This is a genomic window from Halalkalibacter oceani, assembly GCF_023715705.1.
Lineage (GTDB): Bacteria > Bacillota > Bacilli > Bacillales > Bacillaceae_D > Halalkalibacter > Halalkalibacter oceani_A.
This window is the reverse complement of sequence record NZ_JAMBOS010000003.1, coordinates 173,014-288,356: the sequence shown is the minus strand read 5'-3', so window position 1 is coordinate 288,356 and position 115,343 is coordinate 173,014. Positions and strand designations below refer to the sequence as shown.

Here is a 115,343-nt window from a genome sequence, read left to right as displayed (position 1 = left end):
ATCGACTCACATCGTCAGCTTATGCTTTTTCTTCCTTTGGAGCGGGAAGCAAAAAGTCAAAGTCGCAGCCTTCATCCGCCTGAAGAACATGTTCGCGGTACAGGCTGATGTAGCCCCGTTTGTACTCCTCATAAACGGGCGGGCGCCATTTTTCCTGTCGTGCCTTAAGCTCGTCTTCCGGCACATCAAGAACGAGCTCTCTTCGATCAACATGGAGCTCAATCCAGTCCCCATCCCGGACCAGCCCAAGCGGACCGCCAACGGCCGCCTCTGGCGCGACATGAAGCACGACCGTGCCAAACGCCGTCCCGCTCATCCGACAGTCGGAAATTCGTACCATATCGCGAATCCCCTTTTTAAGCAGCTTTTCCGGAATCGGGATCATGCCCGCCTCCGGCATCCCCGGCGCCCCAACTGGCCCAGCATTTTGCAGCACCAGCACGCTGTTTTCATCAACCTCAAGCGCCGGATCGTTCACCCGCTTTTCCATCTCTTCAATCGATGAAAAGACGACAGCCCTTCCCCGGTGCGTCAGCAAGCGGCGGTCTCGTACCGCCTTCGGTTTGATAATGGCCCCGTTTGGCGCGAGGTTCCCTTTCAGCACGGCAATCCCGCCTTCTTTGTGCAATGGTTCCTCAAGCGACTTGATAACCGACCGGTAGACCTCGTCGACCTCGATTCCGTCGAGCACCTGTCTCCACGTCTGCCCGGTGATCGTCATCTCTTCGTCATGAAGAAGCGGCTGCAGTTCTTTCAGCAAAGCGGGCACTCCGCCGGCACGATAAAAGTCCTCCATTTGATAGTCACCGGCCGGTCGCAAATTCGCCAAAAACGGCGTCTCTCTGCTTAATGTTTCAAAGTGATCAAGCGCCAACGTAATTCCAAGCCGCTTCGCAATCGCGATTAAATGAATGACCGCATTGGTCGAGCCGCCGACGGCGAGGAGCGTACGAATCGCGTTGTGGAACGCTTTTTCGGTCATAATATCGGAAGGCTTCAGCTCCTGCTTGACCGCCGCAACAATGGCTTTACCTGTCTCACGCGCCAGACGCAGCCGCTCATTTTCAGTCGCCGGCACGGCGGCTGCACCGGGCACCATCATCCCGAGCGCTTCGGCACAGGCGGCGATTGTCGAGGCCGACCCCATCACCATACAATGCCCTGCAGTTGGCGCCAGCCTGCTGTTAATTTCGCGGATTTCCTCCTCTGATACCGTCCCGGCTTTGTACTCCTGCCAGAAATGACGGCAATCGGAGCAAGCACCGAGCGTCCGGCCTTTATATTCCCCGTTTGCCATCGGTCCGCCGGTAAAAGCAATCGCCGGTTTATTGGCGCTCGCCGCTCCCATCAGCTGAGCCGGCAGCATTTTGTCACAGCCGCCGATCAGGATCACCCCATCAATCGGCTGGGCGGCAATCATTTCCTCTGTATCCATCGCCACCAGGTTACGATAAAGCATCGTCGTCGGGCTTGTAAACATTTCTCCAATTGACGTTGTCGGAAATTCCAGTGGGATGCCGCCGGCCATTAGCACGCCCTGCTTCATCACCTCAATCATCGGCTTGATGTGACTATGGCAACGGTTGACCTCGCTGAACGTATTGCAAATCCCGATGACCGGTTTCTCGAAATCCTCTTCTTCGTGTCCAAGATGCCGTTGAAACGCCATTTTGATAAATTGACTGAAACCGGCATCCCCATAAGACGTCTGCCTCTTGCTTCCCATCTTTTCCGCCTCCTTAGATATGAATACGCTTTCAAAAAAGCCGGATCACATTTGTTCCATGCTACCGACTGCATGGTCTGTATGCAGCACGCTGCACCCTTTGGACATTCGCAGAAGTTGGATAGCAGTGGCTCCGTTCTGCGCACAGCAGTCAGGCAGGAAAATCATCTGCCTGACTGCTTTAAAAACCCTTTGCGCAGACTCCGCTCACTGCTTAGGAGATGTCTGCGACATCTCCTAAAACATCCGTTTTGTGCCGAGGTAGCGGTCTTTCCAGTAGGCGGCGTCGAGGCTGCCGATTGTGACGCCGGTTGAAGAGCCGCTGTGAGTGAATTGTCCATTTCCGATATAGATGCCGGCATGGGATGGTCCCTTGGTGTAGGTTTCAAAGAAGACGATATCGCCAACGCGCGGCTCCTTCACTTCTGTTCCAACCTCCCACATTCCGGCGACGGTGCGCGGCAGTTGAATGCCGTTTTTCGCAAAGACATATGAAATGAAGCCGCTGCAGTCAAATCCGGCCACAGTTGTTCCGCCCCAGACGTACGGGGTGCCCAGCAGTTCAGAGGCATCGGCAACGAGGTTCAAAGCGTTAAATTCCTGCGGGGTCTCACCCGTCTTACCCGCTGCCGTATTCAACTTCTCAAGCGTCTTCGGCCCGGCAATGCCGTCCACCGTCAATCCCTGCTGGCGCTGAAAGGCTTTGACCGACTGCTCCGTCACCGTGCCGTAATAACCGGTGACCGCTTGATTAAACAGACCGATTCGCTTCAGCTGTGTCTGGAGATCGCTCACCGCCTGACCCCGGGCGCCAAACTTCAGCATTGTAGTGCCCGGCGCTTCCGGCTGCGCAGTCGGCTTTTCTTTCTCCTGCGGAGTTGCCGGCTTTGGCTGGACGGAAGGCGGCTCCTTGCTGACTACGCTCGCTGTCAGGGAGGAGGCAGGCGATTGCAGCGCGCGCAACGTTTGTGGCCCGACAATGCCGTCCACCGTAATCCCCTGCTGTTGCTGAAACTGCTTAACTGCGCCGGCGGTGCCATTCCCAAATATTCCGTCGGCCGCGCTCTTATAAAATCCAAGATCGGCGAGCCGCTGTTGGAGCTCCTTGACAGCTTGTCCTTTTGAGCCGATCCGCAAAATGTCGTTTGCCTGTACGGAGGAGGCCGACAGCTGATGCTCAACAGGAGCCACGGAAGTCGCGGTATTGTTTTGCAGCGCGTTCAGCGTCTGCGGTCCGGCGATCCCATCAACAGCAAGCTGATGCGCCTGCTGAAAAGAACGCACGGCAGTGGAGGTTGCCCGGCCATAATAACCGGTAACGTCACTCGCAAAATAACCAGCCTCTTTCAGCTGCTGCTGAAGCTTTTTCACCTGCTCGCTCGTTGTACCGGGGCGCAGCACCTGCTCCACCTGTCCGGCAGGCTTCGCCGCGGCGGCCGCCTTATTGGCGGAAGAAAGAAGCTCATCAATCGTGCTTCTCGTCGCTTGTCCCGACGCCTCAAGCCCGTGGCTGCGCTGGAAGGAGGCGACCGCCTCTTTCGTAATCGTGCCATAGTAGCCCGTCGCCGTATGGTAGGTGAAATGCCCCTTTTCTTTCAGTGCTTCCTGAAGCTCCTTCACATCCGGGTGAGACATTCCTTCATGCAGCGGCTGATCTCCAAGCGCTGCTTCGGTAATTAATGGAGTGGTAAAGAAGAGACCGGTCGCAAATGTCGATGAAAGCATCATCTGCTTCATTTTCGGCGAGGAAGTAGATTCCTGCTTTCCTTCTGTATGTATAGTAGCATGGACGGCCATCAACCGTTTCCCACCTTTCATCATTTTCTATTTTCTTTTATTTTACTTCACATTCGGCAAAATTGTCCATGTGGGAATTTTCTGACTCCCAGTCCGCCGGGAGCTGGAAACGATACCGCTATCTGGATGAGTCTTCTTTATAAAGATGGAGAACCTAGATATGAGAAAGATTTAATTAATAAGGAGGACGTTCATGTTTTACCATGTGAAAGAGCTTCAATATAACGCAAAACCAAACAAACCGGATGCGGTCTACGCGAAGAAGCTTCAAGAAATTCTCGGAGGACAGTTCGGCGAAATCAGTGTCATGATGCAATATTTATTCCAGGGCTGGAATTGTCGCGGGGAGAAAAAATACCGTGATATGCTGCTTGATATCGGCACGGAGGAAATCGCCCATGTTGAAATGATTTCAACGATGATTGCCCAGCTGCTTGACCAAGCACCGGCGCGCGAACAGGAGCAGGCTGCGCAGAACCCGGTTCTTAATTCGGCGATGGGCGGCAACTCGGATGTGCAGGATCAAATCGTCAAGACTGTACTGAGCGGAATGAGTCCCCAGCATATGATCGTCTCAGGTCTTGGCGCACAGCCGGTCGACAGCGTCGGCTATCCGTGGAACTCCCGTTATATGATTGCCAGTGGAAATCTGCTCGCCGATTTCAGAGCTAATCTGAATGCCGAGTCCCAGGGGCGCCTTCAAGTTGCGCGCCTGTATGAAATGACAACCGATAACGGGGTACGTGATATGCTATCCTTCCTTTTAGCTCGTGACACGATGCATCAGAACCAATGGATGGCGGCAATCGAGGAGCTTGAGCAAAACCAGAAGCCGATTGTGCCTAGCACTTTCCCACAGGAGCTTGAGAAGCAAGAAGTTTCCTATTCGTTCATGAATTTTTCCGCCGGGGAAGACAGCAAAACTGGACGCTGGGCCAATGGCAAGAGCATGGACGGGCAAGCCTCGTTCGAATATGTCGCTCAGCCTGAAGCGATGGGTCAAACTCCGGAGCTTACACCTGCCCCGCCCTATGTCCACGGCACGCCGCCAACGGCCGGTCAAGCTCAGGCCCAGTATGAGCAGGAAGCCATCCAAAGCCACTGAATTCGCGCTGCATGAAAAGGCCCTACCAAGTGTTTCCCGGTAGGGCCTTTTCGTGGGACAATAAGGAAAAGGGATGGTTCCTAAAAACCATCCCTTAAGACATCCGTCTCCATGACAGAGACATGAGCGTCCTTTGTGGGTATTCCCTTTTTCTTTTATGAAATGTTATTAGCTAGCTGGCTCTTCTTCTAGCTCGTCAACTGGTTCTTCTTCTTCTAATAGTGCATCATCTTCACCTTCGTCAACCGGATCTTCACCTAATTCCGGCTCTGCGTCCGCTGGACCATCCATTGCTGGATCTTCAGCAGGTGCATCTAGCTCAGGTGCGTCAGCTGGATCTTCCACTCCTGTATCAGGCTCAAGTGCTGGATCTTCTTCAGCGCCTCCACATGCTGCTAATAGTCCTAGTGATAAGACAGCTGCTGCTGTTGTCATTAAAAATTTCTTCTTCATAATCAATTACCCCCAAATTTAGATATGTGACTAACGGACATGACATACATGCCTCTCGTGTTAGCCTGTGTGTATCTTACCAAGTCTCTGCAACAACGTCTACACATTACTGGCTTTTTTGGCAATGTCATGCCAACTTCACAACTTATCACATGGTTTTTCAAAAGTTTGTCAAAACAAAAACTTATTTTGACGCAGTTTCAGGCCACAAGCAAGTCGCTTTCTGCCAGTAAACAGAAAAAGCCTATACCCCTTGTTGTATAGGCTTACCCGTTGGTTGAGCTTTTATACATAATTTCAAGTAAATGATTGAATCAGTCTTTCCATGACACCCTTACACTCGTCGGCGGGAATCGGGCGGCTAAACAAATAGCCCTGTGCCTTATAGCAGCCCTCATTACGAATGAGCGACAGCTGCTCTTCCGTTTCAATCCCTTCACAAATAACAGAGACATTCAGGCTGTTAGCCATCCCAATGATCAGCTTGACAATCGCTTGATTTTCCGGAGAAACCTGTCCTCTGATAAAGGATTGATCAATTTTCAGCGTATCAATTGGGAACATTCTCAGCTGACTGAGCGAAGAGTATCCTGTGCCGAAATCATCCAGCGACACGCCGACCCCTTTTTGCTTGAGCTGATTTAGTTTGGCGCGAATGTCCTCATCCTGCAAAATCGCCGTTTTTTCTGTTATTTCAAGGCAAAGATAAGCTGGATCCAGCTCGGCACGCGCCAACGCCTGTTCAACACGGCTGACAAAATCAGGCCGTTTAAAAAACTCCCTGGAGACGTTTACGGAGACGATCAGCTCGCCAAATCCCTCGCGGTGCCAGCGCCGCGTTTGCTGACACGCTTCATTTAGCACCCACTCATCAATGTCCGCCATGACGCCCATCTCCTCGGCAAGCGGCAGAAAAATGGCGGGAGAGAGGACATCTTTCAACGGATGATTCCATCTGATCAGAGCTTCGATGCCAAAAGGAATCCGTTTTTCGATATCGACCTGCAGCTGGTAATACACTTCGAGTTCCTGCTGGCGAATCGCCTTCAGTAGCTCCGTTTCCAGCGAAAGCTCTTCAGCAAAAGTCTCGTTCATCCCCTGCTCGTAGCGTTGATAATGATTGCGGCCTTCTTCCTTTGTGCGATACATCGCGCTATCCGCGTTCTTCAGCAATGTCTCCACATCTTCACCGTGCTCCGGAAAGAAGCAGGCGCCGATGCTCATCGAGATATAGAGCTCTTTTTCATGAACGATGATCGGCTTTTCAAAAGCGGCAAATAAAGCAGAGATGACATGCTCCGTGGCAGCTTCATTTACAGCAGGCAGGAAAATGGTGAACTCGTCGCCGCCGAACCGGCTGACGAGACCCTTTTCTCCAATCACGCTCTGAATCCGCTGGCTCATTTTCATGAGTAGCTCATCCCCTGCCTGATGGCCGTAGGAATCGTTTATTTTTTTAAAGCGATCCAAATCAAGAAAAAGCACAGCCACTTTTTCTCCATTTTCACTCGCCGTCCGTAGAGCTTCCTCAAGCTTCTCTTTAAATAAAACGCGGTTAGGCAGCTTTGTCAGCGTATCGTGCGAGGCATTATACTTCATTTGTTCTTCCTGCCACTTCCGTTCACTGATATCGCGCATGATGCCGATACAGTAGCTGTCCTCAGGTCGCGGCTGTTCCACTTTGGTAATGGTGATAAAGGACCAAAAGAGCGTCCCGTCCTTGCGCTCATTCAAAAGCTCGCCGGTCCACGTTCCGCTGCGGCTGATCGAATCCCACATTTCATGATAGACATGCTTAGGCGTTTTGCCTGATTTGAGCACACTCGGATTCATGCCTTCGACATCCTTTAACGTATAGCCTGTTATACGCTGAAACGCAGAATTAACGGCAATGATTTCATGCCGGTGATTCGTCAGCATTAAGCCATCGTTCATGTAGTTGAACAGCATCTCTACATTTCTATGGTTTTTTGCAAAACGAATAAAAGCTGAATTCATTCTTGGTCCCCCCTCACCTTATTAAATGAAGTATCCTGCATCACACATTACTTGATGGCAAATGTAATGTCTGTTTCTGCCGCGACTTCTCCATTCACAGTAGCAAGAGCATGCCCCTTTCCTATAGGACCTTTAAAGCGTGTAATTTCAACCTCTAGCCTGAGCTGATCTCCCGGCTTGACCTGTCGTTTGAAACGGCAATTGTCAATCCCGGCGAAGAAAGCCAGCTTCCCGCGGTTGGCCTCCGGCTTCAATAACGCCACGGCTCCAACTTGGGCAAGAGCTTCCACAATCAGGACGCCCGGCATGACAGGATAGTCCGGGAAATGACCGTTAAAAAACTCTTCATTAATCGAAACATTTTTTATCCCAACCGCACGCTTTCCTTCTTCGACTTCAAGTACTTGATCGATTAATAAAAATGGATAGCGATGGGGTATTATCTCTTTGATCTCTTCAATTGTTAGCAAGTCATCCACCCTCTTAGCTCTTCTTTTTTTGTTATTATACCATAATCACACAGCCTGGTGGACGCTTCGCCGCTTGAATGTTAACAATTGATGTGATAATTCTGTAAACTTTTGTAAAGCAAAGATGGCAATGGCTCCTTTCACTGCTCGGCGCATTGCTTTGGACTTTTCACATGAAAGTCCATAAAAAACCGGGGTGTTATTCACCCCGGATAATGTCTAAAATATGATACCATGTTTCTGGTTTAAGGGCATCGGCTGGATCACCGTCTCCAATGATGCCGTAACCGACGATCAACCCGAGCAAAAGGCTGCCGCCAATTAACACGATTGACAAAAAAATACGCAGCCAGATCGGAATGAGACGCAAGCGCGGTCTCCGCGTCCGCTTGCTGGCGCTTGTTTTCTTTTGCTCGCCGCTTGCCAGTCGCCGCTCTTCCCTTGTCTTTGGCTTAACGCTACCGGTTTGAGCGGTGTTCTGTTGTTTTCTTTGCTTCAGCCGTGAATCTTGTTCAGTCATCGTTTTCTCCTTGAATCCATCGACAGGGTTGGCGGATGCCTTCATCCTTGCAGCAATCGCCCGATCTCAGCCTCATCAAAAAACAATGAAGCTTCACCCCCTACGGACAGTTATCTCCGAATCCCATTGACTAACCCAGCCATCTCATCCGCAATCGACATCGCTCTCGTCGTAAATTGGTAATGACGCTGAGTCGTCAGCAGTTCATTCATTTCCCGGCCCAAATCGACATTTGACCCTTCAAGCGAGCCTTGCATCAATCGCCCTTCATTAGCAGGCACCTCTTCAATTACGTCTTCCTCCGCGTAGCCCAGGGCCGCAAAGTCAGGAAGGCGGAAGAGGTTGTTCCCCGTTGCTTCCAGCAGCTGTGGCATATGGACATGGGTCAATGCCAGCTGTCCGGCGTCAAAGACCGTCCCGTCATTCAAGGTAATAGTAAGCATCCCTTCCGGACTAAGCTGAATCTCTTCGAAATCAAGCGGGAAGGAAATGCGCTCAAAACCACCGTTCAAAAGAAAGTCGCCGTTGCTCGTCACGATTGTGACGAGATCAGGGTTGTCCGGATCTTCACTCAAATAAAAAGCGCCGTCCCTCGTGAGGTACTCCACCTGTTCTCCGTTTTCCACTATCCCGATGCGAAAGAAATGGTTCGGCTCAGTAATCGCAAAATCAAGCTGACGATCGGTTCCAATCAAAGAACCTTGATCAAGCCGGAGAGCCGTAGAAGCGACTTTCGCGCCGACACCTGAACGGAGACCGGCCGGTGTCAGCCGTCCCATTTCATAATTCGGATTCGACTGATTATTGATTTGCTGATGGAGCAAATCGGAAAACGTTACTTCCCGTCTTTTAAAGCCCGTCGTATTCACATTAGCGATATTATTCGAAATGGTGTCGAGCTTCTGCTGGAGCTGCCCCGCCGTCGCCGACGCCGTTATCATTGATCTGTTCATCCGTTCCCCCTCCTTTAAGAAAACCCGTGGTTTTCTTAGAAGCGGCGCGCGAAGCCGTTACAGTCTTTTAAGGATTGCTGAAAAACCCCGCTTTCAGCCATCCGCGTAACGCGCGAAGCCGCCGCCCTTCCTCGAATCAACCCGAAATTTTTTATCCTTTACGTTAAGCATTCTGTTATCGTTTATTATCCAATTCGGCCAATCTCGTTAACGGCCTTGTCCATGCTTTGATCATACGCTTGCAAAATCCGCTGATTCGCTTCAAATGAACGATAGGCGTTCATCATTTCCGTCATCGTTCTTGCCGTGTCCACGTTGGAACGCTCCAGAAAGCCCTGCTGAAGCTGATAGGTCAGCTCGTCATTGCCGATCGCTGTCGGCAGCTCGCCTTCCCCTTCAAAGCGCAACAAGCCGCTACCTTCCTTAACCAGCTGAAGTGGATCATCGGCGTAAGCGAGATCAATCTGGGCAATAGGCGCTCCGGCCGGCGTCATGATTTGTCCGGCCTCATTCACCCGAAACTCCTCATTATCGACCTGAATCGGATTCCCCGCTGTATCAAGCAGATAATGTCCGTCCGATGTCGTCAGGAACCCTTGTCCATCAATGGTGAAATTCCCGTTTCTTGAATAGCGCTGCTCACCGGCTTCATTTTGCACGACGAAAAAAAGCGCGCCCGGACGGCCTGATTCCGTTGCCGGCATCACACCTTGCAAAATTGCTATATCCGTGTTATTGCCGGTTTCCATCATGTCCCCCTGACGAAAATTCGGCATCCGTTCCTGTAGATACACACCTGTCGTCAACGTACCGATCGGTCTTGACTGACCCGCCGGCATCTCCTGCGTCCCCATAGCCTGAATCAACATATTTGGAAATGAACGCAAAGAAGCCTGATCGGCTTTAAAACCCGGCGTATTGACATTGGCAATATTGTTCGTAAGCATTTCCTGACGCTGCTGCTGGGCAATCATCCCGGCCGCGGCCCCGTACATTCCACGAAGCATGGTGGCAACCCCCTTTTTAATTCTACACGTTAAATCCGGACTTTTTTATTCGACATTCGATCAAGGTTCTCAAGGATGATACCTGTCCCTTTCGCCACGCAATGCATCGGCTCTTCCGCGACAACGACCGGAACCTTCAGCTCTTCCGCAAGAAGCTGATCAATTCCATGGAGAAGCGCGCCTCCACCTGTCAGAATCACACCGCGGTCAATAATATCCGCTGAAAGCTCAGGCGGTGTTTGCTCCAACACTTGTTTGGAGGCTTGTACGATATAAGAAACCGACTCCGCCAAGGCGTGTTCAATCTCCTTCGAGTGTACCGTAATTGTACGTGGAAGTCCACTGACCATATCACGTCCACGGATATCCATTTCCTCTTGACGTCCACCTGGAAATACAGTTGCAACCTGCATTTTTATGCTTTCCGACGTTCTCTCCCCGATCAGCAGCTTATACCTCTTTTTAATGTAAGAAAGAATATCGGAGTCAAAACGGTCTCCCGCTACTTTGATGGAAGAGGAGGTGACAATATCACCCATTGAAAGAACAGCAACATCTGTTGTTCCACCGCCGATGTCCACGACCATGTTACCGCTCGGTTGAAAAATATCCATCCCAGCGCCGATTGCAGCTACTTTCGGCTCCTCTTCCAAGTAAACATTTTTGCCTCCGCTCTTCTCTGCCGCCTCACGAATTGCTTTTTGCTCCACTGACGTAATATTCGTCGGACAACAAATCAAAATACGCGGCTTTGAGAAAAGACTTTTTACATTTATTTTTCCGAGAAAATGCTTTAGCATCGATTCAGTCATTTCAAAGTTGGCGATCACTCCGTCCTTCATCGGACGTAAGGCAACTATATTTCCTGGTGTACGTCCAACCATGCGGAACGCTTCTTCTCCTACTGCGAGAACTCTCTTTGTTGATGTATCTACTGCGACAACGGATGGCTCATTTAAAACGATGCCGTTTCCCTTTACATAAATAAGGACGTTTGCCGTGCCTAAATCAATTCCAATATCTCGACCAAACATGTTTCCTTGCCTCCCTGTTTTCCGAACATCAGTCGCATTTCTTGTTACGATTTACCTAATTGTTAATTCTACCACAAATTTGTTCAAACAGGGATGGATTTACCAAATTTTATTGGCGTGCTTTTACAATTGGCGCTAATGGCTGCTCCTGTGTTTTACGGTACTTGACTTTCGTCGCTTCTCCCCCGCGCAGATGACGGATTGATTTATGGTACTCAAGTATTTCCTTCACCTCATTTGCCAGCTCCGGATTAATCTCTGGCAAGCGTTCCGTGAGGTCTTTGTGTACGGTACTTTTCGAGACTCCAAATTCCTTGGCTATTGTCCTCACCGTCTTTCTCGTCTCGACGATATACCTGCCTATCTTGATGGTTCGCTCTTTGATGTAATCGTGCACACGACTCGCCTCCCTAATTCTGTGATGGTGATTGGTACAGTTTATTAGGGTTCATAGGCAGATATACCATCTTCTTAAGGGGACGAGCGCGACTTTTCAGAATTGGAGCATCCGGCTGTTCATTTCACTGATCTCAATTAAGTCAGCCAGCGTCCCTTTCCCGCGCTGTTCGAGGAGATCAGCCAGCGCGCAAAATAAATGGGCTGTCGTCAACGCATCACCGAGCGCCTGATGACGTTCGAAGATTTCCGTGCCAAATTGCAACGCGTATTTTTCCAAATCAAGCATTTGATTGGAGGGGCTGATGAAGCCAATCAAATTTAATGTATCAAGGCAGATTGGAAAATTCAGCCGATGGCCATGCCGCTGTGCCTCCTTCTTAAGAACCATCATATCAAAGGCAACATAATGGCCTACCCAAATGCCGCCGGTCGTTTGATAAGCAAAATCTAAGAAGGCCTCCAGCGCCTCCAGCGCCAAAGGAGCGCGCTCCACTGTTCCCCCGGAAATACCGGTCAAATCTGTAATCTCAGCCGGGATTTCGCGGCATGGGTTAATATACGTGTGAAACGTCTCCCGTTGCACGGCCAGCTCCCGGACGGTCACGGCTGCAAGCTCGATCATCCGGTCATTTGCGCCAACGGCGAACCCCGTCGTTTCTGTGTCAAATACCGTAAACGTCAGATCACGGAGAGAGGTGTTTAACGGATACTCCGGATAGGGTCCACGCGGCAAAGACGGCTTCTTTTTAAACATATCAGCACCTCCTGTAAGCGGCTTTTCCTATAAGTACCAGGTGGCGCCCGCCATGAAAGCCAGGTATCTTCATGGCGAACGCAATGGGTGGGGCCAGTGACACGATCTGTGATGTGTTTTCTCACCCACTACATGTGGCGGACGAAGCCCCGCCTCGGCACCACCCGTCTTTTAAAAAGCAATCGCCTGATTTTGCAGGCTGCGAATCGCCCGCAACGCAAGAATCAGTTCCTCCTTGTCCTTCGTGCGCAACCGGCTGAACTGAATCTCACTTGTTGACGGCTCGCCAAGCTGGTAAGCATGCCACGCGCTTTGCAGCCGAATGCGAAGGACAACCTCATAGGCGAAACGGAGATCATCAACCGTTTCCCGGGAAAGAACATTCGTTTCGATCAGCTTTTCAAGCAGCTCAAGCGGTGTTCCATCGACAATTCCATGTCTCGCCGCCAGCAGCTGGATGCTGTGATGCAGCGGGAAAAGGGCGTGCTTTTTCCCATCAATTGTTTCCCGCTTCATCCTAAACAGGGCGCGGATAGGATGATCCAGCTGCGGAACGGGATGCTCCTTTTCCAGCTCCGCCATCCGATAAAGAAAAATTCGCGATTTGGCCAGCTGCTCCCTGATCACAGCGGTAAATTGATCATGCAGCTCCTCATCGCCATAAATTTGGCGAAATGACAAAAAATTATTGGCGAGCAGCAGATGCTCATTCGTCGCCCGCAGCCCCCAGCTCCGCAGACGCTCCTGCCAGGCAGAAATCGTCCCCCGCCATCTGTCTTCACTGGCCATCATTAGCCCGTCACAGCGTTTGTAGCCGGCCAGCTCAAGCTGCCGAACGATCTCCTTGCCCAATTCGCTAAAATATCGTTCAACAGCCGGCTCGTCTTCCGGACGCGGATCGGCATAGACGAGAAAATGATCCTGATCGGTCAGCATAAACTGCTCACCACGACCGCCGCTGCCCATCATATACCAGGCGAACGCGACCGGCGGCTCGCCCAGCCCCTGCCCGGCTAGATGCTTTAACGCCAGCTCAACGCAATGGCGCGCCAGCCGGTCATAGAGCTTTGTCATTACATCAAGGGTGTGGACGACCGGAATTTCGTCCTGAATCAAATAAGAAAGAACTTCGTACATCGCCGGCTTGAGCTTGGCGACCGTCGCTGAAGTCGCTTCCTCGATCTTTTGAATGACTCCTGTCACACCGCGATTTTTCTGCTGGAGCAAGTCCGAAAGACTGACCATCCCCGTCACCCGCCCCCGATCCATCACAGGCAGGTGCTTAATGCCGTTCATCAGCATTACCGACATCGCCTCGTAATAAAACGCGTCCCGGGAAATAATGAAAGGATGCGGCGTCATAATTTCCCTGGCGACTGTCCCGGCTCCCAGTCCTTTTGCCAGCACTCTTTCGACCAGATCTTTCTCAGTAATAATCCCGATTAATTGGTCATTATCATTGAGGACGACAACCGAACTGGTTGCCTTCCCGACCATCGTCGCCGCCACATCCCGGACGTCGTCCTCCATGTCCACAATAATAATCGGCACCTGCATCACATCCTGAATGCGACGAATAAATGGTTCACTCTCGCCCCATTGCTTGGCCAGCGTAACCTGTTCCGCTAACGAGGCGTAAATATCCCTCAATCTCACGGTCACCTGTTTCAGAATAAAGTCGCGGACAGTCGGCTCATGCCAGCGCAGTTCGATCACCGAGTAAGGAATGTGGAGGCAAACGGTCTCTTCCACGGCGCTAACCTCGACAGGATAGCGCTCCGGCTGCCCGCTTTTTTTCGCCAGAAAATCCGCCAGGCTCGAAAAGCCGATCATATCTCCTTTTTCCAGAACTTCCAGGACCTCCCGCTGGTTGCTCTGTGAGACAAAAACTTCCGCTATCCCCTGAAGGATGAGCAGAAGCCCCTGGCGAGGCGTCTTGGCATAAAGCACCCTTTCGCCTCTTTGATATCGCTTAAGCCTGCATTGATCGAGCAGTTCGCCAAGCTCCCGTTCAGAGAGCCCGGCAAAAAGCGGATGGGCATCAATGTCGGCAAGATGCTTGTTATCTTCCGGTCGATTCATCCATCCAAACCTCACCATCACGATAGCTCATTTGTTCTGGATAACGAAGGTCAACGACTTCATCCTGCAGCTTTTGCGATGGTGCCGCCGTCATTTTTGAGACAAGATAGCAGACAATCAGATTGATCGGTACACCGATAATGCCGGCGCCGGTATCCTGAATTCCCAAGATCGTAATGCCAGCCTGCGCCAAAAAGATGTAGGTCAATGTCACCGACAAACCGACGAGCATTCCAGCAATCGCTCCCTGGGCATTCATCCGCTTCCACCAGACGCCGAGAAGCAGCACCGGGAAGAAGGTTCCACCCGCCAGCGCAAACGCCCAGGCGACAATTTGCGTAATCACCCCCGGTGGATTAAGCGCTACGACACCGGCGACCACCGTTGCCAGCACAATCGCCCAGCGTCCGGCGGCCAACCGTTTGCGGTCGCTTGCCTGCGGATTAACAAGACGGTAGTAAATATCATGAGCAAAGGAGGAAGAGATCGTAATCAGCAGACCGCCCGCTGTTGATAAGGCAGCCGCCATCGCCCCAGCAGCGACCAAGCCGATGACAAACACACCGAGATTGGCGATTTCCGGTGTCGCCATGACGACAATATCATTCGAAATAATAATTTCCTGCCATTGCAGAATGCCGTCGCCATTCGTATCCGCCACCTGCAGCAGGCCTGTATTGACCCATGTTTCTGTCCAGGCAGGCAGCTGATCAATCGGCTGGTCAGCGACGCGCGTCATTAGAATAAAGCGGGAGAAGGCGGCATAGGCCGGAGCAGACAAATATAGAAGCGCGATAAACACAAGAGCCCACGCCCCGCTCCAGCGCGCTGCCTTCATCGTTGTTACCGTATAAAAACGGACGATAACGTGAGGAAGAGCGGCCGTTCCGACCATTAATGTAAACATAAGTGCGATAAACTGTGATTTATCACTTTCGGCAAACGGAGCAAAATACTCACTCAAGCCAAGCTCCCGGTCGAGTTGACCGAGCCGATCGACAATTCCTCCATACGTCAGCCACGGCAGCGGATTGCTTGTAATTTGCAGCGACATAAATACGATTGGAATGATATAAGCAATGATCAAAATCATGTACTGGGCCACCTGGGTCCATGTAATCCCCTTCATTCCGCCGAGTGTCGCATAAATTGCAATGACAACTACCCCGATCATCGTGCCATACATCGCCGGAATATTGAGGATTCGACCGATTACCACGCCCGAACCGGAAAGCTGTCCGATAATGTATGTAAAGCTGATTATAATTGTCGCGATTGCCGCAATAAGGCGGGCGGCGTTACTGTCAAAACGGTCACCGATAAATTCCGGTACCGTATAGCGTCCATATTTGCGCAGCTGCGGCGCCAGTAAAAAGGTGAGGAATAAGTAGCCGCCGGTCCATCCCATGATGTAGGCCAGACCGTCATAGCCCATGACCATAACGGTACCGGCCATCCCGATAAAGGAAGCGGCACTCATCCAGTCCCCACCGATCGCCATCCCATTCCACAATGGAGGAACGCCACGGCTGGCAACATAGAAGTCCGATGTCGCCTTCGCTCTGTTATAGACAGAAATTCCAATATAAAGGCCAAAGGTAGCCATAATCATTAAAGCCGATACGAGTGTTTGCTGGTCCATCATTGAACCCCCTCATTGTTTTTTTTAATGGTCTAACACTTTCCCTGAGCTGACCCGTGTGTTCTGCTCTTCGTCAATCCCGAATTTCCGGTCGATTCTGTCACTGATGACAGCGTTTACAAAAAGCAGAATGACGAACATCACAACGGCGCCCTGTGCTCCCATGTAATAATGTGCCGGCATCCCTAAGATCGTAAAGCGCGATAATGCTTCGGCAAAGGCGACCACGCCGAAGGAGACAATCCCCCCAATAATCAGGCAGATTATAACAAGCCAGGTCCGCGCCCGAAAGTAGGCTTCAGCAACACGTTTATCAATTTTTCTCATCCAGCTTCCTCCTTTATTCATTTTCATTCCGTGAATGTCCAGCGAGTTCCGGCAAGCATCCCCCCTTTCAAAATGAAGCGGATTATGACGCGCAAGGCCCCGTATAAAGGCATGCCTGACAGCGCCCGAGACGAATACGTTTTTTGGCGGCCCGCATATTGAGCAGCAGGACAACAGGTACAAAAAGAACAAACAATGGATGAACGATAAAAGTGACAATGAGCGTAACGAGTACGGGCAGTGCGCTGAGAAAGATCACATAACGCGCGAACGGCATCATTCTCCATGATTGCTGATGACATTTCGGGCAAACTGAATAGTCCGTCATTAGCATCCCTAACACTCCTTTTCTTTTATCGTAAACCGAAGATAAAGCGAACTGTTTCAAAAAAGCCGACGGGAACCATCGCGATCTGAACGATCATATAAAGAAAGATCGCCGCAAAAGGAACGGATAAAATAAGTGGATTTTTCAGACGAAAAGCTAGAATAATAGCGAGCAGCGTGACGCCTAAGAAGACATAAAGCAAATGTTTCTCCCCTTCCTTGAAAGCGCTATCATAAAAAGGAAACTGTTATTCAACCTACTCTATAACACGGCTCACCCTCTCTACTAGAGGGTTACACCACCTCAACCAAACAACACACAACGTGTTGCAGTACACATTATTTCAAATTTTAAGACAACTGTCAAGTATGGAAAAAGTTTGAAAAGGCTAGAAATAATGGCTATGGCAACGCCCGCAAAAGAAAACCGGCTAATTTTGCCTTTTTAAAATTTTTTCGGTGTTTTTTTTTAGAAGAGAAAGTTTTTTCAGCTAGAGCGAGGCGGTTGCATGGAAGAGGTTGTACCGCAAGAGGGAGCGACACAACCTGGCGTGAAATGCGGACACTTTAAGCTTCAGGATGATGGAAGATCCTCTCCTACAATTATCTTCCACCCTTTTCCTTTTTGAAAGCGGACCGAAAAGGTTTGCTCAAACGGACGGGGTTCCCGCTCATCTATAAACCTGATCGTCACAGCATATTCTCTCTCATTAACCTTGGTCAGCTCTTTCATACTGGCATGGGTAATTGTATTATCAATTGTTACATACTGGGCTAGTTGCTCTTCCTTATCGGGAAATCTGAGATCATCGGAATAGTGAACGAGCGCCTCTATATTTTTTGTTACTAAAGCTTCTAAATAGCTGTTGACCATTGTCTCGACTTCTTCCGCTTGCAACAGTTGGCTCGTTTGGTTACGCTCCAGAAAAGGAGTCACGGCCGGCACAGCCAGAATAAGAAACAAACTTGCCGCCACCGCAAGCGGGATGCTGTTAAACCTCCTGTTCGATTTGCGATTTTTTTGTTCGATGTTCTGATTTATACTCGCCTGTATGTTGTCCCGCTCCTGAGTAGTGAGGTTTAATTTCTGATCGAGACGTTTCATCATGTTGTTAAGGTTGAATTGATTCATCTACATCCCCCTCCTTTCTTAACCTCGTTTTCAGCTGATGCATTGCTCTCCAGACATTTGTTTTTACTTTATTTTCACTCCAGCCCAGAATTTCAGCCGATTCCTTTATCGATAATTCTTTGATTTTTCTTAATATGATCACTTCACGATAGGGCAGCTTTAAGCTCGCTATCGCCCGATACAATTCTTTCTCTTCTTCATTCAGCGCAAGTAATTGCTCTGGAGTTAACGCCCGGGACGGGGTCGAAGCCAAGTGATTCAGCAAGTATTGGACGGGCTTTTTCTTCCTCATAAAATCGATCGTTGTATTTCTGGCTATTTTCAGCAACCAGCTTTTTGCATTTCCTCCCTGAAACGAATCGACGTGCTCATATGCTCGAAGAAATGTGTCCTGCATAAGGTCTTTGGCCTGTTCATGGTCATTTATCATATAACGGATAAATTTATAGACCTCATTACTGTAAGCATGATACCAGTCATTAATCTTCTTTTGCTGCCAATCGCCATCCAATTCACAACTCCCCTCTCTGCTTTTACATTCTAAATAAACTAACGTATTTGCCCTGAAAAGGTCACATTTTTTCCTTTCTTCTCTCAAAAATCCCATAGGCCGCCAATAGAAAAACCACCCATCGAAGCAATCAAAAAGATTGCTTCGATGGGTGGTCGAACGTTTTATGGCGGTTACGGGGGCATGTTGACCTCAGTTCGTAATCGTCCGTTTTGAGGTAATCCGTACCCACGGTCGATCGTCTTCCCACTGTAGGGCGACCGGGACATGGAACGTTTGCTCCAGCAACGGCTCGGTCAGCACCGCGCGCTTTTCACCGGAGCCGACGATTTCCCCTTTATTGAGCAAAAGAGCGTGAGAAATCGACGGAACGATTTCTTCGATATGATGAGTAACATAGAGCAAGGTCGGGCCTTCCGGGTCCTGGCACATCTCCTCAATCGTCGCCAGCAGCTCTTCTTTTGAATAAATGTCCAGTCCGTTACAAGGCTCATCAAGAATTAACAGCTCCGGCGAAGCCATTAACGCCCGGCCAATCATCGCCTTTCGTCTTTCTCCCTGGGAAAGCGACGGAAAGTATTGGCTGCCGACATGGTCAATCCCAAGCTGCTTTAACAGCTTCCGGCCCTTTTCGATATCGGCCTCTGTCACCTCTTCATAAATCCCGACGGACGCGTTTTTTCCACTGAGAATAATTTCGAGAGCGGTATCACGCGTACGGTTCTGAAAGCGGTCATCCAATGATGTACTGACCCATCCGATTGATTTGCGCAGCTCCTGAATGTTGACTTGTCCAAAACGTTGTCCAAACACGGTCACAGCGCCACCGTTCGGCCATTGATAGCCTGTGATCATCTTGAGCAGCGACGTTTTGCCCGAGCCGTTCAAGCCGAGCACCGCCCAATGCTGACCCTTTTCGACCGTCCAGGACACGGAGTTTAGAATATGCTTCCCGTCCCGCTTCCAGACGATATCTTCGAGTTCAATAACATGCTGTTTTTTTGCTTCTTCGTTCATAACCATTCTCCTATCCGAGCGTAAATAACGATCTCTATCCTTACTTATTTGCGGTTTCTTGTCGAAATCCTGCCCCGCATCGGCTTTTTGTGTGAATATTGGGACAGACCGGGGCTTAACGGGGCGGTCAGCGTCCGTGTCCCACAGCGAAAAAACACGTTTTACAGATGGCTTCCCATCTTCTGTCTCCGGCTGTTAATAGCCGAGCCGTTTCAAAATTTCTTCCGTATGCTCACCCAACGCCGGCGGTGCGCTTTTAATCTCTGCCGGCGTTCTTGAAAATTTCACCGGGGTGCCGAGCATTTTTAGCTTCCCGACTTTCGGATGCTCTGTTTCAACGACCATTTCCCGTTCGAGCATATGCTGATCATTTAAAATGTCCGAGAACTTATTTACCGGGCCGCATGGAATTTTCACTGATTCAAACAGCTCGATCCAATGCTTGATCGGCTTTCTGGAAAAGACATCATTCAAGTAGGCGACAAGCTCTTTGCGCTGTCTGACGCGATCGGCGTTCGTCGCATATTTTTCCTGTTCAAGTGTTTCATCTTTCATCGCGCCGAGAAACGTCTGCCACATTTTATCATTCCCAACCGCGAGAATAAAATGACCGTCCTCTGCTTCAAACACTTGATAAGGCACGATATTCGGGTGCTCACTGCCAAGAGGAACCGGGTCCTTGCCAGAAGCGAAATAATTGCCGGCGTGATAGGTCGACCATGAAACGATCGTGTCGAGTAAGGACGTATCAATCCACTGGCCTTCACCTGATCTGTTGCGTTCAAGCAGCGCAGCCAAAATGCCAAAGGCGGCCCACATTCCCGTTCCGACATCAGCCAGTGAGAATCCGGCCTTCGTCGGCGGCCGGCCCGGCTCTCCCGTCACGGACATTAATCCGCCCATTCCCTGCGCCAGCACATCGTAGCCCGGCTTTTGCGCATACGTCCCCGTCTGGCCGAAGCCTGAAATGGAGGCGAGAATAATTTTAGGATTGCGCTCCTTCAGCACATCGTAGCCGATACCGAGCCTCTTGATTGTGCCGGGGCGAAAGTTCTCAACAACAACATCAGCCTCTTCAACCAGCTTGAGGAAAATTTCCTTATCGCGCTCTTCCTTCAAATTAAGAACGATGCTTTTCTTGTTACGGTTAATGCTTAAAAAATAAGCGCTTTCGTCCTCCACGAAAGGAGGCCCCCATTGGCGCGTGTCATCTCCGCCCGGGCTTTCCACCTTAATAATCTCGGCTCCGAGGTCCCCGAGCGTCATCGTACAGTAGGGGCCGCTCAAAATCCGCGTTAAATCGATCACCTTTATTCCTTCGAGTGCTGACATATCTATCCTCTCCTTTTGAAATTCGGCTTTCTTTTTTCAACAAAGGCGCGAACACCCTCAGGGAAATCAACTGGATCGACACTTGACTCCGTCCCGGTTTCCCACTGAATCGAGGTACTTGGCTGCGCGTAAGCAACAGAGCGCTTGACCGCCTTAAGCGAAGCCGGCGACTGCGCCAAAATCTGCTGGGCGATTTTCAGCGCGAAGTGGCTGCTGTCCGTATCCTGAGGAACCAGGTAGTTCAACATTCCGAGCTGATATCCTTCCTCGGCGTCAAGAATACGGCCTGTATAGACGAGATCAAGCGTCCGGCTTTTGCCGATTAACTGAACGAGCCGGTTTGTAAACGCATGGTTCAGCGTAATGCCGAGCCGGCCAATCGGCATCCCCAGCCTTGCCTCGACCGTACCGATCCGCAGGTCGCAAGCAAGCGCCAATTCAAGACCGGCTCCCATCGCCGGTCCGTTGACGACAGCAATTGTCGGCAGCGGGATTTTTTCAATCGTTGATATCGCACGCTCCATCGCCTGAAACGATTCCTCCGCCTCTTCCACCGTAAAGCGGTTAAATTGCTTAATATCGGAACCTGCGGTGAATTGCCCTTGTCCACCGCGGATGATAACAACCTTCGTCTTCGGGTTTTTGACCACTCTTCGGCCAATTCTCGCGAGTTCTTCCCACATTTCTTTCGTCATCGCATTCCGTTGCCGCGGCCGGTGAATCGTAATAATCGCCATTTCTGCACTTTCCTGAAGGATCATTTTACAATCCTTCTCGATTCTGCTAATTGTAACTTTCATACGCTAACCCCCCGATATGAGTTCGCTTGATCCGGTCGACAATCGACTTATCTTTAGTGTAGTATATAATTCTGATTATTACAACAATAAGATTACTATGCGGGATACTCGTGCGTTCATTCAGGGTTCCGAGCGTACATTGCGCTGTTTTTTTATTTATTTTTGATTCAACCATCCTAATCTGCGCGTCAAAGCCAGGACAAATAGTCGACCAGGCTCTCTCCTCCCATTGAAAAAAGGCTCTCTCAAAGGATAACAATACCCTTTGAGAGAGCTTCACTCATGTTGCCCCGAACCTCCGGCGCTTCTTTCTGGTTACCCGGAAAAAGCGGAAATGAAGCTTGCCTGCTCCTTCGATACCGCTTTAGTCCTGTGGCATTTCCCGTTTGGTGAACAGTCTTTTCAGCAGCGGGAAGAACAGCGCCAAAACCGTCAGCGTGAGAATAATGCCACTTCCCGGTCGGGTAAAGAATCCAAGAATGCTACCTTGGGTGATCATCAGTCCCTGGCGAAGCCCCGTCTCGATAATTTGTCCTAAGACAACCCCAAGGACGACGGCAGCGAGTGAAAAATGGTAGCGCTTCAGCACGTAGCCGACAAGCCCGAAGAAGAACATAATCCACACGTCACCGATCCGGTTATTAATTGCGAACGACCCGACTAGCGCGAGGAGAATAATCGCCATTCCTAAATATTCATACGGCACATCGAGCACTTTTACTAAATAACGAATCGCGATTAGCACGACAAGCGTCATCAGAATATTGGCGATGAACATTCCGCTGAATAAGGTATAGACAATCTCCGGATTCTGATCAAATAAGAGCGGTCCTGGCTGAAGGCCATGAATTAAAAACGCGCTTAAAATAACCGCTGTCACCGCGCCGCCTGGAATCCCAAGCGTTAAAAGAGGAACCATTGCGCCGCCGACAGCGGCATTATTTGCTGCTTCCGGCCCGGCGACTCCATCAATATTTCCTTTTCCGTATGACTCCTTGTCTTTCGAAACGGAAACGGCGGCACCATAGCCGACAAAGGCGGCGATCGTCGCTCCGGCTCCCGGTAAAAAGCCGATGACGGTGCCGATCACACTTGAGCGAAGCCATGTATTCTTAACATTGGCGACATCCTCTTTCGTCGGCATCGCAAAGCGCGGAACCTCTTTACCACCACCCGGCATCTTTTGCCGCAATGCTTTTTTATGCAATCGCATAAAAACCTCTGACAGCGCAAATAAGCCGATAATTGCCGGAACAAAGTCAATCCCGGACATCAGGATCGTCGAATTGAAGGTGTAGCGCGCCACTCCCGTGATCACATCAAGACCAACCGTCGCCAGAAAGAGACCGAAAAAGACCGATACGAACGCTTTGAGCTGATGATTGGCGTCGATACTCGCCACGACTGTCAAGCCGAGAAGCCCTAAGGCAAAGTATTCGGGAGGTCCGAACGAAAGCGCGATTTGCGCTGCCTGCGGCGCCAAAAATGTAATCGCGATGACGCTAATCGAACCGCCGACCAGCGACGAAATTGCCGCCATCCCTAACGCCCGGCCCGCATGCCCTTGCCGGGCGAGCGGATAACCGTCGAGCGCCGTCATCGCCGCCGGCGCATCCCCTGGTATGTTGAATAGAATCGCCGCAATACTACCGCCATAAATCGAAGCGGCATAAATCGCAATCATGATCAGAAAGCCATTCAAAGGCTCCATTGCATACGTAAACGGAATGAGCAGACTGATCGCCGTAACCCCGCTCAATCCCGGAACGACACCGAACAAAATCCCGATCAACACGCCCAGGACGACCATCATAAAATAGACAGGATGAAAGACCGTCTGCCATCCTAAGAGAATACTTTCCATCATTCACATCCACCTCCTTAATAGAAGAAGTAACTCGCTTCCCTGAGGACTCCGACGCCTCTCGGGAGAGGAATCGTTAAGAAATTCCCGAAAACATAGGTCAGAAAGACGAGTGAGATCAGAGCAAACGCGATATTTTTCACCAGTTTCATCTTCATAATGACGCCGCACACAACAGTGAAAACCGCAGTCATCACAATAAAGCCCAAATACGGCAATAGGAGGAGATAGAAAAAGATCGCTGCGACGATCCCTAAAAGACGGGCATTCGTAAACTGCTGAATATACTCAGTCTCTTCTTGTTCATCCACTTTTTCCTGCTGCTTCTTTTTTATCGCCTTGACAAAAGTTACCGCCGAGAGCACACAAAGCAGCACGAGCAGCAGCACCGGCCAAAATTGGGGGCCGACGGACTCACCGGAGTCCCGCAATGGAGAAATACGAATATGCAAATTAACCGTGACGATCAAGATTAGACTCACAAAAAAGATACTGCCAGTGACAAACACCTCACCATAACGATGAAAAAAACGACTCAAACCGCTCCCTCCTTTACGCATGTTCATTCCATATAGCCAAGATCGCGCAATAGTTGCACGATAGTCTCACGCTCTTCCTCTGCGTGAGCTCGATAGTCCTCGTAATCCAGGTACCCGTCCACCATATGAAAATAGGAATCCTCTTCAAATTGCCGATAGTGTGGCAGGTTTGCCGCCGCATAAAACACATTGTGCAAGTAAACGGTAATTTCCGGGTCAAGATGACCAGGGGCATTCATCCCTCTCCAACGCCCAATCGAAATGTCGATGCCAAGCTCCGCTGTAGTCGGCGCATCAATGCCAACGAACGGTTCATCACTCGGCACGAGCAATGGACGAATCTGTCCGGCACGGTACAGGTCAATCACCGCTCCCGTTGTTTCGTGCAGCACGTCAATGTGGCCTCCCAGCACACTTGATACCCGCTCGCCCGACGCATTGCTTGGAATATAAGTAAATGAAGTGCCAAGCTGATTGTTCATTTCCATAATCCGCAATTCGTCATCAGCCAACGCCCCAGCGCCGGTGAACGTTACACTGCCGGGATTCTCACGATCGGCTTCAATCAGATCCTCCCATGTTTGATAGGGCCCATCGCTGCGCGTCCAGAACACCTCGGTCGGTCCCTGGTTGCGAATGATGAATGTCGTATCATCAATAAAGCTATACGGCTGTTCTCCTAACGTGTCATTAATGACCTGGGAGGTGATCGCTCCGTAAATCGTATAACCGTCAGCCGGCTGCGAAAGAGCGTAGGCCAATGCCACTTCGCCATTCCCGCCCGGCATATTATTCGGAACGAGCGTTACACCGAGAATTTTCTCAGCGTCGCGGCTGATTTGCCGGGCATAAAGGTCCGACCCTCCTCCTTCACCCCACGGAATAATGTACTCAATGTTCCGCCGCGGGAAGTCGTCCGGCCTCGGAATCCATTCGCGCAGCTCGGCAATTCCCTCCTCTTCCGTCAGCTCTCCTTTATGGACACGCTCTGTAATCTCATCGATCCCGGCAATCACATCATCATTGTCAATCGCCGCATATAGCTCCGGCTCATAGGTTGTACGATCACTGCCACACGCGGATAGCAAGAGACAGACTATCCCTGCCAGCACCGTAATAAATGCTTTCTTCATGTTCAAACCCTCCAATACGACGGATAAGAAACCGCTTACAAAATTTCGGACGACAGTCGACAATATATGGTCAGAACAGTTTATCTTAGAGATACGCCAGGAGCTCTTCGATCCTCTGAAAATGGTACGTAGGCTGATAGCTTAAATCAATCGGGAGGGCGTTCATCCGATTTGCCCAGGCGCATGGAATCCCGGCGGAAATTGCACCGACGATGTCCGGTGCCGACCCGGCGACATGAAGCATTTGCTCTTTTCTGCCCCCGGTCTGTTCATAAGCATATTGATAGACCTGCGGGGCTGGCTTATAGCAGCCAATCTCCTCGGCGGAAAAAATGTAGTCAAAGCCTGCGCCAAACCGATTTTGCAAGGAGGCGAGCATCTCCTGTCCTCCATTTGAAAGCATCGCGGTCGTATATCCTTTCTCCTTGACACGCTCAACCGTTTGACGGGCATCCTCCCAAAATTCAAGCTCACTCCATTTCTGCACAAGCCGCTCCTGATCATTCTCGGAAAGTTCAATCTGATGGGCATAAAGCGTGTGGATAAGTGTCCGCTTTGTCACTTCCTTAAATCCGAGGAAATTTCGTTGTAACGAGTTTAGCATCATTAAATATTCATACTGCTTTGTTCGCCACATTCGAAAAAAAGCGGTGACATCCTGATTGACGAATTGAGGATGGCGCGCCAAAACCGGAATAAAAGTACCTTCGATATCGGCCAGCGCACTGAATACATCAAACGTTACCAAACGACAGCTCATAATGACCTCCTATCTTTTCAATTATTACTGCCAGTATATGAATGGTTGTTCAGAAAATGTCTGTCATTTGGAAAGAGAAAGGTTGCTAACATGTGGATAAGCCGTCCGACGGCACTTTCGTTGATACACTTTTTTCAGGATTTATGCCTGATTGTCATAAAAGGGGTTCGGTTGAGGCAGAGGCAAGGGCTTTGCTGAGCCTCCAAAAAAGCACTTTTTTGGAGGCCGCCGGCTTTTCCCGTCAGGAGTACGGCGAAGCCCTTGCCTTTTTGAGAGGCTGATTATTTTTTATGAGGAAAGATTTTTTGCTCAATCCGGCTGATGATGCCCTGATTGTGCATATCTAAAATGACGCGCGCTTCCTCGACAAGGCCCTTTTTGATTAAATCGAGGATGACTTTATGTTCTTCAATGGATTTGCGCACATGGGCCTCTTCCAGAAAGGACATCCGCTGCAACACGAGCAATTGCCGGCTGAGCCGGGTGTACATATCTTTAATCGTTTTACTCCCGCTCATTTCGATCAGATAAAGATGGAAGGTCTGATTTAACAGCGCATACGCCTTATCATCGCGGGAGTCAAGCGCGTCCATCTCTTTGATCGTGTCCTCCATTTGCTTTATCGTGGACTGCTTTTGCTCCAAATCGGCCAGACGTTTCATCGCTAAGCCCTCAAGCATCATCCGCAGCTCGAGTAAATCGTACACTTCCATTTCGCTGTAGCCTTTAACCACAGCACCACGCCGCGGAATCCGCTCAATCAATCCATCAGTTGCTAATAGATAAAGAGATTCGCGAATCGGCGCGCGGCTTGTGCCAAATTCCTTCGCATAGTTCGCTTCGATAATTTTTTCCCCCGGCTGCAACTCACCACTCATAATTTGATTGGTAATTTTCTCAGCAATTTGATGAGACAAGGACGTATTTCGTAACGGATCGTTTTCTGGCATTGTATTCATCCCCTAAATGGTCGACAGTCGATTTTTGCAATCATTATAGTATAAGTTTACTGGAAATACAATGTGGGAGAAAGGAGTGGCAGGGCAGATAGAGGGTGAGAGACCTGCTCGGTCTTGAAAGAGGATGGAAATGGCATCTGACATGCTTGTCAAAGAAGCCGGATCAGATACCATCTTAGCCCGGATCTAGACAGATTGCTTCTTCACTTCATTAATGTTAAAAACAAAGTCAAAGTCAATTCCCGTGATTTGCTGCTCATGATGGTAGCTGACATAGTAGATAATCTCGTCATCAATATGGTAGGTAATTCCGTCATAGCCGTGGTTCAGCAAATATTCTTTTATAATTGTCCCAACCCATTTCAATGTCTCCAGTGAATCAGGCCCTGAATGCAGTTCCGGAAAGTCATCGGTGAACTTCCAGCTTAACGCATCCTTTTTCAATTGCCGCTCACTATAGGTGTAGTTGACAATAAACGGGTTGTGAAATTGAACGGTCTGCTTCAGCACCACCGCCAATTCCTCCTCTTCCACTTCAGCATGACAAAAGGCGTAATGCGCCGCCAATTCAACATCGTTAATGAGATAGATTCCCGGTCCGAACAATGATTTGGCAGCTACCCCATTTTGAAAATCTCTAAGCTCGCTGCGATTGTATTTCTGGTTTTTGACGACTTCCTCCGCTTCCTTAAAGCTTATTCCCCGATATACCGTTCTTTTCATTCGATTTACCTCCCTTAAGGAAAATAGTTAATCAACTGAAAGCGCTTACACCATTGAAGGTCCAGAAATAAAGGACACAGTTATCCTTACACCTGTTTCGATGGGAATCTTTTCTCTCTTTTTACATGTTATCACAAAAGTGCAAACCAAGGACCAATGATTGTAAAAAAACCTCTCACAAAAAATCTGATGTGAGAGGTTTTCCGGCTTTTGATTAAAGTTTCGCAGTCTGCTCCCGCAGCACGGTATCGATCACGCCTGTTAAAAAGTGAAGATCGTCTTCGGTTGATGACAACGGCGGTGCAATAATCAGGACGTTCTGATAGCCTGGAACCGTGTCGCCGTTGCGACCGATAATCAGCCCTTTTTCCTTACATGCCGCCAATATCGCGGCGACCTTTTCATCGGCAAGCGGCGCTTTTGTCTGTTTGTCCTCGACAAGCTCGATTCCGTATAAGAAGCCGATTCCGCGCACTTCGCCAACCTGCGGAAGTGTTTCCAGCTGATGAAGCTTGCTGAGAATCGTTTGGCTCATGTTCGCGACGCGCTCGACGATCCGCTCTCTTTCCAGAATATCAATACTCTTCAGTGCCACAGCGCAGGCCGCCGGATGTCCACCAAATGTTGAGATATGCCGGAAGTGGGCTTTATTTTCCTGACCCTTGAACTGCTCATATATATCGGAGCGTACCGCTGTCGCCCCGAGCGGAAGATAGCCGCTCGTTAATCCTTTCGCCATCGTGATGATGTCAGGCTGCGCCTTGTCGGAATGCATGAAGCCAAACATTTTCCCCGTCCGTCCGAATCCGGAAACCACCTCATCCAAAATAAGCAATACATCGTATTTGCGGCAAATTTCAGCGACCCTTGTTAAATAGTCCGCTGACGGAATGATCACGCCTCCACCCGAAATATACGGTTCGAGGATAATGGCTGCGACTGTATCCGGCTCCTCCCAGTTAATCACTTCCTCCACATAGTCGGCTGCCGCGAGATCGCTGGTCGGACTGTCGCCAAATGAACTCCGGTAGCTGTATGGAGGCGGCACATGAAGAAAGCCCGGCGCGCTTGGTCCATATTTCGTTTTTCGGTTCGCTTGTGCGGTCGCGCTCAGCGCTCCCAATGTTGATCCGTGATACGCCCGGTATCTTGAGATGATTTTATACTTTTCAGGCTTGCCGTTCTGGGCATGGTACTGGCGGGCGATTTTAAAAGCGACCTCGTTCGCTTCAGAGCCGCTATTGCTAAAGTACGTCGTATACGACCCGCCGAGCTGCTCGCTGATCTTCGTCGACAGCTCGATTGCCGGCACATGGCTCATTGTCAGTGGTGAATAAGACATGCTGAGCAGCTGGTCGTAGGCGGCCTGGGCGATTTCCTGCCGGCCATGACCGAGATTCAGACACCAGAGACCGGAGACACCGTCTAAATATTTCTTCCCGTCCGTCGCCTTAAACCACGAGCCATCCCCTTCTGAAACGATCATCGGCGCCGTATTTTCATTGTACTTAGCCATCGAATGCCAAAGGTGGGCCCTGTCTTTTTCCACGAGATCCTGCTTTTCAGCTTCCACTTTCATGCTTTCAACCTCCCATGTTTAATGGCTTTTTGAATATCAGTGACGCTTGACAATGTTCGAAAACTTGTTAGCGAGCATCTTTGGCCATGCGCGCAGCCGCTGCAAGGTCTTTACAGTCAACAAGGAGTGGGGTTCTCCTTGTTGATGCAGCGAGCAGAGCGATTGCTTCAGTTTCAGCCAAAGGAAAACCACCTTGGGCTGTGGCTCCGTTCCGCGCTCCGTCAGGAAGAAACCCGCTTCCTGACTCCTCGTAAACCATGGCGCGGACTCCGCTCACTGCTTTGGATTTCAGCCAAAGGAAAACCACCTTGGGCTGTGGCTCCGTTCCTCGCTCCGTCAGGAAGAAACCCGCTTCCTGACTCCTCGTTAACCATGGCGCGGACTCCGCTCACTGCTTTGGATTTCAGCCAAAGGAAAACCGCCTTGGGCTGTGGCTCCGTTCCGCGCTCCGTCAGGAAGAAACCCGCTTCCTGACTCCTCGTTAACCATGGCGCGGACTCCGCTCACTGCTTTGGATTTCAGCCAAAGGAAAACCGCCTTTGGCTGTGGCTCCGTTCCGCGCTCCGTCAGGAAAAAACCCGCTTCCTGACTCCTCGTTAACCATGGCGCGGACTCCGCTCACTGCTTTGGATTTCAGCCAAAGGAAAACCGCCTTTGGCTGAAATCCTACAGCTTGCGTTGTTTGGCGAGGATCAGGTTGGAGAAGTATTTTCGGGCGTCGGCTGTCAGGATGTGCAGCTCTTTGCTTTTTTCCGGGTGCTGGAGGGCGTCATTCGGAAGCTGAAATTCGACGAATGCGCCGCTTAAATTTTCGTTGACGTTCGTAATCTCGTATCCTTTGGCAAGCAGTTCATCAATTTTTTTCTTCTCCTCAATAAATTCTGCATAGGCTGACATATACTTGGACCTCCTCCCTGTTTATTTAATTAACGACCTGTTTCTTCGACTCGTGTACTTCCTCGCTGTCAATCAGCCAGTCACGACCGACCGTGATCCCTAAATACTTATCATCATCAGGATCTTCAATTTCCGCTTGCTTATATTTCTGAAACCACCAATATTTGGCGAGCAGATAATAGCTGACTGCGCCGATGATGAAGCCGACAAAGAAAGAATAAGTCGGAAAGACAATCGCGATCGCTCCGCCAATCACCCAGGCGAGAATACCGGCCCAATTGACTCCGTTTACGTAAGCATACTGCCCTTCCTTCTCATACAAATCATGGACATTTAAGCGGCGCTTGCGCAAGATATAGTAATCGGCAAAAATCACACCGACAATCGCCGATAAAATGCCGCCGACGGTCGTCAGAAACGGAATTAGCACATTGAAAAGATTCCACGGCTGCGTCACCGTCCCAACAATCCCCGCCAGAAAAACACCTACGTAAAAAGGAACCTTCGGCCCGCCGGCATTGGAAAAAATTGTTGCCGCAGGAACGACGTTGGCAGACGTGTTTGTTGACCATTGCGAAAAGACGATCATCAAGAGCAGGACGACCAGAATCCAGCCGCTTGCCGACTCCTGCAGGGCGACGATCGGATCATAATTGCCGACGGCGATATAGGCGACTCCGCCGATCGCCACAATGAGCGTTTGCGTTAACGGCAGGGCGATGACACTGCCGACGAGTACCCCTTTGTTTCGCTTGAACCAGTTGCGTTCATACTTCGGCGCCTTGATAAAGCGTGACAAAGAGGAGGCATCGGTCGCAAGGGTTGACCAGTAACCCATGTTACCGGTGATGACCGTCATAAAGGCGGTAAACAGCAGAATGCCCGAGACAGGACTTTCAATCCAGGTCCAGACGTTGCGGTCAATCGCCGCCGCCTGATCGACGAGAGTACTGTACATCCAAAGAGCGATGAGGATAATAATCGGCGCGGCAAGATCAGCAAATTTTTCAACCGCCTTGATCCCGATTGCTGTGTTGATCAGCTGGGCGAGAGCAAAAATCAGAAAACAGACGAACCAATTGTCAAAGCCGGTCAATATGTTTAATATGCCGTTGATCGCCGCTGAGCCGAAATACGTATTGATCCCAAACCAGATCGAGGCGGTAATCCCCCGGACTATCGAGGGAAAATGGGTGCCGGCGACGCCGAACGGGGCTCTCATATAGACTGGAAATGAGAGACCATGCTCAATTCCGACATCGGCTGTCAACGTGATAAACAAGCCGATCAGAATACAGCCAATAATCGAGGCCAGGAGCACATAGATTAACGGCATACCTTGCACGCCATCTCCGCCGATGGCAAAGGCCGCTAAGACGACCGCCATTCCGACCCACATGATGGAAAATCCGAGTGTACTAATTTTGCGCTCACTATGGGCAATTGGAAGAAGGTCTGGTGATTTTAAATGATAGCTGCTTTTTTTCATCTTAATTCCCCTCTTTTTCATGAAATGAAGAGAGCAAATCTGCAGCGACTTCTTATCTATTTCTGCTTCGTCTTCGCATGATTCGCTTTCTTGACGTTACCAAACAGAAGACTGTGTTCCTTCCCTTCGAGCAGACCTTCTCAGATGCCATAATAGCGTTCTCTCCAATCCCCATCATTCTATTTTATTGCTGAAGCGTGACCCGCTTTTTTATCGAATCCGTTCCTTCGGAAAAGCGCTTGCGCTTCAGGTACTTCCCGGCACCAGGCTGCCCGACGAATGCTTTATCACGGATGACGAATTCGCCGCGTGAGAGCACAGAAACGGGCTCGCCTTTGACCTTCATCCCTTCAAATGCATTGTAGTCGACCGCCATATGGTGAGTTTCCGCAGAAATGACCCGTTCTGCCGTTGGATCAAAAATAACAAGGTCGGCATCGCTGCCAACGGCGATCGTCCCCTTCTGCGGAAAGAGTCCAAACAGTTTGGCAATTTTCGTCGAGACAATATCAACAAATTGATTGATCGAAATCCGTCCCTTCTCGACTCCCTCTGAGTACAAAATGCTGAAGCGGTCCTCAATCATCGGCCCTCCGTTTGGAATTTTCGTAAAGTCGCCCCTTCCCAGCTCCTTCTGCCCTTTAAAATTAAATGAACATTGATCCGAACCGAGCGTATGGAGCTGACCGTTGGCGAGCCCCTTCCACAGCTCATCCTGATTCCACTTTTCACGCAGCGGCGGCGACCAGACATATTTGGCGCCTTCAAAGTCAGGCTTTTCCAATGCGGTTTGATCAAGCACTAAATACTGTGGGCATGTCTCGCCGTAAACGCGGTAGCCTTTTTTCCGGGCGGCAGCGATCTTCTCCATTGCCTCGGCACAGGAGACATGCACGACGTAGAGCTGCGAATCAGCCAATCCCGTCAACTGGGCGGCACGGTGCGTCGCTTCCCCTTCGACTTCAGGCGGTCTTGTCAGAGCGTGATAAATCGGGTCAGTCTGGCCGTTGGCGAGCGCTTCCTTGACGAGGTGCTCAATGACATCGCCGTTTTCGGCATGGACCATGACAAGCGCGCCATGCTCCTTGGCGAACAGCAGCGTCTTGAATAAAGTCTCGTCATCGGCCTGGAACACATTCTTATACGCCATAAACACCTTAAAGGACGTAATCCCTTCCTCTTCGATCACAAGCGGGATCTCTTCAAGCACATTTTGATTGACCTCGCCGATCATTAAGTGAAAGCCATAGTCGATGACCGCTTTATCCCGTGATTTATCATGCCATGTTTTTATCGCATTTTTTAACGGTTCGCCTTTATTCGTTAAACAGAAATCAATCACGGTTGTCGTGCCGCCAAAGGCGGCGGCGGTCGTCCCTGTTTCAAAGTCGTCAACCGTCACTGTACCGCCAAACGGCATTTCCAGGTGAGTATGGGGATCAATCCCGCCCGGGAAAATATAGGCTCCTTTTGCATCAACGATCTCCGCTCCATCCGCAGTAAGCCGTTCGCCGATCGCGGCAATTTTCCCATCCTCGATTAAAATATCTGCCTGATATTGATCTGCTGCGGTTACAATCGTTCCATTCGTGATGATTTTCTTCATTGCATTCTCCTCCTCACGGTTTATGATTTGACGCTCTGCTGCAGCACGGCCTGACGCTCATTCCAAGTCATCGGCTCTCCATTTGGAATTTCAACCATATCGATCGCCCCTTCGACCGGACAAACAATCGAGCAGAGGTTGCAGCCAACGCAGTCTTCTTCGCGCACCTCCAAATATTTATTGCCATCAGGCGAGGTCAGCATATCGATACATTGGTGAGATGTGTCCTCACAGGCAATATGGCATTTATTACAGTTAATACAGGTGTCGTTATTAATACGCGCGACGACCTTATAGTTGAGGTCAAGATTACCCCAGTCTGAATACCTTTCAACTGACTTGGCGACAAGGCCTTCAACCGAAGGGATCTGCTTGCTGTCCAAATAGTTGCTCAATCCGTCAATCATGTCCTCGACGATGCTGAAACCATGATGCATCGCAGCCGTACAAATCTGGACGCTGCCTGAACCCATCAGCATAAACTCAGCCGCATCCTTCCAGTTGGAAATGCCGCCGATGCCCGATATCGGCACGTTGATCCGCGGATTACGCGCGCATTCCGCGACCATGTTCAAGGCGATCGGCTTCACTGCCGGACCGCAGTAGCCGCCATGTGCGCCCTTTCCGCCGACATGCGGCACCGTATTCCATGTATCGAGGTCGACACCGGCCAGACTGTTAATCGTATTAATCATGCTGATCGCGTCTGCACCGCCCTGGACGGCTGCCTCCGCTGTCGCGGTAATATCGGTGATATTCGGCGTCAGCTTGACGATGACGGGTGTTTGCGCGACCTCCTTCACCCAGTACGTCTGCTTTTCAACAAGCTCGGGCACCTGGCCGGAGGCGGAGCCCATGCCCCGTTCCGCCATACCGTGCGGACAGCCGAAATTCAGTTCAAGTCCGTCGACGCCAGCTGCTTCCGTCCGTTTAACAATTTCATGCCATTTTTCCTGCTCAGGCTCGACCATGAGTGAAGCAATTAAGGCATGGTTCGGATATTTCTTTTTCGTCTCGTAAATTTCCGCAAGATTGACTTCAAGCGGTCGATCGGTAATTAATTCAATGTTGTTAAAGCCGGCCACGCGCTGCCCGTTGAAATGCATCGCTGCAAACCGCGATGAGACGTTGAGAATCGGATCACCAAGCGTTTTCCAGACAGCTCCTCCCCAACCTGCTTCAAAGGCGCGCTGCACCTGATAACCTGTGTTCGTCGGTGGAGCGGATGCGAGCCAAAACGGATTTGGGGCTTGAATCCCGGCAAAGTTGATCTGTAAGTCAGCCATTGAATTACCTCCTGCCTTTCTCCTGATTTATTAAGCGCTTTCAATCGCTTTTTCTTCTAATTGCTTATGAATCGAATAGGCGGTCAGCTTTCCTTGCTGGGCTGCTGTCACGACCATTGCTTCTCCTTGACCGTCTCCGAAAATGACATCGCCCGCCGCGTAAATGCCCGGATCAGATGTCTGGTACGTCTCAAGATTCACCTTGACCGTCCCGTTGTGATGCTCCAGACCAAATGCTTCAATTAACGGGACATAGCGGGTTTGCCCGATTGCTTTAATAACCACGTCGACTTCGAGCGTAAATGTTGAACCTTCGATTGGTAACGGACGCCGGCGCCCGGACGCATCGGCCTCTCCCAGCTCCATCCTAACGCACTCAAGCGCCTTTACTTTGCCGTTTTCCGTTATGATCTTTGTCGGCTGGGTCAGCCATCTGAATTCGACGCCATCCTGCTTCGCAAACTCATATTCGAATTCATACGCGGTCATCTCTGCCTCCGTCCGGCGATAGAGCATTTTCACGTTGCCGGCGCCAAGACGGACCGAACAGGTTGCCGCATCAATCGCCGTATTTCCGGCGCCGATAACCGCCACCTTTTTACCGATAAACGACTCGTCAAGCGGTGGTGTTTTCGTGCTTTCCACGAATTCAATTGCGTCATAGACGCCGTCCGCTTCCTCGCCCTCTATTCCGAGCATCGGCACCTTCGCCATCCCGATCGCCAGCACGATCGCATCAAAGCCTTCCTTGATTTCTGCGATGCTAATGTCTTTGCCGACAGTCGTATTTGTCCGGATCTCGACCCCGAGCTTTTCGACCTGCTCCACTTCCCACAGCGATACTTCCTGTGGCAGACGGAAGGAGACGATCCCATACGTATCGAGCCCACCCGCTTTTTCCTTCGCTTCGAAGATCGTCACCTGATAGCCGAGGCGTGCCAATTCGCGTGCTGCGGACAATCCTGCCGGGCCGCCGCCGATAATTGCGACCTTCCTTCCATTGGCACTTCCCGCTTTAAACAGCTGCTCATTGTTCTTGATCGCCCAGTTCGTCGCATGACGCTGCAAGTTCCCGATCATAATCGGCAACGAGGCGTCATTCAGCACACAGGCACCCTCACAAAGCTCCTCGGTCGGGCAGACACGGGCGCAGCTTGCACCGACGGGATTTGCCTCCATGATTACTTTGGCAGAACCCTTCATATTGCCTGACGCAATCTTCTTAATGAAGGAAGGGATATTAATATCGGTTGGACAGGCGGTAATACAGGGCGCGTCATAGCAATAGAGACAGCGGTTCGCTTCGTCCATTGCTTCCTTCTCTGTTAATGGCGGCTCGATTTCAGAAAAGTTAGCGCTCAGGTCTTGCAATGATATCGTCTTGTTTTTCATTCTATTCATATGCATGAAGAGCCCCTCCTTACGGTTGATTATGCGGCTTCATATAGACCGTCTTGTATTCGGTGTAAAAATCGATTGCCGTGCTGCCAACCTCGCGCATCCCGCCAATGCCGGTCGCTTTAATCCCGCCAAACGGGAAATGCGGCTCGCTGTAGGTCGATGGCATGTTGACATGGGTGAAGCCGGCTTCAATTCCGTTAACAAAACGCATCGCTTTTTCCATATCATTTGTGTAAATCGTCGATGACAGGCCGTATTCAACCTGATTGGCCCATTCAAGCGCCTGTTCAAAGTCATTGGCCTCCATCACGCTGATGACCGGTCCGAAAATCTCCTCCTGAGCAATCGTCATTTCCGGCGTGATACCACGGAAGACGGTCGGGGCAATAAAGTAGCCATGAGCATAGTCGCCTTCGGTTAAGCGGCTGCCGCCTGTCACCAATTGGCCATTTTCCTTCTTGCCGATTTCGATATAAGACAGAATGCTTTCCATCGAGCCTTTGTCGATGACTGGTCCCATATCCGTCCCTTCATCCAGTGGATTGCCGACCTTCATCCGGCCGACACGCTCTTTGAGCAGGGTGATGAACTCCTCGGCAATCCCGGGCAGGACGATGACACGGCTCGTCGCCGTACAGCGCTGACCGCTTTCGCCAAAGCCGCCGGCAATGACATGTTCCACGGCTAGAGTAAGATCGGCATCATTCAAAACGACAAACGGATTTTTTCCTCCCATCTCAGCCTGAAAGCGTGCGCCGCGTCTGGCGACAAGCTGATTTATAGCAAGTCCGATTTTGTTTGAGCCGGTAAAGCTGATCGCTTTAATATCCGGATGGGTTGCAATCGCGTTCCCTACCGTCGACCCTGGGCCGGTCACAAAATTGAGCACGCCCGCCGGGAGATTCACTTCCTGGTACGCCTTGACAAGCTGCAGGCTGACGAGCGGTGTCTGGCTGGATGGCTTGAAGACGACCGTACACCCACAGGTAAGCGCCGTTGCGATCTTCCAGGCAGCAATCGCAAGGGGAACATTCCACGGTGTAATCAGGCCGACGACACCGACAGGCTCACGCTTCGTATAGCCGATGACCTCCTTATCCCACGATGGAATCGTTTCGCCCTTCAGCCGTTCAGCTTCACCTGCCAGAAATCGCATCACCCGCACGGTTCTGATAACCTCTGCTTTGGCATCGGCATAGGATTTGCCGACTTCGATGATCAGCTGCTTAATGAATTCATCGGTACGCTCTTCAATCAGACTGGCCGCCTTTGCGATATATTGTCCGCGTATCGGGGCCGCCTCTGCGCTCCAGCCGGGCAGTGATTGTTTCGCCGCCTCCACCGCCGCCTCGACGTCAGCCTCATTTGATTGCTGACAGACACCTAATTCGATCCTCGTATCGGCCGGATTGATGACCGTAAATGTTTCACCGGAGCTTGACGGCATCCACTCACGGCCGATTAAATTGTGAAACGCCTTTGTTTGCTGCTGTGTTCCCATCTAATCCCTCCCACTTACTTTTTCTGGATGATGCTTCTTCCCTTCCTTTATTTATGCTTTCTGACCGCGGTTCACCTGCCTTTAATTATCAAAATATTCTTACTAACCATACTATGTTATCAATATTTTTATGTCAATATTTTAATTGCATTAAATTATATTTTACATGTTATAATATCTTACAGCTTTCTTTTTTGATTTTCATTTTAGTGGATGCATCTGCCGGAAGCATGTCGTTAAGGCGGGGAGAGGGTTTTAAAGAATTAAGATGACCTTTTCAGACTTCTCCATGTAAAATAGAAGGTATATCCCTTTTTCATTTGATCTACATGCGTCTAAGGAAAGGAATTCAGGTAAGGAAGTGAACGGATTGAAACGAGAAGAGATCGAAGAGGCCATTAAAGCAACCGAAGAACGGATGAAAGCAGATCAACAGGCACTGGTCGAGCTGAAGGAACGGCTGGAGGTCGTCACCTCTCAGGAGAAGGAGCGGCTCCATTATATTTCCTCAAAAGAAATCATCGATCTTATTTACAAACAGACCGGCAAGAAGAACAATATGTCGACGATTAAGCGTTGGGCCGATGAGGGCTATTTGGGAACGGTGCTCGATGAAAAGGAGAAGTTCTGGGCTTTGCCGACGAAGCAGGGAAAGAAACGATTCCTGTATCCGAAGGAGGATGTATACAGCTTCCTTTATGAAAAAGGCTATCTCCAGCCTCAATATAAAATTCTTGACCGTGTGTATCTTCCGACGACAGATGCCCGCCCGCCGGAAGCCGGGATTGTCGTCTCTTCCCACTTGCTGAAAACAGAGTTTATGTATACGATTCAATTGGAGTCGACCTTTGAACTGCTCAAGGATATTCCTGAAAATAAATTGAAGCCTTGTTAACGGGAGGAATGGTTCAAATGAAGGTGAAAATAAAGCTGAAGAATACGACAGGCAATCAGGTGATCGCCAGACAGATTCGGGATGCCAATGAACAGGACCATAACCCGATCAGCATTTCATTTAATGAGGCGTTAAGCGAAATTTATTTTGAAGGCGAATACATTACGATTCCGGATGAGGAATGGTTTTCCGATGAAATGTTGATCGAGGGGCAGGTGAAAAGGAACGAATCTGGGCTGGAAATCCAGCCGAAGGATAAGGGAAAAACGGTTAATATTCATTTCGATGCCGACCTCGTCGCCGAACTGAACGAAATAAAACAGCATGTCCGGAACAAAACGCAGCACGAAATCGTCCTTGAGCTTTTCCGCAAAGGGCTAAATCAATATAATAAGGAAAAGGAGCAAAATAAGCCTTCTGAGTAAGAGAGGAGCCGACAGATGGAACTCTACGCGCTTTACGGGAAAAGTGGAACCGGGAAAAGCACCTCAGCGCTCTCCTTCGCCTACAGTCATGGTATTACGACGATCATTGATGACGGTCTGTTGATTCATAACGGCCGAAAAGCCGCTGGAACATCGGCCAAATATGAAAAGACCTATATCACAGCTGTCAAGCGGGCAATCTTTTTTTACGACGATCATGCCCGTGACGTACAAGAGGCGCTGCGGACACTGGCGATTAATAAGCTCTTGATCATTGGCACGTCGATAAAAATGGTAAACCGCATTGCCGACCGGCTTGGGTTGGGAACGATTGATCATTATTTTTCAGTTGAGGATGTCCGCTCCTCCAAAGAAATCAAAATGGCGCTTTACACCAGACAGATGCAGGAGAAGCATGTCATCCCGCTCCCTTACAAAGAAGTGGAACAAAACATTTTCAAACGGATTATGCAGCGAGGCAAGAAAATCTTCTTTCAGCAAAGGAAGCTGATCGGCGAAACAACGATTATTCAGCCGAACTTTCAGGATGGGATGATTCATATTGACGATCAAGTCTTCAAACAAATCATCAGCAAGAGCTGTGAGTCGCTTGATGTCGTTAAGAAATGCAGTCAGGTTGAGATTCACATTGAGCATTTGCCATGCATCAAGGTCCATCTCATTCTGCACTATTCAGCGGTTACGCCGTTAAGCAGCACCATTGCCGCTGTCCAGCAGACGGTCTTTAACGATTTTCTATACTATTTTCAAATTGAACCGGCGGCGATTGATGTTCATATCAAACAGCTTGACGTAAGCTCTTCTGTTACATAAAAAGAAGCTGACAAAACTAGTTAGCATAGAGTAGCCATGGCTTCACTCGCCACAAGCCCGTTGTGAGAAACCCACTCACAACGGGCTTTAAAAGATCGTGGCGGTTCCACTCATTGCTTAGGGGCTGGGAAAAAGGTAAAAAACAACCTTTGTCCCAGCCCCTTCCATTATTCTTGCGTGTTTTCAGTGCTTTCGTCTTCCATTGGCAGGCCTTCTTCAGGCTGCTCGCCTTCATCGTCCGTGGCATCAGCTTCGTTCTCGTCACCTTCTGCAGGCTGTTCTCCTTCAGCTGGTGCCTCCTCTGCCGGCTGATCTTCCTCTTCCTTGCTGGCAGCATCCTTGATCGCGTCAATCGGCTGCTGGAAGATATCATTAGGGTTTATGGCGACACCGTCCTGACGGATTTCAAAGTGAACATGGATGCCGGCATCTTCATTATAGATGCTTCGTCCAGCTTCACCGAGAACATCTCCCTGCTGCACGGTAGCTCCTTCTTCTACAGCCAGTGAACCGAGGCTGTGATAATGAGTGACCACGCCATCATCATGACTGATTTCGACGACATAGCCAAGCAGCTCATCCTTCTCCGCTCTTAAAACCGTACCGCTTAAAGAAGCAACAACTGAGAAAGCCTCTCCTTCCACATGCGCTAAATCAATTCCTTTGTTTTGGAAATAGGTATTATTGTAGTAGACAAGAGCTTCTTGCTGTTCTTCCTCAGATGCATTGACATCATAGAATTGACCGACAACGGTTACATTTGCTTCTTCTTCTACAGGCATTCTGACAATTTCCTGTGAAGAGGTTACTTCAATCGCATTCTCTCCGTAAGGATTTGTTCCCTGCTCACCTTCTGTCACTTCCATATTATCTTCAGGTAAGGCTGATTCATCCTGACCTTGCAGGAAGAAGACAGAGCTTAGCACTCCGGCAGCAGCGATTAAGTAAAGGGCAGGCACGACCCAGCGCTTCTTTAACAGACGTTGAATATTGATTTTTTCTTCAGATTTAGAAGAACGTTGATTTTCTTCTTTTTTCATTTCTCATCACCTCAGCAACCATTCTGTTCCGATTTGACAAAATGTATACATCGGCGAGAAAAATTTTTTTTATTAGTATTCGACATTGTCCTTTCTTTTATGTATCTTTTTTTCATTTATTCGAAATATGAAAGCCGCGCATGTGCGAAGCCGCCGCCCATCCGCGAATTAACCCGAAAATCTTACTTATCGTTCAAAAAAGAAACTGTCCCGAAAGTTGGTCTTATCCTTTCGGGACAGCGATGTCGGTTATATGATGGGCTTACTCCTTTTTCGCGGTCAGCTTTGAGACATAAGGGTCAACGGCCTCGATTTCAATGCCCTGGTAAAAGTGGCGGACGATCTCTTCATAGCTCCTGCCTTCCTTCGCCATCCCGTCGGCCCCGTATTGACTCATGCCGACACCATGTCCCCAGCCCCGTGTCTGGATGACAACCTGATCGCCGTTAAGCTGCCACTGAAAGTCAGAGGAATCAAGCTCCAGCTTGTCGCGCACCTGTCGACCGCTCAGCTCCTTGTCTCCTATCACGACTTTCGCGACTCTTCCGCCATCGGTCCGCTCGGCGATTGTGCCAAGATTGCTGTCCTCGCCGAGATCGACGCCAAGCCTTTGTTCAAATTCGGTCACCGGAATTTCCTTTTGTGCCGTAAAGCGTGGAGACGTCTGGTCCCACGGACTTGCGACACTGCGTAAATACGGAATCTCGTTTTGCCAGTAGTCCTCAGAGTTCTCTGTATATCCATTGCTGGTGGAGAAGAAGGAAGCTGTAATCGGCTCCCCTTCAAAGGTCATCACCTGACCCTGTGTCGCGAAGACCGCCTCTTCAATTCGTGCTCTTTTCCATTCATACTCTTCTCCCCAAAGGGTTTTTAATTCTTCTTCATTATGGAACACTTGATGCATGACCGTATCAGTGACCATCGCTCCCCCCGGCACCTGAATGTCGGAAGGCTCAAGCATCTGCTTGATTATGTATGTTCTTGCTGTCAGTGCTTGGGCTTTTAATGCCTCCACTTCAAAATCGGCCGGCATTTCAGACGAAACAACGCCGATGACATATTGCTCCAATGGCAGTTCTTCCACTGTTTCTGTCTGACTGCGATACACCTTTACGCGAATGTCTTCCTCAGGATCATACGACCAGGCCTTCTCCTCGGGAGCAGGACCTGCAGTGGTTTGCGCCTGCTGATCAGCCGGCCCTGAAGAAAGTTGAACGAGCATTGCTGGAATCATAAGAACAACGGTGCAAAGAATGGTTGCTGCAATGAGAAGTCGCTTCATCATGAATAGTCCTCCATTAGTATAGTTCCTTACAGTATATGAAGGCTTGCCAGTAAATAGAACAAGAGGCTGGGAAAAGGTTCTTTTTCACCTTTTTCCCAGCCTCTTGCAATGAGCGGAACCGCCACGATCTTTTTTTAAAGCCCGTTGTGAGTGGGTTTCTCACAACGGGCGTGTGGCGTGTAGAGCCATTGCTAAACCAGCCTAGTTTTCATAAAAATGTCCCAAAAAGGTGTTAGTTCCCTTTTGAGACATTTTGACTTAAACAAAATTCGTATTAAGACGTAAAGACGCCGGAGCCTCAAGGTTGTCAATTCCGCTTTCAGCGACTTCCTCAATGCGCTCCACATCTGCTCCAATTGCCTGCAGCTTGGCAGCCAGGTTGACATAACCTCTGTCAATATGCTGTAATTCAGTAACCCGAGTGACGCCGTCCGCCACAAGCCCGGCTAAAATAAGCGCTGCTCCTGCTCGTAAGTCCGTCGCCGCAACTTCAGCGCCCTGAAGCTGATTCGGACCTGTGATGATCGCTGAACGTCCTTCAATCTTAATGTTGCTGTTCATGCGACGGAATTCTTCCACATGCATATAACGGTTCTCAAACACCGTCTCGGTAATGACACTCGTACCGTTTGCCTGCAAGAGCAGCGCCATCATTTGTGCCTGCATATCAGTGGGGAATCCAGGATGAGGCATCGTTTTAATATCAACAGGCTTTAATGTTTCCGGCCCAATGACATGTAATCCATTTTCAACTTCCGTAATGGTGACACCCATTTCTTCCATTTTGGCAATAAGAGGCCGAAGGTGTTCAGCTACAGCCCCTTCCACAATAAGGTCGCCCTTTGTGATCGCCGCTGCCACCATAAATGTACCGGCTTCAATTCGGTCAGGAATCACAGTATGTTCCGCCCCCTGTAATCCCTCGACACCTTCAATGCGGATAATACCTGTTCCAGCACCCCGGACCTTTGCTCCCATCGCGTTTAAATAGTTCGCTAAACAGACAATTTCCGGTTCTTCCGCGGCATTTTCAATGATTGTCGTACCTTCTGCCATCGTCGCGGCCATCATAATATTTTCCGTTGCGCCGACACTTGGGAAGTCGAGATAGATCTTTGCTCCTTGCAAACGTCCGTCGACCTGCGCCTCGATAAAGCCTTTTCCGATTTCGACTTTTGCCCCCATCGCTTCAAAGCCTTTCAAGTGCTGATCGATTGGACGCGAACCGATCGCGCATCCGCCCGGCAGTGCGATTCGCGCTTTGCCGACACGCGCCAGTAATGGTCCCATCACAAGAAAAGAAGCTCTCATCTTCCGTACATATTCAAATGGAGCTTCTGTCTTCAGGACACTTTCCGCATTGACATGGAAGCTTCTATTTTCATATTCGACTTCAATATTTAAATTGCGTAGTACTTCTTTCATCGTGTATACATCTGCCAATGATGGCACATCATAAATGTGGCTGGTGCCACGTTCAGCCAAAATCGAGGCAGCAATAACAGGGAGTACAGCATTCTTTGCGCCTTCTACCTTGATTTTGCCGTGCAGCCGATTGCCACCCCGGACAATAATTTTCTCCAACGTATTCCCCTCCGCGTCTAAATATATTCTCTTCTCTATCATCAATATTCAGTGGTAATAATAGGCGTTCCTAATGTTACTGTAGTTCTCGCGCCCAATCCTTGTTCCCGGATCGCGAGCTGGACATTCATTTCATGATCATTTGTTACAATTCCTGTTGGCCAATCGGGGTTATACGCTGACAGAGAAACAAAACTCTCTTCATAAAGAGCTTCAACCTTTTTTGCGCCAAGCTTTGTTACCCAAGTTCGTGCCAATTCTTCGTTTGATACATTTCTGTTTTTGTTATCATAAGCTTGAATTTGAACATATACGTCAGATCGCATAAGATCAAGCTGCTGAACTCTTTGCTCGATCATTTCCTGATGTCTTACCAACTCTTCACCAGGGTTGCCTCTTCCTTTAACGGTATACGTTAATAAGGCAGCGTGCTGATCTGCTCGAACGTCTTGGTATGCGAAGAGCTGCACAGACTCCGTCATCTGATGTTCTGGATTATCATATGTAAAAAGAGCCTTCCACTCCGAACCATCGAGTGAAACGGATTCTTCTTTCCAGCCAGATAGCATCTTTGCCAAAGATCGCACTTCCTTGATGAACGCTTGTTTCGATACATAACCACGCTCATCCTCGCGGACACGAACTTGCCACTCGTTTACATCAAGCTGCTCATTTTTCGCAAATTGAAGCAGCTCTTCAAGTGGCTGACCAGATCCGTCATATGCCTCCGAGCTCTGTACATGAATATACCCACATGCAGATAAAACAAAACCAATAACAACCCATCTCCAAAACGTCATATGCGTTTCTCCTCCCCGAGAAAGTCTAATTACTACTCATTTTGACCATTGGGGAGTGATCCATACATGGAAGTTGTAGTCATCACTCGACATGATTTATTCCCATAAATACCTAAGCATTAAGGAAGAATTTAAATAGTCGAGGAAAAACTGGCTGACAAGGTGAGCAATGGCGATTGTAATCAGAATCACCAGCGCTTTTGCCTTTGGCCCTTCCGGATCCTTGACAAAAAGATCAAATCGAAAGGATTGTAATGCCCACCATGTAGCAGCTAAGAAAAAGATGTTGACGACAATATGTATGACTGCTTGTTGCCCAAATCCTTCCAGCACTGTCATTACTCCTTTATCCTTGATCTTCTTGCGGATATAAAGCAATCCACCCTCCATAGTAACGGATTATCATAAAAAAATCTACTGCTAAAACAGGTTTTCTTCGTGGTTGTTCGGACCTATTTTTTTTGATAATGTTCAACAATTGCTCACAAAAAGCGACAATACCTTTAAGCAAAAGGGATTGAGGCATATCAGCCAACTAAAAGCGGTTCCCGCCTGCAAAGGTTGGCATAAAAAAAGACCGACCCATCAGGGTCAGTCCTTTTTTATTTGCCAGCTACATCCAAACGGTTGATGGCACGCTTTAATGCCAATTCGGCCCGTTTAAAATCCACGGCATCATCTTGAGTTGAATGAATCCGTTTTTCTGCACGCTCTTTCGCTTGACGTGCACGTTCCACATCAATCCCTGAAGGCAACTCAGCAGCCTCTGCTAAAATTGTTACCTGGTCGGGACGAACTTCTACAAATCCGCCACTCACAGCTACTTTTTCAACAGTAGAGCCTTTTTTTAAGCGTACTGCTCCTACTGTTAATGGAGCAACCAACGGAATATGTCGAGGTAAGATACCGAGTTCGCCCTCTACTGTGCGAACACTGACCATTTCGACATCGCCGTCATACACCTTGCCATCAGGAGTAACAACATTTACATGAATCGTCGACATGTGAAGACCCTCCCTACTAGCAATCCCGGGTTTGAAAAGTAAAGCTTATTACCTGAGCGACCATGCATCCAAGTATGCTGGCCGGATCAAAGGGGATTAAGCCATTTCTTTTGCTTTTTCAACAACTTCCTCAATTCGTCCGACTAGACGGAACGCATCTTCAGGAAGATCATCATACTTTCCTTCGAGAATTTCCTTGAATCCTTTAATTGTCTCTTTAACCGGCACGTAAGAACCCGGCTGACCCGTGAACTGCTCCGCAACGTGGAAGTTCTGGGACAGGAAGAATTGAATACGACGAGCACGTTGAACGACAAGCTTATCTTCCTCAGACAACTCGTCCATACCAAGAATCGCAATGATATCCTGTAGTTCTTTATACTTTTGCAGCGTAGATTGAACCTGACGCGCTACGTTGTAATGTTCTTCACCGACAATTTCCGGAGAAAGTGCACGTGAAGTTGAAGCAAGCGGGTCTACCGCCGGATAAATCCCCATCTCAGACAGCTTACGCTCAAGGTTTGTTGTTGCATCCAAGTGAGCAAACGTCGTTGCTGGCGCCGGATCTGTATAGTCATCGGCAGGTACATAAATCGCTTGAATTGATGTAACCGAACCAACCTTTGTTGATGTAATACGCTCCTGCAATTGCCCCATTTCTGTAGCAAGTGTCGGCTGATAACCAACCGCTGAAGGCATACGGCCAAGTAAAGCCGAAACCTCGGAACCGGCCTGTGTGAAGCGGAAGATGTTATCAATGAACAGAAGAACGTCCTGTCCGTCGCGATCACGGAAATGCTCGGCCATTGTCAAACCAGAAAGGGCAACACGCATACGCGCCCCAGGAGGCTCGTTCATTTGTCCGAATACCATCGCTGTTTTCTTAATAACGCCGGAATCCGTCATTTCATGGTAAAGGTCATTACCTTCACGCGTCCGCTCTCCAACTCCGGCGAATACAGAAATACCACCGTGCTCCTGAGCGATGTTATTAATCAATTCCTGGATAAGAACGGTTTTCCCTACACCGGCTCCACCAAAGAGACCAATCTTACCACCTTTGATGTATGGTGCAAGCAAATCAACAACCTTGATTCCCGTTTCAAGAATTTCAATTGTTGTAGAAAGCTCTTCAAATTTTGGCGATTCCCGGTGAATTGGATCACGCTTCGCATCTGTAGGAATCGGCTCGTCAAGGTCAATGGTTTCTCCAAGAACATTGAAAACCCGACCAAGTGTTACTTCACCAACCGGTACTGAGATTGGCGCACCAGTATCAACAGCGGCTGTACCACGTACAAGACCGTCTGTAGAATCCATCGCTATCGTACGAACTGAATTGTCCCCAAGATGTAACGCCACTTCAAGGGTTACATTGACTTCAACAGCATTTTGGCCGGACGCCGTTTGACGAACCAGTAATGCATTGTTGATTTCAGGTAGCTGCCCATCATCGAATTTCACATCGACAACCGGACCCATTACTTGAGTAATACGACCTGTATTCATGTTTTCCTATCCCTCCTATATAACTATATTCAGCTGTTATCGATCAATCATAATGTCTAATCCCTTAAGAGACAGGCATTTCATTTTATCTCCGTCAGCAGCGTCCTTCACAAAAAAAGACGCCGCCGTATCCGATCTTTATTCAAGCGCTGCTGCGCCGCCGACGATCTCAGTGATTTCCTGAGTGATCGCTGCTTGACGCGCCCGGTTATAGGATAATGTCAACTCATCAATAAGAGATGTCGCATTGTCTGTTGCTGCGCTCATCGCTGTCATCCGCGCGCCGAATTCACTCGCTTTCGCATCAAGTAAGGCACCGAAAATCAAGCTTTCAGCATATTGCGGCAACAGGCGCTCTAAAATGGCTTGCTCAGACGGTTCATATTCATATGAGCTCGTGGCAGCCGCTCCAGATAGATCCGTTAACGGTAAAAGCTTTTTCTCTGTCACTTCCTGAGTAATCGGACTGACAAAGTGGTTGTACCAAAGATACAATTCATCAAATACGCCATCTGCGAACATATCAACCGTTGTTTTGGCAATCGTTTTGATTTCGTGAAACTCCGGTTGATCGGCCAGCCCGACAATCTCCTGAACAATCGGGAGGTTACGCTTTTTAAACAAATCACGTCCGACTCGCCCCATCACCACAATCGCGAATTCATCGGTTGATGAATGGCGTTGCTTGATCGTTTCCGTAAGCGAACGAATCAGACTGGCGTTATAGCCGCCGGCTAATCCGCGGTCAGAGGTAATCACAACATATCCCGTCTTTTTCACCGGACGTTCTTCCAGCATCGGGTGGGACACCTGTGTTCCGGAAGCGGCAATGCTTGCCACCACTTCACGGATCTTCTCTGTATAAGGCAGAAAGGACTGCGCATTATTTTGCGCGCGGTTTAACTTGGCAGCTGATACCATTTGCATCGCCTTCGTAATCTGCTTCGTCTTCTTCGTTGACGTGATTCGTCCTTTTATATCTCGCAATGAAGCCATTTCATTTCACCACCTTTTTGAAAAACTAATGAGGAAAGCTCCTCATTCCTGGTTCTAGCAATTAGTTGCTTGATACGTTAAACCCTTTTTTGAATTCGTCGATCGCAGCTTTAAATTCTGCATCGTCAGGAAGATTACCTGTTGAACGGATACCGTCAAGCAGTTCTTTCTTATTGTGTTCAAGGAAGGTAAGCAATTCTGCTTCAAAACGGCGTACATCCTGAAGTGGAATATCATCCAGGAATCCCTTCGTTAACGCATAAATACTTGCAACTTGTTTTTCAACCGGTAAAGGCTGGTGAAGATCCTGTTTCAAAATTTCAACTGTACGTTGACCACGGTTCAGTTTCGCTTGTGTCGCACGGTCCAGGTCAGATCCAAATTGAGCAAATGCTTCAAGCTCACGGTAAGCAGCAAGGTCAAGACGCAACGTACCGGAAACTTTCTTCATCGCTTTAATTTGTGCTGAACCCCCCACCCGGGAAACCGACAGACCGGCGTTAACCGCTGGACGTACACCAGAGTGGAAAAGGTCAGACTGAAGGAAAATCTGTCCATCTGTAATTGAAATAACGTTTGTTGGAATATAAGCTGAAACGTCGCCTGCCTGCGTCTCAATGAAAGGAAGAGCTGTAATCGACCCGCCACCCTTAGCATCACTGAGCTTTGCAGCACGTTCAAGTAAACGGGAGTGTAAGTAGAACACATCCCCTGGGAATGCTTCACGACCTGGAGGACGACGCAGCAATAATGAAAGCTCACGATAAGCAGAAGCCTGCTTCGTCAAGTCATCGTAGATCACAAGAACATGTTTGCCGTTGTACATGAATTCTTCACCCATCGAAACCCCTGCATATGGTGCAAGGTACAGCAAAGGAGCCGGATCAGAAGCGCCCGCTGATACAATGATTGTATAATCAAGCGCACCGCGTTGACGCAATGTTTCCACAACGCCGGAAACCGTTGATTCCTTTTGGCCGATGGCGACATAAATACAAATCATATCTTCGTCTTTTTGGTTCAAGATCGTGTCAATTGCAATCGATGTTTTACCCGTCTGACGGTCACCGATAATCAATTCACGCTGTCCACGTCCAATTGGAATCATCGTGTCAATCGCCTTGATTCCTGTTTGAAGCGGCTCATGTACGGATTTACGATCCATAACACCTGGTGCTTTGCTTTCAATTGGACGCGTCTTTGATGTCGCAATTGGACCAAGTCCGTCAATCGGTTGCCCTAACGGATTGACAACACGTCCTAATAATTCTTCCCCTACCGGAACTTCCATGATGCGACCAGTCCGTTTTACTTCGTCACCTTCACGAATTTCCTTGTAAGGTCCAAGGATAATAATCCCGACACTGTTCTCCTCAAGGTTCTGAGCCATCCCCATTACCCCGTTTGAGAATTCAAGCAGCTCACCGGCCATAACGTTTTCAAGACCATGAGCAAGAGCGATACCATCACCAACACGGATAACCGTACCTACCTCTTGTACTTGAACCTCAGATTGAAAGTTCTCAATCTGCTGCTTTATAAGAGAGCTAATTTCCTCTGGTTTGATGCTCATTTTCATTCACCCCTATCTTCTACTAGCGTGTTCCGGTACTAAGCTCGCGCTCGATACGGTCAAGCTGTGCTTTAACACTACCGTCAAAAATACGGTCCCCAATGCGGACCTTAATGCCGCCAATCAAATCCTGATTGACAATATTTTTCACAACAAGCTTTGCTTTGCCGACTTTGCTGGCAAACAGCTCAGCAATTTGCTGTATTTCCTGCTCCGAAAGCGGCTTAGCTGAATAGACAAGCCCTTCCGCCATATTTTGAGCTTCATAGGCCAAAGCTTGAAACGTTTTAATCATCGGTACAAGTTCATCTGTCCGCTTCCGGTCAATAAGCAGATAAAACGTATGTAAGCTCGTTTCACTTATTGCCTTTCCAAAGCTTTTTTGAATGAACGCCTGCTTCTGTGCATCGCTGACCTTCGGGTGGTTTAAGAATCGGCCAAATTCAGGTGTTGATTCATAAACATTCTTCACCAGCTCCAGCTCGCTGCTCACTGTTTCGAGAAGGTTCTTTTCCTGCGCAAGCTGAAAAAGGGCTTGTGCATAGCGATTGGCTGCTATTTGATTACTCATAGCCCTTCGCCTACCTCTTTAAGATACTCCTGCACAAGCTTCTCCTGCTCCTTCGCATCAAGTTCCTTTTCAATTACTTTAGTTGCAACTAAAACGGATAGACTTGCTACCTGTTCACGAAGAGAAGTAACGGCCTGTTCTTTTTCACGTTGAATTTCCGCCAAAGCAGAATCTTTTACCCGTTCAGCGTTTTCTCTCGCCTGCTGGATAATATCCTGAGCCTGCTGCTCACTGAGTTTCTTCGCCTGATCAATGATCTTCTGCGCCTCTACGCGAGCCTTTTCTAGTTCTTTACGCTGTTCATTAATAAAAGCATCTGCTTCTTTACGTGTCTTTTCAGCAGAGTCTATTTGTTCATTTACAAGTTGTTCACGCTTCTCCATTACTCCCATAAGCGGCTTAAGCGCAAATTTGCTGACTAATAACAGCAAAGTAACGAACGCCACTAACTGATAAATCGCTGATCCCCAATTGACATCCACTTCATTCACTCCTTTCTTCATTATGAAGATTAAAAAGGATAATCTCTATGAATACTTCCTACGATTTAATACGTTAAGCTCATTTACAACAAGCTACATAAGGAATGGCGAAGGTTCATAGAGAACGCTATCGCCATTTTGCTTATGTGACCTTGTATGTTCCGGCATTCTTATTGGAACAACAATAAGAAAGAAATAACAATCGCGATAATCGGCACGGCTTCGGCAAGTGGTACACCAATAAACATAAGTGTTTGTAATGTTCCACGAAGCTCAGGCTGACGCGTTACACCCTCAAGAGTTGCTTTAACGATTAGTGCTACGGCAATAGCTCCACCAATGGCTGCTAGGCCTGCTGCAATACCAGCTGCTAAAAATGACATAATTTAACTTCCTCCTTAAATTGGTTATGAATTTTAGTAAATTTATATAATGTCCGGCAAAGGACAGTGTTCACCTAATGGCTTTCAACCTTATGCGCCATATAAACCATGGCGAGCATAGCAAAGATATACGCTTGAATGGAACCGATAAAAATCCCGAAGGCCTGCCAGGCCATAAGCGGTAAAAACGCGCCAAAAATCCCAAACAAGCTTGATGTCCCCACCGTAACGAGTAACACCATCAGGATTTCCTTTGCATATACGTTACCAAATAAACGCATACCGAGCGTCAGCGTGTTCGCGAACTCCTCAACGATCTTAAATGGTAACAGGAACGGCACCGGACGGACATAGTCCTTCAAGTACTCACCAAACCCTTTGATTTTGATCCCGTAATAATGGGTCAAGACAACGACAAGAACGGCCATTGTCAATGTGAGTACTGGGTCAGAGGTCGGCGACTTCCACCAGACTTCATGCGTCGATGGATTATAAAGTTCAAATGGCATTCCGAGCATGTTCGCGACAAACACATAGAACAGCAAGGTGAACGCCAATGCAATAAATCGTCCCCCGACATTCCAGCTCATATTCGCTTTAATGATGCCCCTGACGAAATCTATTACCCATTCCAGGAAGTTTTGCAAACCGGATGGGCGCATCGACAAGCGGCGTGTTCCAATGAAACAAATTAAAAATACAATAATACAAGCGACCGTTGTCATTAGGACAGTCGACATATTAGTGTCTAAACCCATAATGTTACGAACCGGAGCTATATGATCCATTTTATCTTTCACCTCTTTCTTATAAATTGGATAATCATGTCAATAAGTAAAATGATATAGATCAGGGAAAACCCTGTAATGACTGAAAGAAGATGGATATATGCGGGATAGGTAAGCGCCATCCAAACGGCAAATAGAGCTAATGCTGTCCGCACGGCAAACCCTGAGCCTGCCCATATGAGGGAGAACGCCGATTTTCGAGTCGCATCAGTGGCTCGACCGACCACTTTCGTCTTATAATAGATTGTCCAAAGACTGATAAAACCTAAAATAAGGCCAAATAAAAAACCAAGGGAATAGCTTTGTAACGGAGTTAGTAGGAAGATAAGAAGAGTACTTATTCCAATCAACGCAACAATGATGGCATAGTGCCTCATTTTCTCTTCAAACAGTATCATTTCTGTGCATCGTCTCCTAAAAAAGGCTGAATCGCGTGATACGTTCCATAAAGTCCGGTAGAGAGTCCCAATAAAAGAAAGCTGATCAGGAACAAAGGCTGTGTAGCAAATTTTGAATCCAGCCATAAACCTAAGAAAACCCCACCTAACACGCCACCTACAATATAGGAGGATATGATAGAAACAAGTACCATTGCTCTCCAAGGGCTGCGTCTGTTATCAGGCATAACTTGCCTCCTCAAACCTTATGGCTTTTTAAAGAACCAACCCGCCTTATGTACTGTAACCCTTACCATTTTACCCTTTGTAATCTTACAATAGGGATAACCTCATGTCAATGTGTTTTACTATTAAATCAACAGAGATTACCCCTCATCCTTTTTGCGTTCACATATCTGTCAAAAACAGTAGCGGCAAGCCCTGCTTTATTGCATTAGTTTGGTAAAGTAGGTCTAAATTGGACCTCTGTCCCCTGCCTTTCAGGGGGGAGATATTCCCCCACTGTAATCAGCGCTTCTATTGTATCCTCCTTGCCATCCTGCCTTGCGTAGACCAATGCTTTATAGGTTCCCTCCTCCAAATCAAGCTCCTTCCATTGTCCTCCTGTCATGCCGCGGCCGACATTATGCTTGACGTCAAGAAAACGGATAAATTCGAATGTATCGGGATCATAAAGAGCAATTCCAACCTCTTCCGCGCCACCCGGCAAATACAGCTCGTAGCGGTATTCCCCCGGCGCATCTCCCGGCGCAAAGCTGAAAGCCATCACTCTTGGATAATCTGGCTCCTCGATAAAAAAGACATACGGCACAATAATATCCTCATCGCCTCCTTCGACGACAACATCACCGTGATGAATTCCTTCTTCAAGGACAGCCGGAAAAAGATCGAGCTGAATCGCCACCTCTTCCTTTTCTCCCGGAGCGAGCGTCACTGCATAAGGCACCTCCCACTGCAGTCCGTCGGGCGCTTCAAACGGCGGATTGATGTGATAGGTGTTTGTCCTGTCTCCAACGTTCTCGACCGTAAAGCTCACCTGACGCTTTTCACGCGGATCATCCTTTGACCATTTTCCAAATGTTAACGCACCGGGGTAAGCCAGCGTCGTCGCTTCGACTGCCTTGTCGACTTGAAGGCGCCCGGCTCCCTGCTCATACGGCAGATAAGGCTCACCCTCTTTTGTTACGAGCTTTTTCGCACTGTTCATCAACGCTGCCTTGATCTGTTCCGGAGTCCAATCCGGATGGGCCTGCTTCACTAGCGCCGCCGCCCCGGCAACATGCGGAGCTGACATGCTCGTCCCGTTCAACCCGAGATAGCCGTTCGGAACCGTGCTGTCAATCGCCACTCCCGGCGCAACCAAGTCCGGCTTCACCTCCCATGTCTGGGTAACCGGTCCTCTTGAACTGAATGGCGCAATAAAGTCCTCCTCATGCCGGTAAATCGTCCGGATGTGCAGGGAATCTCCTTCTTTCTCCACCTGCTCCTTCAGCCATTCTCCGTCTTCCTTTGAAATGCTGACGACCGGAAGCTTAACGCCAACTTGCGTGACGCCGACAAAGTCTCCCGGCAGATTATTGTAAATAATCGCAGCTTTCGCGCCTTCCGCTAATGCCGCCTGCGCTTTTTCCGAGAAAGGAATCATCCCTCGTTTGATTAAGGCAATCTTCCCCTGAACGTCGCTGTTTTTCCAGTCTTCTTCTAATCCGTATCCGACATCAACCATCGGCGCATCCCGCTTTAATTCCCACGGAAGAGTCCCTCCCAACGGATAGAGGGTGACTTCCCGTTCCTGCCCGGCCACCGTCACATAAGGCGTCTGGATCGGCGGGGCTGAGGCGCCAACGGAGATCGCTTTTGTGGAAGTGCCCGGCGAACCGACCGTCCACATATTCGGACCGCTGTTTCCATTCGACGTTACCGCCACAATACCGGCCTCAACCGCCTTATCAAGCGCCACGCTCGTTGGCCAATCGGGTCCGTTCACCGTATTTCCCAGGGAAAGATTAATGACATCGACCCCATCAGCAACCGCTTTCTCAATCGCCTCAATGACCTGCTCCGTCGTCCCCTGACCTCCTGGACCAAGCGCACGGTACGCATAAATTTCGGCTTCGGGTGCCACGCCCTTCACCTGCCCATTGGCGGCGATAATGCCGGCGACATGCGTGCCGTGCAGCGTCGGAGCCCCCTGCGAGGAAATCGTCTCCATCGGATCGTTATCATAATCAACGACGTCATAGCCCCCTTTATAATTTCTCTTTAAATCAGGGTGGCGGTAGTCAATTCCGGTATCAATGACAGCAACCTTAATGCCCTTTCCCGTCAGCCTGTCCCCATTGCGGTCGAGCGAGCCCCGCACCTGATCTCCGCCGATAAACGGCACGCTGCCATCGAGCTTCGCCTCGTATTGAACAACCGGATCAACGCGCTCAATCGCATTGAGTTGGCGCAGTAGCTCGACTTCACTTTCGAGAACTTCGACTGAGAATCCATTTAGCACTTCAGAAAAAGTCTTTCTTATTTCACATGTTGAACACTGTGCCATCACTTCAGCAGCTGCATGATCGACATCCTCCGCGGCTGTCACAATGACAATTATTTTCTCCGCTGCTGGAAAGCCTGGGTAGCCAGCAGCCTGTGCTCCATTTAAGCCAAGTACACAAATGACAACACCAGCCAAGAGCCAGCTCAATACCTTACTCATACCAATCCCCTTTCTTTCCTGCATATGTTATGTAGTATGAGCAAGACATTGAAATCCATGTATAAGAAAAAAGCGTTGCGGCTTTTCTTAGAAGCGGCGTGCGGAGCCGTTACAATCGTTTAAGGATGGCTGAAAGCGGGGTTCTTTCAGCCATCCGCGTAACGCGCGAAGCCAACGCCCCGCCCCGAATCATCCCGAAAATTTTTATACTTCCTTATCTTTTAAGAAAAAACGCCCAGTCGCTTTTCCCCTCTGACTTATGCTGCTATGGCTCCTCTCTCTGCTCACAGTCCGCCAAACCCTTTTTCGGACTGTTTTTTTGGCAGAGGCTCCGCTCATAGCAAAACCCATGAAAAAGGGTAATGCGCCTTTTTCATGGGTTAAATGGGGTTGGGCGGGTTGGACGGTGACCGAAATGGTAAAGAATCGCTTCGACGATTCGGGCCGACGCCTGACCATCTCCGTATGGATTCGAAGCTCTCGCCATTTGCTCGTACGCTTCGCCGTTTGTCAGCAGCTCATGCGCCATGTTAAAGACATCGTCCTCATCGGTCCCGGCGAGCTTCAGCGTTCCCGCTTCAATGCCTTCCGGCCGTTCGGTCGTATCACGCAGCACAAGGACGGGCGTTCCGAGAGATGGCGCCTCTTCCTGCACGCCGCCTGAATCGGTCAAAATAATTTCCGCCTTGGCGGCGAAGTTGTGAAAATCGACCACACCGAGCGGCTCAATCAAATGAATTCTTTCATGATCGCCAAGGATCTCTCCGGCTATTTCACGGACAGCCGGATTTAAATGAACCGGGTAGACAACCTGAACATCAGGATGTGCTTCAACGAGACGGTGCACCGCCTTGAAAATGTTCTTCATCGGCTGGCCGAGATTCTCCCGGCGGTGAGCCGTAAGAAGCACAAGACGGCTGTTGCCAACCTTTGTCAGAATCTCATGCTCATACGTCTCACTGACCGTTGTTTTCAAGGCATCAATTGCTGTATTCCCCGTTATAAAGATGGCATCCTCTGCTTTGTTTTCAGCCAGCAAATGCTTGGCCGCCTGCCGCGTCGGCGCAAAATGGAGATCTGTCAGCACCCCTGTCAGCTGACGGTTCGCCTCTTCCGGAAAAGGTGAATACTTATTAAACGTCCGCAGTCCTGCTTCGACATGGCCGATGGCGATCTGGTTGTAAAAAGCGGCAAGGCTCGCCACGAATGTTGTCGTCGTATCACCGTGGACAAGTACGATATCAGGCTGAAGCTCTTTCATCGTTCCGTCGAGACCGAGCAAAGCATTCGTCGTGACATCCGCCAACGTCTGCCGCGCCTTCATAATATTCAAATCATAATCTGGCACGACTTGAAAAATATCGAGAACTTGATCGAGCATTTCGCGATGCTGGCCGGTGACCGTCACAAATGACTCAATCTCGTCTTCGTGCTTTTTCAGTTCCAACACGAGCGGTGACATTTTAATTGCCTCTGGCCTCGTGCCAAATACCGTTAATACTTTCACTTTCTTTTTCATGATTGCGCTCCTCCAGTTGACGTCCTATTTCGTTCCAAACAAACGATCTCCCGCGTCTCCCAAACCAGGTACGATGTAGCCCTTCTCATTCAATTTCTCATCCAATGCCGCCAGGAAAATATCAACATCCGGATGTGCCTCCTGCACCGCTTCCACTCCCTCTGGAGCGGCGACAAGACACATCAGCTTTATTGATCTTGCGCCACGCTTCTTCAAGCTGTTAATCGCTTCAACTGCCGAACCGCCTGTGGCAAGCATCGGATCAATCACGATAAACTCTCTCTCCTTGACATCAGCGGGCAGCTTCACATAATATTCAACCGGCTTCAGCGTTTCCGGATCACGATAAAGGCCGACATGCCCGACCCGCGCGGCCGGAATCATCCGTAAAATACCATCGGTCATTCCAAGTCCTGCCCGAAGGATCGGCACTAGTCCTAATTTCTTCCCGGCGATTTTTTTTGAAGCAGCTTGTCCGACTGGCGTTTCCACAGTGACATCCTTCAATGGCAAATCGCGCGTGATCTCAAAGGCCATCAATCCCGCCACTTCATCGACAAGCTCCCGGAACTCCTTTGTCCCGGTTGATTTATCACGTATGTACGTCAATTTATGTTGAATTAAAGGGTGGTCAAATACAAAAACTTTGCTCATCTACTTCGGCTCCTTTTCCGTTCTTTTAACATCACTCTTTGAAAATTCTACTTGAATGACTACTACTTAGCAAGCCGAATCGACAAGAATCTTAAATCAGCTTTTCCTTGAACGATTGCTTCTGTAAAGGCTACCTGTTTGCAAAAAAAGCCTGCATTGCTCATGAGGAACAACACAGGCTGAGTAAATTTTATCCTAAATGCTCGTACATCGGGAATTTGGCCGTTAACGCCGCTACGCGTGAACGTGCTTCTTCCAGCTTCTCTTCATTTTCAATATTCTTAAGCGTTAACGCAATGATCGCGCCGATTTCATCCATTGCTTCTTCATCAAAGCCGCGCGATGTCGCAGCAGCCGTTCCGATCCGGATCCCGCTTGTTACAAACGGGCTTTCAGGATCAAACGGAATTGTATTTTTATTCGTAGTAATTCCAACTTCATCAAGGGCCTTCTCGGCTACTTTTCCTGTCAAGTTAAGGGAACGCAAATCAAGCAAAAGCAAATGATTATCCGTACCGCCTGAGACGAGATTGATTCCTTCGCTGACAAGCTTTTCTCCCAAGCGCTTGGCGTTCGTCTTAATGGCCTGAGCATATGTTTTAAAATCAGGTGACAACGCTTCTCCGAAGGCAACTGCTTTGGCGGCAATCACATGCATGAGAGGACCACCTTGAATTCCCGGGAAAATCGACTTATCAATTTTCTTACCGAACTCTTCTTTGCAAAGAATCATTCCGCCGCGCGGACCGCGAAGCGTCTTATGAGTCGTTGTCGTGACAAAATGGGCGTGCGGCACCGGGTTAGGATGCAGACCTGCCGCTACAAGACCGGCGATGTGAGCCATATCAACCATTAAATAGGCACCTACACTGTCAGCAATTTCACGGAATTTGGCAAAATCGATTTCACGTGGGTAAGCACTCGCTCCAGCGACGATCAGCTTCGGCTTATGGGTCTCCGCCAGCTTTTGCAGCTCGTTATAGTCAAGGCGCTGCGTATCTTTATCGACACCATATTCTACGAAATTATAAAGCACGCCGCTGAAGTTAACCGGACTTCCGTGGGTTAAATGTCCGCCATGAGACAAATTCATTCCGAGGACTGTATCGCCCGGCTCGAGGATCGTAAAATAAACCGCCATATTCGCCTGTGCTCCGGAGTGAGGCTGCACATTGACATATTCAGCACCAAAGATCTCTTTTGCACGGTCTCTCGCTAAATCCTCGACAATATCCACATATTCACAGCCACCGTAGTAACGGCGCCCTGGATACCCTTCCGCATATTTGTTCGTTAACACAGAGCCTTGCGCTTCCATGACTGCCGGACTAACAAAGTTCTCTGAAGCAATCAATTCAATCTTGTCGCGTTGACGCCCCAATTCCTGTTGAATTGCTGCAAATACGTTCGGGTCTTGCTTTTGTAATGACATTCTCCATTCCCCTTCCCAATCCATTAACTTTCGTCATTCGATCAAAAAAACTATTCTTCCGCTTTTATCTTATCACATTTTGAGGTTTATTTCCGTACGAAATCATTCAAATTTCTTTTTTTGTTCACCAAAGTCGCATTTGCTATCCTTCGGCAATCCATCACGGACATAGACAGCCCGGCCACCGCCAATTAATTTCGGTCTTGTCACCGCCATCGTTACATGTGCCGCACCAATCATCTTTACCGAGCCTCTGACCGGAATTGCCACCTTTTTCAAATGCATGCCGATCAATGTATCGCCTATATCAATCCCGGCCTCGCACGAAATTTCTTCGACGAGAACAGGATCGCGCATCTTGCGGAAGGCATACGCCGCCATCGCGCCGCCGGCCTCACGGACCGGGACGGCGGAGACGATCTCATAGCCGCGCGCTCTTGCCGTCTTTCTTTCGACGACAAGAGCGCGATTTAAGTGTTCACAGCATTGAAAGGCAAGCTGGACCCCGGTTTGTTCATGCTGCTGCGCTAAAGCACGATAAATCGCCGCCGCCACTTCCTCGGATCCATTTGAACCAATTTTTGCACCGATAACTTCACTGGTGCTTGTCCCGATGACAAGCAGGACATCCTCCGTTAAAGGCATCGCCTGATGCAAATCCGCCAGCACGTCAAGGACCTGCCGCTCAATCAATTCTGTTGACGCATTCATAAAAGCCTCCTTGATTACGCTTCGTACTCAGTAATCTTGCCAACACGACGTTCGTGCCGGCCTCCTTCATAGTCTGTCTGCAGCCAGATCGTCGCAATTTCACGCGCAAGACCGGCACCGATGACGCGTTCTCCCATCGCCAGAACGTTGCTGTCGTTATGCTCGCGCGTCGCCTTCGCACTAAAGCAGTCATGCACGAGTGCGCAGCGGATGCCTTTCACCTTGTTGGCGGCAATCGACATCCCGATTCCTGTACCGCAAATCAGAATTCCGCGATCAAACTCGCCGCTTGCGACCTTTTCCGCGACCGGGATCGCATAGTCGGGATAATCAACCGATGTATCACATTCACAACCGAAGTCCCGATACTCGATACCAAGCTCATCCATCAACTTTTTGATTTCCTCACGAATTTGAATCCCACCATGATCTGAACCAATTGCTACTTTCATTAAAATCACTCCATCTGCTTCCAAATATTCATCGAGCATAAGAACTTCTCAGAAAGCTCTTTTTATATTGTAAATTTTCCAATCGTCGCTTTCAGCTTTTTCGCCTGTTCAGAAAGCTCATGAGCAGTTCCGGCCATTTCACGAATCACGCTTGACTGCTGTTCTGTCATTGAAGAAATCTCAGTTGAACCGGCTGAAGTTTCTTCGGCAATCGCAGCGACTTCCTGGGATTCATGCGTCGTCTTCTTAATCGATTCCATCTGCCGGTCAATCATCCGCGAAATTTCGGCGATAACAGCGGCAACCTCATGAACCGACCTTTCCACTTCGCTGATCGCTTCGTTTGTTTTTGTTCCATGCTCTGACTGCTCATTTGCCACTTTTACTTGTTCACCGATTTGCTCGACGACATTTTTTACCTCGGACTGGATATTGTGAATCAAGTCTGTAATCCCCTGAACCGCCTGGGCGCTTTCATCAGCCAGCTTCCGCACTTCATCGGCGACAACCGCAAAGCCTTTTCCCTGTTCGCCGGCGCGCGCCGCTTCGATCGAAGCATTTAAAGCAAGCAGATTCGTCTGTCCGGCGATATCGCCCACGAGCGAAATAATATCGCCGACTTCCTTCGCCTGGGTTTCCAGCCTGCCGACAACCGTCAGTGACTTTTCATTATCCTGCGCAAGCTGCTTGATGCCCTGAACGAGAGAATCGACAACCTTTCTGCTTTCCGTTAGCGTATGTACCATTGCCTCTGATGATTCCTTTGATGTATTGGCACGCATTTGTACACTTTCAGCAATTTGCGCCACATCCTCCATCGACTCGGCCGTATTTTGTATTGCGTTCGCCGAATTTTCGGCCCCCTGCGCAATTTCATCCATCGTCAAACCGATTTGCGACGCTTTTGAAGCGGCGATTTCAGAGGCGCTTGTAATTTCATTCACTTTCTTATTTGTTTCATTAAAGTTATCATCAATGTCCTTAACCATATGGCGCAGGCTTCTCAACATTTCGTTGTAAGCAAGCCCGAGCGATCTGATTTCATCATCGGACTTCGATACTTTTATATCGTGCTGGATATTGCCGGCAGCCGCCAGCCGCGCCGCCTGTTCAATTTCTTTAATCGGCTTTGTAATTAATGGCGCGAACAGGTAGCCGAGTACGCCGCTCCAGAACACACCTTTTATTAATGTAAAGACGATAAAGGCCTCGCGACTAATCCCAAGGCTCCCTTCCAACAGATCAGCTAAAACAAAAATAAAAATAGCACTAAACCCAAATGTCACAACGGCTAAACCACTAATTCCAATAACCAGCTTTTTTCTGATGCTGGCCCGATAGCTCTTTTTTTCCCCCACCTCATGTCTCCACCTTTCACAAATTCGCTAGTTTGTGTGTTAACTTGTCCAAGCAGTTCTCAATTTCTTTCGCTGTGTGCCGGTAGTCCTCAAGCGACCCGCCAATCGGATCGACGATATCGACCTCCTCTGACTCGTCATCGACAAATTCCTTCAATGTGTGAACATGTTCACTTAACTCAGGAAAGAGAAGCTGAATGGCCTCTTTGTGAGATCTGGTCATCGTCAGAACAAGGTCCGCCCAGTTCAATAAATCAGCAGACACAGCCTGAGAGGTATGATCCGGCGATATCGCCTTTTCCTCCAGGATCGCCCTTGTTCCGTCTGATGCCGGCATGCTCGGCAATGCATGAATGCCCGCCGACCTCACTTCAACTTCAGCGGTACGGCTGCGCAGCAGGGCTTCAGCCATTGGACTACGGCACGTATTGCCGGTACACACAAATAAAATCTTCTTTTTTAACAAGGCTATCAACTCCTGTTCATCCATCAATATTACTCCCTAAAAACACTTTTCTTTTTCATTTTTCTGTCTAGTTCCATCTTATCACATTCACACTAAAAACGGTACACGGGCGATCGATAAAGCCGGTCTTATATCGGCAAAAACAGCCTGATGCCGAAGCCGATTAAGATGCAGCCGCCCAACAGCTCGCCATAGGCACCGATATAATGCTGAAACCTGCGTCCCATCATTAAGCCGATCCAGGCAAGAAGCATGCTCGCCGCTCCGAACATCACCACGGTGAGCAAGGTTTTCGCTCCGAGCATGCCTAAGCCAAGTCCGGCCGAGAAGCTGTCAAGACTGACGCTCAGCGCAAAAAGAAACAGTCCAAGCCCATGTGGCTTTAACGTCGATTCCTGATTCGCTCTGAAAGCGGAGCTCACCATTTGCAAACCGATCAAAAAAAGCAAGCCGCCGCCAATAAAGGTGGCCAGCATACTAAAATAACTCGATAGCATTTTTCCGGCAGCAACCCCTAACAGCGGCATAATCATATGAAAGATCCCGATCGTAAAACCGATTTGAAAAACTTGCCGCAGCCGCAGCCCCAGCATTCCAAGTCCAAGCGACACCGAAAATGCGTCCATCCCGAGCGCACTAGCCATAATAAATAACGCGACCCATTCGCTCATCCCACCACTCCTCATTACAGACATGCTCTCTCTACTCTATGCACGTCCAAAACCAAACATGTGTAGGAGTGTAAGTGGTGGGGCGGCCTTGCTTACAGCATTCTTCCCGCGGCGGCCTTTTCCAGCCGGTTCATAATCGCAATTCCGACGCCTTCAGCCGGGAACGTTTCTGCATAAATGACTTCCACTGCCGCATGATCGAAGGCGCGTAAGCTCTCATACAAGTCAGCGGCCACCGTTGCCAGGCTGCTTCTTTTTCCACAGGCGATGACGAGATCGGCCTGATAATCGGGCTGACGCTCAATTGTCGTTAGAACGCCGACGCGCTTTCCTTCTGCCTTGGAACGCGCGACCAGTTCCGTAATGCGCGAACGGTCCGGCACGAGCCAGAGCGTGCCGGCAGGGGCATAATGCGTATACTTCATCCCTGGCGACATTGGGGTTTCCTGCTCTGAATGAAGCGCAAGATCGAGGCTAACCGGGCCGATTTCTGCTTCAATTTCCTCCCTTGTTACACCGCCGGGGCGGTAGAGAACAGGTACTTGTCCTGAACAATCAAGGACGGTTGATTCCAATCCGACGCCGGTTTTCCCTCCGTCGACGATCCCGGCAATTTTATGATCGAGATCATGACGAACGTGAGCTGCCGATGTCGGGCTTGGCTTCCCAGATAGGTTGGCGCTTGGCGCCGCAACAGGGACGCCCGCCGCCTGAAGCAACGCGCTGGCGACAGGATGATCGGGCATTCTGACAGCGACCGTGTCGAGCCCTGCTGTTACGCTTGGCGCGACCGCCGTTTTTTTCTTGAAAATGAGTGTCAGCGGTCCCGGCCAAAAGCGGGCAATCAGCCTTTCCGCCTGTGGTGATACATCCGTCACCAGCTGATCGAGCTGTTGACGCTCGGCAATATGCACGATCAGCGGATTGTCGCTCGGCCGGCCCTTGGCCGCAAATATTTTCCGGACGGCCTGTTCATCGAAAGCGTTCGCCCCGAGACCGTAAACCGTCTCTGTCGGGAAGGCGACAACCTCTCCTTTTTTTATCCACATCCCGGCTTCGTTTATTTGCGCCTTTGTTCGCTCCTGATTGATATTTTTATCCACAATCCAATACTCCGTATGTTCATAACTCACATTTCATCGCTCCTATCCTCTCCATTTTGCAGAGGATGATTGCGGATGTCAATCAGACGCTGTTTTTTCAGCAAAAAAACCGCCAAATCAAGACATTTGGCCATTTACCTGTTTTTCCCTTTTTCCTTCCTGTCTTAATTGGTTAAAATGAAAAAAACAAGTTATCCACTCCTGTGGATAACTTGTTAATAAGTTATACTAATTCACATGCCCATAGCTTTGTATCAAGTCCGATGTTGCGCTGATAATGAGCCGAAGCCTGAACCGTCTCAGGCACTTCCTTCTCCTTCACTTCCCGAAAACCGAGCTGTTGAAACAACGTATTTGTTCCTTTTGAGCAAAGATAGATTTTATCAAGCTCCTGCTCCTTGGCATATTGCAACACGAGTTGCAAAAACTCCAAGGTCAGCTGTGCGTTCCAAATATTTGAATCGAGGACGAGTGAACGTAAAAGCCCGTCCCGTTCGTACTGTTCAATGCCGACCGTGCCAATGAGCTGGTTCTCCTCATTTAACACGACGAGAAATCCGTCCAGGTTCTGCTCGATGCCGTCTTCACGCAATCCCGCTTTCGCAATCAGATACTGAATGGAAAGCAAATCCTTCGCTTCAGCTCTCCGAACGACGATGCTCATGCCTTTCACCCTTTCATCATCTGCTTACTAGAGCTATATGCATGGCTTGTACACATTATGCCTGTTCAGAAGAAAAGATCCGGTCAAAGAGACTTGAAAATAACTCGACAACAAAGAATGCAACCTCGACTTCATCTTCCGCTTCCTCTTCCTGCTCACTTTCACTTCCGGTATCCTGTGCGCTTTCTACCGCTTCCCCGTTGGCCATCTCCAGAAAACAGAGCGGCGGAAATAAGACACACCACCAATTCTCTCCTTTTCCTTCACCGAGGGTAATGAGCACAGCATCATAAACACCCGCTGGATAAACAAGATTCCCATACAGCTTCGTCGGAAACTGAACGTCGGTAAATTCAACATGATACGTCTGCTCAAGACCGGCCCGCTCCAGCTCTTCGGCAACGATCTCTTCAATCGCCGATAGATTGGACGAAATGACGTCCTTCGCTTCCTCCACACTATCAAGTTCAACGGCCCATTCGCTGATCGCCTCGTTGACCTGGTCGCGAATCGCCCGCTTTACCGCCTGATCACCGATTGCGTCGCTGTTGCCGAGAATTCGTAAACGAATCGCCTCTTCGGCACTGATCTCCTGATGCAATGTGGCAACAGCCTTAGCGCTTTGCTCCTCCCAGCTCAATACTAGGACAAATAACGAGAATAATAGATAAATAATAACTGTTGGTTTCATTTGAAGCACCACCCTTTCAACACCCATTGTCGCCAGGGTCGTGCTTCTTTAAACCTATCAGTCTTCGACAAAAAACCTAGCCGCTTTTAGCGCAGCTGCCCGTAAGCGAGCACGATCCGCTCTTTTCCGTTGATATCGCGGCGGATTTCTGTCTCTGCTATTGGAAAAGCTTGCTGCAGCATCTCTCTAACAGCCTCGGCCTGACCGACGCCGACTTCAAAAGCAATGATTGCTTCATCCTTCACAACAGCGGGAAGCCGGCTGACCATCCGACGATACAGAACAAGGCCGTCGTCTCCACCGAACAGGGCGAGATGAGGCTCGTGCTCTTTGACATGAACAGCCAGCTCCTCTTCCTCTGCCAGTGGAATATAAGGTGGATTGGAAACGACAATATCCATTCTTAGCTCACGCTCAAACAGGGGCTCCAGCAAATCACCGTGTAAAAACGAAACAGAAGCGCCAAGCTCGGTGGCATTTTTTTTGGCAACCGTTAAAGCCGCTTCAGAAATATCAACCGCGTACAGGTTAAGCTTCGGATCTTCCATTGCAAGGGTTATAGCAATCGCCCCACTGCCAGTGCCAATATCGGCGACCGTCACGCGGCGATCGGCAAAATATGAAGCCTTAAGCCCGAGAACAGTTTGAACGAGTTCCTCCGTTTCCGGCCGGGGGATCAGAACATCGGAATTCACCGTAAACCGGCGGCCATAAAACTCTTCGTACCCGATTAAATGCTGAACGGGAATCCCTTCCACATGGCGGGCGAGATCCTGTTTCAGCCTCGTTAGCAGTTCATCGCTAACAGGATCGTGCAATCTCATCAGTAGCTGCGCCCGGTCAATTTGTAAATAATGGCGGAGCAGCCACTCCGCAACAGGCTGCTCCAATGATCGTTGCTCCAAAAAAGAAGAAGCCCAGCGAAGGGCCTCATGCAGTGTCATTGTCTTCATTTATTGCTCCGCCCGCTTCATCGCGTCCGCCTGCTCTTCGACAATCAGCGCATCGATGATTTCATCGAGCTTTCCTTGCAGAATTTGTTCAAGCTTTTGCAAGGTCAAACCGATGCGGTGATCTGTCACCCTGCTTTGCGGAAAATTATACGTGCGGATCCGCTCGGAGCGGTCGCCTGTTCCGACAGCCAGCTTCCGATTCTCATCGTATTCCGCCTGAACCTCGCGCTGGATCTTGTCATAGACACGGGCGCGCAGCACCTTCATCGCTTTTTCCTTGTTCTTGATCTGTGACTTTTCATCCTGACAGGAGACGACCGTCCCTGTCGGAAGATGAGTAAGCCGGACGGCAGACATCGTCGTATTCACACTTTGTCCCCCCGGTCCACTTGAGGCAAAGGTGTCGACGCGAATATCCTTCTCATGAATTTCAACTTCGACCTCTTCCGCCTCTGGCAAAACAGCAACCGTTGCCGTCGACGTGTGAATCCGCCCGCCTGATTCGGTTTGCGGTACGCGCTGGACACGATGGGCGCCATTCTCATACTTCAGCTTTGAATATGCCCCAGCTCCGTTGACGGTGAAAATAATTTCCTTATAGCCGCCAAGCTCGGTCGCCGTCGCCTCAATCACCTCTGTTTTCCAGCCTTGTGATTCAGCATAGCGGGAATACATTTTATAAAGATCCCCGGCAAAAAGTTGGGCTTCATCGCCCCCGGCAGCTCCGCGGATTTCGACGATAACGTTCTTATCATCATTAGGATCCTTCGGCAATAGAAGTACTTTAAGACGCTCTTCCAGCTCCTGCTTGCGTGCAGACAGCTCATCAATCTCTTCCTTGACCATCGCATACATCTCGTCATCAAGCTTCTCTTCCAGCATCGCCCGGGCATCCTGGTGCTGGGCCACCACTTCTTTATATTCCCTGAAAGCCGCTACCGTTTCCTGCAAATCAGCCTGTTCCTTCGAATACTCGCGCAGCTTCTTTGAGTCATTTATAATATCAGGATCACTTAATAGCTCGTTCAGTCGATCATAACGATCCTCTACTGATTGTAATCGCTCTAACACGGTTTTCACCTCATTACCTATTTCCAGTCCATAACAGTCTAATTATAGTATACCGACGGGACCTGGTCAATGTGAGCTCCGTTTCGTCCAGGAAAAGATTTTCGCTTAGCTTACGTAAAGAGAGGGAATACTACATAGACGATTCTGACCATAGGAAAGAGGTGCCGAGATGAACTACGTGATTATTGGCGGAGATGCCGCGGGGATGAGCGCCGCGATGCAAATAGTCAGACATGACCCGACGGCCAGCGTGACGACGCTTGAAATGGGTGACGATTATTCGTACGCGCAGTGCGGGCTACCTTATTTGATTGGCGGCCTGATCGACGATCCAGCCAAGCTCGTGGCACGCAGTGTCGAAACATTTCGCAGCAAATACAAGATTGACGCACGCACCCGCCATGAGGTGACCGGGATTGACCCATCGGCAAAGCGCGTCTTCGGTGAACAATTTGACCTTACATATGATAAGCTGTTGATCGCCACAGGAGCCCGGCCATTCCTGCCTTCATGGGATGGAAAGAACTTGGCTGGCGTCCATACATTGAAAACGATTCCTGACGCTAAGCGGCTGCTCGATGAACTGAAGCAGGATGTGGACCATGTAGTGATTATCGGCGGGGGCTATATCGGACTGGAAATGGCCGAAAATTTCGTCGCCCGCGGAATGCAGGTAACAATCGTTGAACGTAATTCCCAGCTGGCAACGATCTTTGATCCCGATCTGGCCGAACATATTCATGCCGAGGCAGAAAAAAACGGAATCCGGCTCGTGTTCGACGAGGAAGTTCAGGCGTTGCACGGTGAAAAACGGGTCGAGGCGGTCGTTAGCGAGAAGCAGACGCTTCCGGCCGATCTCGTTCTTGTTGCGATTGGCGTTAAACCGAATACTGAGTTTGTAAAAGGGAGCGGAATCGAGCTGAGCGAAAACGGTGCGATTAAAGTAAATGCCTTTATGGAAACAAGCCTCGCTTCGGTTTATGCCGCCGGCGACTGCGCGACTCAGTACCATCGGTTGAAGGAGCGTGATGATTACATCCCGCTTGGAACCCACGCCAACAAACAGGGCCGTATTGCCGGTATGAATATGAGCGGTAGACCGAGAAGCTTTAAAGGGATTGTAGGAACCTCGATCGTAAAATTCTTTTCCCTTACCCTGGGACGAACCGGGCTTTCCAAACGTGAAGCCGAGCAGCACGGCATCCCCTATCAAGCAGTCACCGCCGAGCTCCCCCAGCATGCCTCCTATTACCCGGGAGCCGAGAAGCTGCTGGTCCGGCTTTTGTACCAGCCGAACACCGGACTGCTACTCGGCGCACAGCTGATCGGACGGGACGGTGTCGATAAACGGCTCGATGTGCTCGCCACTGCTCTTTACCACGGCATGACGTTGCAGGAGCTTGAAGACCTCGACCTCGCTTACGCCCCGCCGTACAACGGCGTATGGGACCCTGTGCAGCAGACGGCGCGCCGCAAGTAAGAGGTTCTTTGACCGCAGTCAAAACCGGATCGGCCCCGGCTCGTACCGAAGCCACACACTTAAGGGCTGGACAAATATTGGCAATGGCTTCACACGCCACAAGCCCGTTGTGAGAAACCCACTCACAACGAGGCCACTGAAAAACTTCCTTTTTCGTAACTCGAAGAAGAGTAATGGCTCCGCGCGTTGCGCGCCTTGCTTAGAGGAACCCACTCGCAGCAAGGCTTTCAAAATCAGGCAACGGTTACGCTCATCACTAAAAAGCTGTTGAAAAAGTAAAAATCGTACTTTTTCAGCAGCTTCCGCTCATTGCTTAGAGGCCGGGCAAAAGGGTAAAAAAACACCCTTTTGTCCGGCCTCGCTTCTATTCCCGAATATGCACCTGATAACGAGGAATCTGCTGCTGCAATGCCTTTTTCAGCTTGGTCATTTCCGCTTTTTTCTGCTGCTCGTCAAGCTGCGGCGGCGGAGTCACCCTTACATAAGCATGGCTGCCGGCAATCATGACCATTCCCATTTCAAAGCCAAACTGGTCGTGAATGACTTGATGAATAATCGATTGGTCGTTGCCGAGGTTTTGCCGTTCATTGGTTAATGTCCGAAAACTGGCGCTCGTTGTGTTTTCCTCGCCGCGATGAGAATAGGTCGGCCGTTGCCGGACGCCACTATGCATCATCGGACCGGGTCCGAACAGACCGTAGAGGACATTTCCTTCAGGAGCAAGAGCCGAGACAGCCTGTCCCTGCTCTCCACCACCCTGGCCCGCGCAGCCGACAAGCAGTAATGTAGCCAGCAGAACCGCCTTTGCTTTTTTCATCTTCAAACACCTCCATGCTGCCTACAGTGAGGCTGCATGATTAGGGTGCCCTATCAAGCCTGATTCTCTCTGTCAGTTTCGCCCAAAGGTGGATTGCGATAGCACTTGCGGCAGACCGGATAGTAGGACTCATTGCCGCCAATTTTAATTTGCTCGCCGGTGTAAACGGGCTTATTATTCTCGACGCGCAACGCCATGTTCGCTTTGCGCTCGCAAAACCAGCAGATCGTTTTCATTTCTTCAATTTTATCAGCGTAAAGCAGCATATACTTGCTGCCTTCAAACAGTTCATTTTGGAAGTCGTTTTTCAAGCCGAAGCCCATCACCGGAATGTCCAGTTCATCGACGATCCTCGTCAGCTGGATGATATGGTGCTTATTCAGAAACTGACACTCATCAACAAGCACGCACGCCGGTCTGCGCTGCAAGTCGCTAATGTATTCAAAAATGTCTGTATCGGTAAAAATCGGCACGGCTTTACGTCTGAGACCGATCCGGGAAGAGACATAGCCTACTTCATCGCGCGTATCAATCCCCGACGTTAAAATGACGACATGCTTATTTTGCTCTTCGTAATTATGAGCCACCTTCAAAATTTCAATTGATTTCCCACTGTTCATTGCCCCGTATTTAAAAAATAATTGCGCCAAAATAAATCTCCCTTGCTATAAGTTTTCCCCTTACCTGTCATGATGACCATGCAAAATTATAGCAGGTTTAGCAAACAGTTGAAAGTTCAAAACGAACTGTTTCAGCGGGAGAAGTTACCAATCGATGCGGCGATGTTTTGCCGCCAGAGACCGAGGCCCACCGTAAAGCATTCGATCACCGCATCAGTAAGCGCCACAAACGAGCTTCATTCGCCATCCCAGCGCCGGAATAAGCGGGCGTCAATATCAAATTGGTCAAGTGCCTTCCCGATCGTCTGATTGACAAGATCATCAATCGTTTTTGGCTTATGATAAAAGGACGGAACCGGGGGCAGGATGACGCCACCCATTTGCGTAATGAGCGTCATATGCTGTAAATGACTTAGGTTAAAGGGCGTTTCCCTGACGATCAACACGAGCTTCCGTCTTTCCTTCAGTTGAACATCGGCCGCTCTTGTAATCAGTTCATCGTTAAAGCTGTTGGCAATCGCCGATAACGTTTTAATTGAGCAGGGAGCGACGATCATTCCGTCGACCTTGAAAGAACCGCTGGAGATCGCCGCGCCAATTTCTTCCTGTCCGTAGACTGACGTCGCTAAAGCGCGGACGTCTTCGACTGTATAATCGGTTTCATATTCAATTGTTTGCTTTGCCGCATTACTGATAACAGCGTGACTTTCAATTCCTAGCTTTTGCAGTACTTCAAGCGTTCGAATCCCGTAAATGGCTCCACTCGCTCCGGATATGCCGACGACAATTTTTTTCATATTAGCCTTCCTTGTCTGTCTTTTGTTTTCTTTTGCGTAAATAAGCCTGATAATCCTCGACTGTATCAATATCCTCAGGGAGCCGCGCCGTTACGTGCAGACTGTGCACGAGCTCCTGATACTCGCGAATCAGCTGCCGCGCTCCCTGATCTCCCGTTACCGAAAGCAACTCTGGAAATAATTCCTTAGAAAAAAGAACCGGATGAGAACGGGCTGTCTGATAGACCGTCTGAATAATTGGATAGCGGCGCTTTTCGTAAAGCTCAATCAGCTGATCGAGAGCTGCCTGCCCAATATCAGGCTGATCACCAAGTAAAATGACCGCCGCTTCCCCATTCTGCTTCTCGACATATTGAATGCCGACTTTCAAGGAAGAGCTCATACCAGCCTGGGATTCGTCATTGGCAAGAGTGACAAGCGGTAAATCGGCAACAGCGGTGGCGACAGCAGGCACATCTGCATTATAAACGAGCAGGACACCTGTTGCCTTTGCCCGGCAGGCTGCCGCCGCTACCCTCGTAATAAGCGGCTTCCCGTTCGGTAACGGGAGAAGCAGCTTCGGCTCTCCCATCCGCCGCGAGTAGCCGGCCGCTAAAATGATGATCCAAATTCTTTTCTCACTCATAGCTCCACCTCATATGGGCGATTGGCTGATCATGTTTTCCTTTTTGAAAGGCGATCAGCTCACTAAGGATACTGACAGTAATTTCTTGGGGAGAAGAGGCGCCGATCTCCAGTCCGACCGGAGAATACAGCTTCGCAAGCCATTTTTTATCAATTCGCAGCCCCGCCGCCTCCAGCCGCTCGAGCAGCATTTTGATCCGCCCGCGCGATCCAAGCACACCGAGAAACGGGAAGGACAGCGGGAGCAGCTGATGCAAGGCAAGCTGATCGAGCTCCAGATTATGAGTCATCAAAATACAGTATGTAGCTGCATCAGGCCGCAGCGCGGCAAACTCTCCCCTGGCGATTAAAACCGTTTCATACTGGTCAAAATACGATCGCAGGTAGGCCTCACGGTGATCGACGACAGAAACACGCCAATCGAGCTCATACGCCCCCTTTGCCAACAGTGCTGCATCGGGTCCTGCGCCGATAATCATCAGGCGTGGCTGCGGGGTAACCGCTTCATGAAACAGCGTAACTGCGACGCCATCCAGTTCTGTCTCCTGTAGCGCCCGCGCCGCTGTCCCGCTTTGTCCGCCCGCGGTGCGCCAATGGCTTCCCGGCGGATAACGCTCCTCATTCGCCGATGCCACCACCGTCGTGCACACATACGGTTCATCTGTCGTTAACCGCCGACCAAGCTCCTCAGCAAGCTGGCTTGCCCCCTGCCAATCACCGATCGGATCAAATGGCTGAAGTAGTACGGTAATGATCCCGTTACAGCCTACCCCGAGCCCCCACACTTCCTCTTCCGACCAGCGAAAGTCATAAGTAAGCTTCTTCGGATGATTTGATTGAAGTACACTCCGCGCATGAGCAGCCAGATCAGGCTCGACGCATCCCCCGCTAATTATCCCGGTTACCTCTCCGTCGGGATCAATTACAGCGCGCGCTCCTTCACGGCGGTAGGCAGAGCCTTTCACATCAATAATGGTGGCCAGGACGGTACGTTTTTTTTCATGTAAGGCATCGTTCAACTTTTGATAAACATCTCTCATCCCGTCACCTTCAATTTCTATTGATCACTCGGGCGCTAAGACGCCGCTGCACGGCTGCAACATGGCTCTTTCGTTCAGAAGACACCAGCAGCCATCCAGATTTCAAGTGCTTCAAGACATTCAATCGCGGTCGTTAGCCAAGCGCCAAACAGCCTCCGGATTTAGCGGTAATGACCGGCCCCGCTTTCCTATTGCCTGGGCAATTGCGTTAGCAATCGCTCCCGGCACCGGATCAATCGCGACTTCGCCAACTGATTTCGCACCGAACGGACCATGCGGATCGTAGCCGTCGATAAAGGCAATTTCAATTGGCGGTATGTCCGCCGCCCCAGGCATCCGGTAATCCATGATCGTCGGATTTTGCACTCTTCCTTCCTTCACCTTCAGCTCCTCCATTGTCACCCAGCCGATTCCTTGCGCGACCGCCCCATAAACCTGGCTTTTCGCACCGACTTCATTAATGATTGTGCCGGAATCGTGGACAGCCCAGTAGCCAACGAGCTTCACCCGGCCTGTATCCGGATCGACTTCCACCTCAGCTACATGGGCGGTGAACGGATAGTTTGGCGATGGATGGCCGTAATACGTCTTATCCGGCCGATCGGTGTCCGGACTGTACGTCGCCCTGACGGAGAGCTGGTCGCCGGCATGCAGACCGCGATAGTTTGCCGCAAGTTCCTTCAATGTCAGGACACGATCGCCTGCTTGAATACCATCGTGACAGAACACGCCCTCTTCTCCTGTCGTCTCCTTCACGAGCTCCAGCATTTTCTTCTTCAGTTCCTTTGCGGCCAGTTGAACAGCGTTGCCTCCCATGACCGTACTGCGCGAGGCGAGCGTGCCGATACCGAACGGATTTCGTTCCGTATCACCGGACTTAACGAGAATTTGATCAACGCTGATTCCCAGCTCTTTTGCGGCGATAGTGGCATACGTTTGCGTCATCCCCTGGCCAAGCTCGATTTCCCCTGTCTGGACGATCAGCTCCCCGGCAGAGGATAGCGTGATGACGGCTGTCGAGCCTTCAAAGCGCGGATCAATTCCGCGGAAGCCGGATACATGGTTGCCAAGCGCCATGCCGAGACCGCGGTTAGGCGGCAGGTCTTTCTTCCGCTCCCAGCCCGAGATTTCCTTCACTTTCTCAATACATTGATCGAGCTTACAGCTGTCCAATTGATAGCCGTGAATCGTCACATCCTTTTCACGGACAATGTTTTTCATTCTAATTTCACTCGGGTCCATTTCCAATGCTTCCGCCAGCTCGTCAATAATGCTCTCAACAGCAAACAGCATTTCGGCGTTGCCGAAGCCACGCATACAAGTCGTTGGACTGATGTTCGTATAGCATAAATGCCCTTCGGCACGGACGTTCTGGAAATGATAGACGCCGTCCGGTCGCGTGCAGGCTGTGGCGACAATATTTGGACTCCAGTAAATACGTGCTCCGGCATTGGCATAGACGATGGCATCCTTGTAGACAAAGCGCCCTTCCTCGTCAGCGCCGATTTCAACCTCCATCTTGAGCGGAACGCGCGGATGGGCGCTGATCATATCCTCTGTACGATTTAAGACGATCTTTACCGGGCGGGCGGCGGCCTTGCTTAATGCGCACGCAATTAAATGCATTTTCAGCACATATTTCGAGCCGAAAGAGCCGCCGATGGGCGGAATGATGATTCTCACTTTATCCTCAGGCAAGCCAAAGGCCGCGGCATAGGTTTCTCGGGCCAAATAAGGGATATGCGAGCCGGCCCACAGCGTGATGCCATCTTCCTCCGTCCAGCTGGCAATCGCAGCGATTGGCTCAAGATGTCCTTGATAAATCGGATTGATGACATAGGTTCCGCTACGGACGACCGCCGCTTGTTCCTTCCCGGCTTTTACGTCGCCGCGCTCCAGTTGAAGATGCATCGGCCGATTACTCGGCGCACTGTTGTGCAAAACAGGTCCGTTTTCCTGCATCGCCTCGTCAACGTCAAAAATCGCCGGAAGTTCTTCATATTCGACTTCAATTGCCTCTAACGCCGCCTCAAGAGCTGCCTTCGACTCGGCCGCGACCGCAGCGACTTCATCGCCGATAAAAAGCACGCGCTCCTCCGCTAAAATATTCCAATCCTTGAAACGCGTCGGCCCAAACGGCTGATGCGGGACATCATCGGCTGTAATGACAGCTACGACGCCGTCGATCGCTTTCGCCTTTGTTGTATCGATCCGGACAATGTTGGCATGCGGATGCGGACTGCGCAAAATCCCACCAACGATTTGACCCGGTAAATTCATATCCTCAATAAATTTTGTTTTCCCGCTCATCTTGTTCATATGAGCATGGGGAGATTTAAGATTGGAGGTCATGAGCCTTCTCCTCCTTGTTCAATACTTTCTCAACCGCCTGGAAAATACTTTGGTATCCTGTACAGCGGCATAGATTATTTTTCAGCGCCGCGCGGACATTGCCGGCAAATTGTTCAGGCTTTTGGATGTAGGCAGATAAGGTCATCATAATCCCTGGAGTGCAAAAGCCGCACTGCACGCCGCCCGTTTCCATCATCGCCTCGCTCAAATGCTGAAAGGTCTCTGTTTCGGCGACCCCTTCAATCGTTTCAACTTCCGTTCCTGCCACAGCAGCGACCGGGAGAATACATGAAATCATCGGTTTCCCGTCGACCATCACGGTACAGGCCCCGCACTCCCCGGTCTGACAGCCAATCTTCGTTCCTGTTAAACCGGCCTCTTCACGGATATAACTGACAAGCGGACGGGTAGGATCACCATTCCAGCTTTTTTCCTGTCCATTTATCCGAAGCGCTATATTCTGCTTGCTGTCCATTGTTGCCTCCTTCTATGATCCTTGTCTGCTTATGTGTCCAAGAGACTGGAATCAAACACTTCATCCTTCGTGAAGGTTCTCGAGATAAGCCCGTCTTCTTTCAAATATTGCATAAAGCTTTCGATTTGCGCCCAATTCCGCTTCAGTCCATAAGGCCAGATGTCGTCGCCAAGCAGCTTGGCCGACCTCTCGGCAGCTTCCCATAAAAACGGCGCCGATGTTTCGTTTTTCACCGTTTCAAATAGGCGAAGCTGCGCTTGCTGCTTTTCCTTCAAGAACAATTCATAGACCTGCTTTGCCAGCTGGGGATCGTTTTCAACAGCTTCCTTGCGCAACGAAACGAGATGCATGATTGGAAAAATGCCGGTGCGCTCATAGTAGTCACGCTCGACTGTCCAGACATCGGGAATGAGACGGCGGATTTCTCCCCCTTCTCCGGAAAGGGAAAAGTATTCCGCCGGCGGTCGTCTTGCTGTCATAATCGCATCGACTTCACCATCAACCAATGCCTTGAAAATATCGCCTGATTCAGCCCGCTCCGCCGGGGTATCAACAGGGATCCGCTCTGGACGGTATGTCACCCAGTTCAGTTCCTCCGTCGCAACATTCCATTCATGACGGAAGTAGGCGCGCACCCAAACCGCTGCTGTCATTTGATATTCAGGTACCCCGAAGCGGCGTCCCTTCAATTCGCTAGGATGCTGCCATGGCGCGTCAGAGCGGACATAAATTGCATTATGCCGGAAAGAACGCGACAGAAAAACCGGGATCGCCGTCAGCCGCGTTTCACCTTTGCTAAGACCGATTAAATAAGAGGCAAGCGACATTTCAGCGATGTCGTAGCTTGCTTCCGATACTTGCTTTTCAAAGATCTCCTCGACCATCGTGCTTTTAAGCTCAAGGTCATAATCAGCCAGCGCTGCCTGACCGCTGATGATGGATTGGGTCCGGTCGCTTTTTGAAACGGCAAGACTTAATGTTTTTTTCATGCTTCTCCCCCCGCCTTTGCTGTAAGCTTCATCAATGCTTTTTTGACGAACACCTTGACCATTTCCTTCCGGTATTCGGCACTTGCTCGGACATCGGTAATCGGATGACAGGCATTGGCATAGAGCCGGGCAATGTTCATGATCGCTTCCTCGGTCAGCTCGATCCGGTTCAGCTCATCACTGTTCAATGTCACAACTGTGGCATTAGCAGCCCCGACAGCGATCTTGATCCATTCCTTCTCTGCGCCGCTTCCTTTTACGACCGCGGCTACCGATACTAATGAAATATCTGTTCCGCCCCGCTGGTCATGACGCAAAAATGTTTGCGGGACACCGGCGACCTCGTGCGGGATTAAAACGCCGGTAATCATCTCATCATCCTGAAGAACCGTTGTCTTCGGTCCAGTGACAAAGTCAGCGGCCGCGACTTTTCTCGTGCCAGAACGACTCGCCAGTGTTAACACAGCCCCATAGGCGATTAATGGCACGATCATATCCGCCGCTGGGGAAGCATTGGCAAAATTACCGCCAATCGACGCACGGTTTTGAATCTGCCAGCCGCCGACGACTTGACATGCTTCACGGAGTGCGGCGAGTCCTTCTGTCACCGGACTTTGCCACAGTTCTGCCGCTGTTACTGCTGCGCCAATTTCAATTCCTTCCGCCGTCTGCTCAAGACGCCGCAGCTCGGGGATATGCTGAATATCGAGCCACGCTCTGGCCGGGCTCTGCTTCTTTCTCGCTTCCCAGTTTACGAACAAGTCGGTTCCCCCGCAGACAATCGTCGGCTGCTCTTCAGCAAGAAGTGCAAGTGCTTGTTCCAAATTATCCGGTCGATACCACATACTTCTTCACCGCCTATTCGATTGCTGTCGTTAAATCCTTCACCCAAGGTCGTGCGGCTAAAGGTTCGATTTTTTGTTCACTGTTCTCTTCCGCCCGGATGCTGCACAAGTAGCCGGCCTTACCATCAACGACGGCCATGCACTCTTTGCAGGCGTTGGCTGACCGGCAGGAATAGCGGACAGCCAAAGTCGGATCCTTATGCTCCCTGATCCAGAAAATGGCATCAAGCAGACTCATTCCTTCGACAAAAGGAACCTGGTACGTTTCTTCATGCTTCCCTTCTTGTTCGCTTCCGCGAGTGATGTGCAATGTAATCTCTGCCATATGTACCTTCCTCCTTTTATTCCATCTCCACTTTATTGAACGTCCATTCTCCTGCCTCATTAAGCGTAAATAATGAACTGTATGCTTTATCAAGCTGCTCCGGATAGTCAAGTCTGACGTGAGCGCCCCGTGTTTCCTTACGTTCGATCGCTCCTTGAATGATCGCCTTCCCTAACCGGGCCATATTGACCGCTTCGATCTTTTCCACCAGCGAAAGCGCGTAGCTGTTTTGCGGCGCCAGTGCCACCTCTTTCACTTCAGCTTCCACTTTTTCAATTTCGCCAAGTGCCTGCTGCAGCTCCTCTTCTGTTCTTAACGGACCGGAACCTTTCCAAAGAATTTTCTGGATTTTTCGTCTCAGCCCAAGAATCGACTCCTGATCCTTTTCCACTTTCTCCGGATACCAGAACGACTGAAGCTGCGCCCATTCCTGTTCCAATTCTTTCTTTACAATCTCATCCTCACGCTGCTGCAAGTCCTTCGCCGCTGTTTCACCAGCAATTCTTCCCGTCACCAGTGCTTCTGTAATCGCGTTGCCGGACAGACGGTTCGCCCCGTGCATTCCATAAATCAGTTCGCCGCAGGCAAGCAGATTTGGCACTGTTGTTTTCATTGCCTTATCCACTTTAACCCCACCGAGCATGAAATGAGCCATCGGCGCAACCTCAACCATTTGCTTCGTCAAATCAACGCCCTGCGACTTCAAAATCTCGATCACCGGTCCGAAGCCTTCTTTCAGCTTCTCCTCCGGAACCATCCGGAAATCGAGATAAGCTCCGCCATGCTCCGAGCCTCGTCCGGCTTCGACCTCTTTGAAAATCGCATAGCTTGTTAAATCTCTCGTCGCCGTGTACTTCCCGGCCACTTCCCCATTATAGCGCTGCATAAATTCCTCATGCTCGCCATTTAACAGCCTTCCTCCAAGTTTATAGCGGAATGGGTCCCACATAATTGGATCAATTCCGACTAATGGTGGAAACAGATGAGCAATCGGGAAGAACTGCACCATTTCCATGTCACGCAATTCACCACCGGCTTCTGCCGCTAACATAAAGCCGTCCCCGGTCATATTCGATGACGCACTGTTACGCTCGTACACTTCCGTCAGCCCACCTGTCGCCAAAATGACCTGTGAAGCGGAAATGCTGATCGGTACCATATCCTCCATCGAAAAGCCAACCGCCCCGACAACACGGCCTTCGTGTTTCACCAGGCGGGTAATCATGACGTTTTTCAGGCGGGTGATCTTTTCATCCTTCCAAATCGCCCGCTTTAATCCGTTTGCCGTCGCACCACCCGTATTTAAAATATCGACATAGACACAGCGGCGCTTCGAATGACCTGGCGAGACAACCTGCGAGCGCTTTCCGTCTTCCGTTCGCGCCCATTTCACGCCGTAGCCCTCTACCTCATTGATCACTTCAGGGCCTCTTTCAACAATCGCTCTAATAATCTCAGCATCACCTAAACCGCGGCTTCCGTCCATCGTATCCTCAAAATGAAGCTCTGTGCTGTCCTCTTCGGCCTCACCTAATGCAACAGCCACTGTCATCTGGGCAATAATCGTTGCTCCGCCCCGGCCGATCAAGCTTTTGTCGGCAATGATGACATTCGCTCCTTCATCCGCCGCAGCCCGCGCGGCCATCATTCCGGCCGCTCCTGATCCGACGACTAATACATCTGTTTCATAGTTGTTTGCTGTCATCATATTCGCTCCTCAGTTTATTTTTCTTTGCCAATTGCTTGCACGGTAATGTCAGCCTGCTCAAGCTCCTGCTTAATTTTCTTCGCATAGGCCAGGGCGTTCGGTCCGTCGCCGTGAATACAGATCGTTTCGGCAAGAATCGAAATATCTTTATTTTGCTGGCAACGTACTTTCTTTTCTTTCACCATGCGAATGACCTGCTGCACCGATTCCGCTTCGCTCTCAATCATCGCATTCGGCAGGCGCCGCGATGTTAGCGTCCCGTCCTCCTGATATGTGCGATCAGCAAAAACTTCACTGCCAGTTCTTAAGCCGATCCGTTCTCCCGCTTTTAACAGCTCCCCATTCGCAAGACCGAATAAAATGAGTTCTGGGTCGACCTTGTAAACTGCCTCGGCAATCGCCTCCGCCAAATCCTTATTAACGGAAGCCATATTGTATAAGGAACCGTGTGCCTTAACATGCTGCATTCTGGCCCCTTCTGACTTAACAAAGCCGTACATCGCACCAATCTGATAGACAACAATATCGTACGCTTCCTGCGGGGAAATATCCATATCTCTCCGGCCAAAGCCAATTAAATCCTGCAGGCCCGGATGCGCTCCAATCGCGACATCGTTCTCAAGCGCCAGCTTGACCGTCTTCCGCATCGTCGTCGCGTCTCCGGCATGAAAGCCGCAGGCGATGTTAGCAGAAGTAACATATTTTAAAATTTGTTCATCCGTTCCCATCTTATAAGCGCCAAAACTCTCACCCATATCACAGTTTAAATCGACTACACTCATGTTGACATCCTCCTTGAATTTGGAATGGTAAAAATTTTCTACAAACTCGGGGGCACCGCTCCTGCTAAAGAGTGGTCTTCCCCTGTTAGATCATTAGGTATCGATTACTTTATTCCTTTATTATATAATCGCACACCTTGCTTTAATTGTTCAAAGTTTAATTCCTGTTCAAGTAGCAGGAGCTGAGCTTCCTCAAGTGACACTTCTTTAAAACGGACCTCCGCTCCCAGATTTAATTGAGCCATCACCGGCAAATCGACGGTAATCACCTGGGCGATTTTGTGATAGCCGCCGGTTGTCTGGCGATCGGCCATCAGCACAATCGGATTGCCGTCTGACGGAACCTGGATGCTGCCGAAGGTCACCGCCTCGGACAATAATTGCTCCTTATGCTTCAAGCGCAAGGGCGGTCCCGCGAGTCGGAACCCCATCCGGTCTGATTGTGGCAGCACTTTAAACGGCTCACGGTAAAAGGCGTCGATACTCTCCTGCTCGAAGCTGTCGGCCTGCATCCCTTTTACGACACGAATAAGCGGATTCGTTTCGTAGGAAGGCCTGATATAGCGGAAGAGCGGCAATGTTGCTTCACAAAACGGCTCCTCGCCTGCTCTTTGCTTTAATGCCTCCAGCCTGTCCTGCCGGTTCGATTTCCTTATGTAAAGCTGGTCATTCGCTTTCAGCGCACGACCTTCGAAGCCACCAATTCCAGCCCTTAAATAGGTCGAGCGGCTGTTCATCACCTCAGGTATATCATATCCACCAGCAACCGCTAAATACGCTCTCGTCCCGTGCTTCGCCGCGCCGAACGACAAGGTTGTCCCTTTTTTCACAAAGACAGCCCTCCACATCGGCACCGGCTTTTTCTCAACCATTGGCGACAGATCAGCGCCGCAGATCGCGATTAGCGCATCTTCCGTAAAGGTTACTGTCGGACCAACCAATGTGATCTCGAGCGCCGCCTCATACTCATCATTTTCCAAAAGCACATTTGCCGCCCGCAAGGCGTAGCGATCCATCGCCCCACTGGCAATAATGCCGAATTTCTGAAAGCCGATTCTTCCATTGTCCTGTACGGTTGTTAATAAACCGGGCTTTTCCACCAAAATGCTCATTGCGCCCCCTCCTTTACGAGCTGATCATATTCATCCTTGCTGATCGCTTTGAATTTGACTCGATCACCAGCTTGTATGAGGGTAGGCGGCCATTGCTCCGGTTGAAACAGCTTTACAGGTGTATGGCCGATAAGCTGCCAGCCTCCCGGAGTTTCAATCGGGTAAACGCCGGTCTGGGTTCCCGCAATGCCGACTGTGCCGGCCGGTATCGCCAACCGGGGCGTTTCCCGCCTTGGTGTCGCGATCCGCTCTGAAAGTCCTCCCAAATAAGGAAAGCCCGGAGCAAACCCGACCATATATGTAAGATAGTCCCCTTCCGTATGAATCCGGATCACTTCCTCCGGAGTCAGGGAATTATGGCGGGCAACGGTTTCCAAATCCCGACCGAGCTCCCCTCCATAATAGACTGGTATCTCTACTGTTCGCGCTTCAACCTGTTCGCCCCGTTCAATTTTCTCAAGCAGTTGCCGCACCCGTTCACGGAAAAGTTCATAAGGCAGTTGCTCCGAATCCTGACCGGCTTCCTGCAAAACCTGATAACCATCATAATAGATCGTCACGTTAGTAAAGGCTGGCAAATATTCAGTCATCCCCGCAGGTGGATGCTCATCAAGATAAGCGCAAAGCAGTTGAACCTTTTCATGCGTAGCAGGATCGACTTCATTGCCCAGCTGAACGACAAGGGCAGAATCACCAAATGGAAAAAGATTGATTGCTTTCATTCTCTCACCCCTCTTTCTTATGATTACTGCGATGTAAAGAGGGGTTGTATCAAAAGGAGGTTTTTCCTTTGATACAACCCCGAAGCAGCGAGTGAAGGCTGGACGATGCTGGAAAAGCGCCGCCGTAGCCAGTCATCCTCGTCTTTTAAAACAGCTGAAAGCAGTCGTGAAGGTTGGGTTTAAAACCACTGCCCTTTTTCTTCTTCGCTCAATGCTCTTAATTGCTCGGGTTTCGCCTTATCAACATGCTCCTTTGGCACAACTGCCCGCTTCGGATAAGGAATTGGCGGAGCCGGCTTTGTCGCATCGACAATGACAGCGCTCGACATTCGCGCTGTATGGGACCCATCCTCATGATAGTCCCAGTTTGTCGGCAGCAGCCCGCCAGGTCCGTTCCACTTCGGGATAATGAGCTGATCACGTTCAGCATCAAAGCGTGTCCCGACCGCCCAAGCCACTTCTTCCTCATTAAAAACATTGATATCATCATCGACGACGACGATGTGACGGAGATTTTCCTGCTCTGTGTTCAATGCTGTAAAAGCCGCTTTTTTGACGTCGGCATCCCGTTCCTTATGCAGTGAAATATAGCAGTGCATCCGCGCATAATGTGGTACATTGACCGTATTAAGACTAGGGACGACGGATTTCACCGAGTGATAAATACTGCCCGAGCGCGGAATCCCGCCAACCATTAAATGCTCTCTACTCGAAGCGACAATATCCTGGAAGATCGCCTGGTTTCGGTGGGTAATACACGTCACTCGAATCACAGGTACAGAGCCGCCCCCAAGATAATGACCCGGCCACTCACCGAAAGGACCTTCCGGCGCTTCCTCATTGGCTAGGATTTCCCCTTCAATGATGATTTCTGCATCGGCCGGAACCATCAAATCAGACGTCTCCGCCTTGACGACATGAAGCGATTCACCGATCAACGAGCCGGCAACTTCATACTCCCCTCCAATTCCCTGAATACGGGAGACAGCCCCCATTAAAAAGCCGGGATGATGGCCGAGAACGATCGCCACCGGCGCTGACTTCCCTTCTTTTTCGTATTTCTTATGTATCAAGCCGCCATGATGCGCACCGAGAAACCAAACCCCTAATTTACGCTTGTCATAAATTTGATGACGGTAAATCCCGGCGTTTATTTCCTTGCTTTCAGGGTCGCGGATCACCATTACCCCGGCTGATAAATAAGGCCCTCCGTCCATTTCATTATGGACCGGAATTGGAAGCTTCGATAAATCAGCCTCATCACCCATCAATATGTTCTCTTTCACCGGCGCCTGCTCGGCAGGGACGACCGTCGGCGGAATCTGGTTGCGGATCTTCTCACCAAATACGCGCGGAATGTCCGGCACTTCACAGTTTAAAAATAACGCGATCCGTTCATACGTCGTCAGCAAATTCGAGATGCATGACAAATGAGCACCCTTAACATTTGAAAAAATGAGGCCAGGGTACTCGCCTTGTTCCGCAAGGCGAGCCGCATAGCCCGTAATTCCGAATCTTGGATCGACCTCTTCCCCAACAACACGAATGCTGTTCGGGTTCAGCTCATTGAGCTGCTTTAAATACGTCCGCAAGTCCTTCCCCATCGTTCAAGCCCTCCTTAAGGTAGGTAAGATAAGTCGACAGCCTCGTCAAACGAAACAGGCTCCTCAATAATCTCTAATTCGACCGCTGTTTCCGCCACATTAGCCGCACCTTCTTCAGTTACTCTCAATCCTTCAGGGACACGTGCCAGTTGATTGGCAATCGCCATTTCCAGCACGTCAGGCTCAATGTTCTCAAAGTTCTGCTGCATCGGTTCCACCGCTAAAGACGGATCATCTTTGACGCGGTCATTAATTTCATTTAGCACTCGTAAAAAGACGGTCATCGCTTCACTGTTTTCGTCAACCCATTCTGTTGTCGCCATGACGACGATCCCCGCATATTCAACCTCCGGCTCATAAAGAACTCTGAAATCACCGGAAGAGACCATTTGCGAAATGGTTGGCTCTGACACCATTCCACCGGCTACCTGAGAGTTTTCAATCGAAGCAAACATACTTGCCCCGCTGCCGCTGCCAATGATTTCAACATCACGATCAGGATCAATTCCACTTGCTTCAAGACCGTGGCGAAGCCCAGTATCAGACAAGCTTCCCGCACGTGTAACAGCCAATGTTTCGCCAGCTAGATCTTCCAATCCTTGATAAGGAGCATCCTCTCTGACAACTAGTGAATAACCAATTCCATCATAAAGCTGTCCGTAAGCTTTGACAGACAAGGCATTATTGGCAAAGCGAAGAACATGCTCATAAGAACCGAGGTTGGCATCAATACTTCCGCCGACCAATGCTTGAACGGCATCTGAACCAGATGTAAAGCAATTTTCTTCAACGGTTAACCCGGCTTCCTCAAATGACCCATCATTAATTCCGATTTGTGCCAAAAGCGGGGTCATCCCTCCACAGACAAGCCCGAGACGGATGGTCATGTTCTCTTCTGTTCCATTCCCCTGATCCGTTCCTTCAGGCTGCTCTCCGGCTCCCTGCTCCGGCTCATTACCGCCGCACGCGGTTAGTGCAATTACCATTACTGCCAATAAAGATAGTACCCATACTTTTACTTTCATCTTGTTCCCTCCACTTTCGAATAAGATCATCATTTTATAAGTAATTAACGATATCTGAGAAGCTTTTTCTCGAATTGAACGATGATCTGCTCTAAAATAACAGCAATAATCATAATTAAGACCAATCCGGTAAAGACTCCCGTAATATCAAGAAGCCCGGAAGAATAGGTAATATAATAGCCCAGACCGCGATTCGAGCCGATTAATTCCGCAATTACGGCCCCGATCAGAGCCATCCCGATGTTCAGGCGCAAACTCGTCAAAATCCATACCGTAATCGACGGAAGGACGACCCACGTGAACGTCTTCAAGCGATTTGCTTTGTATGTTTTCATCATATCAAGCAGATCACGGTCGATATTTTTAATGCCTTCATAAGCATTGTAGAACGCGACAAAGATGACCATTGCGATAACCATAATAATCTTTGACGTCATCCCGATCCCGAACCAGACAACAAAAAGCGGCGCGAGAGCAACACGCGGCAGGCTGTAGAGCGCCATCATATATGGATAAATCCACTTATCAAGCCAGTGAGTCGAGGCCAGCGCCACTCCGAGTAACGTACCGAGCACCATCCCGATGACAAGACCGATGATCGCCTGCTGCAGCGTAAAGCCGACATGATACCATAAGTCACCGCCCACCGTTAAATCGACAATTCGTTCCACGATTAAGGAAGGCTTACTAATCCAAAATTCATTAAAAAAGCGTCCTGATGTCCATTCCCAAAAAAATAAAATAATAACCCCGACTAATATCCGTCCTGTCCAGACAATTAATGATTCATTATTGTTTTTTTTCGCAATCGTTTGACCAGGGGATGTCTTTGTTTGGTTGTTCTTCTCTTCGTTACTCATTACAGCTGACTCCCAACTTCTTTATTTGCTTCGGCCAAAGCTTGCCAAATCTCTTTCTGCAATCTTTGAAATGTTGGATTAAAGCGCGTTTCGTAAAAAGGACGCGGGCGCTCGATATCGATCTTAAATTCAGCTTTAATCCGTCCTGGACGGTTCGACATGACGACAACCTTATCCGCCAGCGCAATCGCTTCCTCAATATCATGGGTAATAAAGAGGACACTTTTACCGACCTTCTCCCACATTTTCAAAAATTCCTCCCCAATAATGACCCTTGTCTGCGCATCCAGTGGACCAAATGGTTCATCCATCAGGTAAAGAGATGGATCGTATGTAAAAGCACGGGCCAGCGCCACACGTTTTTTCATACCGCCTGAAAGCTGCTTCGGATAAAAGTCTTCAAAACCGGACAGGCCAACCATCTCAATATACTTGCGCGCCGTTTCTTCCTGCGCCTCTTTCGGCTGGTTTTTCACAGCGAGCGGCAGGCGGACATTATCGAGCACTGATTTCCATGGGAGCAGCGCGTCATTTTGGAAGACCATCCCGACGCCATCGGGAATTTTTTTAACCGGCTCGCCATCAATCAGAACAGAGCCTTCCGCCGGCTTAATCAGATTGGAAACTACTTTTAACAAAGTAGACTTTCCGCACCCGCTCGGTCCGACAACCGCGACAAATTCTCCATCTTCCACGGTTAAATCAACCCCGGTTAAGGCGAGTGTACTTGAGTCTTTTGTATTATAACGCACCGCGAGGTTTTTAATTTCTAACTTCGGTTTTGTCGCCATGTTATACCCTCTCTATCTCTTTATTCCCCAAAACTGACTATACCTATAGGGTATACTGATTTTATCATCTCTTAAAATTCCCGTCAAACAATTTATCTTTATTATGAGAGTTGATAAATCTTTTAAAACAGTTAATTTAAAGCCGTTTTTCCATATTGTTCTATATGAGGTGTTTGTGAAAATTCAGTTTTATTTTAACAGAAATGCAGACTGCTATGTAAAACATGACACATCTTCTCTCACGCATTTTTTTCGGGAAATAATAAGAAAGCCACATTAGGGTGTGCAAAATCCAAAGAATGAAAAGGTACTCGACCACTCCGAATATAGCTCCACGCCAGTGTTTTGTTCGCCATTTCCGAAAAATTCACACTTTACCGATGTCTCAGCCTTTAAAAAAGGAGGGTGTCCCAATCATTCGGGACACCCTCACTAAGCATGCTCAGCTTCTGAAGCCCTCGCCACTCTTCCTCTCGGCCGGCGGGTCCAGCTCCCTGAGAAAGCTGAGCGTTGTGCAGCATATGCTCTTATTTCATATTATATTTCTTCTTAAAGCGATCGACACGTCCGCCTACATCGTTAAGCTTCTGCTTACCAGTGTAGAATGGGTGTGAATCCGCACTAATTTCAACTTTTAAAAGGGGATAGGTGTTACCATCTTCCCATTCAATTGTTTCGCTTGATCCTTTTGTTGATCCGCTTAGAAACTTAAAACCAGTGCTTGTATCCATAAATACCACTTTTTGGTAATTTGGGTGAATACCTTGTTTCATTTCCTTCATCTCCTTTTGCCCTGAATCTTTTCGAAACAGAGTTTATCTGATCACACATGACGAAATTATATCAAGTCAGGCTTAGAATTGCAACTATGAAAATGAAGTTTCTTGATCAGCTTCTTCTGCGGCCCTGCCTGTTCATTTCATCTTCCATTACTTCAAAAAAGTCAAGATTCGTTTTCGTATCCTTCACTCGTTTGATGAAGTGATCGACAAATTCCGGTGAATCGTTCATCGTCTTCCGAATGGCCCAAAGCTTTTCAAGCTGGTTCTTCGGCAATAACAGCTCTTCTTTTCTTGTACCGGAGCGGCGAATGTCGATTGACGGGAAAATCCGGCGTTCAGCCAGCTTCCGGTCGAGATGCAGCTCCATGTTGCCCGTTCCTTTAAATTCCTCGTAAATGACATCGTCCATTCTTGAACCGGTCTCGACGAGAGCCGTCGCCAGTATTGTCAGGCTGCCGCCCTCTTCAATATTTCTTGCCGCCCCGAAAAAACGCTTCGGACGATGGAAAGCCGCCGGATCAATCCCCCCGGAGAGCGTTCGTCCGCTTGGCGGAATGACCAAATTATAGGCACGCGCCAGTCGTGTAATACTGTCCATCAGGATGACCACATCTTTTCGATGCTCGACGAGACGCATTGCCCGCTCAAGCACGAGCTCAGCCACCTTGATATGGTTTTCCGGCACCTCATCGAAAGTGGAACTGACGACTTCCGCTTTGACAGACCGTTCAATATCGGTAACTTCCTCAGGACGCTCATCAATTAACAGCACAATTAATTCAACGTCGGGATGATTTTCAGCAATGCTGTTGGCCACTTCCTTCATCAAGGACGTCTTCCCTGCCTTAGGAGGTGCGACAATTAAGCCACGCTGCCCGAACCCAACCGGTGAAATCATATCAATGATTCGTGAGGAAATACGTCCAGGAGCTGTTTCAAGCTCGATTTTTTGTTCAGGATAGAGTGGAGTTAAAGCCGGGAAGTGGGGACGTTCCTTCGAAGTCTCCGGTGCATCACCATTTACCGCCTCGACGTGAAGAAGCCCGTGATAGCGTTCGTTCTCCTTAGGAGGACGCACCTTCCCTGAGACTTTATCGCCGTTTCGAAGATCAAAGCGGCGAATCTGCGAGGCCGAAATGTAAATATCCTCAGAGCTCGGCATGTAATTGATCGGCCGCAAGAAGCCAAAGCCTTCCGTCTGGATGATCTCAAGCACGCCTTCCATAAACATCAGCCCATCCTGCTCGGCCTGACCTTTTAATATAGCAAATATTAGTTCTTTTTTTGTTAACTTGCTGTAATAGGATACTTTATATTCCCTAGCAAGTTCATAAAGCTCTTTTAGCTTCATATTTTCTAAATCTGAGATATGGACTCCCATTGTTACACCACGCTTCTATAATTAATAAATCATTGGCCGCCAGCGGCAATGATTGCTGTGATTACGAAAAATAATAATGAAGATCGCAACTCAATTCTTGACAATACCTTTTATTTCTAAGGGTAATCCCTTGAAAAAGCATAAAGGAAGAATGGAGGGTTTCGGAGATGGAATCGGTGAATGTGATTAGCAAAAGCAAAGCATGTCTATATTAGCTATATTTTACCCATATTTCAACATATTATTCAAGTCTCTTTCATGTGCTTCGCCAAACATAAGGCACCGCCTTCCATAGTCGCGACAGTGCCAGCGTTTTTATTGAACTTATTTTTGCTGATAAAAAATTAGCGAATAACGAGATCCGGTTTCTTTTTCATGCTGTGTTTCCCGTCAACAAATCGGACGGTTCCTGATTTTGCCCGCATGACAAGCGATTGTGTCGTGGCCGTCGTTCCATTGTAGCGCACTCCGCGTAAAAGTTCCCCGTCCGTTACACCGGTAGCGGCAAAGATACAGTCGTCCCCCTTGACGAGATCATCCATATAAAGAACTTTCGACACATCTTCAATGCCCATCTTCTTGCAGCGTTGAAGCTCGGCATCATTTTGCGGCAGCAGCTTGCCCTGAAGCTCTCCTCCGAGACATTTCAAGCCGACGGCCGCCAGTACGCCTTCCGGGGCCCCGCCTGAGCCGAGCAGCAGATCGACTCCTGTATCGCCAAAAGCCGTATTGACAGCGGCTGCGACATCTCCATCCGGAAGAAGCTTAATCCGGGCACCGGCTGACCGGATTTCTTCAATCATTTTCTCGTGCCGCTTGCGGTTTAAAATGACAACGACAAGATCTTCAACATCCTTATTCTTCGCTTTGGCCACCGCCTGAAGATTGTCAAGAATCGGTGCATTAATATCGACTTTGCCGACAGACTCTGGACCTACCGCGATTTTATCCATATACATATCCGGAGCATGCAGGAGGTTCGAGTGATCAGCGACCGCCAAAACCGCGAGGGCATTCCATTGCCCGGAGGCGACGATATTCGTGCCCTCCAATGGATCGACCGCGACATCGACCCGCGGACCATAGCCATTCCCCAGCTTTTCACCGATATAAAGCATCGGCGCTTCATCCATTTCCCCTTCTCCGATGACGACCGTTCCCTTCATCGGAATCGTGTCAAAGACATCCCGCATTGCTTCTGTAGCGGCACGGTCGGCTTCCTCTTTATTGCCGCGTCCCATCCATCGTCCCGAAGCAAGCGCCGCTGCTTCGGTAACCCGGACTAATTCCATCGATAAACTTCTTTCCATTTTTTCTCCCCCTTTTCTCGCTTGTATCCTTTAGCTTTTCACCTGATCCAATTCTTCTTCTGTCATTTTTTCTCTCCATATTTCCGCACCAAGACCGACAAGCTTTTCGACTAAATTGGCATAGCCGCGATCAATATGCTCCAGTCCGGAAACTTCCGTCACCCCTTCGGCGAGAAGACCAGCGACGACCAAGGCAGCACCCGCGCGGAGGTCACTTGCCCTCACCCTTGCGCCCTGCAGTGTCGTACTTCCGTTGATAATAGCGGAGCGGCCTTCGACTTTAACATTGGCGCCCATCCGTCTCAATTCATCAATATGCTTAAAACGTGCGTTATAAATCGTATCGGTGACAATACTCGTACCTTGGGCCTGAGTCAGCAGACTCGTAAAAGGCTGTTGGAGGTCAGTTGGAAAACCAGGATAAACAAGCGTCTTAATATCAACACCCTTTTTCTTGGTGCTGTTATGTATGAGCAGCCGATCATCCTCGACTTCAATCGTTACTCCCATCTCCCTAAGCTTGGCAATCAGCGATTCCACGTGATAAGGAATAATATTATCAATGACTACCTTCTGTCCAACAGCAGCGGCAATAATCATATACGTTCCGGCTTCAATCCGGTCGGGAATAATCGAATGCCTGCAGCCGCTTAAGGAGTCGACGCCATCAATCCGGATGACGTTTGTGCCTGCTCCCTTTATTTTAGCTCCCATGCTCGTCAACAGAGTAGCGACATCTATGATTTCAGGCTCCTTCGCCGCGTTTTCAATAATCGTTTGTCCTTTGGCCCGTACGGCGGCCAGCATAATATTAATCGTCGCTCCGACGCTGACAACATCAAGGTAGATCTTCGCGCCGCGAAGCTCCTCGGCCCGCAAATAAATCGCTCCCTGCTCATTCGTCACCTTTGCGCCAAGCGCTTCAAACCCTTTAATATGCTGATCAATCGGACGGGGACCAAGATTGCATCCTCCCGGGAGACCAATGACAGCTTTTTTAAATTTTCCAAGCATCGCTCCCATCAAATAGTAGGAGGCGCGCAGTTTTTTGACGCGGCCGTTTGGCAGCGGCATCGAAATCATTGCAGCCGGGTTTATCGTAATTTCCTGAGCGTTAAGCTGCACCTCTCCCCCGATTTCTTTCAGGAGTTCAGCTAACAGCTGCACGTCAGATATTTCTGGCAGATTATCGATTGTCACATAAGAATCAGCCAAGATGGCTGCGGGAATTAAAGCAACCGCACTATTCTTAGCTCCGCTTATTTGTACAGTTCCTTCTAAAGGCTTGCCGCCTTTAATCATTAATTTATCCATAATCGCATCCCTTCCATTATTACTCAGCCCGAAGACACGTTGGTAACTTCTCTATTTCCATTATAACCATAACAAGGAGAAAGTAACGAGCTTTTGTGTGTCAGATTGGCAAGGGAATCGTTTAATAGGATGGATAAATTCGTGAATAATATGGAGTAGGAGGAACCGGCAAAATGGCCGTAACCCTTAATCAATCCGAGAATAGCAGAGAAGCTACGGACTTGTGCCAAAAGGGGAAACCCTTTTGACCCAAGCCCGGCACTGATCTCCCTATTATGAGTTTGTGCCCCTCTATCTTTACGTGCGTTCCTTCCAATCAGCCAGGAACTTTTCAATTCCTTGGTCAGTTAATGGATGCTTCGTAAGCTGCTGGATTACCTTAAATGGAATGGTCGCAATATGTGCTCCCCTGCGCGCAGCCTCATTGACATGGACAGGATGACGTACGGATGCGGCGATAATTTCCGTCGGAATGTCATGAATCTCGAAAATCTCGACAATTTCACTAATCAAATCCAAACCGTTATGGCCGATGTCATCAAGGCGTCCAAGGAATGGAGAGACATATGTGGCTCCCGCCCGGGCGGCGAGCAAGGCCTGCGTTGCTGAGAAAACAAGGGTGACATTTGTTTTAATTGATAGTTCAGAAAAGGCATGGACGGCTTTCAACCCTTCCGTCGTCATCGGGACTTTCACTGTAATATTCGGGGCAATCGCCGCCAATTCCTTCCCTTCACTGATCATTCCTTCGGCATCAAGCGCAATCACTTCAGCGCTGACAGAGCCCGGGACAAGCGAAGTAATTTCGCGAAGCCGCTCATGAAAATCAACGCCCTCTATCGCCACTAAGGACGGATTGGTCGTAACCCCGGCGAGAATACCTAAGGCATGTGCTTCTTTGATTTCATCAAGATTAGCTGTATCAATAAAAAACTTCATGTTCATCACCCTTTCACATAGTGTAAAATCGGTTACATCGTTCATTAAGATAAGGGGATGTCTCAAAAGAGTTTATCTTCCCTTTTGAGACATCCCCGAAGCAATGCGGAGTCGCAAGATAAGAGGGAGTCCCCGTATGTAGGTCTCTCGCTCTATTTCTTCAATTATGCTTTATTTGAAGAGCCGAATTCCTGCATTTTTCCTTTAACAGTTTCTTTAATCGCCTCACGGGCCGGCCCTAAATATTTGCGTGGATCATACTGTTCAGGGTTGGCAGCGAGATATTCACGAACCGCCTTCGCAGATGAGATCTGGTTTTCCGTATTGACATTGATTTTGGCATGGCCAAACTGAATCGCCTTTTTAATATCGGCCGTAGGAATTCCCGTTCCGCCGTGCAGCACGAGTGGAATCCCGACTAAGCTGTCAATCTTCTTCATATGGTCAAAGCCGAGGTTTGGTTCACCTTTATATGGACCGTGAACGGAGCCTAATGCAGGTGCAAAGCAGTCAACACCAGTCGCTTCCACCAGCTCCTTGCACTCCTCCGGAATCGCATACGCCGCTTCAGCATCTTCGACGATGAGATCATCCTCTTGTCCGCCAATCCGACCAAGCTCTGCTTCGACTGAAACATTAAGAGCATGAGCCACATCAACGACACGCTTTGTTAATGCAATATTTTCAGCAAGCGGGTAATGCGAGCCATCAATCATGACAGACGTAAATCCGGCATGAATTGCCTCCACACATTTTTCAAAGCTCGAACCATGATCGAGGTGAATCGCAACAGGTACTGATGTCTGATACTCTGCCATTAGCGCTTCCACGATACTGACAACTGTTTTGAAACCGCCCATATAACGGGCCGCCCCTTCTGAAACCCCTAGAATAACCGGAGACTTTTCTTCCTCCGCCGCCTGTAAAATGGCTTGTGTAAATTCAAGGTTATTGATGTTAAACTGACCTACTGCATAACCTTCCGCCTTCGCTTTGTTAAGCATATCTTTCATTGATACTAAAGGCATTGAATGTCCTCCTTTACGATTGAGCAAATGATAGAACTCTTTTGTCCATTAACAAGATTCCCTCTTCAGAGATGTTTATGTATCGGGAAAATTCTCTCTAAACAAAAAAACTCTATACGATGTTTCATTAATTGAACGAGTCCATTATAGCATAATGACCTGAAATTACACGCCTTTGTGCAAGGAATGGTCTGTTTTTTTATAAGAAAGCGTTTTATCAATGGCGACAGCTACACACTTAAGCTTTTGCGAATGACTTCGCGAATGTCATCAATATCAAACGGCTTGGCAAAATGAGTAATTGCTCCTAAATTCATCGCTTCATAAATAAGATTCAATTCTCCATAAGCCGTCATCATAATGACGTTAATATGCTCATGATCCTCCTTAATCCGCTTTAATATTTCCAATCCGTCCATTCCAGGAATCTTCATATCAAGTAACACTAAATCAGGCTGTTCCTCCTCCACAATCTTCAATGCCTGGACACCATTGGCAGCCTCAAACATTTGATATCCGTCCTTTTGAAGAATTTCACAAAGCAAGATTCGTATTCCGTACTGATCATCGACTACGAGGATTTTCTTCATGAAAGCCACCCCTTTTCTCTTTGCTGATATATCCTGAGAACGGTCGCCCATTTCTCATATAACGTTATCCTCCACCCATTCCTATTCTGCACTGACATGTAAAATCCTGCTTCAATTTGCATTTTGCAACTTCAATTCCATTCGGGCAAAAAAACACCCCTGCCTTTATGACTATCCCATTCTGCGCTATAATATATCGACAATAGTAAAGGAGTTTAAACAAATTGCTAAAAATATTTACAACACAGCTAAATGGTCTGTTAAAGAAAATAGCGGAACAGGAAGACGAGAAGCTCGAGGACGCGGCAAGGCTGCTTAGTCAGGCCTTGGTCGGGGATGGACATCTCTATTTATATGGCAAGGACGAGATGACGGCCGTGACAGCGGAAGCGCTTTATGGCGCGGAAAAATTCGAGCAGGCAAAACCGCTGACACTGGCAGCGGTCCCCTCACTCTCTTCAGCCGACCGGGTGCTGCTGATCGCGCGATCGGCGGATGATCCCGAGCTGCTCCAGCTCATTTCTAGGCTTTTCGAATATTCTATTCCTTGTGTTCTCATCAGCGGCCCAGCCAGCGGTGCCGTACCCGTTCCTGAGGAAGTTGATGTCCATCTTCCCCTGCCGCTGCATCAGGGGCTTGTGCCGACCGAAAGCGGAGACCGCATCGGCTATCCACTTTCCCTCGCTGCTCTCTACATCTATTTCTGTTTATCCTTACTCATCCACGACATTTTAGCAGAGTATGAATAAGAAAAAGCCGCGTTGCGGCTTTTTTTAGAAGCGACATGTGGAGTCGTTACAAGGGGTTGAAGCTCTTCTGAAAGTGGTGTTCTTTCAGAAGAGCGCGTAACGAACGGAACTGTCGCCCTTCTTCGAATCTGTTTCATGCTTCTCTCAAAGTAACGTTTTAAAAATCAGGCAACGGCTACGCTCATTACTAAAAAGCTGCTGAAAAAGTGAAAACCGTACTTTTTCAGCAGCTTCTTTGAGATCTCCTTTTCCCTCTATCTGTTTAACTGAATTGTTTTAATGACGCTCCGATAAACTCTCTGAATAACGGCTGAGGACGCGTCGGTCTTGAGCGGAATTCCGGATGAAACTGGGAGGCGATAAAATAAGGATGATCAGCAAGCTCAATAATTTCAATTAAGCGTCCGTCCGGGCTTGTCCCGGAGAAAATAAAGCCTTCCTGTTCCATCTGCTCGCGGTATTCATTATTGAACTCATAGCGATGACGGTGACGCTCGTAAACGATTTGTTCCTCGTATGTCCGGTGAGCAAGTGAATCCTCCTGAAGCTTGCACGGGAAAAGACCTAAACGCAGCGTTCCGCCAAGATCCTCGATTTCCTTCTGTTCAGGAAGTAAATCGATAATCGGGTAAGGCGTCATTGGATCAAGCTCGGCAGAATGAGCTCCCTCCAATCCGAGTACGTTACGGGCGAATTCCACCGTTGCCAGCTGCATGCCAAGGCAAATTCCGAGGAATGGGATCTTATTCTCGCGCGCATAGCGGATCGCCGAAATTTTACCTTCGACTCCACGATCACCGAAGCCGCCCGGTACAAGGATACCGTCCGCTTCCGCCAGAAGTTGTGCCGCATTTTCATCTGTGACATCTTCCGCATGGACCCAGTCAATTTCGATATCAGCATCAAAGGCGTATCCGGCATGGCGAAGTGCCTCGGCCACCGATAAATAGGCATCCGGCAGAGCGACATATTTTCCAACCAGGGCAATCTTCACTTTGCGGGATAGATGCTGTACTTTTTCAACCAGTTCAATCCATTCACTCATCTCGGCCGACTGACAATCAAGCTTTAAATGCTGACAAACAATCGAGTCAAGCTTTTGCGCCTGCAAGTCCAACGGCACCTGATATAAGGTCGACGCATCGCGCGCTTCAATAACGGCATCCTTATGAATGTCGCAGAAGAGCGCGATTTTTTCCTTCATATCCTGAGGCACAGGTCTTTCTGTCCGGACGACAATCACGTTCGGCTGAATACCAAGGCTGCGCAGCTCCTTCACGCTATGCTGCGTAGGCTTCGACTTCATTTCTCCCGCCGCAGCCAAATAAGGAATGAGGGTACAATGAATGTACATCACATTATCAAACCCGACATCACTTTTAATTTGGCGAATTGCTTCAAGAAACGGCAAGCTCTCAATGTCGCCGACAGTACCGCCAATTTCGGTAATGACGACATCGGCGTTTGTTTCGCGCCCTGCTCTGAAAACACGTTCCTTGATTTCATTTGTCACATGGGGAATAACCTGAACCGTACCACCTAAATAGTCGCCACGTCGTTCCTTTTTCAATACCGTTGAGTAAATTTTTCCAGTTGTGACATTGCTGTTCTGACTCAGGTTAATATCGATAAAGCGTTCATAATGGCCGAGATCAAGATCCGTTTCGGCTCCATCATCCGTGACAAATACTTCCCCGTGCTGGTATGGACTCATCGTCCCAGGGTCGACATTAATATATGGATCGAACTTCTGGATCGTGACCTTCAGGCCGCGATTTTTCAGCAATCGTCCAAGGGATGCCGCTGTAATCCCCTTCCCAAGTGATGATACAACGCCACCGGTTACAAAAATATACTTTGTTGTCATCTAATCGTCTCCCTTGCCTTATATAACATGAAAAGTTTAGTTACTATTATGGTTTCCTTATTCAAATAAAAAAACAAAAGTGACAGCCCTCCCTCAGAAAAAGGGGGCGCACTTTTGTTTCTTCTATCTTTTATATCCTGATCGATTTCTAAAGCCCAAAAATGATTCTACCTAGAATAAGAGGAGAAGTCAAGAGACATTTACCGTCAGTCGACCTCTTCTTCCTCTTCAAAATCGTCGGCATCACTTTCTTCCACATCATCAAGGTCTTCGATCTCTTTTTCATCAAAATCCTCTTCTTCGTCGGCATCCTCTTCGTTGGAAATCTCGTCAAGCTCATCTTCCAAATCCTCGTACTCATCCTCATATTCATCAAAATCTTCATCGAGGTCGATATCCTCATCATCCAGTGCCTTTGCTTTTCTTCGCGGCTTAACCGGCGTTGTAATTTCTTCCTCTGCCTGCTCAAGCGGATACCAGCTTTTCAGCCCCCAGCGATTATCTCCAAGTGAATGAAAGCGGCCATCGATGTTCATATCTGTATAAAGGTTGGCAATCCGTGCTTCTACTTCTTCGTCAGTCATTCCTTTCAGCTCGGCAACCTTTTTCATGAGGTCATAGTAATCAAACGGGTTGCGTTCTGCTTTCATAATCGCATACGCAATTTCGACCATCGGAACTTCCTGAATCTCTTCTTTTGTCATGGCATCAAAGTTCATCTCTTGCACGTCCTTTCAGTCCAATCTTCTATCTATTTGTCAATAATGGGATTGTAAGCATACTTTTCATTATAAACATATTTCCTATCATTATGCTAGCTGAAGTAAGAGAAAAAACGATTCTCGTTCAGATTCCTCTATTATACAACATTTCCGCTTCAGCCATACATCGAGAAGAATCGGCGCTGAAAGGACTTTGGCCATGCCGTCACTGTTACATATTTCTTCGATACTGACCGCCCACCTCATAAAGTGCGGCTGTAATCTGCCCAAGGCTGGCAACCTGTACGGTGTTCATCAGCTCGGCAAAAATATTCCCTCCCGTAACAGCTGTGTGCTGAAGAGCCTTTAGCGCTGCTGGGGCCTGCTGCGCATGCCTTTTATGAAAGGCTTGAAGATTTGCGATCTGCTGCTCTTTCTCCGCCTGCGTTGCCCGGGCGAGCTCGATTTTGAAATCATCCTCCGGCTCTTCCTTCGGATTAAGATAGGTGTTGACGCCGATAATCGGCAGCTCGCCTGTATGCTTTTTCATTTCATAATACATCGACTCTTCCTGGATTTTGCCGCGCTGATACTGTGTTTCCATCGCCCCGAGCACGCCGCCGCGCTCATTAAGGCGCTCTAACTCCTGCAGCACCGCTTCTTCCACTAAATCGGTCAGCTCCCTGATAATATATGAACCTTGCAGGGAGTTCTCATTTTTGGCAAGTCCGAGCTCTTTCGTAATGATCATCTGAATCGCCATCGCTCTTCTGACTGACTGCTCAGTTGGCGTCGTGATCGCCTCGTCGTAAGCATTCGTGTGCAGGGAGTTACAGTTATCATAGATCGCCATCAACGCCTGCAGCGTCGTTCGAATGTCGTTAAAGTCAATTTCCTGGGCGTGCAGGGAACGGCCAGACGTCTGAATATGGTATTTCAGCTTTTGACTGCGCTCATTCGCCTTATATTTCTCTCTCATGACCGTCGCCCAAATTCGGCGTGCGACACGGCCGATTACCGTATACTCGGGATCAAGCCCATTGCTGAAAAAGAACGACAAATTCGGTGCGAAATGGTCAATATCCATCCCACGGCTTAAATAGTATTCCACATAGGTGAAGCCGTTGGCGAGTGTAAATGCGAGCTGCGAAATCGGATTGGCGCCGGCCTCGGCGATATGATAGCCCGAGATCGAGACAGAGTAATAGTTACGGACATTATGGTCAATAAAATATTGCTGAATATCGCCCATCATCCGCAAGGCAAACTCCGTGGAAAAGATACACGTATTCTGCCCCTGGTCCTCTTTTAAAATATCAGCCTGCACCGTCCCTCTGACCGTCGCCAGCGTCCGCGCCCTGATTTCCTCCGCTTCCTGTCCGGTCGGCTCACGGCCATTTTCAGCTACAAAAGCTTCCATCTGCTGATCAATCGCCGTATTCATGAACATTGCCAGAATAATCGGCGCCGGTCCATTGATCGTCATCGAAACCGACGTCGACGGCGCACATAAATCGAAGCCGGCATAGAGCTTTTTCATATCATCAAGCGTACATATACTGACTCCACTTTCGCCGATCTTTCCATAAATATCCGGCCGGTAATCCGGGTCCTCCCCGTACAACGTCACCGAATCAAACGCCGTGCTTAAACGCTTCGCCTCATCCTCCTGCGAGAGATAATGAAAGCGCCGGTTCGTCCGCTCCGGTGTTCCCTCTCCGGCAAACTGCCGTTTCGGATCTTCCTCCTGCCGTTTAAATGGAAAAACACCAGCGGTATAAGGGAATGTGCCTGGAACATTTTCTTCGCGTGCCCACCGGACAATTTCTCCCCAGTCAGCAAAAGACGGCAGAGCGACCTTGCGAATCTTTAAGCCGGACAGGCTTTCCGTCGTCAGCTCGGTTACAATCTCACGTCCGCGCACATTTGTAACATAAACATCCTGCCTGTAGGCGCGTTGAAGCTCCGGCCATTGTTCGAGAATGCGCCGCGTCTCGGGTGTCAGTTTCTGCTCATACAACTGCTTGAGCTGTTGAAGCGGCTCGTTCGTCTCTGCTAAAGAGAGCTCATGCTCAGTGAAAGCCTCTGCGGTACCTTCAATTTGAAAAAGGCGGCGCGCAGCGGCAACCTGCTCCTCCGTCTCTTGCTTATACGAACGGATCGTCGCGACGATCTCATGTAAATAATGAACCTGCTCCGGAGGGATGATCACATTTTGTTTAGTGACGGCCTCAGCGTCCGCTTCACCAGGTACCTCCCAGTCTTTTTCGCATTTCTCAACAATCGTCTTCAATAAAGCGGCAAATAAATTCGTTGTACCCTGATCATTAAATTGGCTGGCGATCGTCCCGTAGACAGGCATCGCAGAGAGCGGTTCAGCAAACCGGTTGCGGCTGCGCTGATACTGCTTTCTCACCTGCTGCAACGCATCCTCCGACCCTTTACGGTCAAACTTATTTATCGCGATCAGGTCGGCGAAATCGATCATATCAATTTTTTCAAGCTGGGATGGCGCGCCGAATTCGCTCGTCATCACATAAAGCGAAACATCGGCAATATCGACAATTTCGGCATCCCCCTGCCCGATTCCGCTCGTTTCAATGATAATCAAATCGAAGCCGGCCGCCTTGGTCACGGCGACCGCTTCCCGCAGGCTTGCCGAAATTTCGGAACGAGAGCGCCGCGTCGCCAGACTCCGCATGTAGACGCGCTCATGATGAATCGCATTCATCCGAATCCGGTCACCGAGCAGCGCCCCGCCTGTCTTCTGCTTCGTCGGGTCAACCGACAAAACCGCGACCGTTTTATCCGAGTAAGCATATAAAAAGCGCCGGACAAGTTCATCAGTCAGCGAGCTTTTTCCCGCTCCTCCTGTGCCGGTAATCCCTAAGACGGGGGCTGAGTCAGAACGGTTATTTATTTGTTCTTTCAACATCTGTTCAACAGTGGCCGCCGCCTGATTGTTTTCAAGTGTCATTTGCTCAACATAGGTAATAAAGCGGGCGATCGCCTTGTCATCTCTTGCTTGTAACTGCGCAGGCTCATCATGCAGCTCCTTGACCGTTAAAAAGTCACACTCACGGAGCATATGATCAATCATCCCTTGGAGCCCTTCTTTTCGCCCGTCATCCGGTGAAAAAATCCGGGCGATGCCGTACTCGTGCAGCTCTTTTATTTCCGGAGGGGTAATGACCCCGCCCCCGCCGCCGTAAATCCGGATATGACCAGCGCCTTTTTGCTGCAGCAGGTCATAGCAATACTTAAAGAATTCCATATGTCCGCCCTGATAGGAGGAAATCGCAATTCCCTGGACATCCTCCTGAATTGCAGCGCTTACAATTTCCTCAGCCGAGCGGTTATGACCGAGATGAATCACCTCGGCTCCGCTTGCCTGTAAAATTCTCCTCATAATATTAATGGAGGCATCATGACCATCAAACAAGCTCGAAGCCGTGACAAAGCGTACATAATGCTTCGGACGATAACTCGTTAGTTCACTCATTTTTTACCCTCCTTTTTGGATAGGGGGGACAAAAGGTTGTTCTTTTATCCTTTGCCCGCCCCTTTGCTAGTTTTGCACAACCTCCGAAGTCGTGTGGGCCTCTCCGGTATAAAACGGTGCATGCGATCGTTCAGCACGAGGTCTTATAGCATACTTTTAACGGCTTGAAGCGGTCAGCTGCTCCATTTGCAAGGCGGTATACTGCTCAAGCGTGAACAGCTTTTGAATCGACCAGCGACGGAACGTCCACATATGACCTTGAACAAGAATATTGTGAGCGCGCAGCTTGATTTGCTCATCTGATAAGGTGAGAACACCCTCCGTTACGCATTCGCGGATAATCGCTTCAATCATTGCCGTCATTTCATGTTCCTTCTGCAACACATATGGTAATGCTTCCTTAGGCAGTGACTTGGCTTCCTGATACATGACAAGCACTTCATCCTGCATTTCATCAACGACCTGGAAAAAGGAAGAAATCGCTTTTTCCAGACGTTCGATCCCCGTCAGACTTGAGTCAAGCTGCTTTGTCAGCCTGCGGCTAACCTCCTCGTAAATCGCATCACAGACGAGATATAGGACATCTTCCTTTGAGCCAATATATTCATAGAGAGTGCCGATGCTGAAGCCGGATTCCTTGGCAATCTCCCTTGTTGTCGTCCGGTGAAAGCCCTTTTCAATGAATAAGCGTACCGCTCCTTTCACCATTTGCTCGCGGCGTTTTTTTACCAGTTGTGGATCCTTGACCATAGATGGAACAGACTTTTTCATGATTGGCTAACCTACCTTTTCAAAATCGTTGTTGCTTCAAGCATACTAGACTTTTTAGCAACGTTCCATCCACAATTAGTCCGCTAACAGCATTTTTGAAATGACCAATCGTTGAATTTCATTTGTCCCTTCATAGATCTGCGTGATTTTCGCGTCGCGCATGAAACGCTCGACTGGATAGTCCTTTGTATACCCATAGCCGCCGAACACCTGAACCGCCTCAGTGGTCACTTCCATCGCCGTATCGCCGGCAAACAGCTTTGACATCGCCGACTCCAGACCGTACGGGAGTTGTTCACTTTCGCGCCATGCTGCCTGGTAGGTTAAAAGCCGGCTCGCCTCGACCTTTGTCGCCATATCGGCGAGTTTAAAGGCAATGCCCTGCTGCTGGCCGATTGCCTTGCCGAACTGCCTGCGCGTCTTCGCATAATCGATGGCAGCATCAAGCGCCCCCTGAGCAATCCCGACCGCCTGGGCGGCGATCCCGTTTCTTCCTCCATCCAATGTCATCATCGCAATTTTAAAGCCTTCTCCCCGCGCGCCGAGCATATTTTCCTTCGGTACGCGGCAGTTTTCAAAGATGATTTCCGTCGTCGGCGAGGAGCGAATGCCGAGCTTTTTCTCCTTTTTGCCGACGGAGAAACCAGGTGTATCCGCTTCGACGATAAAAGCGCTCACTCCTTTATGACGCTGTTCCGGGTCAGTCAGGGCGAAAACAACATAAAGGTCGGCCACACCTCCATTTGTAATGAAAATCTTTGACCCGTTCAGCACATATGCATCCTCTTCCTCAACGGCTGTTGTTTTCATCGCGGCGGCATCCGAGCCTGAGCCAGGCTCCGTTAAGCCGTAGGCGCCGATCTTCGTGCCTTCCGCCAAGGCGCGCAAATGGGTCTGCTTTTGTTCTTCTGTGCCGAATTTGTAAATTGGCCAGCTCGCGAGCGATAGATGGGCTGACAATGTCACCCCTGTTGACGCGCAGACGCGTGACAGCTCCTCAACGGCGATCACATAGCTTACGTAATCCGCCCCAATTCCGCCGTATTTCTCAGGCCACGGAATGCCGGTGAGACCGAGAGCTGCCATTTTCTCAAAATGTGTCCGGTCAAACCGTTCCTCCTCATCACGCTCGGCCGCTGTTGGCGCAATTTCTTTTTCGGCAAACTCCCGCACCATTTTCCGAATCATCTCTTGCTCATCCGTCAGTAAAAAATTCATCCTTCTCCCCCCTAATCTGCTAACAGCTGTTTGCTAATGACAACTCTTTGAATCTCACTTGTGCCTTCATAGATTTCGCACACTTTCGCGTCGCGGAAATAGCGTTCAACCGGATAATCCTTTGTATATCCATAGCCGCCAAAAACCTGCACGGCCTCAATCGCGACCTCCACTGCCGTGCGCGACGAAAAGAGCTTCGCCATCGAAGCCTCCTGCCCACAATGCCGTCCCTGATCGGTAAGTGCGGCTGCCCGGTAGGTCAACAGTCTCGCCGCTTCAATCTTCGTCGCCATTTCAGCGAGCTTAAAGCCGATCGCCTGCTGACGGCCGATTGCTTTGCCGAACTGCTTCCGCTCCTTGGCATAGCCGCTTGCTGCCGCAAAGGCGGCCTCAGCGATTCCCAATGCCTGGGCGGCAATCCCGATCCGGCCATGATTAAGGTTGGCCAGCGCGATTTTAAAGCCTTCCCCTTCAGCGCCGAGCAGGTTTTCCTGCGGGATACGGGCATCTTCGAAAATGAGTTCTGTCGTATGCGAGCCGTTCAGCCCCATTTTTTGCTCTTTTTTTCCGATGAGAAAGCCAGGTGTATCCTTCTCGACAATAAAAGCGGAAATTCCTCTCGCCCCTTTCTCCGGCGCTGTCGAGGCAAAGACAATATAGCAATCCGCTTCACCGCCATTCGTAATAAATGACTTTGAGCCGTTCAGCCGGTACGTGTTTCCGTCCTTCACCGCCGTCGTTCTCAGCGCCGCCGCATCGGAGCCGGCGCTCGGTTCGGTTAGTGCAAAGGCCCCCAAATATTGCCCGCTTGCCAGCTTCGGCACGTAGCACTGCTTTTGCTCCTCTGTTCCGAAGAAAAGAATCGGATTTGTCCCGACAGAAGTATGGACCGAAAGGATGACGCCGACCGCCGCGCTTACTTTTGATAATTCATGAATGGCGATAATATAAGAGGTGAAATCCATTCCCGCTCCGCCAAACTCCTCCGGGATTGGAATGCCCATTAGCCCAAGCTCGCCCATCTTACCAACTATCTGGCGCGGAAACGTTTGCTTGGCTTCCATCTCCTCAATAAAAGGGGTTATTTGCTCCTCGGCAAAATCACGGACCATTTTCCGCATCATATCCTGCTCTTCACTAAACCGTAAATTCATCGCTTCCCCTCCTCAGCTTTCATAGATGTAGAAGCCGCGCCCTGCTTTCTTACCGAGCCAGCCGGCCTTCACATATTTGCGCAATAATGGGCACGGCCGGTACTTATCGTCGCCAAAGCCTTCATGCAGCGTTTCCATAATAAAAAGACATGTATCCAGGCCGATAAAGTCAGCCAACGTAAGCGGACCCATCGGATGATTCATCCCGAGCTTCATCACTTCATCGACCGCTTCCGGTGAGGCTACGCCCTCGTATACGGTATAGATCGCTTCATTGATCATTGGCATCAACACCCGGTTAGAGACGAAGCCCGGAAAATCATTAACTTCCACCGCTGTCTTTTGCAGCCGGCCGGCAAGCGCGGCCACCGCCTCATAAACGTCATCAGCTGTAGCCAGACCGCGAATAATTTCGACGAGCTTCATCACCGGGACCGGATTCATAAAATGCATCCCGACCACCTTTTCCGGCCGTTTCGTTGCCGCCGCAATTTCTGTAATCGGCAAGGAGGACGTATTGGAGGCTAAAATTGCATGCGGCGGAGCGAGCCGGTCAAGCTCGACAAACAGCGCTGTTTTGCTCGCCATATTTTCCACGATCGCCTCGATGATGATATCCGCACCGGCCGCTTGCTTCAAATCAGTCGACGGCGTGATCCGGGCGAGTATCGCTTCCATCTCTTCCGCTGTCAGCCGGCCTTTTTCGACCTGTCGCGAAATATTTCTTCGGATTCCTTCCATACCGCGGCTCAGGCTGGCATTGTCCATGTCATGCAGGACGACGGCAAAGCCTGCCTGAGCATGTACCTGGGCAATCCCCGCACCCATCTGACCCGCGCCAACAACCATTACGTCTTTTATCTTCATTATCTTTCCTCCTTTAAGTCATCCTTCAACGCTCAGCAACACGGCGTCACCCTGACCGCCGCCACTGCAAATTGCCGCGATCCCTAAGCCGCCGCCCCGGCGTTTCAGCTCATAGGCCAATGTCAAAATGATCCGGGCCCCGCTTGCCCCGATTGGATGCCCGAGCGCTACTGCTCCGCCATTGACATTGATTTTTTCTTCATCAAGCCGAGCGATCTGCTTACTCGCCAGTGCCACGGCGGCAAATGCCTCATTAATTTCAAACAAATCAATCTCATCCGCCTGATAGTTCGTTTTCTCCAACAGCTTGTTAATGACGAGGCCCGGCGTCTTCGGAAAATCCTCCGGAGCCACAGCCAATGCCGTATGCGCTTCGATCGTCGCGAGCGGGACTTTACCTTCCAGCTTCGCGCGCTCCTCCGACATCAGCAAAAGCGCCACCGCTCCGTCATTGACTCCCGGCGCATTGCCGGCCGTAATCGTCCCGTCATTGCCGAAAACCGGCCGGAGCGCCGCAAGCTGCTCAAGCGAGCTTTGCCGCGGTGCTTCATCCTGAGCAAACGTCAGCGGCTCACCTTTACGCTGCGGAACAGGGACCGGCGTTATTTCTTCCTTTAGCCGGCCGGACTTAATCGCCTCCGCCGCCCGCTCCTGGCTCCGCAGCGCCCAGCGATCCTGCTCCTGACGTGACAGCTTTAACTCGGCAGCGACTTTATTCCCGTACGTTCCCATATGGACATTGGTGAACGAGCAGGTCAACCCGTCATACACCATGCCATCGACAAGCTCACTATTCCCCATCCGCGCCCCCCAGCGTGCTTTTTCCACATAATAAGGGGCGTTGCTCATTGATTCCATTCCACCGGCGAGAATGACTCCGGCCTCCCCTAAACGGATCCGTTGATCGGCCGTCATTACACTGCGCATCCCCGAAGCGCACACTTTATTAATCGTTTCCGTATGCACCTCCCACGGCAGCCCGGCCTGGTGCGCCGCCTGCCGCGAGGGCAGCTGACCCTGTCCCGCCTGAAGCACATTGCCGATAATCACTTCATCGACGTGTTCAGACGACCAGCCGGCCCGCTCTAATGCCGAACGCAGTGCCACACCTCCCAACTCTCCCGCACTGAAGTTCCGTAACGCCCCACCGAATTTCGCAAAGGGTGTCCTTGCCCCGCTGACGATCACTGTTTTCATCTCAATCTCCCCTTCCATCTTTGTCGAGCGAACGCTCACTCACTTTGTCCGCACGGCCTCTGCCTCGCCGATAGCAAAAGCAAATTAGCCGTATGTTAGCCTGCATCCTTTTCTTCAAAAAGCGATTTTTCCAAAATTTCCACAATGTCCAGCGTCTCGACCTGCTCTTCGACTTCCTTTGCCTTGGTTCCATCACTGAGCATCGTCAAGCAATACGGGCAGCCGCTGCCGATCACCGTCGGCTCTACCTCAAGCGCCTGCTCGGTTCGCGCAATATTAATCCGCTGGCCGACATCCTCTTCCATCCACATCATGCCGCCACCGGCCCCGCAGCACATCCCATTTTCCCGATTCCGCTTCATCTCCGTCACTGTAATCCCCGGGATCGCCTTCAAAATGTCCCGCGGCGGCTCGTAGACTTCGTTATAGCGCCCTAAGTAACAGGAGTCATGATAGACGACGGTTTCCTTTACCTCATACTTTGGCTGAAGGCGCCCTTCCTGAATCAGCTTTGCCAGCAATTCGGTATGGTGGTACACTTCGACATCGTCAAGGCCGAACTCAGGGTATTCATTTTTAAAGCTGTTATAGGCATGCGGATCAATCGTCACAATTTTGCGGACATTATGCTTTTGAAACAGAGCGATATTCGCAGTCGCCAGCTCCTGAAAGAGAAACTCATTGCCGAGCCGGCGCGGCGTGTCACCCGAATTCTTCTCCTTATTGCCGATGATCGCAAAGCGGACCCCCGCCTCATTGAGCACCTTTGCGAGCGACTGGGCAATCTTCTGGCTCCGTTTATCGAATGAACCCATCGAACCGGCAAAGAGCAGATATTCAAATTCCTCTCCCGCTTTTTCGACCTCCTTGACGGTCGGTACAGTGATATCCTCCCTGCCCTCGCGCCATTTTTCACGATCCTTGCGGCTGATACCCCACGGGTTTCCCTGCCGCTCAATATTCGTCATCGCCCGCTGTGCATCGGCATCAAGCTTCCCTTCCGTCAGCACTAAATACCGGCGCAGATCGATAATCTTGTCGACATGCTCATTCATCACCGGACATTGGTCCTCACAATTGCGGCACGTTGTACAGGCCCAGATCTCTTCCTCCGTGATCACATCACCGATCAAGCTCACATCATAGCCGGCGGCCGCTTCACCTGCCCCAGCAAGCTGATTGGCCCTTGTGCCGCTGAAGGCGAAGGCCGGCAGCCACGGTGAGCGCGACGTAATCGCCGCTCCTTTTTCCGTTAAATGATCGCGCATTTTCACAATCAGGTCCATCGGCGAAAGCAGCTTCCCCGTCCCGGTCGCCGGACACATATTCGTACAGCGTCCGCATTCCACACAGGCATAAAGATCAACGAGCTGCTTTTGGTTAAAGTCCTCAATTCTTTGAACGCCAAATACTTCCTGACTTTCATCCTCAAAATTGATCGAGGCGAGCCGACCGACCTGATGTGTCCGGCCGAGAAAGACATTGACCGGCGCGGCCAACAGATGGGCGTGCTTCGACTGCGGCACATAAACAAGGAAGGACAGCAAAATGAGAAGGTGGACCCACCAGAACAGAAAGAAAAGCCCGCTTGCGGCTGCCGGTGGAACGAAGGACAACACGGCCGCCAGTCCGGAAGCGATCGGTTCAAATCCGCTAAGCGGTTTGCCGAACCAGATCATTTCCATCGCCTTCGCCAGCAGCTTGGAAACCATCAGCCCGCCGATAAACAGCAGGACAAGACCGGCTTTCCAGCCTCGCTTCAGACGGACAAGCTTCTCAATATAGCGGCGGTGAAACGCCCAGACGACCGCCACGAGAATGATGAAAACCACGATCTCCTGAAAGAGCGTGAAGAAAGGATAAAACGAGCCGAGCGGCAGATGGCTGCCGACAGCGAGCCCTTTCCAAATCAGATCAATCGCTCCAAATTGCACGAGCAAAAACCCGTAAAAAAACATCAGGTGGATGATCCCGCTTTTTTTATCCTTTAACAGCTTCTTCTGTCCAAATACGTTCAGCCAAAGCGCGCGGAACCGCTCCTGCACAGAATGGGTGAACTCGGCTTTTTTCCCAAGTTTGATGTAGTGATACCTAGTAAGGACAAGAGCCAAAAACAAATAGATCGCATAGGCTGTCAGCAACAGAAATGCAAGACGATGAATCAATGTTAGCGCTTCCATAAAACTCTCCCCTTTCACCTGACCTTTCAACGAACAGGACATGCATAAAGTAACTGGCTAAGTTGAACAAGCTCAAAACTTTTTGTATTTTCCCAATTGAATAACCAAATATTTCTTTCAGTATAGCATATTATCAACTGAATGAGCATTCAGTCGACAAAACTTTTCATTTTTTCTTGAAGGATGGGCAAACTAATGACAAATTGACGCCAGACCTTCTCCTGTTGAAAACAGGGCTGACCGCTGGACTTTGTGTAAGGAGGGGCATTTATGATGTTAGGCAGCCTACTGTTTGTCCTCTTGCTCGTTATTATCATCTTCTGGCTGCGCTATGACTTTCGCGCCGGCATGCGCAAACAGCGCAAAGAAGCAACCCGCCACACGCAGAAAACGCGCTACGGTGATGTGGAACTGCTCGGTGACGGAGACACATTTTTTGTTAATCTGTTTCAGGACATTAAGCAGGCGAGTCACCATATCCATCTGCTTTTTTATATTTTTCGCGGCGACCATATTGGCACTCAGCTGCTTGGCCTGTTGGAGGATAAAGCAAAGGAAGGCGTGTCAGTGCGGATCCTGGTCGACCGCTTTGGCTGTAAATTAACGCGCTCCCAAAAAAAGAAAATGAAAAAAGCGGGAATCCATTTCGCTTATTCGCACCCTCCGCAGTTTCCTTTTCTTTTCTTTACGTTAAACCGCCGCAACCATCGTAAGATCGTTATTATTGATGGGAAGACAGGCTATATTGGCGGCTTCAACGTCGGAGATGAATATTTAGGGAGAAGTGCGAAGTTTGGCTTGTGGCGGGACTTTCACCTAAGGTTGCAAGGAGACGGCGTCCAGGATTTGCAGGGCCAGTTTTTGCAGGATTGGACGACAGCAAAGCAAACGTATATCGAAGAGTCGGCTTTGTATCCTGCACTTGATCAAGGCCGGCACCCTTTGCGGATTTTACCGACAGACGGCTCCTACCTGGAGGAAACATTTATTGCGTTAATCCGCCAGGCAAAAAAATCGATTTTCATCGGAACCCCTTATTACATCCCGGGCCGCCAGCTTCAGCAGGAATTAATTTCCGCCGCTGAAAGAGGGGTTGACGTTCGTATCATCCTGCCGAAAAAAGCGGATCACCCTCTCGTCAAGGAAGCGGCCTTTCCTTATTTTCAAGCACTGCTTGAAGCCGGCATTGATATTTATCAGTATTACCGCGGCTTCTTTCATGCGAAAGCGCTCGTGATCGACGAGCAAATGTGCGATGTCGGGACAGCCAATTTCGATAAACGAAGCTTTCATATTAATCATGAAATCAACTGCCTTGTCTATGACAAAGCGTTTGTTGAAATCGTCCTCGCCGAATTAGAATATGACATGTCAATTTCCGAGCAGATGACGCTGACGGCTTACGAGCAACGCTCTTTGCTCCATAAAGGTAAAGAAAAAGTAGCGACGCTCGTTTCCGGGCTTTTGTAGAGGCTTGGATAAAAGGTTGTTTTTTCCCTTTTATCCAAGCCTCTACGCAATGGAGCAGAATATCTTTTTTAAAAAAGCTGTTGAGGTCAAAAAAAGGGTGAATCCATTTATTTGGACTCACACCTTCCCCTATTTAGGGCATTAGATTGTAACTAACCCTTTTCGCATCATCCAGTTTTTGACGATTTGATTGCATTCGTCCGGGCGTTTCGTCGGCACTTGATGAGCAACCTCACTGATGAGGACGATCTCCAAATCGTTAAGATGCCGGCAAAAAGGCAGCAGATACGGGCGCATATAGCGATCGCGCCGGCCATACAGCAGGAGGACCGGTACCTTTATTTGCGATAAGCGGTCGGTCGAAACATAGTTCATTCCGTCTTCATAAATACGCTTCAATGTTTCGCTGTCCGCCTTTTTAATAAAGCCGGCCATTTCTTGCTGTTCTTTATGTGAAGTAAAATGCGCCCGGGAAAGAGCGAATGAGAATAAAGAAATCAGCTCTTTGCCCGCGGCCCAGATCCCAAGCTCAAATTCCTTTTTCAGCAAAAAGCTCGATACTTCGGGGAAGCCGCCAATCAATATCATCCCTGCCGTGCTCTCCGGATAGCGCAAAGCGAATTCCTGGGCAATTGAACCGCCATTGGAATAGCCCAACACAATCACTTTTTTTACGTTCAGCTTCTTAAGTAAGGAGTGGGTCAGCCTGGCAAGCTCCGTCACATTAGCAGCTGACGAATGCTTTGTGCTGCGGCCGCTGTCAAGCAGGTCGACAAAGATCAGCTTGAAGTGTTTCGCCAGCGGGCGCTGAAAACGAAAGGTCAGGTGCCCCATTACCGGGGGATGCAACAGGACAATCGGGGTCCCTTCACCGTCTGTCTCATAGTAAAGCTTCACATCATTTTCCTGAAAATATGGCAACTTGCTGTACCCCTTTCATTCGCGGGAGCACCCATGCAGGCATCCAGTGTTCTTAGGACTGAAAAAACGGCATTATCCATTGATACAATTTATAACCGATGAAAATGCCAACAATGCCCATGACTCCTGATAATGCGGGAGGCGCAGGGATCGGCAGCTTAATTAACGCAAAAAGAAAACCGACTACCAGTCCGGCAAGCAGTGCTAAGAAAACCTCTTGCATGTTTATCCCTTCTTTCTTGCTATAGTTTGTGTTCAAATCCCGCCTTTATACAAAACCAGCCACCTGCAGTGATGTTCTAAAAAGGAGAAGGTCACTCCTTTTTGGCCGGCTACGCTCGCTGGCGGTCCATGTGAAAACCGCTCATGGTCCTTCCACTTCTTCAGCGGCTCCGCTCGGCCTTCGTGATGTTCTAAAAAGGAGAAGGTCACTCCTTTTTGGCCGGCGACGCTCGCTGGCGGTCCATGTGAAAACCGCTCATGGTCCTTCCACTTCTTCAGCGGCTCCGCTCGGCCTTCGTGATGTTCTGAAAAGGAGAAGGTCACTCCTTTTCAGAACATCACTTCCAACGTAAACCAGATGATGAGGAGGAGTTGGATGATGAATTTGGCGAGGGTGCTGCTGAGGAAGGCGAAAAAGGAGGCAACCGCCACCAGGCCGGCGTGCTTGGCGTCTTTTGAGGAGAGAAACTCGGTGACAAAGACAAGTGCGAACGGCACAAGGATGATGCCAAACGGTGGATAGACGAAGGAGCCGACGATCACGCCGACGGCCGCCATTCGCTCTCCCCATTTCGATCCGCCGTATCGTTTAACAAAATATTGACCGGCAATCAAATCCGCCGCCAGAATGACAATCGTCAACAGCGCTGCGCCTATCCAGAACCAGAGCGAAAGGGGGTCCCCGTCAAGCGCGAACGCATACAGCAGGAACCCTCCCCATAAAACCAGCACAGACGGCACAAGCGGGAAAATCAGTCCAATAAAGCTCAACAGAAATAAAGCGATAATCAAAACCCAGATCAGTGTCGTCATTCTTTATCTTCCTCTCTTCCCGCTAATACAGCCTTACATTTTTTCCGGTGCCGAGACGCCGACAAGTGTCAGGGCATTTTTAATCGTAACTTGCGTCGCTTTCATTAACGCCAGCCGGGCGCTCGTCGCTGCGGCATTGTCGGCATCAATGACACGTTCAGCATTGTAAAAGCTGTGCAGCGTCGAAGCCAGTTCATGCACATAGTTCGTAATCCGGTGTGGGATTTGCTTTTCCGCCGCTTCAGCCACGACAAGCGGGAAGTCACCAATCGCTTTTAACAGATCGTACGCTTTCTCGGAATTGAGTACAGACAGATCGGTTTCCTCATCGAAAGCAAAGCCGGCTTCTGCCCCTTGACGAAGCATGCTGCATACGCGGGCATGAGCATACTGCACATAATAGACCGGGTTTTCGTTCGACGTCGACACAGCCAGATCCATATCAAAATCAAGCTGGGTATCAGCGCTCCGCATCGCAAAGAAGTAGCGGGTCGCATCAATGCCGACTTCCTCCATCAGGTCACGCAATGTTACCGCCTTCCCCGTCCGTTTGCTCATCTTCACCTTTTCTCCACCTTGATAAAGGCTGACCATTTGAATGATCTGGACTTCCAACTGTTCCGCCTGATAGCCGAGCGCCTGGATCGCCGCCTTCATGCGCGCGATATAACCGTGGTGATCGGCACCCCAAATGTTGATCAGCTTATCAAAGCCGCGCTTCATTTTATCCTGATGATAGGCAATATCCGGAGTCAAATAGGTGTACGAGCCGTCATTTTTGATCAGAACACGGTCTTTATCATCGCCATACTCCGTTGTTTTAAACCAGGTCGCACCATCTTGTTCATACGTTTTCCCTTTTTGCTTTAACACCTCAAGCGCTTCCTCAACTTTGCCGCTCTCGTATAAGGACGTTTCCGAGAACCAGTTGTCAAACTCAACCCGGTATTCACGTAAATCCTGCTTAATTTTATCGAGTTCTTTTTCGAGGCCGTATTGACGCAGGAACGCATGGCGCTCTTCTTCCGATACATGGACGAATTTATCGCCATATTCCTCGGCAAGCTGTTTGCCGAAGTCAATAATATCCTGACCACGGTAGCCGTCCTCCGGCATCTCCTTCTCCATTCCTAACGCCTGGTAGTAGCGCGCTTCAAGCGAAAGCGTTAAATTGTCAATCTGATTTCCGGCATCATTGATGTAATATTCCCGTTCGACATCATAGCCGGCCTTCGTCAAAATATTGCAAAGCGCGTCGCCGACTGCCGCACCGCGCGCATGACCTAAATGGAGCGTCCCCGTCGGATTGGCCGAGACAAACTCGACCTGGATACGGCTGCCATTCCCGACGTTCGTCTGCCCGTATGTATCGCCTGCTTTCAGCACGGCCGGCACGACCTCACGCAAATAACGGTTGTCCATAAAGAAATTAATAAAGCCGGGACCGGCAATTTCGACCTTCTCGATCGCCGCTGCCTGATAGTTCAACTTCTCGATAAGCTCTTCGGCGATGGCGCGAGGGGCTTTTTTAGCGATCCTGGTCAGCTGCATTGCCATGTTGCTCGCGTAATCACCGTGCGCCTTCTCTTTCGGTGATTCAAGAATCACTTCCGGAATCTGCTCTTCCGTTGCAAGTCCGGCTTCGATCACGGCCTTGACGATTTCCTCTTTCAGCCGTTGTTTGATTTGTTCTACACTGTTCATCTACTCGTGTCCTCCTCTAGTGTCAATCGTACAGTATGCTTTCCGGTCGTCTGACCTTGCAGCTCAAATTGATACGTCAGATCAATTCTTCCCTTGACCTTCCCGGCCGGCCACTGGACAAACACCTTCTCAGTCGCCGCCGCCGTCTCCCATGAAGCTTCTGGAGTTACATAACGGCCAACGGTCGTTTCTCCGGCAATAAATGTTTGGCGCATTAAAATGACACCTTGACGAATTAAGATAAGCTCGCGGCCATTCCATTTCATCGTCGTTTGGACCGTTTCGCTGTTCAATACTTCCTCAAACCGTAAATAATCGTGCTTCCCTTTATGAAAGAGTTCTCCTCTTGTTGTAAATTCATAGGCATCTGTGTGATCATGATGCTCAATCCTCGTCTGAAACCGCATTTTAATTGATCGCTGAATCGCTTTTTTCATGCCCCGCACACCTTTCTCTGTTCAAGTTTAGCGAGTTTACAAAGCAGTTGCAAGCAGTGCTTTGATCTTTTCTGAAAAGGAAAAAGAGAGGGGCCGGGACGAAGGTTGGTTTTTACCTTTGGCCCGGCCCCTAAGCAGTGAGCGGAAGCGCCACGTTCTGTTAAAGCCCGTTGCGAAGAGGCCACTGAAAAACGTCCTTTTTCGTAACTCGAGACTAAAAAGCTTCCTTTTATTTCACCCAGCCAAGCAGCATTTCGCGGACAAATTTGCTGGCCGCGATTTGCGTTTGTTCTGTCGGATCATAGGCCGGCGCGACCTCAACCAGATCTGCTCCAATGACAGTGATATCTGAATTGGCGATTGCCGTAATTGCTTCAAGCAGCTCCTTTGACGTGATCCCGCCAGCTTCGGCTGTGCCCGTGCCCGGCGCATGAGCCGGATCAAGGACATCGATATCGATCGTCACGTAAACTGGCCGGTTGGCCAACGTCGGCAAAATTTCTTTTAATGGCTCGGCTACTTCAAATTTCGCCATGTACATTCCGGCTTCCTTCGCATATTGAAATTCCTCACGCATGCCGGAGCGGATGCCAAACGAATAAACATTTTGCGGACCGAGCAACTCACACGCCTTGCGAATCGGTGTGGAATGGGAAAGAGGTTCACCTTCATATTCTTCACGCAAATCGGCATGGGCATCGATATGGATGATTGCCATATCCGGGTACTTTTTCGCCATTGCTTTGAAAATAGGCCACGACAGCAAATGCTCCCCGCCAAGACCAAGAGGAAACTTCCCATCGGCCAGCAGCCGGTCGACGTACTCCTCAACCATATCGAGACTGCGGGCCGCATTGCCGAACGGCAGCGGAATATCTCCGGCATCGAAATAATTGACTTCCTCTAAATGCTTGTCCAAATACGGGCTGTATTCTTCCAGTCCGAGAGAAGCCTCGCGAATCCGCGCAGGACCGAAGCGAGAGCCGGGGCGGAAGGAGACCGTCCAATCCATCGGCATGCCGTAAATAACAGCCTGGCTTTCCTTATAGCTCGGCTTGCTCATAATAAATACTTTACCTGAATAGGCTTCGTCAAAGCGCATCCTTATCTCCCCTTACTTCACGAGGTCAGCTACAAACTTCGGCAAAACAAATGCCGCCTTATGAAGCTCTTTCGTATAATACTTCGTATCGATTTCGTGAAAGCGGCTCTCTTCCACAGCAAGCGGGTCGTGCCGCTTCGAACCGATCGTAAACGTCCACAGCCCGCTTGGATATGTCGGGATATTCCCCGTATAAAGACGGGTAATCGGAAAAATATCCTGCACGTCGCGATACACATTCTTGATCAATTCCTGATGAAACCACGGGTTGTCCGTCTGCGCGACGAAAATCCCGTCCTCTTTCAACGCCTTTGAGATTCCCTCGTAAAACCCTTTTTCAAACAGTTTCACTGCCGGACCTACCGGCTCCGTAGAATCAACCATAATGACATCATAGGCATTTTCGGCCTTGGCAATATGCATAAAGCCATCATCCACCTGAACGTCAACCCGCGGATCATCCAATGCTCCGGCAATCGACGGCAAATATTTCTTCGAATACTCAATCACTTTTCCGTCAATTTCAACAAGAGTCGCTTTTTCAACAGATGGATGCTTCAGCACCTCACGGATGACTCCTCCGTCTCCACCACCGACAACGAGAACATGCTTCGGTTCTGGATGTGTAAACAATGGTACATGAGCGACCATTTCATGATAAACAAATTCATCCTTTTCCGTTGTCATCACCATTCCATCAAGGACAAGCATATTGCCAAATTCCTCGGTTTCGACGACATCCAGCTGCTGAAAGTCTGTTTTTTCTGTATGAAGCGTTCGTTTGATTTTAGCTGTAATTCCAAAACGCTCTGTCTGCTTTTCTGTAAACCATAATTCCACCACAATCACCTCATTCAAATACTGATCTTCTATAGCGTTTACTTATTTATGTTACTTATGTGAACCAGACCGCAGGCGGCGGTTGGCTATTCGCCCGCCTGGCCCTGCTGTCTTCAACAAATGAAAGTATAAAGCAATAAGGTAAAAAAGCAAGCAAAATTTCTATGTCTTCTGTTGCTCCCGATGTTTAAAACACACTGTTTCTACCAAAACTAGAAACGTGTCCACTAGATTAGTGACGAAACTAAGAATGAGGTGACGAAATGGAAGTCATCATAAACCGTCGAATCAGACGCAGACGGCGACTCGTACGGCTGTTTTTTCGCTTCTGCTTACTGGCGCTAGTTCTTATGGCGGCAGGTGCGGTCGCGCTGCTTTCTTATACAAAGATGCAAGGGCCTCCGCCCTTGAATGTATCGCAAACAACCGTCTATTACGGGGCTGATAATACGCCGATCGGTGAACGGCATCATGGCCAGCACCGTTATTGGGTCGATTTATCAGAGATTTCCCCCGAGGTGATCGACGCCACAATTGCCGTCGAGGACCGCCGTTTCTATCAGCATTTTGGTTTTGATCCGCACCGGATTGGCGGGGCGGTGCTTGCCAACATTCGCTCCGGTTCAAAAGCACAGGGAGCGAGCACGATTACACAGCAGTACGCACGCAATCTTTATTTAAGTCATGATAAAACATGGAAACGAAAGTGGAATGAGCTGTTATATTCCTTGCGGCTGGAAATGAATTATGAAAAGGATGATATTCTCGAAGGCTATTTAAATACGGTTTACTATGGTCACGGGGCTTACGGCATCGAAGCGGCCGCCCGTCATTATTACGGCAAATCGGCCAATCAGCTCACTCTGGCTGAAGCGAGCATGCTTGCCGGGATTCCGAAAGGACCGAGCTATTATTCTCCCCTCTTTCATTACGAGCGGGCCAAAACACGACAGGGCGTTGTGCTTCAATCGATGGTCGAAAACGGCAACCTGACACAGGTAGAAGCAGATGAAGCTCATCTTGAGCCATTGACTTTCACCCATGAGCAGCTCGAACGGACCGCCGTCATCGGACCGTATTTTCAGGATGTCGTCGAGGAGCTCCTTATCGAAGAGGCCGGTCTTGATCCTGCTTTGTTTGAAGCAGGCGGACTTAACATTTACACAACGCTTGA

General features: G+C 49.5%; 113 protein-coding genes (1 of these 113 running past the window's edge). 8 read left to right on the top strand and 105 right to left on the bottom strand.

The genetic code is table 11. From position 1 onward, the window contains the following. Positions 1-19: 19 nt before the first annotated feature. Positions 20-1,726 carry a dihydroxy-acid dehydratase gene (locus tag M3212_RS04955; RefSeq protein WP_251192844.1) on the bottom strand — a complete coding sequence of 569 codons (1,707 nt, stop codon included), beginning with the start codon at positions 1,724-1,726 and terminating at the stop codon, positions 20-22. 237 nt (positions 1,727-1,963) lie between these two features. Next, on the bottom strand, positions 1,964-3,523 hold the full coding sequence (locus tag M3212_RS04950; protein WP_251192873.1) for a peptidoglycan-binding protein: 1,560 nt from the start codon (positions 3,521-3,523) through the stop codon (positions 1,964-1,966). Positions 3,524-3,716: 193 nt separating this feature from the next. Here M3212_RS04950 and M3212_RS04945 point away from each other — a divergent pair, with 193 nt between their 5' ends. Beyond that, positions 3,717-4,628, top strand: coding sequence for a manganese catalase family protein (locus M3212_RS04945; RefSeq protein ID WP_251192843.1), 912 nt, complete (start codon positions 3,717-3,719; stop codon positions 4,626-4,628). Positions 4,629-4,796: 168 nt separating this feature from the next. Here the strand turns inward: M3212_RS04945 and M3212_RS04940 are convergent, their stop codons facing one another. From M3212_RS04940 to M3212_RS04780, 33 genes are all read right to left on the bottom strand, one after another. Further along, positions 4,797-5,081, bottom strand: a complete 285-nt coding sequence (locus M3212_RS04940; RefSeq protein ID WP_251192842.1) for a hypothetical protein — start codon at positions 5,079-5,081, stop codon at positions 4,797-4,799. Positions 5,082-5,378: 297 nt separating this feature from the next. After that, positions 5,379-7,079, bottom strand: a complete 1,701-nt coding sequence (locus M3212_RS04935) for a putative bifunctional diguanylate cyclase/phosphodiesterase (protein ID WP_251192841.1) — start codon at positions 7,077-7,079, stop codon at positions 5,379-5,381. A gap of 47 nt (positions 7,080-7,126) precedes the next feature. Next, entirely contained in the window at positions 7,127-7,549 is a 423-nt protein-coding gene (gene fabZ, locus M3212_RS04930) for a 3-hydroxyacyl-ACP dehydratase FabZ (protein ID WP_251192872.1), read from the bottom strand. Between the two features lie 199 nt (positions 7,550-7,748). Next, positions 7,749-8,069 carry a DNA-directed RNA polymerase subunit beta gene (locus M3212_RS04925; protein ID WP_251192840.1) on the bottom strand — a complete coding sequence of 107 codons (321 nt, stop codon included), beginning with the start codon at positions 8,067-8,069 and terminating at the stop codon, positions 7,749-7,751. 110 nt (positions 8,070-8,179) lie between these two features. Then, the gene (locus M3212_RS04920; RefSeq protein WP_251192839.1) at positions 8,180-9,022 is read right to left on the bottom strand and encodes a flagellar hook-basal body protein; all 843 of its coding nucleotides are present in this window, start codon (positions 9,020-9,022) and stop codon (positions 8,180-8,182) included. A gap of 185 nt (positions 9,023-9,207) precedes the next feature. Further along, positions 9,208-10,029, bottom strand: a complete 822-nt coding sequence (locus M3212_RS04915) for a flagellar hook-basal body protein (protein ID WP_251192838.1) — start codon at positions 10,027-10,029, stop codon at positions 9,208-9,210. Between the two features lie 29 nt (positions 10,030-10,058). Continuing rightward, positions 10,059-11,063, bottom strand: a complete 1,005-nt coding sequence (locus M3212_RS04910) for a rod shape-determining protein (RefSeq protein ID WP_251192837.1) — start codon at positions 11,061-11,063, stop codon at positions 10,059-10,061. 109 nt (positions 11,064-11,172) lie between these two features. Next, positions 11,173-11,460 carry a sporulation transcriptional regulator SpoIIID gene (gene spoIIID / locus M3212_RS04905; protein ID WP_251192836.1) on the bottom strand — a complete coding sequence of 96 codons (288 nt, stop codon included), beginning with the start codon at positions 11,458-11,460 and terminating at the stop codon, positions 11,173-11,175. Between the two features lie 96 nt (positions 11,461-11,556). Next, a complete protein-coding gene (locus M3212_RS04900; protein ID WP_251192835.1) occupies positions 11,557-12,216 on the bottom strand; it encodes a 3'-5' exonuclease in 660 nt (219 codons plus the stop codon). A gap of 171 nt (positions 12,217-12,387) precedes the next feature. Next, positions 12,388-14,298, bottom strand: a complete 1,911-nt coding sequence (locus tag M3212_RS04895; protein WP_251192834.1) for a DUF294 nucleotidyltransferase-like domain-containing protein — start codon at positions 14,296-14,298, stop codon at positions 12,388-12,390. After that, entirely contained in the window at positions 14,279-15,940 is a 1,662-nt protein-coding gene (locus M3212_RS04890) for a sodium:solute symporter family protein (RefSeq protein ID WP_251192833.1), read from the bottom strand. Before M3212_RS04890 ends, M3212_RS04895 begins: the two co-directional genes overlap by 20 nt. Before the next feature lie 24 nt (positions 15,941-15,964). Next, a complete protein-coding gene (locus M3212_RS04885) occupies positions 15,965-16,267 on the bottom strand; it encodes a DUF4212 domain-containing protein (RefSeq protein ID WP_251192832.1) in 303 nt (100 codons plus the stop codon). An 82-nt stretch (positions 16,268-16,349) separates the two neighbouring features. Next, complete coding sequence (locus tag M3212_RS04880; RefSeq protein ID WP_251192831.1) at positions 16,350-16,601, bottom strand: hypothetical protein; 252 nt, start codon at positions 16,599-16,601, stop codon at positions 16,350-16,352. A 19-nt stretch (positions 16,602-16,620) separates the two neighbouring features. After that, entirely contained in the window at positions 16,621-16,797 is a 177-nt protein-coding gene (locus tag M3212_RS04875; protein ID WP_251192830.1) for a hypothetical protein, read from the bottom strand. 371 nt (positions 16,798-17,168) lie between these two features. Beyond that, the gene (locus tag M3212_RS04870; protein ID WP_251192829.1) at positions 17,169-17,726 is read right to left on the bottom strand and encodes a hypothetical protein; all 558 of its coding nucleotides are present in this window, start codon (positions 17,724-17,726) and stop codon (positions 17,169-17,171) included. Then, positions 17,707-18,237 carry an RNA polymerase sigma factor gene (locus tag M3212_RS04865; RefSeq protein ID WP_251192828.1) on the bottom strand — a complete coding sequence of 177 codons (531 nt, stop codon included), beginning with the start codon at positions 18,235-18,237 and terminating at the stop codon, positions 17,707-17,709. Before M3212_RS04865 ends, M3212_RS04870 begins: the two co-directional genes overlap by 20 nt. A 192-nt stretch (positions 18,238-18,429) precedes the next feature. Next, entirely contained in the window at positions 18,430-19,254 is an 825-nt protein-coding gene (locus M3212_RS04860; protein ID WP_251192827.1) for an ABC transporter ATP-binding protein, read from the bottom strand. Positions 19,255-19,449: 195 nt separating this feature from the next. After that, positions 19,450-20,586 carry a CaiB/BaiF CoA transferase family protein gene (locus M3212_RS04855; RefSeq protein WP_251192826.1) on the bottom strand — a complete coding sequence of 379 codons (1,137 nt, stop codon included), beginning with the start codon at positions 20,584-20,586 and terminating at the stop codon, positions 19,450-19,452. A 2-nt stretch (positions 20,587-20,588) separates the two neighbouring features. Further along, positions 20,589-21,386 (bottom strand): enoyl-CoA hydratase/isomerase family protein, encoded by a 798-nt coding sequence (locus tag M3212_RS04850; protein WP_251192825.1) that lies wholly within the window; start codon positions 21,384-21,386, stop codon positions 20,589-20,591. A gap of 364 nt (positions 21,387-21,750) precedes the next feature. After that, on the bottom strand, positions 21,751-23,253 hold the full coding sequence (locus M3212_RS04845) for a tripartite tricarboxylate transporter permease (protein WP_251192824.1): 1,503 nt from the start codon (positions 23,251-23,253) through the stop codon (positions 21,751-21,753). Positions 23,254-23,267: 14 nt separating this feature from the next. Further along, on the bottom strand, positions 23,268-23,789 hold the full coding sequence (locus M3212_RS04840; RefSeq protein ID WP_251192823.1) for a tripartite tricarboxylate transporter TctB family protein: 522 nt from the start codon (positions 23,787-23,789) through the stop codon (positions 23,268-23,270). Between the two features lie 23 nt (positions 23,790-23,812). Beyond that, positions 23,813-24,922, bottom strand: coding sequence for a tripartite tricarboxylate transporter substrate binding protein (locus tag M3212_RS04835; RefSeq protein ID WP_251192822.1), 1,110 nt, complete (start codon positions 24,920-24,922; stop codon positions 23,813-23,815). An 85-nt stretch (positions 24,923-25,007) separates the two neighbouring features. Next, positions 25,008-25,682, bottom strand: coding sequence for a haloacid dehalogenase type II (locus M3212_RS04830; protein ID WP_251192821.1), 675 nt, complete (start codon positions 25,680-25,682; stop codon positions 25,008-25,010). A gap of 281 nt (positions 25,683-25,963) precedes the next feature. Beyond that, positions 25,964-26,632, bottom strand: coding sequence for a GntR family transcriptional regulator (locus tag M3212_RS04825; RefSeq protein WP_251192820.1), 669 nt, complete (start codon positions 26,630-26,632; stop codon positions 25,964-25,966). Positions 26,633-26,827: 195 nt separating this feature from the next. Then, complete coding sequence (locus tag M3212_RS04820) at positions 26,828-27,364, bottom strand: hypothetical protein (RefSeq protein ID WP_251192819.1); 537 nt, start codon at positions 27,362-27,364, stop codon at positions 26,828-26,830. 214 nt (positions 27,365-27,578) lie between these two features. Continuing rightward, positions 27,579-28,943, bottom strand: coding sequence for an aminotransferase (locus tag M3212_RS04815; protein WP_251192818.1), 1,365 nt, complete (start codon positions 28,941-28,943; stop codon positions 27,579-27,581). A gap of 67 nt (positions 28,944-29,010) precedes the next feature. Continuing rightward, entirely contained in the window at positions 29,011-29,202 is a 192-nt protein-coding gene (locus M3212_RS04810; protein WP_251192817.1) for a hypothetical protein, read from the bottom strand. A gap of 407 nt (positions 29,203-29,609) precedes the next feature. After that, positions 29,610-29,840 carry a hypothetical protein gene (locus tag M3212_RS04805; protein ID WP_251192816.1) on the bottom strand — a complete coding sequence of 77 codons (231 nt, stop codon included), beginning with the start codon at positions 29,838-29,840 and terminating at the stop codon, positions 29,610-29,612. A 25-nt stretch (positions 29,841-29,865) separates the two neighbouring features. After that, positions 29,866-31,329, bottom strand: a complete 1,464-nt coding sequence (locus M3212_RS04800; RefSeq protein ID WP_251192815.1) for an NCS1 family transporter — start codon at positions 31,327-31,329, stop codon at positions 29,866-29,868. Positions 31,330-31,513: 184 nt separating this feature from the next. After that, positions 31,514-32,935, bottom strand: a complete 1,422-nt coding sequence (gene hydA, locus M3212_RS04795) for a dihydropyrimidinase (protein ID WP_251192814.1) — start codon at positions 32,933-32,935, stop codon at positions 31,514-31,516. Positions 32,936-32,955: 20 nt separating this feature from the next. Beyond that, positions 32,956-34,221, bottom strand: coding sequence for an NAD-dependent dihydropyrimidine dehydrogenase subunit PreA (gene preA / locus M3212_RS04790; RefSeq protein ID WP_251192813.1), 1,266 nt, complete (start codon positions 34,219-34,221; stop codon positions 32,956-32,958). A 30-nt stretch (positions 34,222-34,251) separates the two neighbouring features. After that, positions 34,252-35,622, bottom strand: a complete 1,371-nt coding sequence (locus M3212_RS04785) for an NAD(P)-dependent oxidoreductase (RefSeq protein WP_251192871.1) — start codon at positions 35,620-35,622, stop codon at positions 34,252-34,254. 19 nt (positions 35,623-35,641) lie between these two features. Beyond that, a complete protein-coding gene (locus M3212_RS04780; protein WP_251192812.1) occupies positions 35,642-37,123 on the bottom strand; it encodes an aldehyde dehydrogenase family protein in 1,482 nt (493 codons plus the stop codon). A 370-nt stretch (positions 37,124-37,493) separates the two neighbouring features. On the opposite strand from M3212_RS04780, the gene M3212_RS04775 reads away from it, so the two are divergent. The 3 genes from M3212_RS04775 to M3212_RS04765 are packed head-to-tail and all read left to right on the top strand — an operon-like array spanning position 37,494 to position 39,277. Then, positions 37,494-38,018 carry a hypothetical protein gene (locus M3212_RS04775; protein WP_251192811.1) on the top strand — a complete coding sequence of 175 codons (525 nt, stop codon included), beginning with the start codon at positions 37,494-37,496 and terminating at the stop codon, positions 38,016-38,018. Between the two features lie 17 nt (positions 38,019-38,035). Continuing rightward, on the top strand, positions 38,036-38,443 hold the full coding sequence (locus tag M3212_RS04770) for a hypothetical protein (protein WP_251192810.1): 408 nt from the start codon (positions 38,036-38,038) through the stop codon (positions 38,441-38,443). 15 nt (positions 38,444-38,458) lie between these two features. Continuing rightward, positions 38,459-39,277 carry an isopentenyl transferase family protein gene (locus tag M3212_RS04765; protein ID WP_251192809.1) on the top strand — a complete coding sequence of 273 codons (819 nt, stop codon included), beginning with the start codon at positions 38,459-38,461 and terminating at the stop codon, positions 39,275-39,277. Between the two features lie 167 nt (positions 39,278-39,444). Here M3212_RS04765 and M3212_RS04760 read toward each other — a convergent pair whose 3' ends face one another. The 29 genes from M3212_RS04760 to prfA all read right to left on the bottom strand — a co-directional run bounded on the left by M3212_RS04760 (position 39,445) and on the right by prfA (position 66,142). Next, on the bottom strand, positions 39,445-40,317 hold the full coding sequence (locus M3212_RS04760; protein WP_251192808.1) for a M23 family metallopeptidase: 873 nt from the start codon (positions 40,315-40,317) through the stop codon (positions 39,445-39,447). A 262-nt stretch (positions 40,318-40,579) separates the two neighbouring features. After that, the gene (gene spoIID, locus M3212_RS04755; protein ID WP_251192870.1) at positions 40,580-41,599 is read right to left on the bottom strand and encodes a stage II sporulation protein D; all 1,020 of its coding nucleotides are present in this window, start codon (positions 41,597-41,599) and stop codon (positions 40,580-40,582) included. Positions 41,600-41,860: 261 nt separating this feature from the next. Next, positions 41,861-43,186, bottom strand: a complete 1,326-nt coding sequence (gene murA, locus M3212_RS04750) for a UDP-N-acetylglucosamine 1-carboxyvinyltransferase (RefSeq protein ID WP_251192807.1) — start codon at positions 43,184-43,186, stop codon at positions 41,861-41,863. Between the two features lie 41 nt (positions 43,187-43,227). Next, a complete protein-coding gene (locus M3212_RS04745; RefSeq protein ID WP_251192806.1) occupies positions 43,228-43,986 on the bottom strand; it encodes a YwmB family TATA-box binding protein in 759 nt (252 codons plus the stop codon). Positions 43,987-44,082: 96 nt separating this feature from the next. Further along, positions 44,083-44,364 carry a DUF1146 family protein gene (locus M3212_RS04740; protein ID WP_434084033.1) on the bottom strand — a complete coding sequence of 94 codons (282 nt, stop codon included), beginning with the start codon at positions 44,362-44,364 and terminating at the stop codon, positions 44,083-44,085. Between the two features lie 224 nt (positions 44,365-44,588). Then, positions 44,589-44,990, bottom strand: coding sequence for a F0F1 ATP synthase subunit epsilon (locus M3212_RS04735; RefSeq protein ID WP_251192805.1), 402 nt, complete (start codon positions 44,988-44,990; stop codon positions 44,589-44,591). 96 nt (positions 44,991-45,086) lie between these two features. Beyond that, complete coding sequence (gene atpD / locus M3212_RS04730) at positions 45,087-46,499, bottom strand: F0F1 ATP synthase subunit beta (RefSeq protein WP_251192804.1); 1,413 nt, start codon at positions 46,497-46,499, stop codon at positions 45,087-45,089. Positions 46,500-46,637: 138 nt separating this feature from the next. Continuing rightward, positions 46,638-47,495: an ATP synthase F1 subunit gamma gene (atpG, locus tag M3212_RS04725; RefSeq protein ID WP_251192803.1), complete on the bottom strand. Its 858-nt coding sequence runs from the start codon at positions 47,493-47,495 to the stop codon at positions 46,638-46,640. 61 nt (positions 47,496-47,556) lie between these two features. Then, positions 47,557-49,068: a F0F1 ATP synthase subunit alpha gene (gene atpA / locus M3212_RS04720; RefSeq protein WP_251192802.1), complete on the bottom strand. Its 1,512-nt coding sequence runs from the start codon at positions 49,066-49,068 to the stop codon at positions 47,557-47,559. Between the two features lie 22 nt (positions 49,069-49,090). Beyond that, positions 49,091-49,639, bottom strand: a complete 549-nt coding sequence (locus M3212_RS04715; protein ID WP_251192801.1) for a F0F1 ATP synthase subunit delta — start codon at positions 49,637-49,639, stop codon at positions 49,091-49,093. Next, positions 49,636-50,142 carry a F0F1 ATP synthase subunit B gene (gene atpF, locus M3212_RS04710; RefSeq protein WP_251192800.1) on the bottom strand — a complete coding sequence of 169 codons (507 nt, stop codon included), beginning with the start codon at positions 50,140-50,142 and terminating at the stop codon, positions 49,636-49,638. Before atpF ends, M3212_RS04715 begins: the two co-directional genes overlap by 4 nt. 149 nt (positions 50,143-50,291) lie before the next feature. Continuing rightward, complete coding sequence (gene atpE, locus M3212_RS04705) at positions 50,292-50,504, bottom strand: F0F1 ATP synthase subunit C (protein ID WP_251192799.1); 213 nt, start codon at positions 50,502-50,504, stop codon at positions 50,292-50,294. Between the two features lie 74 nt (positions 50,505-50,578). Continuing rightward, a complete protein-coding gene (gene atpB, locus M3212_RS04700; protein WP_251192798.1) occupies positions 50,579-51,292 on the bottom strand; it encodes a F0F1 ATP synthase subunit A in 714 nt (237 codons plus the stop codon). Between the two features lie 8 nt (positions 51,293-51,300). Then, positions 51,301-51,690 (bottom strand): ATP synthase subunit I, encoded by a 390-nt coding sequence (locus tag M3212_RS04695; RefSeq protein WP_251192797.1) that lies wholly within the window; start codon positions 51,688-51,690, stop codon positions 51,301-51,303. Further along, positions 51,687-51,917, bottom strand: a complete 231-nt coding sequence (locus M3212_RS04690) for an AtpZ/AtpI family protein (protein WP_251192796.1) — start codon at positions 51,915-51,917, stop codon at positions 51,687-51,689. The genes M3212_RS04695 and M3212_RS04690 overlap by 4 nt, the downstream gene beginning before the upstream one ends. Positions 51,918-52,123: 206 nt before the next feature. Continuing rightward, on the bottom strand, positions 52,124-54,397 hold the full coding sequence (locus tag M3212_RS21985) for a S8 family serine peptidase (protein WP_285874042.1): 2,274 nt from the start codon (positions 54,395-54,397) through the stop codon (positions 52,124-52,126). A gap of 373 nt (positions 54,398-54,770) precedes the next feature. Next, a complete protein-coding gene (gene wecB, locus M3212_RS04680; protein WP_251192795.1) occupies positions 54,771-55,916 on the bottom strand; it encodes a non-hydrolyzing UDP-N-acetylglucosamine 2-epimerase in 1,146 nt (381 codons plus the stop codon). Between the two features lie 24 nt (positions 55,917-55,940). Beyond that, on the bottom strand, positions 55,941-56,570 hold the full coding sequence (gene upp / locus M3212_RS04675) for a uracil phosphoribosyltransferase (protein ID WP_251192794.1): 630 nt from the start codon (positions 56,568-56,570) through the stop codon (positions 55,941-55,943). A 190-nt stretch (positions 56,571-56,760) separates the two neighbouring features. Further along, positions 56,761-58,002, bottom strand: a complete 1,242-nt coding sequence (gene glyA, locus M3212_RS04670) for a serine hydroxymethyltransferase (RefSeq protein WP_251192793.1) — start codon at positions 58,000-58,002, stop codon at positions 56,761-56,763. A 102-nt stretch (positions 58,003-58,104) separates the two neighbouring features. Continuing rightward, complete coding sequence (locus M3212_RS04665) at positions 58,105-58,713, bottom strand: TIGR01440 family protein (RefSeq protein WP_251192792.1); 609 nt, start codon at positions 58,711-58,713, stop codon at positions 58,105-58,107. A gap of 14 nt (positions 58,714-58,727) precedes the next feature. Next, positions 58,728-59,165, bottom strand: coding sequence for a ribose 5-phosphate isomerase B (gene rpiB, locus M3212_RS04660; RefSeq protein WP_251192791.1), 438 nt, complete (start codon positions 59,163-59,165; stop codon positions 58,728-58,730). Between the two features lie 62 nt (positions 59,166-59,227). Further along, positions 59,228-60,523, bottom strand: coding sequence for a methyl-accepting chemotaxis protein (locus M3212_RS04655; RefSeq protein ID WP_251192790.1), 1,296 nt, complete (start codon positions 60,521-60,523; stop codon positions 59,228-59,230). 16 nt (positions 60,524-60,539) lie between these two features. After that, a complete protein-coding gene (locus tag M3212_RS04650; protein ID WP_251192789.1) occupies positions 60,540-61,013 on the bottom strand; it encodes a low molecular weight protein arginine phosphatase in 474 nt (157 codons plus the stop codon). Positions 61,014-61,117: 104 nt separating this feature from the next. After that, positions 61,118-61,660 (bottom strand): manganese efflux pump MntP, encoded by a 543-nt coding sequence (locus M3212_RS04645; protein WP_251192788.1) that lies wholly within the window; start codon positions 61,658-61,660, stop codon positions 61,118-61,120. Between the two features lie 92 nt (positions 61,661-61,752). After that, positions 61,753-62,793, bottom strand: coding sequence for an L-threonylcarbamoyladenylate synthase (locus M3212_RS04640; protein ID WP_251192787.1), 1,041 nt, complete (start codon positions 62,791-62,793; stop codon positions 61,753-61,755). A 193-nt stretch (positions 62,794-62,986) separates the two neighbouring features. After that, positions 62,987-63,427, bottom strand: a complete 441-nt coding sequence (locus M3212_RS04635; protein ID WP_251192786.1) for a GNAT family N-acetyltransferase — start codon at positions 63,425-63,427, stop codon at positions 62,987-62,989. 55 nt (positions 63,428-63,482) lie between these two features. Beyond that, positions 63,483-64,118, bottom strand: a complete 636-nt coding sequence (gene spoIIR, locus M3212_RS04630) for a stage II sporulation protein R (RefSeq protein WP_251192785.1) — start codon at positions 64,116-64,118, stop codon at positions 63,483-63,485. A gap of 86 nt (positions 64,119-64,204) precedes the next feature. Further along, a complete protein-coding gene (gene prmC, locus M3212_RS04625; protein ID WP_251192868.1) occupies positions 64,205-65,062 on the bottom strand; it encodes a peptide chain release factor N(5)-glutamine methyltransferase in 858 nt (285 codons plus the stop codon). Between the two features lie 9 nt (positions 65,063-65,071). Then, a complete protein-coding gene (gene prfA, locus M3212_RS04620; protein WP_251192784.1) occupies positions 65,072-66,142 on the bottom strand; it encodes a peptide chain release factor 1 in 1,071 nt (356 codons plus the stop codon). 169 nt (positions 66,143-66,311) lie between these two features. Here prfA and M3212_RS04615 point away from each other — a divergent pair, with 169 nt between their 5' ends. Further along, positions 66,312-67,622, top strand: a complete 1,311-nt coding sequence (locus M3212_RS04615; protein WP_251192783.1) for an FAD-dependent oxidoreductase — start codon at positions 66,312-66,314, stop codon at positions 67,620-67,622. A gap of 364 nt (positions 67,623-67,986) precedes the next feature. Here the strand turns inward: M3212_RS04615 and M3212_RS04610 are convergent, their stop codons facing one another. The 25 genes from M3212_RS04610 to M3212_RS04490 form a co-directional block, all read right to left on the bottom strand. Then, positions 67,987-68,439, bottom strand: a complete 453-nt coding sequence (locus M3212_RS04610; protein ID WP_251192782.1) for a hypothetical protein — start codon at positions 68,437-68,439, stop codon at positions 67,987-67,989. A 53-nt stretch (positions 68,440-68,492) separates the two neighbouring features. Beyond that, positions 68,493-69,089 carry a thymidine kinase gene (locus M3212_RS04605; protein ID WP_251192781.1) on the bottom strand — a complete coding sequence of 199 codons (597 nt, stop codon included), beginning with the start codon at positions 69,087-69,089 and terminating at the stop codon, positions 68,493-68,495. A 206-nt stretch (positions 69,090-69,295) separates the two neighbouring features. After that, positions 69,296-69,856 (bottom strand): UbiX family flavin prenyltransferase, encoded by a 561-nt coding sequence (locus M3212_RS04600; protein WP_251192780.1) that lies wholly within the window; start codon positions 69,854-69,856, stop codon positions 69,296-69,298. Position 69,857: 1 nt separating this feature from the next. Continuing rightward, on the bottom strand, positions 69,858-70,481 hold the full coding sequence (locus M3212_RS04595) for a nucleotidyltransferase family protein (RefSeq protein ID WP_251192779.1): 624 nt from the start codon (positions 70,479-70,481) through the stop codon (positions 69,858-69,860). After that, positions 70,474-71,520 carry an XdhC family protein gene (locus tag M3212_RS04590; protein WP_251192778.1) on the bottom strand — a complete coding sequence of 349 codons (1,047 nt, stop codon included), beginning with the start codon at positions 71,518-71,520 and terminating at the stop codon, positions 70,474-70,476. The genes M3212_RS04595 and M3212_RS04590 overlap by 8 nt, the downstream gene beginning before the upstream one ends. 120 nt (positions 71,521-71,640) lie before the next feature. Beyond that, a complete protein-coding gene (locus M3212_RS04585; protein ID WP_251192777.1) occupies positions 71,641-73,872 on the bottom strand; it encodes a xanthine dehydrogenase family protein molybdopterin-binding subunit in 2,232 nt (743 codons plus the stop codon). Beyond that, the gene (locus M3212_RS04580; RefSeq protein ID WP_251192776.1) at positions 73,856-74,347 is read right to left on the bottom strand and encodes a (2Fe-2S)-binding protein; all 492 of its coding nucleotides are present in this window, start codon (positions 74,345-74,347) and stop codon (positions 73,856-73,858) included. The genes M3212_RS04585 and M3212_RS04580 overlap by 17 nt, the downstream gene beginning before the upstream one ends. A gap of 29 nt (positions 74,348-74,376) precedes the next feature. Further along, complete coding sequence (locus M3212_RS04575; RefSeq protein ID WP_251192775.1) at positions 74,377-75,336, bottom strand: 4,5-dihydroxyphthalate decarboxylase; 960 nt, start codon at positions 75,334-75,336, stop codon at positions 74,377-74,379. Beyond that, the gene (locus M3212_RS04570; protein WP_251192774.1) at positions 75,333-76,181 is read right to left on the bottom strand and encodes an FAD binding domain-containing protein; all 849 of its coding nucleotides are present in this window, start codon (positions 76,179-76,181) and stop codon (positions 75,333-75,335) included. Before M3212_RS04570 ends, M3212_RS04575 begins: the two co-directional genes overlap by 4 nt. A gap of 13 nt (positions 76,182-76,194) precedes the next feature. Next, positions 76,195-76,506, bottom strand: coding sequence for a 2Fe-2S iron-sulfur cluster-binding protein (locus tag M3212_RS04565; protein ID WP_251192773.1), 312 nt, complete (start codon positions 76,504-76,506; stop codon positions 76,195-76,197). A gap of 16 nt (positions 76,507-76,522) precedes the next feature. Further along, the gene (locus M3212_RS04560) at positions 76,523-78,211 is read right to left on the bottom strand and encodes an FAD-binding protein (protein WP_251192772.1); all 1,689 of its coding nucleotides are present in this window, start codon (positions 78,209-78,211) and stop codon (positions 76,523-76,525) included. 17 nt (positions 78,212-78,228) lie between these two features. Further along, entirely contained in the window at positions 78,229-78,996 is a 768-nt protein-coding gene (locus M3212_RS04555) for a LamB/YcsF family protein (protein ID WP_251192771.1), read from the bottom strand. Positions 78,997-79,100: 104 nt separating this feature from the next. Then, positions 79,101-80,108 (bottom strand): biotin-dependent carboxyltransferase family protein, encoded by a 1,008-nt coding sequence (locus tag M3212_RS04550; RefSeq protein WP_251192770.1) that lies wholly within the window; start codon positions 80,106-80,108, stop codon positions 79,101-79,103. Beyond that, positions 80,105-80,830 (bottom strand): 5-oxoprolinase subunit PxpB, encoded by a 726-nt coding sequence (gene pxpB, locus M3212_RS04545; protein ID WP_251192769.1) that lies wholly within the window; start codon positions 80,828-80,830, stop codon positions 80,105-80,107. The genes M3212_RS04550 and pxpB overlap by 4 nt, the downstream gene beginning before the upstream one ends. Positions 80,831-81,009: 179 nt before the next feature. Further along, a complete protein-coding gene (locus tag M3212_RS04540) occupies positions 81,010-82,434 on the bottom strand; it encodes a UbiD family decarboxylase (RefSeq protein WP_251192768.1) in 1,425 nt (474 codons plus the stop codon). A 14-nt stretch (positions 82,435-82,448) separates the two neighbouring features. Beyond that, on the bottom strand, positions 82,449-83,459 hold the full coding sequence (locus M3212_RS04535) for an ABC transporter substrate-binding protein (RefSeq protein WP_251192767.1): 1,011 nt from the start codon (positions 83,457-83,459) through the stop codon (positions 82,449-82,451). Between the two features lie 44 nt (positions 83,460-83,503). After that, positions 83,504-84,319, bottom strand: coding sequence for an ABC transporter permease (locus tag M3212_RS04530; RefSeq protein WP_251192766.1), 816 nt, complete (start codon positions 84,317-84,319; stop codon positions 83,504-83,506). Beyond that, entirely contained in the window at positions 84,319-85,110 is a 792-nt protein-coding gene (locus M3212_RS04525) for an ABC transporter ATP-binding protein (protein WP_251192765.1), read from the bottom strand. Before M3212_RS04525 ends, M3212_RS04530 begins: the two co-directional genes overlap by 1 nt. 527 nt (positions 85,111-85,637) lie before the next feature. Next, on the bottom strand, positions 85,638-85,883 hold the full coding sequence (locus M3212_RS04520; RefSeq protein ID WP_251192764.1) for a type B 50S ribosomal protein L31: 246 nt from the start codon (positions 85,881-85,883) through the stop codon (positions 85,638-85,640). Between the two features lie 115 nt (positions 85,884-85,998). After that, positions 85,999-87,273 carry a transcription termination factor Rho gene (gene rho / locus M3212_RS04515; protein ID WP_251192763.1) on the bottom strand — a complete coding sequence of 425 codons (1,275 nt, stop codon included), beginning with the start codon at positions 87,271-87,273 and terminating at the stop codon, positions 85,999-86,001. Between the two features lie 344 nt (positions 87,274-87,617). Next, entirely contained in the window at positions 87,618-88,583 is a 966-nt protein-coding gene (gene glpX, locus M3212_RS04510; protein WP_251192762.1) for a class II fructose-bisphosphatase, read from the bottom strand. 30 nt (positions 88,584-88,613) lie between these two features. After that, on the bottom strand, positions 88,614-89,897 hold the full coding sequence (locus M3212_RS04505; protein ID WP_251192761.1) for a UDP-N-acetylglucosamine 1-carboxyvinyltransferase: 1,284 nt from the start codon (positions 89,895-89,897) through the stop codon (positions 88,614-88,616). A gap of 297 nt (positions 89,898-90,194) precedes the next feature. Beyond that, the gene (gene fsa / locus M3212_RS04500; protein ID WP_251192760.1) at positions 90,195-90,836 is read right to left on the bottom strand and encodes a fructose-6-phosphate aldolase; all 642 of its coding nucleotides are present in this window, start codon (positions 90,834-90,836) and stop codon (positions 90,195-90,197) included. Positions 90,837-91,000: 164 nt separating this feature from the next. Next, entirely contained in the window at positions 91,001-91,864 is an 864-nt protein-coding gene (gene fba / locus M3212_RS04495; RefSeq protein ID WP_251192759.1) for a class II fructose-1,6-bisphosphate aldolase, read from the bottom strand. 230 nt (positions 91,865-92,094) lie between these two features. Further along, positions 92,095-92,454 carry a response regulator gene (locus M3212_RS04490; RefSeq protein ID WP_251192758.1) on the bottom strand — a complete coding sequence of 120 codons (360 nt, stop codon included), beginning with the start codon at positions 92,452-92,454 and terminating at the stop codon, positions 92,095-92,097. A gap of 224 nt (positions 92,455-92,678) precedes the next feature. On the opposite strand from M3212_RS04490, the gene M3212_RS04485 reads away from it, so the two are divergent. Then, on the top strand, positions 92,679-93,203 hold the full coding sequence (locus M3212_RS04485) for a DUF2529 family protein (RefSeq protein ID WP_251192757.1): 525 nt from the start codon (positions 92,679-92,681) through the stop codon (positions 93,201-93,203). 262 nt (positions 93,204-93,465) lie between these two features. On the opposite strand, the gene M3212_RS04480 is transcribed toward M3212_RS04485, so the two are convergent. From M3212_RS04480 to M3212_RS04440, 9 genes are all read right to left on the bottom strand, one after another. Next, entirely contained in the window at positions 93,466-95,070 is a 1,605-nt protein-coding gene (locus M3212_RS04480) for a CTP synthase (protein ID WP_251192756.1), read from the bottom strand. Positions 95,071-95,276: 206 nt separating this feature from the next. After that, positions 95,277-95,789, bottom strand: a complete 513-nt coding sequence (gene rpoE / locus M3212_RS04475; protein ID WP_251192755.1) for a DNA-directed RNA polymerase subunit delta — start codon at positions 95,787-95,789, stop codon at positions 95,277-95,279. 214 nt (positions 95,790-96,003) lie between these two features. After that, positions 96,004-99,273, bottom strand: coding sequence for a fused isobutyryl-CoA mutase/GTPase IcmF (icmF, locus tag M3212_RS04470; RefSeq protein WP_251192754.1), 3,270 nt, complete (start codon positions 99,271-99,273; stop codon positions 96,004-96,006). Positions 99,274-99,429: 156 nt separating this feature from the next. Continuing rightward, positions 99,430-100,047: a TetR/AcrR family transcriptional regulator gene (locus M3212_RS04465; RefSeq protein WP_251192867.1), complete on the bottom strand. Its 618-nt coding sequence runs from the start codon at positions 100,045-100,047 to the stop codon at positions 99,430-99,432. Between the two features lie 72 nt (positions 100,048-100,119). Then, entirely contained in the window at positions 100,120-101,262 is a 1,143-nt protein-coding gene (locus tag M3212_RS04460; RefSeq protein ID WP_251192753.1) for an acyl-CoA dehydrogenase, read from the bottom strand. Between the two features lie 11 nt (positions 101,263-101,273). Next, entirely contained in the window at positions 101,274-102,416 is a 1,143-nt protein-coding gene (locus M3212_RS04455; protein WP_251192752.1) for an acyl-CoA dehydrogenase, read from the bottom strand. Positions 102,417-102,428: 12 nt separating this feature from the next. Beyond that, positions 102,429-103,283 (bottom strand): 3-hydroxybutyryl-CoA dehydrogenase, encoded by an 855-nt coding sequence (locus tag M3212_RS04450; protein ID WP_251192751.1) that lies wholly within the window; start codon positions 103,281-103,283, stop codon positions 102,429-102,431. 18 nt (positions 103,284-103,301) lie between these two features. Further along, complete coding sequence (locus M3212_RS04445) at positions 103,302-104,480, bottom strand: acetyl-CoA C-acetyltransferase (protein WP_251192750.1); 1,179 nt, start codon at positions 104,478-104,480, stop codon at positions 103,302-103,304. A 95-nt stretch (positions 104,481-104,575) separates the two neighbouring features. After that, positions 104,576-106,660 (bottom strand): heterodisulfide reductase-related iron-sulfur binding cluster, encoded by a 2,085-nt coding sequence (locus tag M3212_RS04440; RefSeq protein WP_251192749.1) that lies wholly within the window; start codon positions 106,658-106,660, stop codon positions 104,576-104,578. Positions 106,661-106,930: 270 nt separating this feature from the next. On the opposite strand from M3212_RS04440, the gene cls reads away from it, so the two are divergent. Further along, positions 106,931-108,130, top strand: coding sequence for a cardiolipin synthase (gene cls / locus M3212_RS04435; protein WP_251192748.1), 1,200 nt, complete (start codon positions 106,931-106,933; stop codon positions 108,128-108,130). 141 nt (positions 108,131-108,271) lie between these two features. Here the strand turns inward: cls and M3212_RS04430 are convergent, their stop codons facing one another. The 7 genes from M3212_RS04430 to speE form a co-directional block, all read right to left on the bottom strand. Continuing rightward, complete coding sequence (locus M3212_RS04430; protein WP_251192747.1) at positions 108,272-109,051, bottom strand: alpha/beta fold hydrolase; 780 nt, start codon at positions 109,049-109,051, stop codon at positions 108,272-108,274. Between the two features lie 52 nt (positions 109,052-109,103). Beyond that, positions 109,104-109,274, bottom strand: coding sequence for a XapX domain-containing protein (locus M3212_RS04425; protein ID WP_251192746.1), 171 nt, complete (start codon positions 109,272-109,274; stop codon positions 109,104-109,106). 329 nt (positions 109,275-109,603) lie between these two features. Then, on the bottom strand, positions 109,604-110,086 hold the full coding sequence (locus tag M3212_RS04420) for a DUF456 domain-containing protein (protein WP_251192745.1): 483 nt from the start codon (positions 110,084-110,086) through the stop codon (positions 109,604-109,606). Positions 110,087-110,119: 33 nt separating this feature from the next. Further along, complete coding sequence (gene argS / locus M3212_RS04415) at positions 110,120-111,790, bottom strand: arginine--tRNA ligase (protein WP_251192744.1); 1,671 nt, start codon at positions 111,788-111,790, stop codon at positions 110,120-110,122. Continuing rightward, the gene (locus M3212_RS04410; protein ID WP_251192743.1) at positions 111,787-112,227 is read right to left on the bottom strand and encodes a DUF1934 domain-containing protein; all 441 of its coding nucleotides are present in this window, start codon (positions 112,225-112,227) and stop codon (positions 111,787-111,789) included. The genes argS and M3212_RS04410 overlap by 4 nt, the downstream gene beginning before the upstream one ends. Before the next feature lie 229 nt (positions 112,228-112,456). Beyond that, complete coding sequence (gene speB / locus M3212_RS04405) at positions 112,457-113,329, bottom strand: agmatinase (RefSeq protein ID WP_251192742.1); 873 nt, start codon at positions 113,327-113,329, stop codon at positions 112,457-112,459. 12 nt (positions 113,330-113,341) lie between these two features. Further along, positions 113,342-114,172, bottom strand: coding sequence for a spermidine synthase (gene speE / locus M3212_RS04400; RefSeq protein WP_251192866.1), 831 nt, complete (start codon positions 114,170-114,172; stop codon positions 113,342-113,344). Between the two features lie 260 nt (positions 114,173-114,432). Between speE and M3212_RS04395 the strand changes: the two genes are divergently transcribed. Further along, positions 114,433-115,343: the start of a transglycosylase domain-containing protein gene (locus M3212_RS04395; protein ID WP_251192741.1), read on the top strand. 1,162 nt of this gene lie beyond the right edge of the window; 911 of the gene's 2,073 nt are visible here — the first part of the coding sequence; it begins with the start codon at positions 114,433-114,435; its stop codon lies off the right edge, out of view.

Coding starts and splice junctions, on each gene's coding strand:
- atpG (WP_251192803.1), bottom strand. CDS start 47,495: ATGGCTTCATTGCGAGATATAAAAGGACGAATCACGTCAACGAAGAAG.
- speB (WP_251192742.1), bottom strand. CDS start 113,329: ATGCGCTTTGACGAAGCCTATTCAGGTAAAGTATTTATTATGAGCAAG.
- M3212_RS04715 (WP_251192801.1), bottom strand. CDS start 49,639: ATGAGTAATCAAATAGCAGCCAATCGCTATGCACAAGCCCTTTTTCAG.
- M3212_RS04455 (WP_251192752.1), bottom strand. CDS start 102,416: ATGAATTTACGGTTTAGTGAAGAGCAGGATATGATGCGGAAAATGGTC.
- M3212_RS04565 (WP_251192773.1), bottom strand. CDS start 76,506: ATGGCAGAGATTACATTGCACATCACTCGCGGAAGCGAACAAGAAGGG.
- M3212_RS04935 (WP_251192841.1), bottom strand. CDS start 7,079: ATGAATTCAGCTTTTATTCGTTTTGCAAAAAACCATAGAAATGTAGAG.
- M3212_RS04900 (WP_251192835.1), bottom strand. CDS start 12,216: ATGTTTAAAAAGAAGCCGTCTTTGCCGCGTGGACCCTATCCGGAGTAT.
- M3212_RS04600 (WP_251192780.1), bottom strand. CDS start 69,856: ATGAAAAAAATTGTCGTCGGCATATCCGGAGCGAGTGGAGCCATTTAC.
- M3212_RS04880 (WP_251192831.1), bottom strand. CDS start 16,601: ATGCTAATGACGGACTATTCAGTTTGCCCGAAATGTCATCAGCAATCA.
- M3212_RS04595 (WP_251192779.1), bottom strand. CDS start 70,481: ATGAGTGAGAAAAGAATTTGGATCATCATTTTAGCGGCCGGCTACTCG.
- M3212_RS04950 (WP_251192873.1), bottom strand. CDS start 3,523: ATGGCCGTCCATGCTACTATACATACAGAAGGAAAGCAGGAATCTACT.
- M3212_RS04800 (WP_251192815.1), bottom strand. CDS start 31,329: ATGAAAAAAAGCAGCTATCATTTAAAATCACCAGACCTTCTTCCAATT.
- M3212_RS04480 (WP_251192756.1), bottom strand. CDS start 95,070: ATGACAACAAAGTATATTTTTGTAACCGGTGGCGTTGTATCATCACTT.
- M3212_RS04945 (WP_251192843.1), top strand. CDS start 3,717: ATGTTTTACCATGTGAAAGAGCTTCAATATAACGCAAAACCAAACAAA.
- M3212_RS04695 (WP_251192797.1), bottom strand. CDS start 51,690: ATGATACTGTTTGAAGAGAAAATGAGGCACTATGCCATCATTGTTGCG.
- M3212_RS04845 (WP_251192824.1), bottom strand. CDS start 23,253: ATGATGGAAAGTATTCTCTTAGGATGGCAGACGGTCTTTCATCCTGTC.
- M3212_RS04690 (WP_251192796.1), bottom strand. CDS start 51,917: ATGCCTGATAACAGACGCAGCCCTTGGAGAGCAATGGTACTTGTTTCT.
- M3212_RS04745 (WP_251192806.1), bottom strand. CDS start 43,986: ATGACGTTTTGGAGATGGGTTGTTATTGGTTTTGTTTTATCTGCATGT.
- M3212_RS04910 (WP_251192837.1), bottom strand. CDS start 11,063: ATGTTTGGTCGAGATATTGGAATTGATTTAGGCACGGCAAACGTCCTT.
- wecB (WP_251192795.1), bottom strand. CDS start 55,916: ATGAAAAAGAAAGTGAAAGTATTAACGGTATTTGGCACGAGGCCAGAG.
- M3212_RS04440 (WP_251192749.1), bottom strand. CDS start 106,660: ATGGAAGCGCTAACATTGATTCATCGTCTTGCATTTCTGTTGCTGACA.
- fsa (WP_251192760.1), bottom strand. CDS start 90,836: ATGAAGTTTTTTATTGATACAGCTAATCTTGATGAAATCAAAGAAGCA.
- atpB (WP_251192798.1), bottom strand. CDS start 51,292: ATGGATCATATAGCTCCGGTTCGTAACATTATGGGTTTAGACACTAAT.
- hydA (WP_251192814.1), bottom strand. CDS start 32,935: ATGAAGAAAATCATCACGAATGGAACGATTGTAACCGCAGCAGATCAA.
- M3212_RS04815 (WP_251192818.1), bottom strand. CDS start 28,943: ATGAAAGTGGAAGCTGAAAAGCAGGATCTCGTGGAAAAAGACAGGGCC.
- M3212_RS04770 (WP_251192810.1), top strand. CDS start 38,036: ATGAAGGTGAAAATAAAGCTGAAGAATACGACAGGCAATCAGGTGATC.
- M3212_RS04425 (WP_251192746.1), bottom strand. CDS start 109,274: ATGCAAGAGGTTTTCTTAGCACTGCTTGCCGGACTGGTAGTCGGTTTT.
- M3212_RS04760 (WP_251192808.1), bottom strand. CDS start 40,317: ATGAAAAAAGAAGAAAATCAACGTTCTTCTAAATCTGAAGAAAAAATC.
- M3212_RS04580 (WP_251192776.1), bottom strand. CDS start 74,347: ATGGACAGCAAGCAGAATATAGCGCTTCGGATAAATGGACAGGAAAAA.
- rho (WP_251192763.1), bottom strand. CDS start 87,273: ATGGGAGTCCATATCTCAGATTTAGAAAATATGAAGCTAAAAGAGCTT.
- argS (WP_251192744.1), bottom strand. CDS start 111,790: ATGAACAGTGTAGAACAAATCAAACAACGGCTGAAAGAGGAAATCGTC.
- atpD (WP_251192804.1), bottom strand. CDS start 46,499: ATGAATACAGGTCGTATTACTCAAGTAATGGGTCCGGTTGTCGATGTG.
- M3212_RS04450 (WP_251192751.1), bottom strand. CDS start 103,283: ATGAAGATAAAAGACGTAATGGTTGTTGGCGCGGGTCAGATGGGTGCG.
- M3212_RS04540 (WP_251192768.1), bottom strand. CDS start 82,434: ATGGGGAAGGACTTGCGGACGTATTTAAAGCAGCTCAATGAGCTGAAC.
- M3212_RS04525 (WP_251192765.1), bottom strand. CDS start 85,110: ATGGCGACAAAACCGAAGTTAGAAATTAAAAACCTCGCGGTGCGTTAT.
- M3212_RS04410 (WP_251192743.1), bottom strand. CDS start 112,227: ATGAAAAAAGCGATTCAGCGATCAATTAAAATGCGGTTTCAGACGAGG.
- M3212_RS04940 (WP_251192842.1), bottom strand. CDS start 5,081: ATGAAGAAGAAATTTTTAATGACAACAGCAGCAGCTGTCTTATCACTA.
- spoIID (WP_251192870.1), bottom strand. CDS start 41,599: ATGAAGCGACTTCTCATTGCAGCAACCATTCTTTGCACCGTTGTTCTT.
- M3212_RS04780 (WP_251192812.1), bottom strand. CDS start 37,123: ATGGGAACACAGCAGCAAACAAAGGCGTTTCACAATTTAATCGGCCGT.
- M3212_RS04590 (WP_251192778.1), bottom strand. CDS start 71,520: ATGAGAGATGTTTATCAAAAGTTGAACGATGCCTTACATGAAAAAAAA.
- atpF (WP_251192800.1), bottom strand. CDS start 50,142: ATGAAGAAAGGAGTGAATGAAGTGGATGTCAATTGGGGATCAGCGATT.
- pxpB (WP_251192769.1), bottom strand. CDS start 80,830: ATGAAAGCAATCAATCTTTTTCCATTTGGTGATTCTGCCCTTGTCGTT.
- preA (WP_251192813.1), bottom strand. CDS start 34,221: ATGGCTGACTTACAGATCAACTTTGCCGGGATTCAAGCCCCAAATCCG.
- M3212_RS04535 (WP_251192767.1), bottom strand. CDS start 83,459: ATGAAAGTAAAAGTATGGGTACTATCTTTATTGGCAGTAATGGTAATT.
- M3212_RS04555 (WP_251192771.1), bottom strand. CDS start 78,996: ATGAGTGTAGTCGATTTAAACTGTGATATGGGTGAGAGTTTTGGCGCT.
- M3212_RS04420 (WP_251192745.1), bottom strand. CDS start 110,086: ATGACGACACTGATCTGGGTTTTGATTATCGCTTTATTTCTGTTGAGC.
- M3212_RS04645 (WP_251192788.1), bottom strand. CDS start 61,660: ATGAGCGAATGGGTCGCGTTATTTATTATGGCTAGTGCGCTCGGGATG.
- glpX (WP_251192762.1), bottom strand. CDS start 88,583: ATGGAAAGAAGTTTATCGATGGAATTAGTCCGGGTTACCGAAGCAGCG.
- upp (WP_251192794.1), bottom strand. CDS start 56,570: ATGAGCAAAGTTTTTGTATTTGACCACCCTTTAATTCAACATAAATTG.
- M3212_RS21985 (WP_285874042.1), bottom strand. CDS start 54,397: ATGAGTAAGGTATTGAGCTGGCTCTTGGCTGGTGTTGTCATTTGTGTA.
- cls (WP_251192748.1), top strand. CDS start 106,931: ATGATGTTAGGCAGCCTACTGTTTGTCCTCTTGCTCGTTATTATCATC.
- M3212_RS04925 (WP_251192840.1), bottom strand. CDS start 8,069: ATGACTGAACAAGATTCACGGCTGAAGCAAAGAAAACAACAGAACACC.
- M3212_RS04810 (WP_251192817.1), bottom strand. CDS start 29,202: ATGGTTTACGAGGAGTCAGGAAGCGGGTTTCTTCCTGACGGAGCGCGG.
- M3212_RS04860 (WP_251192827.1), bottom strand. CDS start 19,254: ATGAACGAAGAAGCAAAAAAACAGCATGTTATTGAACTCGAAGATATC.
- rpoE (WP_251192755.1), bottom strand. CDS start 95,789: ATGAACTTTGATGCCATGACAAAAGAAGAGATTCAGGAAGTTCCGATG.
- M3212_RS04505 (WP_251192761.1), bottom strand. CDS start 89,897: ATGGATAAATTAATGATTAAAGGCGGCAAGCCTTTAGAAGGAACTGTA.
- atpA (WP_251192802.1), bottom strand. CDS start 49,068: ATGAGCATCAAACCAGAGGAAATTAGCTCTCTTATAAAGCAGCAGATT.
- M3212_RS04585 (WP_251192777.1), bottom strand. CDS start 73,872: ATGACCTCCAATCTTAAATCTCCCCATGCTCATATGAACAAGATGAGC.
- M3212_RS04805 (WP_251192816.1), bottom strand. CDS start 29,840: ATGTCAGCCTATGCAGAATTTATTGAGGAGAAGAAAAAAATTGATGAA.
- M3212_RS04520 (WP_251192764.1), bottom strand. CDS start 85,883: ATGAAACAAGGTATTCACCCAAATTACCAAAAAGTGGTATTTATGGAT.
- M3212_RS04870 (WP_251192829.1), bottom strand. CDS start 17,726: ATGAATCAATTCAACCTTAACAACATGATGAAACGTCTCGATCAGAAA.
- prmC (WP_251192868.1), bottom strand. CDS start 65,062: ATGACACTGCATGAGGCCCTTCGCTGGGCTTCTTCTTTTTTGGAGCAA.
- M3212_RS04920 (WP_251192839.1), bottom strand. CDS start 9,022: ATGAACAGATCAATGATAACGGCGTCGGCGACGGCGGGGCAGCTCCAG.
- M3212_RS04530 (WP_251192766.1), bottom strand. CDS start 84,319: ATGAGTAACGAAGAGAAGAACAACCAAACAAAGACATCCCCTGGTCAA.
- M3212_RS04635 (WP_251192786.1), bottom strand. CDS start 63,427: ATGAGCATCGTCGTTCGGAGAGCTGAAGCGAAGGATTTGCTTTCCATT.
- M3212_RS04460 (WP_251192753.1), bottom strand. CDS start 101,262: ATGAATTTTTTACTGACGGATGAGCAAGAGATGATTCGGAAAATGGTG.
- M3212_RS04855 (WP_251192826.1), bottom strand. CDS start 20,586: ATGTCAGCACTCGAAGGAATAAAGGTGATCGATTTAACGCGGATTTTG.
- M3212_RS04765 (WP_251192809.1), top strand. CDS start 38,459: ATGGAACTCTACGCGCTTTACGGGAAAAGTGGAACCGGGAAAAGCACC.
- atpE (WP_251192799.1), bottom strand. CDS start 50,504: ATGTCATTTTTAGCAGCTGGTATTGCAGCAGGCCTAGCAGCCATTGGT.
- M3212_RS04665 (WP_251192792.1), bottom strand. CDS start 58,713: ATGAATGCGTCAACAGAATTGATTGAGCGGCAGGTCCTTGACGTGCTG.
- glyA (WP_251192793.1), bottom strand. CDS start 58,002: ATGTCATTACAAAAGCAAGACCCGAACGTATTTGCAGCAATTCAACAG.
- M3212_RS04820 (WP_251192819.1), bottom strand. CDS start 27,364: ATGAAAAGAACGGTATATCGGGGAATAAGCTTTAAGGAAGCGGAGGAA.
- M3212_RS04610 (WP_251192782.1), bottom strand. CDS start 68,439: ATGAAAAAAGCAAAGGCGGTTCTGCTGGCTACATTACTGCTTGTCGGC.
- M3212_RS04650 (WP_251192789.1), bottom strand. CDS start 61,013: ATGGATGAACAGGAGTTGATAGCCTTGTTAAAAAAGAAGATTTTATTT.
- M3212_RS04550 (WP_251192770.1), bottom strand. CDS start 80,108: ATGAGCATTTTGGTGGAAAAGCCCGGTTTATTAACAACCGTACAGGAC.
- M3212_RS04490 (WP_251192758.1), bottom strand. CDS start 92,454: ATGAAGAAAATCCTCGTAGTCGATGATCAGTACGGAATACGAATCTTG.
- M3212_RS04615 (WP_251192783.1), top strand. CDS start 66,312: ATGAACTACGTGATTATTGGCGGAGATGCCGCGGGGATGAGCGCCGCG.
- M3212_RS04785 (WP_251192871.1), bottom strand. CDS start 35,622: ATGAATAGAATGAAAAACAAGACGATATCATTGCAAGACCTGAGCGCT.
- M3212_RS04955 (WP_251192844.1), bottom strand. CDS start 1,726: ATGGGAAGCAAGAGGCAGACGTCTTATGGGGATGCCGGTTTCAGTCAA.
- M3212_RS04560 (WP_251192772.1), bottom strand. CDS start 78,211: ATGACAGCAAACAACTATGAAACAGATGTATTAGTCGTCGGATCAGGA.
- M3212_RS04895 (WP_251192834.1), bottom strand. CDS start 14,298: ATGAATCGACCGGAAGATAACAAGCATCTTGCCGACATTGATGCCCAT.
- rpiB (WP_251192791.1), bottom strand. CDS start 59,165: ATGAAAGTAGCAATTGGTTCAGATCATGGTGGGATTCAAATTCGTGAG.
- M3212_RS04835 (WP_251192822.1), bottom strand. CDS start 24,922: ATGAAGAAAGCATTTATTACGGTGCTGGCAGGGATAGTCTGTCTCTTG.
- fba (WP_251192759.1), bottom strand. CDS start 91,864: ATGCCTTTAGTATCAATGAAAGATATGCTTAACAAAGCGAAGGCGGAA.
- M3212_RS04575 (WP_251192775.1), bottom strand. CDS start 75,336: ATGAAAAAAACATTAAGTCTTGCCGTTTCAAAAAGCGACCGGACCCAA.
- M3212_RS04890 (WP_251192833.1), bottom strand. CDS start 15,940: ATGGACCAGCAAACACTCGTATCGGCTTTAATGATTATGGCTACCTTT.
- M3212_RS04850 (WP_251192825.1), bottom strand. CDS start 21,386: ATGAAAGTTACAATTAGCAGAATCGAGAAGGATTGTAAAATGATCCTT.
- M3212_RS04570 (WP_251192774.1), bottom strand. CDS start 76,181: ATGTGGTATCGACCGGATAATTTGGAACAAGCACTTGCACTTCTTGCT.
- M3212_RS04445 (WP_251192750.1), bottom strand. CDS start 104,480: ATGAAAACAGTGATCGTCAGCGGGGCAAGGACACCCTTTGCGAAATTC.
- spoIIR (WP_251192785.1), bottom strand. CDS start 64,118: ATGAAACCAACAGTTATTATTTATCTATTATTCTCGTTATTTGTCCTA.
- icmF (WP_251192754.1), bottom strand. CDS start 99,273: ATGAGTGAACTAACGAGTTATCGTCCGAAGCATTATGTACGCTTTGTC.
- M3212_RS04915 (WP_251192838.1), bottom strand. CDS start 10,029: ATGCTTCGTGGAATGTACGGGGCCGCGGCCGGGATGATTGCCCAGCAG.
- M3212_RS04885 (WP_251192832.1), bottom strand. CDS start 16,267: ATGAGAAAAATTGATAAACGTGTTGCTGAAGCCTACTTTCGGGCGCGG.
- M3212_RS04825 (WP_251192820.1), bottom strand. CDS start 26,632: ATGCCAGAAAACGATCCGTTACGAAATACGTCCTTGTCTCATCAAATT.
- M3212_RS04830 (WP_251192821.1), bottom strand. CDS start 25,682: ATGAGCTGTCGTTTGGTAACGTTTGATGTATTCAGTGCGCTGGCCGAT.
- M3212_RS04735 (WP_251192805.1), bottom strand. CDS start 44,990: ATGTCGACGATTCATGTAAATGTTGTTACTCCTGATGGCAAGGTGTAT.